This window comes from Variovorax sp. EL159 (assembly GCF_900100965.1).
Classification (GTDB): Bacteria; Pseudomonadota; Gammaproteobacteria; order Burkholderiales; family Burkholderiaceae_C; genus Variovorax.
In genome coordinates, this window is record NZ_FMUJ01000009.1 from 112662 (window position 1) to 220706 (window position 108045).

At 66.9% G+C, this 108045-nt stretch carries 99 protein-coding genes, 1 tRNA gene and 1 riboswitch (1 of these 101 cut by a window edge); of the genes, 53 read left to right on the plus strand and 47 right to left on the minus strand.

The genetic code is table 11. From position 1 onward, the window contains the following. The 11 genes from BLQ28_RS29530 to BLQ28_RS29580 all read left to right on the plus strand — a co-directional run. Positions 1-840, plus strand: the 3' portion of a protein-coding gene (locus BLQ28_RS29530) for an aldehyde dehydrogenase (protein ID WP_093246889.1). The gene continues 636 nt to the left of window position 1, outside the view; the window shows 840 of its 1476 coding nt (coding positions 637-1476); the start codon falls outside the window, past its left edge; it ends in the stop codon at positions 838-840. Positions 841-853: 13 nt separating this feature from the next. After that, a complete protein-coding gene (locus BLQ28_RS29535) occupies positions 854-1825 on the plus strand; it encodes a VOC family protein (RefSeq protein ID WP_093246890.1) in 972 nt (323 codons plus the stop codon). Between the two features lie 15 nt (positions 1826-1840). Next, positions 1841-2836, plus strand: a complete 996-nt coding sequence (locus tag BLQ28_RS29540) for a Bug family tripartite tricarboxylate transporter substrate binding protein (protein WP_093246891.1) — start codon at positions 1841-1843, stop codon at positions 2834-2836. A 33-nt stretch (positions 2837-2869) separates the two neighbouring features. After that, positions 2870-4036 (plus strand): FAD-dependent monooxygenase, encoded by a 1167-nt coding sequence (locus BLQ28_RS29545; protein ID WP_093246892.1) that lies wholly within the window; start codon positions 2870-2872, stop codon positions 4034-4036. A 32-nt stretch (positions 4037-4068) separates the two neighbouring features. Continuing rightward, positions 4069-4290, plus strand: a complete 222-nt coding sequence (locus BLQ28_RS29550; RefSeq protein WP_093246893.1) for a recombinase-like helix-turn-helix domain-containing protein — start codon at positions 4069-4071, stop codon at positions 4288-4290. Positions 4291-4302: 12 nt separating this feature from the next. Next, a complete protein-coding gene (locus tag BLQ28_RS29555; RefSeq protein WP_093246894.1) occupies positions 4303-5358 on the plus strand; it encodes an aromatic ring-hydroxylating oxygenase subunit alpha in 1056 nt (351 codons plus the stop codon). Between the two features lie 17 nt (positions 5359-5375). After that, positions 5376-6344, plus strand: coding sequence for a PDR/VanB family oxidoreductase (locus tag BLQ28_RS29560; protein ID WP_093246895.1), 969 nt, complete (start codon positions 5376-5378; stop codon positions 6342-6344). Between the two features lie 45 nt (positions 6345-6389). Continuing rightward, positions 6390-7496, plus strand: coding sequence for a porin (locus tag BLQ28_RS29565; protein WP_093246896.1), 1107 nt, complete (start codon positions 6390-6392; stop codon positions 7494-7496). Positions 7497-7534: 38 nt separating this feature from the next. Next, positions 7535-8851, plus strand: a complete 1317-nt coding sequence (locus tag BLQ28_RS29570) for an MFS transporter (protein WP_093246897.1) — start codon at positions 7535-7537, stop codon at positions 8849-8851. Positions 8852-9526: 675 nt separating this feature from the next. Further along, on the plus strand, positions 9527-11758 hold the full coding sequence (locus BLQ28_RS29575; protein ID WP_093246898.1) for a M1 family metallopeptidase: 2232 nt from the start codon (positions 9527-9529) through the stop codon (positions 11756-11758). A gap of 84 nt (positions 11759-11842) precedes the next feature. Continuing rightward, the gene (locus BLQ28_RS29580) at positions 11843-12253 is read left to right on the plus strand and encodes a hypothetical protein (protein ID WP_093246899.1); all 411 of its coding nucleotides are present in this window, start codon (positions 11843-11845) and stop codon (positions 12251-12253) included. Positions 12254-12298: 45 nt separating this feature from the next. Here BLQ28_RS29580 and BLQ28_RS29585 read toward each other — a convergent pair whose 3' ends face one another. The 3 genes from BLQ28_RS29585 to BLQ28_RS29595 form a co-directional block, all read right to left on the minus strand. Further along, entirely contained in the window at positions 12299-13048 is a 750-nt protein-coding gene (locus BLQ28_RS29585) for a transporter substrate-binding domain-containing protein (protein WP_093246900.1), read from the minus strand. A gap of 87 nt (positions 13049-13135) precedes the next feature. Then, positions 13136-14575 carry a sensor histidine kinase gene (locus tag BLQ28_RS29590; protein WP_256327507.1) on the minus strand — a complete coding sequence of 480 codons (1440 nt, stop codon included), beginning with the start codon at positions 14573-14575 and terminating at the stop codon, positions 13136-13138. Continuing rightward, on the minus strand, positions 14572-15255 hold the full coding sequence (locus tag BLQ28_RS29595) for a response regulator (RefSeq protein WP_093246901.1): 684 nt from the start codon (positions 15253-15255) through the stop codon (positions 14572-14574). The genes BLQ28_RS29590 and BLQ28_RS29595 overlap by 4 nt, the downstream gene beginning before the upstream one ends. Positions 15256-15406: 151 nt before the next feature. On the opposite strand from BLQ28_RS29595, the gene BLQ28_RS29600 reads away from it, so the two are divergent. Both BLQ28_RS29600 and BLQ28_RS29605 read left to right on the plus strand, forming a co-directional pair. Next, positions 15407-15802: a hypothetical protein gene (locus BLQ28_RS29600; protein WP_093246902.1), complete on the plus strand. Its 396-nt coding sequence runs from the start codon at positions 15407-15409 to the stop codon at positions 15800-15802. A 17-nt stretch (positions 15803-15819) separates the two neighbouring features. Then, positions 15820-16716 (plus strand): alpha/beta fold hydrolase, encoded by an 897-nt coding sequence (locus BLQ28_RS29605; protein WP_176801264.1) that lies wholly within the window; start codon positions 15820-15822, stop codon positions 16714-16716. A 16-nt stretch (positions 16717-16732) separates the two neighbouring features. Here BLQ28_RS29605 and BLQ28_RS29610 read toward each other — a convergent pair whose 3' ends face one another. Continuing rightward, positions 16733-17548 (minus strand): substrate-binding domain-containing protein, encoded by an 816-nt coding sequence (locus BLQ28_RS29610; protein ID WP_093246904.1) that lies wholly within the window; start codon positions 17546-17548, stop codon positions 16733-16735. A 107-nt stretch (positions 17549-17655) separates the two neighbouring features. Beyond that, complete coding sequence (locus BLQ28_RS29615) at positions 17656-18558, minus strand: LysR family transcriptional regulator (protein WP_093246905.1); 903 nt, start codon at positions 18556-18558, stop codon at positions 17656-17658. A 110-nt stretch (positions 18559-18668) separates the two neighbouring features. Between BLQ28_RS29615 and BLQ28_RS29620 the strand changes: the two genes are divergently transcribed. Continuing rightward, positions 18669-19100, plus strand: coding sequence for a VOC family protein (locus BLQ28_RS29620; protein ID WP_093246906.1), 432 nt, complete (start codon positions 18669-18671; stop codon positions 19098-19100). Positions 19101-19264: 164 nt separating this feature from the next. Continuing rightward, complete coding sequence (locus BLQ28_RS29625; protein ID WP_176801265.1) at positions 19265-19747, plus strand: Spy/CpxP family protein refolding chaperone; 483 nt, start codon at positions 19265-19267, stop codon at positions 19745-19747. 12 nt (positions 19748-19759) lie between these two features. On the opposite strand, the gene BLQ28_RS29630 is transcribed toward BLQ28_RS29625, so the two are convergent. Together BLQ28_RS29630 and BLQ28_RS29635 are read right to left on the minus strand one after the other, a co-directional pair. After that, positions 19760-20671 carry a response regulator transcription factor gene (locus tag BLQ28_RS29630; protein WP_093246908.1) on the minus strand — a complete coding sequence of 304 codons (912 nt, stop codon included), beginning with the start codon at positions 20669-20671 and terminating at the stop codon, positions 19760-19762. Further along, positions 20643-24041 (minus strand): hybrid sensor histidine kinase/response regulator, encoded by a 3399-nt coding sequence (locus BLQ28_RS29635; RefSeq protein WP_256327509.1) that lies wholly within the window; start codon positions 24039-24041, stop codon positions 20643-20645. The genes BLQ28_RS29630 and BLQ28_RS29635 overlap by 29 nt, the downstream gene beginning before the upstream one ends. A 266-nt stretch (positions 24042-24307) precedes the next feature. On the opposite strand from BLQ28_RS29635, the gene urtA reads away from it, so the two are divergent. The 7 genes from urtA (at position 24308) to BLQ28_RS29670 (ending at position 31322) form a co-directional block, all read left to right on the plus strand. Next, a complete protein-coding gene (gene urtA / locus BLQ28_RS29640; protein WP_093246910.1) occupies positions 24308-25573 on the plus strand; it encodes an urea ABC transporter substrate-binding protein in 1266 nt (421 codons plus the stop codon). A 158-nt stretch (positions 25574-25731) separates the two neighbouring features. Further along, on the plus strand, positions 25732-26646 hold the full coding sequence (gene urtB / locus BLQ28_RS29645) for an urea ABC transporter permease subunit UrtB (RefSeq protein ID WP_093246911.1): 915 nt from the start codon (positions 25732-25734) through the stop codon (positions 26644-26646). A gap of 32 nt (positions 26647-26678) precedes the next feature. Then, positions 26679-27878 (plus strand): urea ABC transporter permease subunit UrtC, encoded by a 1200-nt coding sequence (gene urtC / locus BLQ28_RS29650; protein ID WP_093246912.1) that lies wholly within the window; start codon positions 26679-26681, stop codon positions 27876-27878. A 15-nt stretch (positions 27879-27893) separates the two neighbouring features. Beyond that, a complete protein-coding gene (gene urtD / locus BLQ28_RS29655; protein ID WP_093246913.1) occupies positions 27894-28637 on the plus strand; it encodes an urea ABC transporter ATP-binding protein UrtD in 744 nt (247 codons plus the stop codon). A 358-nt stretch (positions 28638-28995) separates the two neighbouring features. Further along, on the plus strand, positions 28996-29685 hold the full coding sequence (gene urtE, locus BLQ28_RS29660) for an urea ABC transporter ATP-binding subunit UrtE (RefSeq protein ID WP_093246987.1): 690 nt from the start codon (positions 28996-28998) through the stop codon (positions 29683-29685). A 37-nt stretch (positions 29686-29722) separates the two neighbouring features. After that, positions 29723-30955, plus strand: coding sequence for a formamidase (fmdA, locus tag BLQ28_RS29665; RefSeq protein ID WP_093246914.1), 1233 nt, complete (start codon positions 29723-29725; stop codon positions 30953-30955). 25 nt (positions 30956-30980) lie between these two features. Next, entirely contained in the window at positions 30981-31322 is a 342-nt protein-coding gene (locus tag BLQ28_RS29670; RefSeq protein ID WP_093246915.1) for an FmdB family zinc ribbon protein, read from the plus strand. Here BLQ28_RS29670 and BLQ28_RS29675 read toward each other — a convergent pair. Both BLQ28_RS29675 and BLQ28_RS29680 read right to left on the minus strand, forming a co-directional pair. Continuing rightward, the gene (locus BLQ28_RS29675; protein WP_093246916.1) at positions 31319-32716 is read right to left on the minus strand and encodes a sensor histidine kinase; all 1398 of its coding nucleotides are present in this window, start codon (positions 32714-32716) and stop codon (positions 31319-31321) included. The two genes, BLQ28_RS29670 and BLQ28_RS29675, sit on opposite strands and share 4 nt — an antisense overlap. Next, positions 32713-33381: a response regulator gene (locus BLQ28_RS29680; protein WP_093246917.1), complete on the minus strand. Its 669-nt coding sequence runs from the start codon at positions 33379-33381 to the stop codon at positions 32713-32715. The genes BLQ28_RS29675 and BLQ28_RS29680 overlap by 4 nt, the downstream gene beginning before the upstream one ends. Before the next feature lie 170 nt (positions 33382-33551). On the opposite strand from BLQ28_RS29680, the gene BLQ28_RS29685 reads away from it, so the two are divergent. The 4 genes from BLQ28_RS29685 to BLQ28_RS29700 all read left to right on the plus strand — a co-directional run bounded on the left by BLQ28_RS29685 (position 33552) and on the right by BLQ28_RS29700 (position 40115). Next, complete coding sequence (locus tag BLQ28_RS29685) at positions 33552-34724, plus strand: efflux RND transporter periplasmic adaptor subunit (protein WP_143012603.1); 1173 nt, start codon at positions 33552-33554, stop codon at positions 34722-34724. Next, complete coding sequence (locus tag BLQ28_RS29690; protein ID WP_093246918.1) at positions 34721-37894, plus strand: efflux RND transporter permease subunit; 3174 nt, start codon at positions 34721-34723, stop codon at positions 37892-37894. The genes BLQ28_RS29685 and BLQ28_RS29690 overlap by 4 nt, the downstream gene beginning before the upstream one ends. Before the next feature lie 43 nt (positions 37895-37937). Next, positions 37938-39503: an efflux transporter outer membrane subunit gene (locus BLQ28_RS29695; protein ID WP_093246919.1), complete on the plus strand. Its 1566-nt coding sequence runs from the start codon at positions 37938-37940 to the stop codon at positions 39501-39503. Between the two features lie 261 nt (positions 39504-39764). Beyond that, positions 39765-40115 carry an alpha/beta hydrolase gene (locus BLQ28_RS29700; RefSeq protein WP_093246920.1) on the plus strand — a complete coding sequence of 117 codons (351 nt, stop codon included), beginning with the start codon at positions 39765-39767 and terminating at the stop codon, positions 40113-40115. Between the two features lie 84 nt (positions 40116-40199). Here BLQ28_RS29700 and BLQ28_RS29705 read toward each other — a convergent pair whose 3' ends face one another. Together BLQ28_RS29705 and BLQ28_RS29710 are read right to left on the minus strand one after the other, a co-directional pair. Continuing rightward, complete coding sequence (locus tag BLQ28_RS29705; RefSeq protein WP_093246921.1) at positions 40200-40487, minus strand: hypothetical protein; 288 nt, start codon at positions 40485-40487, stop codon at positions 40200-40202. 108 nt (positions 40488-40595) lie between these two features. Beyond that, on the minus strand, positions 40596-41279 hold the full coding sequence (locus BLQ28_RS29710) for a class I SAM-dependent methyltransferase (RefSeq protein WP_093246922.1): 684 nt from the start codon (positions 41277-41279) through the stop codon (positions 40596-40598). 176 nt (positions 41280-41455) lie between these two features. Here BLQ28_RS29710 and BLQ28_RS29715 point away from each other — a divergent pair, with 176 nt between their 5' ends. After that, complete coding sequence (locus BLQ28_RS29715) at positions 41456-41809, plus strand: hypothetical protein (RefSeq protein WP_093246989.1); 354 nt, start codon at positions 41456-41458, stop codon at positions 41807-41809. A gap of 43 nt (positions 41810-41852) precedes the next feature. On the opposite strand, the gene BLQ28_RS29720 is transcribed toward BLQ28_RS29715, so the two are convergent. From BLQ28_RS29720 to BLQ28_RS29735, 4 genes are all read right to left on the minus strand, one after another. Beyond that, a complete protein-coding gene (locus BLQ28_RS29720) occupies positions 41853-44123 on the minus strand; it encodes a glycoside hydrolase family 3 N-terminal domain-containing protein (RefSeq protein WP_093246923.1) in 2271 nt (756 codons plus the stop codon). A 61-nt stretch (positions 44124-44184) separates the two neighbouring features. Beyond that, positions 44185-45069 (minus strand): bile acid:sodium symporter family protein, encoded by an 885-nt coding sequence (locus BLQ28_RS29725; RefSeq protein ID WP_093246924.1) that lies wholly within the window; start codon positions 45067-45069, stop codon positions 44185-44187. A gap of 95 nt (positions 45070-45164) precedes the next feature. Then, entirely contained in the window at positions 45165-45932 is a 768-nt protein-coding gene (locus BLQ28_RS29730; protein ID WP_093246925.1) for a class II aldolase/adducin family protein, read from the minus strand. 21 nt (positions 45933-45953) lie between these two features. Continuing rightward, entirely contained in the window at positions 45954-46544 is a 591-nt protein-coding gene (locus BLQ28_RS29735; RefSeq protein ID WP_093246926.1) for an HD domain-containing protein, read from the minus strand. A 137-nt stretch (positions 46545-46681) separates the two neighbouring features. On the opposite strand from BLQ28_RS29735, the gene BLQ28_RS29740 reads away from it, so the two are divergent. After that, positions 46682-47404: a Crp/Fnr family transcriptional regulator gene (locus tag BLQ28_RS29740; protein WP_093246927.1), complete on the plus strand. Its 723-nt coding sequence runs from the start codon at positions 46682-46684 to the stop codon at positions 47402-47404. A 101-nt stretch (positions 47405-47505) separates the two neighbouring features. Beyond that, positions 47506-48192: an alpha/beta hydrolase gene (locus tag BLQ28_RS29745; RefSeq protein WP_093246928.1), complete on the plus strand. Its 687-nt coding sequence runs from the start codon at positions 47506-47508 to the stop codon at positions 48190-48192. A gap of 26 nt (positions 48193-48218) precedes the next feature. Here the strand turns inward: BLQ28_RS29745 and BLQ28_RS29750 are convergent, their stop codons facing one another. Further along, positions 48219-49733, minus strand: coding sequence for an MFS transporter (locus BLQ28_RS29750; protein WP_093246929.1), 1515 nt, complete (start codon positions 49731-49733; stop codon positions 48219-48221). Positions 49734-49736: 3 nt separating this feature from the next. Then, the gene (locus BLQ28_RS29755) at positions 49737-50276 is read right to left on the minus strand and encodes a GNAT family N-acetyltransferase (protein ID WP_218121968.1); all 540 of its coding nucleotides are present in this window, start codon (positions 50274-50276) and stop codon (positions 49737-49739) included. A gap of 71 nt (positions 50277-50347) precedes the next feature. Here BLQ28_RS29755 and BLQ28_RS29760 point away from each other — a divergent pair, with 71 nt between their 5' ends. After that, complete coding sequence (locus BLQ28_RS29760) at positions 50348-51226, plus strand: LysR family transcriptional regulator (protein WP_093246931.1); 879 nt, start codon at positions 50348-50350, stop codon at positions 51224-51226. Positions 51227-51244: 18 nt separating this feature from the next. On the opposite strand, the gene BLQ28_RS29765 is transcribed toward BLQ28_RS29760, so the two are convergent. From BLQ28_RS29765 to BLQ28_RS29785, 5 genes are all read right to left on the minus strand, one after another. Further along, positions 51245-52426, minus strand: a complete 1182-nt coding sequence (locus BLQ28_RS29765; protein WP_093246932.1) for an ABC transporter substrate-binding protein — start codon at positions 52424-52426, stop codon at positions 51245-51247. A 226-nt stretch (positions 52427-52652) separates the two neighbouring features. Continuing rightward, on the minus strand, positions 52653-53444 hold the full coding sequence (trmB, locus tag BLQ28_RS29770; RefSeq protein ID WP_093246933.1) for a tRNA (guanosine(46)-N7)-methyltransferase TrmB: 792 nt from the start codon (positions 53442-53444) through the stop codon (positions 52653-52655). Next, a complete protein-coding gene (gene gluQRS, locus BLQ28_RS29775) occupies positions 53441-54406 on the minus strand; it encodes a tRNA glutamyl-Q(34) synthetase GluQRS (protein ID WP_093246934.1) in 966 nt (321 codons plus the stop codon). Before gluQRS ends, trmB begins: the two co-directional genes overlap by 4 nt. A 7-nt stretch (positions 54407-54413) precedes the next feature. After that, complete coding sequence (locus BLQ28_RS29780; RefSeq protein ID WP_093246935.1) at positions 54414-55496, minus strand: NAD(P)/FAD-dependent oxidoreductase; 1083 nt, start codon at positions 55494-55496, stop codon at positions 54414-54416. A 116-nt stretch (positions 55497-55612) separates the two neighbouring features. Beyond that, positions 55613-56566, minus strand: coding sequence for a LysR family transcriptional regulator (locus BLQ28_RS29785; protein WP_093246936.1), 954 nt, complete (start codon positions 56564-56566; stop codon positions 55613-55615). Between the two features lie 162 nt (positions 56567-56728). On the opposite strand from BLQ28_RS29785, the gene BLQ28_RS29790 reads away from it, so the two are divergent. The 5 genes from BLQ28_RS29790 (at position 56729) to BLQ28_RS29810 (ending at position 60113) form a co-directional block, all read left to right on the plus strand. Continuing rightward, positions 56729-57430 carry a pirin family protein gene (locus tag BLQ28_RS29790; protein ID WP_093246937.1) on the plus strand — a complete coding sequence of 234 codons (702 nt, stop codon included), beginning with the start codon at positions 56729-56731 and terminating at the stop codon, positions 57428-57430. Positions 57431-57514: 84 nt separating this feature from the next. Beyond that, positions 57515-57934, plus strand: a complete 420-nt coding sequence (locus tag BLQ28_RS29795; protein ID WP_093246938.1) for a DoxX family protein — start codon at positions 57515-57517, stop codon at positions 57932-57934. Between the two features lie 34 nt (positions 57935-57968). Next, positions 57969-58529: a flavodoxin family protein gene (locus BLQ28_RS29800; RefSeq protein ID WP_093246990.1), complete on the plus strand. Its 561-nt coding sequence runs from the start codon at positions 57969-57971 to the stop codon at positions 58527-58529. Positions 58530-58561: 32 nt separating this feature from the next. After that, positions 58562-59488 (plus strand): pirin family protein, encoded by a 927-nt coding sequence (locus BLQ28_RS29805; protein ID WP_093246939.1) that lies wholly within the window; start codon positions 58562-58564, stop codon positions 59486-59488. Between the two features lie 208 nt (positions 59489-59696). Continuing rightward, entirely contained in the window at positions 59697-60113 is a 417-nt protein-coding gene (locus tag BLQ28_RS29810; protein WP_093246940.1) for a hypothetical protein, read from the plus strand. A 52-nt stretch (positions 60114-60165) separates the two neighbouring features. Here BLQ28_RS29810 and BLQ28_RS29815 read toward each other — a convergent pair whose 3' ends face one another. The 5 genes from BLQ28_RS29815 to BLQ28_RS29835 all read right to left on the minus strand — a co-directional run bounded on the left by BLQ28_RS29815 (position 60166) and on the right by BLQ28_RS29835 (position 65468). Beyond that, positions 60166-61734 carry a tripartite tricarboxylate transporter permease gene (locus BLQ28_RS29815; protein WP_093246941.1) on the minus strand — a complete coding sequence of 523 codons (1569 nt, stop codon included), beginning with the start codon at positions 61732-61734 and terminating at the stop codon, positions 60166-60168. Between the two features lie 4 nt (positions 61735-61738). Beyond that, positions 61739-62263, minus strand: a complete 525-nt coding sequence (locus BLQ28_RS29820) for a tripartite tricarboxylate transporter TctB family protein (protein ID WP_176801267.1) — start codon at positions 62261-62263, stop codon at positions 61739-61741. A 145-nt stretch (positions 62264-62408) separates the two neighbouring features. Further along, positions 62409-63989: a sensor histidine kinase gene (locus BLQ28_RS29825; RefSeq protein ID WP_093246942.1), complete on the minus strand. Its 1581-nt coding sequence runs from the start codon at positions 63987-63989 to the stop codon at positions 62409-62411. After that, positions 63949-64656 carry a response regulator gene (locus tag BLQ28_RS29830; RefSeq protein WP_093246943.1) on the minus strand — a complete coding sequence of 236 codons (708 nt, stop codon included), beginning with the start codon at positions 64654-64656 and terminating at the stop codon, positions 63949-63951. Before BLQ28_RS29830 ends, BLQ28_RS29825 begins: the two co-directional genes overlap by 41 nt. Positions 64657-64682: 26 nt before the next feature. After that, entirely contained in the window at positions 64683-65468 is a 786-nt protein-coding gene (locus BLQ28_RS29835; RefSeq protein ID WP_093246944.1) for a sulfurtransferase, read from the minus strand. 61 nt (positions 65469-65529) lie between these two features. Between BLQ28_RS29835 and dnaE the strand changes: the two genes are divergently transcribed. Both dnaE and BLQ28_RS29845 read left to right on the plus strand, forming a co-directional pair. Further along, a complete protein-coding gene (gene dnaE, locus BLQ28_RS29840) occupies positions 65530-69048 on the plus strand; it encodes a DNA polymerase III subunit alpha (RefSeq protein ID WP_093246945.1) in 3519 nt (1172 codons plus the stop codon). A gap of 95 nt (positions 69049-69143) precedes the next feature. Then, positions 69144-69518, plus strand: coding sequence for a YgiW/YdeI family stress tolerance OB fold protein (locus BLQ28_RS29845; RefSeq protein WP_176801268.1), 375 nt, complete (start codon positions 69144-69146; stop codon positions 69516-69518). A 43-nt stretch (positions 69519-69561) separates the two neighbouring features. Here BLQ28_RS29845 and BLQ28_RS29850 read toward each other — a convergent pair whose 3' ends face one another. The 11 genes from BLQ28_RS29850 to ribD form a co-directional block, all read right to left on the minus strand. Next, positions 69562-71292: a peptidoglycan D,D-transpeptidase FtsI family protein gene (locus tag BLQ28_RS29850; RefSeq protein WP_093246946.1), complete on the minus strand. Its 1731-nt coding sequence runs from the start codon at positions 71290-71292 to the stop codon at positions 69562-69564. Between the two features lie 106 nt (positions 71293-71398). Further along, entirely contained in the window at positions 71399-72316 is a 918-nt protein-coding gene (locus BLQ28_RS29855; RefSeq protein WP_093246947.1) for an energy transducer TonB, read from the minus strand. A 3-nt stretch (positions 72317-72319) separates the two neighbouring features. Further along, positions 72320-72757 carry an ExbD/TolR family protein gene (locus BLQ28_RS29860; protein WP_093246948.1) on the minus strand — a complete coding sequence of 146 codons (438 nt, stop codon included), beginning with the start codon at positions 72755-72757 and terminating at the stop codon, positions 72320-72322. 16 nt (positions 72758-72773) lie between these two features. Beyond that, a complete protein-coding gene (gene tolQ / locus BLQ28_RS29865; protein ID WP_093246949.1) occupies positions 72774-73496 on the minus strand; it encodes a protein TolQ in 723 nt (240 codons plus the stop codon). Then, positions 73493-73951: a YbgC/FadM family acyl-CoA thioesterase gene (locus tag BLQ28_RS29870; protein ID WP_093246950.1), complete on the minus strand. Its 459-nt coding sequence runs from the start codon at positions 73949-73951 to the stop codon at positions 73493-73495. The genes tolQ and BLQ28_RS29870 overlap by 4 nt, the downstream gene beginning before the upstream one ends. A gap of 13 nt (positions 73952-73964) precedes the next feature. After that, complete coding sequence (locus BLQ28_RS29875; RefSeq protein WP_093246951.1) at positions 73965-75152, minus strand: pyridoxal phosphate-dependent aminotransferase; 1188 nt, start codon at positions 75150-75152, stop codon at positions 73965-73967. Next, the gene (nusB, locus tag BLQ28_RS29880; protein ID WP_093246952.1) at positions 75149-75685 is read right to left on the minus strand and encodes a transcription antitermination factor NusB; all 537 of its coding nucleotides are present in this window, start codon (positions 75683-75685) and stop codon (positions 75149-75151) included. Before nusB ends, BLQ28_RS29875 begins: the two co-directional genes overlap by 4 nt. After that, complete coding sequence (gene ribH, locus BLQ28_RS29885; RefSeq protein WP_093246953.1) at positions 75682-76146, minus strand: 6,7-dimethyl-8-ribityllumazine synthase; 465 nt, start codon at positions 76144-76146, stop codon at positions 75682-75684. Before ribH ends, nusB begins: the two co-directional genes overlap by 4 nt. 6 nt (positions 76147-76152) lie before the next feature. Then, positions 76153-77307 (minus strand): bifunctional 3,4-dihydroxy-2-butanone-4-phosphate synthase/GTP cyclohydrolase II, encoded by a 1155-nt coding sequence (gene ribBA, locus BLQ28_RS29890; protein ID WP_093246954.1) that lies wholly within the window; start codon positions 77305-77307, stop codon positions 76153-76155. Further along, positions 77304-77957, minus strand: coding sequence for a riboflavin synthase (locus BLQ28_RS29895; protein WP_093246955.1), 654 nt, complete (start codon positions 77955-77957; stop codon positions 77304-77306). Before BLQ28_RS29895 ends, ribBA begins: the two co-directional genes overlap by 4 nt. A gap of 133 nt (positions 77958-78090) precedes the next feature. Then, complete coding sequence (ribD, locus tag BLQ28_RS29900; RefSeq protein WP_093246956.1) at positions 78091-79218, minus strand: bifunctional diaminohydroxyphosphoribosylaminopyrimidine deaminase/5-amino-6-(5-phosphoribosylamino)uracil reductase RibD; 1128 nt, start codon at positions 79216-79218, stop codon at positions 78091-78093. A 167-nt stretch (positions 79219-79385) separates the two neighbouring features. On the opposite strand from ribD, the gene pilV reads away from it, so the two are divergent. From pilV to BLQ28_RS29930, 6 genes are read left to right on the plus strand one after another with little or no spacing between them, the layout of a single operon-like run. Next, positions 79386-79973 (plus strand): type IV pilus modification protein PilV, encoded by a 588-nt coding sequence (pilV, locus tag BLQ28_RS29905; RefSeq protein ID WP_176801269.1) that lies wholly within the window; start codon positions 79386-79388, stop codon positions 79971-79973. Next, positions 79960-80934 (plus strand): PilW family protein, encoded by a 975-nt coding sequence (locus tag BLQ28_RS29910; protein WP_176801270.1) that lies wholly within the window; start codon positions 79960-79962, stop codon positions 80932-80934. Before pilV ends, BLQ28_RS29910 begins: the two co-directional genes overlap by 14 nt. Beyond that, positions 80931-81584 carry a pilus assembly PilX family protein gene (locus BLQ28_RS29915; protein WP_093246958.1) on the plus strand — a complete coding sequence of 218 codons (654 nt, stop codon included), beginning with the start codon at positions 80931-80933 and terminating at the stop codon, positions 81582-81584. Before BLQ28_RS29910 ends, BLQ28_RS29915 begins: the two co-directional genes overlap by 4 nt. 14 nt (positions 81585-81598) lie before the next feature. After that, on the plus strand, positions 81599-85537 hold the full coding sequence (locus BLQ28_RS29920) for a pilus assembly protein (protein ID WP_218121969.1): 3939 nt from the start codon (positions 81599-81601) through the stop codon (positions 85535-85537). Further along, the gene (locus BLQ28_RS33410; protein ID WP_093246960.1) at positions 85534-85953 is read left to right on the plus strand and encodes a type IV pilin protein; all 420 of its coding nucleotides are present in this window, start codon (positions 85534-85536) and stop codon (positions 85951-85953) included. The genes BLQ28_RS29920 and BLQ28_RS33410 overlap by 4 nt, the downstream gene beginning before the upstream one ends. Further along, positions 85941-86528, plus strand: a complete 588-nt coding sequence (locus BLQ28_RS29930; protein ID WP_218121970.1) for a GspH/FimT family protein — start codon at positions 85941-85943, stop codon at positions 86526-86528. The genes BLQ28_RS33410 and BLQ28_RS29930 overlap by 13 nt, the downstream gene beginning before the upstream one ends. 75 nt (positions 86529-86603) lie before the next feature. Here the strand turns inward: BLQ28_RS29930 and nrdR are convergent, their stop codons facing one another. From nrdR to BLQ28_RS29945, 3 genes are all read right to left on the minus strand, one after another. Then, a complete protein-coding gene (gene nrdR, locus BLQ28_RS29935; RefSeq protein WP_093246962.1) occupies positions 86604-87047 on the minus strand; it encodes a transcriptional regulator NrdR in 444 nt (147 codons plus the stop codon). A gap of 34 nt (positions 87048-87081) precedes the next feature. Beyond that, positions 87082-88326, minus strand: coding sequence for a serine hydroxymethyltransferase (gene glyA / locus BLQ28_RS29940; RefSeq protein WP_093246963.1), 1245 nt, complete (start codon positions 88324-88326; stop codon positions 87082-87084). Positions 88327-88364: 38 nt separating this feature from the next. Further along, positions 88365-88490: riboswitch (ZMP/ZTP riboswitch) on the minus strand. A 29-nt stretch (positions 88491-88519) separates the two neighbouring features. Beyond that, positions 88520-89356 (minus strand): lytic transglycosylase domain-containing protein, encoded by an 837-nt coding sequence (locus BLQ28_RS29945; RefSeq protein WP_093246964.1) that lies wholly within the window; start codon positions 89354-89356, stop codon positions 88520-88522. A gap of 604 nt (positions 89357-89960) precedes the next feature. Here BLQ28_RS29945 and BLQ28_RS29950 point away from each other — a divergent pair. Both BLQ28_RS29950 and BLQ28_RS29955 read left to right on the plus strand, forming a co-directional pair. Continuing rightward, positions 89961-93788 carry a DUF748 domain-containing protein gene (locus BLQ28_RS29950; RefSeq protein ID WP_093246965.1) on the plus strand — a complete coding sequence of 1276 codons (3828 nt, stop codon included), beginning with the start codon at positions 89961-89963 and terminating at the stop codon, positions 93786-93788. 191 nt (positions 93789-93979) lie between these two features. Then, the gene (locus BLQ28_RS29955; RefSeq protein WP_093246966.1) at positions 93980-96850 is read left to right on the plus strand and encodes a DUF349 domain-containing protein; all 2871 of its coding nucleotides are present in this window, start codon (positions 93980-93982) and stop codon (positions 96848-96850) included. Positions 96851-96932: 82 nt separating this feature from the next. On the opposite strand, the gene BLQ28_RS29960 is transcribed toward BLQ28_RS29955, so the two are convergent. The 6 genes from BLQ28_RS29960 to BLQ28_RS29985 form a co-directional block, all read right to left on the minus strand. Beyond that, positions 96933-97529, minus strand: a complete 597-nt coding sequence (locus BLQ28_RS29960; RefSeq protein WP_093246967.1) for a hypothetical protein — start codon at positions 97527-97529, stop codon at positions 96933-96935. A 94-nt stretch (positions 97530-97623) separates the two neighbouring features. Next, positions 97624-98415, minus strand: coding sequence for a M90 family metallopeptidase (locus tag BLQ28_RS29965; RefSeq protein ID WP_093246968.1), 792 nt, complete (start codon positions 98413-98415; stop codon positions 97624-97626). Positions 98416-98431: 16 nt separating this feature from the next. Beyond that, positions 98432-99208, minus strand: a complete 777-nt coding sequence (locus BLQ28_RS29970) for a UDP-2,3-diacylglucosamine diphosphatase (RefSeq protein ID WP_093246969.1) — start codon at positions 99206-99208, stop codon at positions 98432-98434. Positions 99209-99227: 19 nt separating this feature from the next. Continuing rightward, complete coding sequence (locus tag BLQ28_RS29975) at positions 99228-99740, minus strand: peptidylprolyl isomerase (RefSeq protein WP_093246970.1); 513 nt, start codon at positions 99738-99740, stop codon at positions 99228-99230. Positions 99741-99767: 27 nt separating this feature from the next. After that, entirely contained in the window at positions 99768-100361 is a 594-nt protein-coding gene (locus BLQ28_RS29980; protein ID WP_176801271.1) for a peptidylprolyl isomerase, read from the minus strand. 86 nt (positions 100362-100447) lie between these two features. Continuing rightward, positions 100448-101038 carry a tetratricopeptide repeat protein gene (locus tag BLQ28_RS29985; protein ID WP_093246971.1) on the minus strand — a complete coding sequence of 197 codons (591 nt, stop codon included), beginning with the start codon at positions 101036-101038 and terminating at the stop codon, positions 100448-100450. Between the two features lie 193 nt (positions 101039-101231). On the opposite strand from BLQ28_RS29985, the gene cysS reads away from it, so the two are divergent. From cysS to BLQ28_RS30020, 8 genes are all read left to right on the plus strand, one after another. Beyond that, positions 101232-102608 (plus strand): cysteine--tRNA ligase, encoded by a 1377-nt coding sequence (gene cysS / locus BLQ28_RS29990; protein WP_093246972.1) that lies wholly within the window; start codon positions 101232-101234, stop codon positions 102606-102608. Positions 102609-102625: 17 nt separating this feature from the next. Further along, positions 102626-103276 (plus strand): DNA-3-methyladenine glycosylase family protein, encoded by a 651-nt coding sequence (locus BLQ28_RS29995; protein ID WP_093246973.1) that lies wholly within the window; start codon positions 102626-102628, stop codon positions 103274-103276. Between the two features lie 16 nt (positions 103277-103292). Beyond that, a complete protein-coding gene (locus BLQ28_RS30000; RefSeq protein ID WP_093246974.1) occupies positions 103293-104273 on the plus strand; it encodes an acetyl-CoA carboxylase carboxyltransferase subunit alpha in 981 nt (326 codons plus the stop codon). Positions 104274-104280: 7 nt separating this feature from the next. Next, on the plus strand, positions 104281-105258 hold the full coding sequence (gene tilS / locus BLQ28_RS30005; protein WP_093246975.1) for a tRNA lysidine(34) synthetase TilS: 978 nt from the start codon (positions 104281-104283) through the stop codon (positions 105256-105258). A 55-nt stretch (positions 105259-105313) separates the two neighbouring features. Continuing rightward, a complete protein-coding gene (locus BLQ28_RS30010; protein ID WP_093246976.1) occupies positions 105314-106582 on the plus strand; it encodes an aspartate kinase in 1269 nt (422 codons plus the stop codon). A gap of 26 nt (positions 106583-106608) precedes the next feature. After that, positions 106609-106701 (plus strand) — tRNA-Ser (locus BLQ28_RS30015). 549 nt (positions 106702-107250) lie between these two features. Continuing rightward, a complete protein-coding gene (locus BLQ28_RS32850) occupies positions 107251-107478 on the plus strand; it encodes a hypothetical protein (RefSeq protein WP_143012604.1) in 228 nt (75 codons plus the stop codon). 87 nt (positions 107479-107565) lie between these two features. Further along, entirely contained in the window at positions 107566-107868 is a 303-nt protein-coding gene (locus BLQ28_RS30020; RefSeq protein ID WP_093246977.1) for a hypothetical protein, read from the plus strand. Positions 107869-108045: the final 177 nt, after the last annotated feature.

Consider the following 108045-nt stretch of genomic DNA (forward strand, 5'->3'; position numbering starts at 1 on the left):
GGCGACGCGATCACCAAGCATCCGCTGGTCAAGCGCGTGTCGTTCACCGGTGGCACCACCACCGGCAAGCACATCGCCCACATCGCGGCCGACAAGATGATGCCGGTGTCGCTGGAGCTGGGCGGCAAGTCGCCGACCATGGTGCTGGACGACGCCGACCTCGACCATGCGGTGAACGGCGTGCTCTACGGCATCTTCAGTTCGTCGGGCGAGTCGTGCATCGCGGGCTCGCGCCTGTTCGTGGCGCGCGGCATCTACGACGAGTTCCTCACGCGGCTGGCCGAAGGCGCCAACGCACTGCGCGTGGGCGACCCGGCTTCGGAGCAGACGCAGATGGGCCCGCTCATCACGGCCAAGCACCGCGAGGGCATCGAGCGCTATGTGGACCTCGGCGTGTCCGAAGGCGGCCGGATTCGCACGGGCGGCGTACGCCCGCGCGGCGACGGCTATGACCGTGGCTACTTCTACAAGCCGACCATCATCGAAGGCCTGGGCAACAGCGCACGCATCAGCCAGGAAGAGATTTTCGGCCCGGTGCTGGTCGCGATGCCTTTCGACGACGAAGCCTCGCTGATCGCGCAGGCCAACGACAGCGTGTACGCGCTGGCCGCCGGCATCTGGAGCCGCGACTTCAAGCGCGCCTGGAAGCTCGGCCGCGCGGTGCAGGCCGGCACGGTCTGGGTCAACACCTACAAGCAGTTCTCGGTCTCCACGCCCTTCGGCGGCTGGCGCGACAGCGGCCTGGGCCGCGAGAAGGGCCGCGAGGGCATCTTCCAGTACATGGAGCAAAAGAGCATGTACTGGGGCACGAATGAACAACCGCTCCCGTGGGCGAACTGAACAGGACACCACCATGAGCGTTCTCGGCATCGACCAGATCACCTACGGGGCAGACGACCTGCCCACCTGCCGCCGTTTCTTCGAAGACTGGGGCCTCGCGCTGAAGTCGGAAGCGGCCGACGAACTCGTCTTCGAATGCCTCAATGGCTGCAAGGTGGTCGTCGCGGCATGGGACAAGCCGGGCCTGCCGCCCGCGATGGAAGAAGGCCCGACGCTGCGCGAAGTGGTGTGGGGCGTCGAAAGCAATGCGGACCTCGACTGCTACGCCGCCGCCATCGCACACGACACGGGCTTCTTCGACAGCACGGTCGATGGCGCGCGCCGCATCGGCTGCATCGATCCCAACGGCCTCGCCGTGCGTCTGCAGGTCAGCCGCAAGCACGCCGTGGACGTCGATTGCGGCGCCATGAACACCTGGAACGCCAAGCCTCGCATCAACCAGGCCGCGCCGATCTACGACCACGCGACGCCCATCGAAGTGGGCCATGTGGTGTTCTTCGTCAACGACGTGAAAAGCACCAGTGCTTTCTATGCGGAGCGCTTCGGCTTCATCGCGTCCGACAGCTACCCGAACCGCGGCGCCTTCATGCGCTGCGCGGCCGAGGGCGGGCACCACGACCTGTTCCTGCTGCAGATTCCTTCGGGCAAGCGCGGGCTGAACCACGTGGCCTTTACCGTGCGCGACATCCACGAAGTCTTCGGCGGTGGCCTGCACTTCTCGCGCCGTGGCTGGGAAACGCAGCTCGGCCCGGGCCGTCATCCGGTGTCGTCGGCGTACTTCTGGTATTTCAAGAACCCGGCCGGCGGCCTCATCGAGTACTACGCCGACGAAGACCAGCTCACCGCCGACTGGCAACCGCGCGAGTTCGAGCCCGGCCCGACGGTGTTCGCCGAATGGGCCGTCGATGGCGGCCTCGACGGCAACACCCGCCGCCAGAAGAACGCCGAAGGCCCGAAAGGCGCGTTCCTTACCGAAAAGAAATAAGTCCCTCGATCCGTCATGCAACCACGTCTTTCTTTCTCTCTCCTGTTTGCCGCGCTCGCGGCGTTCACGCTCGGCACGACCGCGCATGCGCAGCAAAGCGATGCCCAGAAGCAACTGGCCAGCGAGCGCTTCACCATCATTTCGCCGTTCCCGCCCGGCGGGCCGGTCGACACGCTGGCACGCATCCTGTCGGACGGCCTGGCCCGGCGCTACGGCCAGCCGGCCGTGGTCGACAACCAGGTCGGCGCGGCCGGCAACATCGGCATGGAGAAGGTCAAGCGCGCCAAGGGCGACGGCCACACGCTGCTGGTGATCCCGGCGGGCAACGTGACCATCAATCCGACGCTGATGCCGAACTTTCCGTTCAACATGGACAAGGACTTCGTGCCCGTCACCATGCTGGCCAAGGCGCCCAACGTGCTGGTGGCCTCGCCGGCGTCGGGCATCAAGAACGCGAAGGACCTGGTGGCGAAGGCCAAGGCCAAGCCGAACACGCTGTCGTATGCCTCGCCCGGCGTGGGCAGCGGCCTGCACCTGGCGGGCGAGTTGTTCAAGCAGCAGGCCGGCATCGACATGCTGCACGTGCCCTACAAGGGCACGCCGCCCGCACTGAACGACGTGCTCGGTGGCTCGGTGCCGCTGATGTTCAGCAACCTGCCCGCGACGCTGCCGTTCCTCAAGCAGGGCAAGCTGGTCGCCATCGGCGTGACCGAGGCCAAGCGCAGCGCCGCCGCGCCCGACATTCCCACGCTGGCGGAGCAGGGCATCCAGGGCGTGACCGTGACCTCGTGGTACGGCCTGATGGCGCCGAAGGGCACACCGCCCGCCGTGGTCGAGCAGCTCGCGAAAGACGCGGCCGACATGCTCGCGCAGCCCGACGTGCGCGAACGCCTCAAGCTGCAGGGCATGACCGATGCGGCCATGAAGCCCGCCGAGTTCACCACCTACATCCACGATGAGACGGCCGTGTGGGCCAAGATCATCAAGGCCCGCAACATCGTCGCCGAGTAAGCGCCGGCAACCACGACAGGGAGGAGACAACCCATGAAGACCAGCGAATCCACCATCGGCATCGTCGGCGCGGGCATCGGCGGCCTCGTGGCTGCCATCGCGCTGCGGCGCGCGGGCCACGACGTGGTCGTGTTCGAGCAGGCGAAGCAGTTCGCCCGCGTCGGAGCCGACATCAACCTCACGCCCAATGCCGTGCGCGCGCTCGACGGCCTCGGCGTGGGCGAGGCGGCCCGCGTGACGGCGGCGCGCCCGTCGCACCGCATCAGCCGCACCTACGACACCGGCGAGGAAACCTCGCGCCTCGAAATGGCCGACTCGGCGGAGCAGCGCTACGGCGCGCCGCAGCTCACCATCCACCGCGCCGACCTGCTGGCTGCATTGGCCGACATGTTCCCGGCCGGGCAGGTCGCGCTCGGCAAGCGCGCGGAGAAGATCGAGGCGGACGACAAGGGCGTGAGCCTCTCGTTCGCCGATGGCACCCACGCCCGCGTCGGCGTGCTGCTCGGTGCCGACGGCATCCACTCGTGCGTGCGCACCGCGATGTTCGGCGCCGAGAGCCCGCGCTTCACCGGCATCGTGGCCTACCGCGCCGTGGTGCCTGCCGAGCGCGTGGCCGGCGTGCCCAACCTGGGCGCCTTCACCAAGTGGTGGGGCCCGAACCCGCAGAGCCAGATCGTCACCTTCCCACTCAATCGCGGCAAGGACATCTTCATCTTCGCCACCACGCCGCAAGACAGCTGGCACCTCGAGTCGTGGACCGCGCCGGGCAGCGTTGACGAACTGCGCGAGCAGTACGTGGCCTACCACCCCGAGGCACGCGCGCTGCTCGACGCCTGCGACACGGTGCTCAAGACCGCGCTGTACGAGCGCGATCCGATGCCCGCCTGGGCCGCCGGCCGCATGGCGCTGCTGGGCGATGCCGCGCACCCGATGCTGCCGTTCATGGCGCAGGGCGCGGGCATGGCGATCGAAGACGCGGTCGTGCTGTCGCGCCATCTCGAAGGCGTCGCAATGACCGATGCCGCCGATGCACTCCAGCGCTACGAGCAGGCCCGCATCGAGCGTGCGAGCCAGGTGCAACTCGGCTCGCGCGGCAACAACTGGCTGCGCGAAGGCGGCAACGCCGACTGGGTCTACGGCTACGACGCCTGGGCCGTGCCGCTCGGCGCGCCCGCCACGGCGACCGCCGCTACCGCCTGATTCCATTTCACCTCACCCCACGGAGGCACACGATGCAACAAGACCGCTATCTCCAACCGCACCAGGCGCGCCAGCGCCCCGCGACCACCTACGAAGACCTGCTGGGCGACGTGATCGAACGCGCCTTCGCCGATGGCATCCACGACCTGGCCGCCCTGGTGCAACGCCTGAACGACAGCGGCCTGGCCACGCCCGGCGGCCAGCCCTGGACCGAGGCGCTGTACCGCAAGGAGATGGCCGCGCTGGCCGCCTGAGAGGAATCCATCATGACCATCGCCATCCAACCCGTTCCCGCAGACCCGGTCGATCACCTTCTGGAGATCGGACTGAAAGACCTCTGGTATCCCATCTGCCCCTCGCACTTCATCAAGGAGAACCCCGTCTCCCTGCGCCGCCTGGGCCGCAAGCTGGCGCTGTGGCGCGACGGCGAAGGCGTGCTGCATGCGCTGGAAGACCGCTGCCCGCATCGCGGTGCGCCGCTGTCGCAGGGCGTGATCCTGGGCGACCGGCTCTCGTGCCCGTACCACGGCGTCGAGGTGCGGCATGACGGCGTCGTCACGCGCGTGCCCGGCAGCCCGGGTTGCAAGCTCGAAGGCTCGCAGGCCACGCGGCACTTCCATGTGCAGGAGCGCGCGGGTGCGGTGTTTCTCTACAACTCGAAGGAGCCGGTGGACGTTGCGCCGCCGCTGGTGCTGCCCGAGCAACTGACGGACGACGCCGAGTACAGCAGCTTCCTTTGCTACACCGAGTGGAAGGGCGACTACCGCTACGTGCTCGACAACGTGATGGACCCGATGCACGGCACGTACCTGCACAAGCAGTCGCATTCGATGGCCGAGGGCGACTCGAGCGCGAAGTTCGGCATCCGTGCGACCGACATCGGCTTCGTGTTCGAGAAGGAAGGCCAGCGCAACGTGAACTTCGACTGGACCGAATGGGCCGACACCGGCATCCACTGGATGCGGCTTGAGATTCCGTACCCGAAGACGGGCGGCCCCGGCGGCAACTTCATCATCATCGGCGCCTTCTCGCCCATCGTGAAGGGCATGACGGCCACCTTCTTCTGGCGCGTGCGCAAGCTGCAGCCGGGCTGGCAGCGCGACACCTGGCGCTTTCTCTACAAGAACCGCCTGGAGGCGCGCCACTGGCATGTGCTGGAGCAAGACCGCGTGATGCTCGAAGAGATGGAGGCCGACGCCAACCAGCACGAGAACCTCTACCAGCACGACCTGGGCATCGTTCGCCTGCGCCGCCACATGCGCAACCTGGCGCAGGCGCAGCTGGCCGAAGCGTCCAAGGCAGCCGAGGCCGCCACGGCCTGATCGGGGAAGCGATCGCCATGTCTTCTCCCACGCTCAACGCCCTCGTGCACACCATGCGCTACGAGGCCGACGGCATCGTGAGCGTCGAGTTCCGGCCGGCCACGCCCGCCGTGGACTTTCCGGCCTTCGAGGCCGGCTCCCACATCGACCTGCACCTGCCCAACGGGTTGGTGCGCAGCTACTCGCTGTGCAACCCGGCCAGCGACCGTCAACGCTACGTGGTCGGCGTGCTCAACGACCGCAAGAGCCGGGGCGGCTCGCGCTATGTGCACCAGCAGTTGCGCGTGGGCATGACGCTGCCGATCTCGGCGCCGCGCAATAACTTCAAGCTGGAAGAGGGCGCCGACCGCTCGGTGCTCGTGGCCGGCGGCATCGGCGTGACGCCCATCTGGTGCATGCTGCAGCGGCTCGTGGCGGTCGGAAAGCCCGTCGAAATTCTCTACTGCGCACGCACCCGCAAAGAAGCAGCCTTCTGCGATGCCATCGAAGCGCTGGCCGCTGAAAAGTCGGTGCAGATCACCTGGCACTTCGACGACGAGAAGGGCGCGCCGCCCGACCTCGCGAAGCTGCTGGCCGGCAAGGGCGCGGCCAGCCACTACTACTGCTGCGGCCCGACGCCGATGCTCGATGCCTTCGAGAAAAGCTGCGAGCAGCTCGGTTATGCCAACGCGCACATCGAGCGCTTTGCCGCCGTGCACGTCGAGGCGCCGAGCGCCACGCAGGGCTGTGTCGTGCAGTGCGCCAAGAGCGGCAAGAGCGTCGAGGTGCCGGCCGGCAAGTCGATTCTCGACAGCCTGATCGACGCGGGCCTCAACCCCGACCACAGCTGCAAGGAAGGCGTGTGCGGCGCCTGTGAAACAGCGGTTCTCGAAGGCGAAGTCGAGCACCACGACGGCATCCTCACCAAGATCGAACGTGCGTCCAACAAGACCATGATGATCTGCGTCTCTCGCTGCAAGGGCGAGCGACTGGTGCTGGACATCTGAGGCCTTCACACCCGACGGCAAGAAAAAAAACCAACCGAGACATCCATGAAAAGTTACTTGATCGCGCTGGCTGCGGCCAGCACGGCTGGCGGAGCGCTGGCCCAGTCTTCCCTCACGCTCTTCGGCGTGGTCGATGCGGCCGTCACCTACACGCGCGGCAGCGGTGCCGGTTCGGGCAGCAAGCTGCAGTTGAGCAACAGCGGCAACATGTTCAGCCGCTTCGGTTTTCGCGGCACCGAAGACCTGGGTGGCGGGCTGTCGGCCAACTTCTGGCTCGAGATGGGGCTGCAGAACGACACCGGCACCGGCTTTCCGTCGAACTCGAACAACCAGGCCAGCGGCAACGGCCCCGCCGGCTCGCTCAGCTTCAACCGCCGCTCGACGGTGAGCCTGGCCGGCCCGTTCGGCGAAGTTCGCCTGGGCCGCGACTACGTGCCGGCGTTCTGGAACACGGCGATCTTCGATCCCTTCGGCACGGGCAGCGGCATCGGCGCCAACCAGATCTACTTCTCGGGCCTGGGTGGCCTCGTGGCCCCCACGGGCACGCGCGCATCGAACAGCGTGGGCTACCTGCTGCCGGCCGAGCTGGGCGGCTTTTACGGGCAGGTGATGTACGCGATGGGCGAGAACGACTCGACCTCGGTGCTGCCGGGCACGCTGGTGTCAAACCGGCACGACGGCGATCACACGGGCCTGCGCTTCGGCTACCAGGGCGGCGGGTTCAACGTGGCCATTGCCACCGGCCGCACGCGCTACGCCAGCGGCGACCTGCGCGTGACCAACCTCGGTGCCTCCTATACCTTCGGACCGTCGCTCATGAACCTCAAGCTCACGAGCGAGCTGTACACCGAGTCGAAGGGCGCGACCGATGGCAAGGGAGCGCTCATCGGCTTCCACCTGCCCATCGGCCCCGGCGAGATCAAGGGCTCGTATGCGCGCTACAAGCTGCAGCCGGCCGGCGCGCTGTTGAACCCCACGTCGTCGAAGCTGGCCATCGGCTACGTGCACAACCTCTCGAAGCGCACCGCGCTGTACGCGACCATCGCGCGCATCAGCAACCGGAACGGCGCCACGCAGGCGCTGTCGGGCGCCACCACGCTGCCGAACCGCGCCTCCAGCGGTGCCGAGTTCGGCATGCGCCACATGTTCTAGGCGCATCCGCGCATCACCCAACCCGCGGCAGGAGAACCATGCAGAGCAAGAACTTTCGTTGGTACGGCGTCATCACGCTGTTCGTGATCGTCGCGATCTCCTATGTGGACCGCATCAACATCGCGGTGCTCATCACCGACCCCGCGTTCCTGAACCACGTGGGCATCGCGCCCACCGACCGCGTGAGCCAGGGCTTCCTGGCGACGGCCTTCATGCTGGGCTATGGCGTGTCGGCCTTCGTGCTCACGCCGTTCTGCTCGACGCTGTTCGGCGTGCGGCGCAGCCTGATCTACGGGCTGGTGCTGTGGGGCGTGGTGACCTGGGCCTCGCCCATGTTCCACAGCTACGGCATGCTGCTGGCCTCGCGCATCCTGCTGGGCGTGTCCGAAGGGCCGCTGTTCTCGCTGGCCTCGTCCTACATCAAGGCGCACTTCCAGAGCCACGAGAACGGCAAGCCCAATGCCATCGTCAACATGGGCACGGGGCTGGGCCTGGCCATCGGCTATCCGCTGGTCGGCTACCTGCTCACGCAGTTCGCATGGGACAGCTCGTTCCACGTGCTGGGCGTGCTGAACATCGCGCTCGGCATTCCGCTGGTGCTGGCCTTCGTGCGCATGCCGCCCGCGCATGCCGACGGCGTGCGGCCGTCGTCGTTCGGCGATGCGATGGCGCGCGTGGGCAACATCGTGCGCGGCGCGCTGCAGACGCGACACCTGTTCCTCATCACGCTGCTGACCTCGGCGGCGTTGGCGTACCTCTGGGGCAGCAGCAACTGGCTGCCCACCTACCTGCGCGAGGCGCGTGGCTTCTCGATGCGCGAGATGGGCTGGCTGGCCTCGGCACCGCAATACGCCACCGTGCTCGCGGTGTTCGCGGGCGGCCTGCTCATCGACAAGCTGGGGCGCGAGCGCGTGCCGTTCATCTTCATGGGCGCAAGCGTGGGCGTGGCGCTGTCGGTGCTGATGGCCATCAACGCGCACAACCCCTACGTGGCAGCCTCTTGCCTCGTGGCCGCCAATTTCTTCTGGGGGCTGCAGAGCCCGGCGATTCCGAGCACGGTGCAGCATTGCGCGCGGCCCGAGCACACGGCCAGTGCGTTCGGCGTGACCAACGGCGCCGGCAGTTTGGTGGCGGGCTTCATGCCTGCGCTGATGGGCGGCGTGATCACCGCGGTGTCGCATGGCACCGGCGCGGCAGGTGCGGCGGTATCGCCGGCCGCATCGGCAGCGGGCTTCTTCGCGGGCTTCGCACTGTTGATCGGAACGCAGCTGGTGGTGTTCGGATGCGGGCTCCTGCTGTGGCTTCGCGAGCGTTCGCGCAGCGCGGTTGCAGTTTCGGGTTCACAACTTTCGTAGCTCTGGCAGCCACACGAACCTTCGTACTGTGGCAGCGGTGTCACAGCCATCACGCTCGAAATCTGTCATCTGCGTGAGCATGTGTTGCAGCGGCTGAACCATCTTCGTATCGCACGAGATGCGTTGCACGCCATGACTCCATTCGGTCTATCGCGCGCGAACATTTTGAGAAAGAAAAGTTCCGCAAGTCGTTGAGCCGTCGCATTCGTTCAGATAAAACTGAGCGCACCTAATGGACGGGGGAATGCGCGTGACACCAACGAGAAGAGCCGCGAAGAATCTTGCCATTGCCACCACGGCACGTACGCTTTCTGCCTCGCAGAAGCGAATCGCGCCGGTGCGTGGACGCTGAAGGCGCATCACCAGCCCCCAGGCCACCCCCGCATCCCATCCACCCCGCGCATCGACGGGAATGGAACACATCACCCCTCGCATCCTGGGGCCGCCCGCATCGATTGCGGCGCGGCCTGGCGTGGCACGTCCGTGCCGTGCCGGGCCGATGAAAAACCGTGGCGTCTTCGTGTTGTTCTGACGAACGTTTCGTTCGCCGGAAGGGCTCGCTGTTGCCTGCCCGATTCGTTGTTCTTCATTCCATCACTCACCGCGCGTGCCCGCGCAGTACCGGCTACCCGCCGATGCCTGCAGGGCGGTGCATGTCCTTACCCAGAGGCGATCATGAAAAAACTCAACCAACCCTTCGTCAATCATCTTGCCATTACCGCAGTGACCCTTGCCGCCCTGACGGCATGCGGCGGCGGTGGAGACAGTGGCTCTTCGTTCGGCGGCGCAGGCGTGGGCCTCGGTGCCCCGTCGACTCCGGTGGCCAACAACATGGATACCGCGAAGAACGCGCCCGACGACGGCGTGCCCACCGCGGCGGCCGACGCCACGGCGGTGGCCGTCGACCGTTCGGCCAAGCCGATGGAGTTGCCCGACACCGTCTGGCCCAGCAACTACAAGCTGTGGTTCCGGCCCGATGCGGCGCTCAAGACCTTCGTGGGCCGCGGTGACGTGGAGATCGAAGTGCTCAAGCCGGTCGATGCGATCGTGGTCGCCGCGCACAACCTGAACTTTGCCAAGGGCCGCACCACGCTGCGCAAGGTGTCGAACCCCGGCGTGGCGATACCGCTGATCCCCACGCCGCAGACGCTGGGCGACTTCGTGCAACTGCGCCTGAACGACGGCCAGATCGCCAAGGGCAAGTACCTGCTGCACATGGAGTGGGACGGCAAGATCCAGTTCTCGGACGCGGAGTACTGCCCGCCCGCCGAAGTACAGCGCAACCCGTTCTGCTCGGCCGCCACCGGCATCTTCAAGGTGGGCCTGTCGACGCCCGAAGGCGTGAGCAGCGATGCCATCGTGACGCAGGGCGAAACCAACTACGCGCGGCAATGGTTCCCGGGCTGGGACGAGCCGGCCTTCCGCCACACCTTCGAGATTTCGGCCGAGGTGCCGGGCGACTGGAAGACCGTGTCGAACGGCGCGCAGAAGTCGGCGGTGAAGCTGCCCGACGGCTACCAGCAGGTGTCGTTCGAGAAGACACCGTCGATGCCGATGTACCTCACCTTCTTCGGCGGCGGCAAGTTCGACATCTTGCCGGACACCTTCAAGAACCCGCTGGACGGCACCGACATTCCGCTGCGCTGGTTCACGCCGCCGGGCCGCTCGACCTGGGCCACCTTCCCGATGGAGTGGACCAAAGTGGCCATGGACTACTACTACAAGTACACCGGCATTCCGTTGCCCATCAAGAAGTTCGACACCATCGCGGCCAACGACAGCTACAACAACAAGCCGAACACCGGTTTCGGCGGCATGGAGAACTGGGGCGCGATCTTCGAGTTTGCCGACGCGGTGCTCACCAAGCCGGGCGACAAGCCCACGCTGTATTCGGTGACGGTGGTCACGCATGAGATTGCGCACCAGTGGTTCGGCGACCTGGTCACGCTCGACTGGTGGGACAACGTGTGGCTGAACGAATCGTTCGCGCGCTGGTTCGAAAGGCGCACCACGATCAAGTTCCACCCCGAGTACTACAGCTTCTCGGACTACGTGCTCGACAAGCACAGCGTGATCGTTGCCGACTTGAAGAACACGGCGGTGCCGGTGCAGCGCAACCTGAACGACGCGGGTTCGTTCGGCTTCATCAGCCCGTCGATATTTGTCTACAACAAGGGCAGCCACGTGCTGGAGACCATCCAGAACTACATCGGCGAAGAGGCGATGCAGAAGGGCCTTCAGATCTACCTGAAGGACTACGCCTATGGCAACGTCACGCCCACGCGCCTGTGGACTTCGCTGGAGAAGGCGAGCGGCGGCAAGAAGGTGAGCGAGATCGGCGACAGCTTCATCCGCCAGACCGGCATTCCACTGCTGACGGTGGACGCGCAATGCGCCGGCGACCGCACCTACGTGAACATCACGCAGGAGTCCTTCCCCAACCAGAACCTGTACCCGGCCTCGACGTGGAACATTCCCGTCACGCTGGCGTACGGCGATGCGATGGACCAGCGCAAGACCTTCGTGATGTCGACCAACAGCACGCAACTCGAGCTGCCGGGCTGCACCGCGGTGCTGGCCGGGCCGACCGGGCAGGACTACTACGTGAGCAACTACAGCGCGCAGTCGTGGAGCGACCTGCTGGCCAAGGCGCAGTACTTCGGGGCCAACAAGCCGCTGCTGCTGAACATCGAGCGCGATGCCTTCCGCCTGCTGGGCGTGGGGCGCATCACGCAGGCGCAGTACGACCAGATCAAGAACATCGTCAACCTGCCGGCGCCGATCCTGGCGAAGACGGAACTGAGCCAGCAGAAGATGGTGGCACAGGACGCCGGAGCACCGGAGGAGTACCCGCACGCGCTGCGCTTCCAGGGCAACCTGAAGCTGCGTGACAACGACAAGCGCTGAGCCTTCGAACCACCATGCATGACGTCGCCGGCCGGGCCATGACGGGCGCGGCCGGCGGCGCATGCCCTACATCACGGGATCATCATGAACAGAGCATTGAAATGGTTGGGAGCCGGCGCCTGTGCCTTGCTGCTGCTGGTCGCCTGCGGCGCAAGCAGCGGACCCGAGGACGCGCTGGTCGGCGTTTATGCCGTCAAGCAGGACGGCGTGCTCAAGGAGCTGGTCAAGATCGAGCGGCGGGGCGATCGCTACGTCATGCGCGACAAGGTGCGCACACCCGACTGGAGCGAGGCCAAGATGCAGATGCAGCCGGTGACGCGCGAGCGCTGGAACAAGATCACCACCGACAGCGAGAACACCGCCTTCATCGGCGTGGCGAGCGACCAGCTTGGCATCTTCAAGGTGCCGGCGGGCTGGAAGAAGAACAACTTCAGCACGCAGACCGGCTACTTCCTGTTCTATTCACAAGGGCCGGTGGAGGCGTACAAGCTTTGAGCCTGAACGCCACCGCCACCGCCACCGCCACCGCCACCGCAGCCCTCAGGCCGAAGGCGCGACGATCGCGCCTTCGATGCGGTGGCGCTTCAGCGCATCGGCCACGAAGCCGCTGGCCTTCATGTGCTCGACGAAAGCGGCGAGCAGGGCTTGCGCATCGGCACCGCGGCTGGCCGGCGTGCCCATGGCCTGCTGGATCACCATGAAGCGGCCCGGCAGCACGCGCACGCCGGGTGCGCGCTCCGCCTCGCCTTCGAGCAGCTGGCGGATGCCGGCCGCCACCTCGACCTCGCCCGAACGCACGGCGGCGAGTGCCGGCCCGGCGCCCTGGAGGCGGACGATCTCGGCGTGTCGGATCTCGCGCGTGAGGAACAGGTCGTAGGCGCTGCCCGAGCCGACCGAGATGCGATGGCCCTCGGCATCGACCTGCGCGTTGTCGGTCAGCGGCGACGCTGTGGGCACGAGGTAGCTGCCTTCGATCAGCACATAGGGGGCTGTGAAGCGAAGCCCTTCGCTGCGCGCCGGATCGATGGCGAAGAAGCCGATGTCGGCCTTCTCGTTCTTCACTGCATCGACCGAGGCGGCGGCCTTCTCGAAGACCACGAATTCGATGCCCACGCCGAGCAGTTGCGCGAACGCGCGTGCCAAGTCGATCGACACGCCGACCGGCTCGCCGGTAGCCGCATCCTTGTTGGCAAGGATCGGATTGCCGAGGTTGATCGATGCGCGCAGAGTGCCCTGGGGCGCGAAGGCGGCAACGAGGGCGGGGGTGATCGGAGGGAGGGGCTGTGTCATGGCGTCCATTCGTCGAGAAGGAGGGGGAAGAAGCGGGGCGATGGCCGCCAGTTTACGGGCCGGCCGCTTCTGCCCGTTCTTCTCCTGCTAGACCCGCAGCACCAGCGGCATCCGCACCGTCACCTGCAGGCCCTTGCCCGTGCCCGTGTCGCTCAGCGCGATGGCGCCGCCGTGCGCATCGACCACCGCGCGCACGATGGCCAGCCCGAGGCCGCTGCCGGTCTGGGTCTGGTTGGGGTCGCGAAAGAAGCGGTCGAACACGCGCTCGCGCAGCGCCGGCGCAATGCCGGGGCCCTGGTCGGCCACGGTGAGCACGGCTTCGTCGACCACGCGCTGGATGCCCACGCTCACGACCGAGCCCACGGGGCTGTACTTGGTCGCGTTGTCGATCAGGTTGTCGATCATCGAAACAAGGCCGTCGCGGTCGCCGACGATCTCGACCGGCTCGTCGGCCACGAGTTCGATCTCGACCTCGCGCACGTGCGCCAGCGTCGACAGGGCGGCCAGTCGTTCTTGCACAAGGTCGTCCAGCCGCAGCGGCCGCGGTGCCGAGGCGTTCGCGTGGCTGCGCATGAGCCGCAGCAACTGGCCGACCAGCCGCTCCGCGCGCGCGTTGCTGCTGAGCACGCGCGCGAACAGCTCATGCTGGCGCTCGGTGGGGATGTATTGCGTGAGCAGCGCCTGCAATGCCTCGACGTTGACGCGCATCGCGGCAATCGGTGTGCGCAGCTCGTGCGCCGCATCGGCGATGAAGCTCTGCTCTCGCGCGATGCTCGCGCGCAGCCTTCCCATGAGTGCGTTGAAGTTGTGCACCAGCGGCAGCAGCTCGTCGTGCCGCGGCTTCACCGACACCGGTGCCAGGTCGTGCGGGCCGCGCGATGCGATCTCGTTCGCCACGGTGCGCCAGGGTCGCAGCGCGAGCCGGATCGACAGCCACGCGGGAAACAGCAGAAAGGGCACGCTGATGACCAGCGGCAGCAGGTAGTAGCCGCGCGACTGGAAGGTGAGCCACATCTGCATGCCGCCCGGCGCGATGAGCGTGACGCTCGTCTTGCCCGAAGGCGACGCGATGGTGCGCGCCCGCCATGACTTTCCATCGGCCTCGACGGACTCGATGACGTCTGGCCGCGTGTTCGCGATGTCCGACGGCACGCCGTCGGAGCGGTAGATCTGGCGGCCGTTCTGCCACACGATGACGCTGGGTGACAGCGTGGCGCTGTTGCCGTTGCCGAAGGCATCGCGCAGCGCCAGGTCCATCGCGCGCAGGCTCTCGTACTGCTTGGTGGGCCGGTCGACCAGGGTCTGCGCGACCAGCAGGATGCTGCGCTGCGAAGCGTCGATGGACGACAGGTCGTCGTTCATCGCGGAGCTGGCCACCAGCCCGGTCACCACGCTCCACAGCAGCGTCATCGTGACCATCTGCGCCAGCATGAGCCGGCGCACCAGCGAGGGCCGCCGCACGCGGCGCCAGCCTTCGCGCAGCCACCGCCCCGACACCATGGCGAGCGATGCCACGCCGGTGCTCATGCGGCCTCCGGCGGCGTGTGGGCCGTCTGGTAGATCACATAGCCGATGCCGCGCACCGTGCGGATGTAGCCTTCGCCGATCTTGCGGCGCAGGTTCGAGATGTGCACGTCGAGCACGTTGCTGTTCTGGCTCTGCCCGTTGGGCAGCACGAGCTGTTCGAGCGCGCGGCGCGCAACGACGCGGTCGGCGCGCTTGACCAGCAGGCACAGCAGCTTGAACTCGCTGCGCGACAGCGACACGGGCATCTCGCGCACACGCACGCGCTGGGTCGGCTCGTGCAGCCAGAGGCCGCGCACCTCGAAGGTGGCACCGTCGCCGCCGTAGCTGCGGCGGGCGAGCGCACGCACGCGCGACAGCAATTCGGCCAGCACGAAAGGCTTGACCATGTAGTCGTCGGCGCCAGTGTCCAGGCCCTTCAGCCGGTCGTCGAGTCCGTCGCGCGCGCTCAGGATCAGCACCGGCAGGCGCGCGCCGTCGCGCCGCAATTGCTCGAGCACCGAGAGGCCGTCGCCGTCGGGCAGGCCCAGGTCGAGCAGGATCAGATCGCACCCCTCCGTGTCGAGGACGCGCAGCGCCTCTTCGATCCGGCGCACCCACACCACCTCCATTCCCTGTGTCTGCAGGGCGACGCGTATGCCGGTGGCCAGGTCGAAATCGTCTTCGGCCAGGAGGATCTTCATGGGCGCGAATCTAACTGCCGAAGCTGAAGGAATCCCAAAGACAAGGGGGTTCGCCCGGGCCCGCAAGGCGCCGAATTTTCAGGAGACCTTCATTTGCGGAGATCACCATCGAGGGCGTTCATCCCGTCCATCGAAGAAGAAGACCACGCCCATGCATTCCAAGCTCAACACCGCGGCCACGATGCTCCTGCTGTCCCTGGCGGCATCCGGGGCGAACGCGTACCGGCCCGATCCCTTTCCGCAGGACTTCCAGCCTTCCAGGCCGGTCTACCGTACCGAGCGGCAAGAGGCCCCTCGCGACAAGAAGGGCACGACGGGGGGCCGGACCCGCGCAAGGGCAGTCGCAGGGGCCGACGCGGGCGCGGCGTGGGGCGCGGGAGCCGGCGCAGGGTGGGGCACCGCTGCGGCCGCCGGCATGAGCCCGACCGGCTGGCGCCGCCACAGCCTCGAGCGCTACGACGGCTACCGCTATTCGAGCCGCGATGCCGACGGCGACGGCATGCCCGACCACTGGGATCGTCACCCCCAGGACCCGCGTCGGCAATGAGCGGCCCGCAGACCCCGATGAACTCCGTCGACGCCAGTCTTTTCACCCGGCACTTCCGTTCGCCGGAGGCCCGGTCCTCGCTGCTGGATTCGTACGCCCGCGTGCTGGCCCGCTGGCCGGTGCCGTACGAGAGCCGCTATGTCGAGACGCGCTACGGCCGCGCGCACGTGCTGGCCTCGGGTCCCGCCTATGCGCCGCCGGTGGTGCTGCTGCACGGCAGCGGCGGCAACGCCACCACCTGGATTCACAACATCGCCAGGCTGTCGGGTGCGCTGCAGATCTACGCGGTCGACATCATCGGCGACGCGGGCCGCACCGAAGGGCGCCGGCCCGTGTCCGAGGACGCGTACTGCAACTGGCTCGAAGACGTGCTGATCGGGCTGGGCCGGCCCAAGGTGGGGCTGTGCGGTGCGTCTTTCGGCGCGTGGCTCGCGGCGGCGTACCTGCGCCAGACCTCGCGCCGTGTTTCGAAGCTCGCGCTGCTGGCCCCCGCGAACCTCGACACGCTGCGGCCGGCCTTCGTCGCGCGCGCGGCCATGGCTGCGATGTTCCCGAGCGAAAAACTGGTGCGCGGTTTCCAGGCCCAGGTTTCTTCGCCGATGGCGCCCGAGCCGCCCGGCTGGGCCATGGACGACCTGCTCGTGCGCTGGCGCTGCCAGCGCGGCAGCCCGAGGCCGCCGGGCCGCATGAGCGACGCCGACCTGCGCGTGCTGCCCAAGCACACGCTGCTGATGCTCGGCGAAGACGAGGCGCTCTACGACCCGGTGCGCGCCCGTGCCCGTGTGCTGGCCCATGCGCCGCACGTGCAGGTCGAGATGCTGCCCGGCGCGGGCCACACGCTGGCCTACGACCAACCCGACAAGGTCGGTGACGCGCTGGTCGATTTCTTCCGGCGCGACGGCTGGACGCTGTAGCCGCGTCGGTGCACCGTCAACGCGCCGTCAGCGGCTCCAGCCCGGTCTTGGCGATGGTGGGCGCGGCGGCCGGCGAGTTGAGGTAGCGGATCAACTGCCGTGCGGCCTCGGGCTGCTTCGACGCGGTGGCGATGCCGGCCGAGAACACCGTCACGCGCTGCACTTCGGCGGGCAGCGGGCCGATGTAGTCGATGCCCGCGATGGGCAGTAGCTCGCTCACCTGCTGCAGGCCCAGCGCCGCGTCGCCGCGCGCCACGACCGTGCCGACGCGCTCGCTCAGGATGCGCCTGCTCTTGGGTTTCACCTGGTCTTCGATGCCGAGCTTCTTGAGCAGCTCGGTCTCGTAGTAGGTGCCGCTGGCGCTGGCCGAGTAGGCGATGGACGGCGCGGCAAGCAGGGTGCGCTTGAGCGCATCGACCGTGCCGATGTCGGGCCGTGGCGCGCCCTTGCGCACCGCGAAGCCGATGGACGAACGCACCAGGTCGACCTGGCTGCCCGGCACCACCTTGCCTTGCGCGACCAGCGCATCGAGCGCGGGGCGCGCAAGGATCACCACGTCGGCCGGTTCGTTGCGCGCCAGGCGGCTGGGGATGGAGTCGTCGGCGTTGCCCATCGACGCGCCGTAGGCCGTCTTCACGGTGCGGCCGCTGCTGCGCTCGAACGCCGGGCGCAGGTCGTTGTAGGCGGCGGTGAAGCCGCCCGAGGTCATGACGTGGATGTCGCCGGTGGCGGCGGGCTTGCCGGCGTTGTCGAGGCTGCCGCAGCCGGCAAGGGCGAGGGCCGCGAACAGCGGGAGCGCCGCGCGGCGGGTCAGGGAAAGAAGGGGCTTCAACGATGTCTCCTGGTGCGAAGGGTGCAAGGGGCAGCAGCGTGGTCGCCGCTTGCACCGTCATCGTAGGGGGCGGGGCTGTCAATCCGCCTTCAGGAAATTAGTGGTTATCACCGAGGCGGCGCGGGCCTGTTTTTTCTGCGTTCCGTCTTCACGGCCTCCCGCAGGCACTGCGCGAACTGTGCGACGACGGGCGGGCTGGCCCGTGGCTTGCGCTGCAGGAGCCCGACTTCGCGATGGAACGTGGACTTGCCCAGCGAGAGCATGCGAACGCCGGGCGGCAGCGGAAGGTGCGCTTCCACCAGCGGCACGAGGGCAACGCCCAGGCCCCGGGAGGCCATGTGGATGAGCGCGGGGATCTCGTCCACCTCGATGGCGTCCGTCACCGCGAGCCCTTCGCGCCGGAGGAATCTTTCGACCATGCGGCCGCCGAACGATGCACGGTCGTAGCGCAGGAACGGCTGCGCCTGCAGAAGTGCGCGCCAATCTTTTCCGGGCGCGTCTGCCGGTGCGATGAGAACGTAGGGCTCGTGCACCAGCGTTTGCCAGGTGAGGTCCGGAAGGATGCCGAAGGGCGGGCGGATGATGACGGCCGCGTCGATCTGGCCGGCATCGAGGTCGTCCATCAGCCGCATCGACACGCCGGGCGACACGTGCACGCGAAGCAGCGGGAAGCCCTTGCGCAATGCCTCGAGTGCCCGCGCGACCAAGGTCGATTGGGTGGAGGCAATGGCGCCGATCCGCAAGAGCCCCGAGTGCGTGGCGTCTTCGGGCAGCTCGCCCAGCTTGGCATAGAGGGCGCAGATTTCTTCGGCCCGCCCCAGCGTGGTCTGGCCCGCCGCGTTCAAGGTGGCCGACCGGCCCGTGCGGTCGAACAGCGCGAACCCGAGGGACTCTTCGAGCCGCTTGATCTGGCTGCTGACGGCCGATTGCGTGAGGCCGATCCGCTCGCCCGCTGCGGCGAAGGTGCCGTGGCGGCACACGGTGATGAAGGTGCGAAGCTCAGTGATCATGGCGGACTCATCGAAATTGGTGGGGCTCAGGCACGAAATATATCGTTTTCGGTTATGCGAGCCGCTGCTTAAAGTCCGGACATCCTGAACTCCATTTCGCGGCAACATCCATGAGCGCTCCCGAGACACGCATTCCGTTCCACCTGGCTTTTCCTGTTCGCGACATCGCCGAAGCCCGTGCCTTCTACGGCGGGTTGCTCGAATGCCCGGAAGGGCGCAGCGCCCCGAGCTGGGTCGACTTCAACTTCTACGGTCACCAGATCGTGGCCCACCTGGCACCTGACGAATGCGGCCACAAGGCGCTGAGCGCCGTGGATGGCCACGACGTGCCGGTGCGCCACTTCGGCGCCGTGCTGCCGATGGACAAGTGGCAGGCCATGGCCGACAAGCTCATCGCGCGCCAGACGCAATTCGTGATCGAGCCCTACGTCCGCTTCAAGGGCGAGCCGGGCGAGCAGGCGACGATGTTCTTCCTCGACCCCTCGGGCAACGCCATCGAGCTGAAGTCCTTCGCCGACCTGGATTCGCTCTTCGCCGTCTGACCGCACCACTGTCAAAAAGCGGCGCCTGCCCAGAAGGCCCCCCGAGCGCAGGTAAAGACGCCCGGCTTTACCTGCGGTTTACGGCCTCGCAACGCCCGCTACAGCCGGGGCTCCTGAAATGCACGATGGCCCTTCGAGGGCCTGACGACCCAGGAGCCAGGATGATGAAAGACACCCTTCGCAGGTTCGCGCTCGCAGCGACCCTGATCGCCGTGAGCGGCTACAGCTTTGCGCAGTTCGGCGGCGGCGGCATGGGCGGCGGTGGCGGGCGCCGTGGCGCACGCACCGACAGCACGGCGAGCCCGCGCAGCAGCGACAGCCTTTCCACGCCCGCCACGGCGGCGAGCAAGATCCGCGACAAGCTCTACGACCTGCGCCTGCAACTGATGATCACGCCCGAGCAGTCGGCGCCGTGGGACCACTTCTCCGATGCGGTGTGGGAGCTGGCCGGCCGCAGCGGCATGGCGAGCGCGGCGCCTTCGGACGACCAGACCGCGCTGCAGCTCGTGCAGCAGCGCACCGCACAGGCGCAAGACCGGGCCCGGCGCATGCAGGCCGTGAGCGATGCGTTGTCGAAGCTTTATGAAGCGCTCACGCCCGAGCAGCGGCACGTGGCCGACCAGAACCTTGGCGCCGTGATTCCCTGATTCCCTGATCTTTCAGGCGAGCTGCCCGCTCGCCAGCGCGGCGGCCGCCGCCCGCGTTTCGACGCCCAGCTTCTCGAAGATGTGCTCCAGGTGCTTGTTCACCGTGCGCGGGCTGGTGCCCAGGATCTCGCCGATGTCGCGGTTGGTCTTGCCTTTGGCGAGCCATGACAGCACTTCGGTTTCGCGCGGCGTGAGGGCCGCCTCGGCCAGCCGCGCCGAAGAGGCGCCCGCCGCGCCGTCGCGCTGAATGGCAAACAGCAGCATCGTTTCGCCGAGCGCCGCCGCGCCGAGGTTGCGCACCGACAGCCGCATGCCGGTCGCCGTATTGACGACGATGGCCGCACCGGGTGCCAGCGCCGCTTCGAGCGAATGCGGCAGCAGCCCCGGTGCCACCGGGTCTTCGAGCGCATGCAGCCACAGCGCGGCCTGCGGCGAGCGCCAGGCGATGCGCCCGCGCGTGTCGACGAACACCACGCCCATGCCGGCCACGTCGACCGCATCGCGCGCCATGCGCGTGATGCGGGCGTTGCGCGCGTGCGTGTGCAGCCGCGCCAGCACTTCCTGCGCGCGGATCGGCTTGACCACGTAGTCGACGCCGCCGCACTCGAAACCTTCGACCACGTGCGCGGTTTCCGAAAGCCCCGTCATGAACAGCACCGGGATGTGCGCGAGCGCCGGGTTGGCCTTGATGCGCCGGCAGGTCTCGAAGCCCGAAAGGCCGGGCATCAGGCCGTCGAGCAATATCGCGTCGGGCACCACCAGCTCGAGGCGCTGCAGCGCGGCCTCGCCGTCGGCCGCCACCAGCACGGTGTAGCCGCTGGCCTCCAGCGTGTCGCACAGCATGCCCAGGCTGCTGGGCGCGTCGTCCACCACCAGCACCACGGGGCGTTCGGATTCAGGGCGAGGCGAGTGGGGTGTCTGCATCTTCTGCCAGTGCGTTGCGGAGGTTGTCGAGTTCGAAGCGCGCGACCATGCCGCGCAGCCAGGTGCAGGTGGCTGCGGCCGAAGGCGATGCGGCCGCCAGCCGGTCGAGCGCGGTGTGCAGGCCGCGCACGTGGCCCATCTGCACGAGGCGCATGAGTTCGGCGCGGTCGTCTTCCGACAGCGCGAGTTGCGGCGGGCGCACCGCCAGTTCTTCTTCGCCCGGGGGCGGCCTTGCGTCGCTGGCCGCCAGCCATTCGAGGCCCAGGTGCCGCTCCAGCGTGGCGATCAGTTCCGACTCGATCACCGGCTTGCCGACGAAGGCCTGGCAGCCGGCGGCGCGCAGCCGCTCGGCCTGGTTCTCGAACATGTTGGCCGAGACGATGATGATCGGGATGTCGTTGAAGCCGGCGGCGCGCACCGAGGTGGCGGTCTGCCAGCCGTCCATGTCGTCCATCGTCAGGTCGAGCAGGATGGCCGAGGGCAGCTCTTCGCGCAGGCTGTCCAGGCACTCGGTGCCGCTCGCGGCCTCGCGCACCTCGAAGCCCAGCGGCATGAGCATGCCGGCGAGCATCTGGCGCTGCACGGGCTGGTCGTCGACCACCAGCAGCGTGCGGCGCGCGCCCAGGTAGCCCGACACCGGCTGCCGCGCGGCACCGCCGTTCGCCTGCGGGCCGGGGTCGGCGACTTCGCGCAGGTACACGCGCACGCTGAAGGTGCTGCCGGCCGGTGAGGTGTCGGCCAGCTTCAGGTCGCCACCCATGAGCGAGGTCAGCAGGCCGGTGATCGTCAGGCCCAGCCCGGTGCCCGGGTCGCCGCGCCGGCGCCCGGCGGCCCCGCGTTCGAAGGGCTCGAAGATGCGCAGGCGGTCTTGCGGCGCCACGCCGATGCCGGTGTCGATCACGTCGAAGCGCAGCACCTCGCGCCGCGCATCCACATGCAGCGTGACGGTGCCGCTGTCGGTGAAGCGCACGGCGTTGGTCAGCAGGTTGATGAGGATCTGGCGCAGCCACTTGGCATCGGCATGCACCCACGGCGGCAGCCGGCCCGCGTGCGTGTGCACGAAGGCCAGGCCCTTGTTCTCGGCCTGCGGCCGCACCATGTGCACGAGCTGGTCGAGAAAGGCCGGCAGCGCCAGCGGCGCGGGTTCGAGCTGCACGCGGCCGGCCTCGATGCGCGCCAGGTCGAGCATGCCGTCGATCAGGCTGAGCATGTGCTCGCCGCTGCGGTGGATGGTCTGCACCGCATCGCGCGGCGGGGCGCTTGCATCGCCCTTGAGAAGAATCTGCGAGTACCCGAGGATGCTGTTGAGCGGCGAGCGCAGCTCGTGCGTCATGCCGGCCACGTAGCGGGTCTTGGCCTGGTTGGCGGCTTCGGCGACTTCCTTGGCCGTTTGCAGCGCGGCGTCGGTGCGGCGGTGGGCCTCGATCTCCAGCGCCAGCAGATTGTTGTGGCGCATCGATTCTTCTTGCGCCATCTGCCGGCTCTCGCTGCCCAGCACAACCCACCACGCGGCCACAGCGGCCACCACCGACAGCAGCGCGAACACCTTCAGGAAGGCCGTGCCCATGGCGGTGTTGTCGGGCCCCAGCAGGGCTTCTTGTGCGTAGACCACGCCCACCACCGTGGCCAGCAAGGCAATCAGCGAGGCAGCCACCAACAGGTAGTGCGCCACGCGGAAGTTCAGCCGCGCCGACAGCGCGGGCGGCAGCAGCGCCTGCAGCCAGCCGCTCATCTGCTCGGCGGCGCGCGAGTCGGTCTTGCAGCGGTCGTGGCAGCGCGATTCGAGCGTGCAGCACAGCGAGCAGATCGGCGCGCTGTAGGCCGGGCAGTGCGCCATGTCTTCGGACTCGAAGCGGTTGTCGCACACCGAGCACTTCACGCTCTGGCCGGGCGCCCAGCGGTCGATGTCGGTGCGCGCGAGGTAGTAGCGCCCGCGTGTCTTCCAGGCCAGCAGCGGCGAAACGAGCATGGCCGTGGCCAGTGCGACGAAAGGCGAGAAGGCCTTGGCCCATTGGCCCAGCACGCCCGAATACGCCAACATGGCGAGCGCCGCCGCCACCAGCATCGCAACGAGGCCCACCGGGTTGATGTCGTACAGGTGCGCGCGCTTGAACTCGACGGTCTTGGGGCTCCAGCCCATCGGCTTGTTGATGACCAGGTCGGCCACCAGCGCGCCGACCCAGGCGATGGCGATGTTGCTGTACAGGCCCAGCACGCGCTCCAGCGCGCCGAACACGCCCAGCGTCATCAGCAGCACGGCGATGACGACGTTGAACACCAGCCACACCACGCGCCCCGGATGGCTGTGCGTGAGCCGTGCGAAGAAGTTCGACCACGCCAGCGAACCCGCATAGGCATTGGTCAGGTTGATCTTCATCTGGGAGACGACCACGAACAGCACGGTGATGGCCAGCACCCAGGCCGGGTCGTGCAGCGCGTAGGCAAAGCCGGTGAGGTACATCTGCGTCGGCTCGATCGCGTGGTCGGGGTGGATCTCGTGCTGCAGCGCCAGGAACGCGAGGAAGGCCCCGCCCATCATCTTCAGCATGCCCGGAACGATCCAGCCGGGGCCGGCCACCAGCACGGCGGTCCACCAGCGGCGCCGGTTGGCGGCGGTTTTCTCAGGCAAAAAGCGCAGGTAGTCGACCTGCTCGCCGATCTGCACCACCAGCGAGAAGGCCACCGTGGCGGCGGCGCCGAACATGAGCGGGTCGAAGCCGCTGCTGTCGGACACGCGGCCGCGCAGGCTGGTGAAGTCGGCGAACAGCTCGGGCTTTTTCAGCAGCACGGCCGCGAAGGGGCAGATGAACAGCAAGATCCAGATCGGCTGCGTCCACAGCTGCAGCCCCGAGATGAGCGTGATGCCGCGCGCCACCAGCGGAATGATGACGATGGACGACACCACGTACAGCAGCCACAGCGGCCAGTCGAGGTACATCTGCAGCGCCAGCGCGAGGATGGCGGCTTCGAGCGCGAAGAAGATGAAGGTGAAGCTCGCGTAGATCAGCGACGTGAGCGTGGAGCCCAGGTAGCCGAAGCCCGCGCCGCGCGTGAGCAGGTCCATGTCCACGCCATGCCGGGCCGCGTAGTACGAGATCGGCAGGCCCGTGAGGAAGGTGATGAGCCCCACCACCAGGATCGCCCACAGCGCGTTCGAAAAACCGTAGCTCAGCGCAATGGCGCCGCCGATGGCCTCCAGCGCCAGGAACGAGGTGGCGCCGAAGGCCGTGTTGGCCACGCGGAACGCCGACCACTTGCGAAAGCTGCGCGGCGTGTAGCGCAGCGCGTAGTCCTCCAGCGTTTCGTTCGCGACCCAGGCGTTGTAGTCGCGGCGGATGCGAAAGATCTTCTGTCCGGAGACGGATGTCATGGCGGGTTCTCGCGGCGGCGGTGGCATGCGGCGGGTACAGCAAGAAGCGCTCCCTGTGCCTCCTGTTGCCGATGTCTGTCTCGCGAGTCTGGGGGCTCGGCAGAGGGGCGCTGCTACGTTGAATGACGTATTCGCCGGCAGGCAAGTGATTTCTAAAGTACCTGCCATGGTGCTCGGGGCACCGTCCGATGCACTTCGATGGTGCGCGGCTGGCCCATCACTTTTTCTTTCTCTCTCTCTTTTCTTCAACCTGCTGGAGTTTCCTGATGTCGCGTGATTCCGATCTTTCTCCCGATGCCCTGGCATTGCGCCGTCGCCGCCTACTGCAGGGCGCCGCTGCCTTGCCGATGCTGGGCCTTAGTGGCCTGAGCTTCGGCCAGGGGCAGTTCCCCACGGCCAAGGTCAACACCACCAAGCTCGCGGTGACCGACACCGAAGTCACGGTGGGCCAGCTGCATTCGTCCACCGGCACCATGGCGATCTCGGAGACCGGATCGATCCAGGCGGAGCAACTCGCCATCGACCAGATCAACGCCATGGGCGGCGTGCTGGGCCGCAAGATCAAGGTCATCAAGGAAGACGGCGCCTCCGACTGGCCGACCTTTGCCGAGAAGTCGAAGAAGCTGCTGGTCAACGACCACTGCGCCGCGGTGTTCGGCTGCTGGACCAGCGCCTCGCGCAAGGCCGTGCTGCCGGTGTTCGAGAAAGAGAACGGCCTCCTGTACTACCCGACCTTCTACGAAGGCCTGGAGCAGAGCAAGAACGTGATCTACACCGGGCAAGAGGCCACGCAGCAGATTCTCTGGGGCCTGGACTGGGGCGCGAAGGAGAAGAAGGCCAAGACCTTTTTCCTGGTCGGCTCCGACTACATCTGGCCGCGCACCTCGATGAAGATCGCGCGCAAGCACATCGAGAACTTCCAGAAGGGCTCGGTCAAGGGCGAGGAGTACTACCCGCTGGGCCACACCAACTTCAACTCGCTGATCAACAAGATCAAGGTGGCCAAGCCCGACTGCATCTTCGCGGCCGTGGTGGGCGGCTCGAACGTGGCTTTCTACAAGCAGCTCAAGGCCGCGGGCATCACGGGCGACAAGCAGTTCCTGCTGACGCTGGCCGTGACCGAGGACGAAATGACCGGCGTGGGCGGCGAAAATTTCGCGGGCTTCTATTCGTCGATGAAGTACTTCCAGTCACTCGACAACGAGAACAACAAGAAGTTCGTGGCCGCCTTCAAGGCCAAGTACGGCAAGGACGCGGTGATCGGCGACGTGACCCAGGCGGGCTACCTCGGGCCCTGGCTGTGGAAGGCGGCAGTGGAGAAGGCCGGCAGCTTCGACGTGGACAAGGTGGTGGCCAGTTCGCCGGGCATCGAGCTGAAGACGGCGCCCGAGGGGTACGTGAAGCTGGACGCGAACCACCATCTGTGGAGCAAGGCGCGGATCGGGCAGGGGCAGCTCGACGGCACGTTCAAGGTCGTTGCCGAATCGGCCGAGTTGATCAAGCCCGATCCGTTCCCGAAGGGCTACCAGTAAGCCTCGGATGACTTTCTCCTTCCCCCTTTAGGGGAGGGCAGGGGTGGGGGCAAGCGGCCGTTGATGAGGCCTTGCGCTTGCGAGCGTCGCCGTGCCCCCATCCCAACCTTCCCCCAGAGGGGGAAGGGGCCAACACCCAAACACCGGAATCCATTGCCATGACGCTGTCGGACATGATGAACATCGGCCTGATGCAGGGCTTCGCGGGGCTGAGCCTCTTCGCGGTGCTGCTGCTCATGGGCCTCGGGCTCGCGATCATCTTCGGGCAGATGGGCGTCATCAACATGGCGCATGGCGAGTTCATGACCATCGGCGCCTATTCGATTTACCTGGCCGCGCAAGTGACGGAGCGGATGGCGCCCGCGTTCATGCCGTACTACTTCCCGATCGCCATCGCGCTGGCCTTCGTGTTCGCCTTCATCGTCGGCTGGATCGTGGAGTGGGTGCTGATCCGCCACCTCTACAAGCGGCCGCTCGACACGCTGCTCGCCACCTGGGGCGTGAGCCTGGGCCTGCAGCAGATCTTTCGCACCTTCATCGGCCCAAAGGAAGTGAGCCCGACGCTGCCCGAGTGGCTCATGGGCTCGTGGACGCCGCATGAGGGCCTGGACATTCCGATCAACGGCCTGTTCGTGCTGGCGCTCACCGCGCTGGTTACGGGCGGCGTGCTGGTTGCGCTGCACAAGAGCCGCTGGGGCCTGCGCGTGCGCGCCACCGTGGCCAACCGCGTCATGGCCAATGCCACTGGCATCGACACGAAGAAAACCGACCGTCTGACCTTCGCCATCGGCTGCGGCATTGCCGGTGTGGCGGGCGCGGCCTTCACCACCATCGGCTCGACCGGTCCGACCTCGGGCTCGCTCTACATCGTCGATGCCTTCCTGGTCGTCACTTTCGGTGGCGCGGCAAGCCTGCTGGGCACCGTGGTCTCGGCCTTCGGCATTGCGCAGACGCAATCGATCTCCGAGTTCTTCATGACCGGCTCGATGGCCAAGGTGCTGACGCTGTCGCTGATCGTGCTGATTTTGATGATGCGACCGCAAGGCTTGTTCGCCGTGAAAGTGCGCCGCTGATGAACCCGATTCCCTTGCAGGAGAACGTTCCGATGAATTTCATCAAGGCCTCGATCCAGCGCTACCAGCTTGGCAGCCTGCTGCTCCTGGTGCTGCTGCTGGCGGTCGTGCTGCCGCTGTCGCTCGACATCTTCCGCCTGAACCTTGTGGGCAAGTACCTCACCTATGCCTTCGTGGCCGTGGGCCTTGTCATGGTGTGGGGCTACGGCGGCGTGCTGAGCCTGGGGCAGGGCGTGTTCTTCGGCATTGGCGGCTATGCGATGGCGATGTTCCTGAAGCTCGAAGCTTCCGACCCGGTGTCGACCAAGATCCAGACCACGCCCGGCATTCCGGACTTCATGGACTGGAACCAGATCACCGAATTGCCCACGTTGTGGCTGCCGTTCAAGAGCCTGCCGCTGAGCCTCGCGCTCGTGGTGCTCGCGCCGATGGCGCTGGCCTGGCTCGTGAGCTTCGCGATGTTCAAGCGCCGCGTGGGCGGTGTGTACTTCGCGATCATCACGCAGGCCGTGGCGCTGATCTGCACCGTGCTCATCATCGGCCAGCAGGGCTACACGGGCGGCGTCAACGGCATGACCGACCTGAAGACCATGCTGGGCTGGGACACGCGCACCGACAGCGCCAAGTACATCCTGTACTACGTCTGCGTCGGCCTGCTGGTGGCGAGCATCCTGCTGTGCCGCTGGATCCAGACCAGCAAGCTCGGCACGCTGCTGCTGGCCATGCGCGACAAGGAAGACCGCGTGCGCTTCTCGGGCTACGACGTGTCGAACTTCAAGGTCTTCATCTTCTGCCTCGCGGCCGGGCTCTCGGGCATCGGCGGTGCCATGTTCGCGCTGCAGGTCGGCTTCATGTCGCCGAGCTTCGTGGGCATCGTGCCGTCCATCGAGATGGTGATCTTCTGCGCGGTCGGCGGTCGCATGAGCCTGGTGGGCGCGGTGTATGGCGCGCTGCTGGTGAATGCGGGCAAGACGCTGTTCTCGGAGAGCTTCCCCGACCTGTGGCTCTTCCTGATGGCGGGGCTCTTCATCGGCGTGACGATGGCCTTCCCGATGGGGCTGGCCGGCGTGTGGGAGGAAAAGATCCGGCCATGGTGGAAGGCCCGCCGCCAGGCCCTGCGCGAGGCTTCGGTGCAACCGCCGATGCAGGCCGCAACGCCGCCGGCAGCCGTGCCCGCATCGCCGTCACCCGAACCCCATCTACCCGAAGGTATCGGCAGCCAGCGCGCCTGAACCCGGAGCACCCTCATGAGCAACACAGACTTCGCGCTCGCGGTGGAAGACCTCACCGTGTCCTTCGACGGCTTCAAGGCCATCGACGACCTCACGCTCTACATCGACAAGAACGAGCTGCGCGTCATCATCGGCCCGAACGGCGCGGGCAAGACCACGCTGCTCGACCTGATCTGCGGCAAGACACGCGCCAGCGCCGGCAGCATCAAGTTCAGGAACACCGAACTCACGAAGATGGCCGAGCACAAACGCGTGCGGCTGGGCATAGGACGGAAGTTCCAGACGCCCTCGATCTACGAGAACCTTTCGGTGTTTCAGAACCTCGAGGTTTCATTTCCGAAGGGCCGTTCGGTGTTCGGCGCGCTGGCTTTCAAGTGCGACGAAGAGGTCCGTGCGAAGGTGCAGACCGTGGCCGAAGACATTGGCCTTGCCAACAAGCTCGACACCGAGGCAGGATTGCTGAGCCACGGCCAGAAGCAGTGGTTGGAGATAGGCATGCTGCTGATGCAGGAGCCCGAGCTGCTGATGCTCGACGAACCCATTGCGGGCATGAGTGCGCGCGAGCGCGAGCTCACGGCCGACTTGCTCAAGCGCATCTGCCAGAACCGCGCGGTGATCGTCATCGAACACGACATGGCCTTCGTCAAGCAGATCGCGCACAAGGTCACCGTGATGCACCAGGGAAAGATCCTCGCCGAAGGGCCGATGGAGAAGGTGCAGGCCGATCCGAAGGTCATCGACGTTTATCTGGGGCACTAGATGGCTGCTCGCTTTTCCATTGGCCACGTTCTGTTTGATTCGCGCCGTTCAGGGCGCGACCACGCCGACGGGGTGCCTTGCTCCGCGAATGTCCCCCGGCCTTCGGCCTCCTCCTTTATTTCGCTGCGCAAGGCACCCCGCCAGCGTGATCGTTGTTCACAGCGGTCGTGTACTGGCCGCAAACCGGCAGCGTGCCCAGGTGCGCAGAGCACCGGGTGCTCCCCGCAGCGAAATAAAGGAGGAGGGGCGCAGCCCCGGGGGACATTCGCGGAGGGGAGTACCCGGTGATCTGCGCACACGCCCCGAACGACAGCACCCGAAGCAAACACAAAGCGGAGCCACAGAGATGAGCAGCATCATGTTGAAAGTAGAAGACCTGTACGTCGCCTACGGCCAGAGCGAGGCCCTGCACGGCATCTCGTTCGAGGGCCATGCCAACGAAACCATCGCCATCATGGGCCGCAACGGCATGGGCAAGACCACGCTGTTCAAGAGCCTCATGGGCGTGCTGCCCCTGAAGAGCGGGCGCATCGAAGTGGCGGGCAACGACGTGTCGCGCGACGAGAGCTTCAGGCGGGTGGCCAAGGGCATTGCGTACGTGCCGCAGGGCCGCATGATCTTTCCGACGCTCACGGTCGAAGAGAACATCCAGACCGGCTTGGAGAACTCGAAGACCCGCCGCATCCCCGAAGAAATCTATGCGCTGTTCCCCGTGCTGTGGGACATGAAGAGCCGCAAGGGCGGCAACCTCTCCGGCGGCCAGCAACAACAGCTTGCCATTGCGCGCGCACTCGTCACCGACCCCAAGGTGCTGCTGCTCGACGAGCCCACCGAAGGTATCCAGCCTTCGATCATCAAGGACATCGCGAAAGCGCTCAACGAAATCCGCAAGCTGCGCGGCATCACCATCGTCGTCTCCGAGCAGGTGCTCAGTTTCGCGATGGACGTGGCCGACCGGCTCTTCGTCATCGAAGGCGGGCGCCTCGTGCACGAGACCGCGCGCGACAAGACCGATGTGGACCGCATCAAGGCCTATCTCTCCGTTTGATTCTTCCGTTCAACCACCACCCAAGGAGCCATTGCAAATGACGGACACGCTGATCAAGGTTGACCTCTCGAAGTCGCCCACCGAGAACGAGAACATCCACAACCGCTGGCACCCGGACATTCCGATGGCCTGCTGGGTCAACCCGGGCGAGGACTTCATCCTCGAAACCTTCGACTGGACCGGCGGCTTCATCAAGAACAACGACAGCGCCGACGACGTGCGCGACATTGACCTGAGCACCGTGCACTACCTCTCGGGCCCCGTGGGCGTGAAGGGCGCCGAGCCCGGCGACCTGCTGGTGGTCGACCTGCTCGACATTGGCGCCAAGCAGGACAGCCTCTGGGGCTTCAACGGCTTCTTCTCGAAGCAGAACGGCGGCGGCTTTCTGACCGATCATTTTCCCGAAGCGCAGAAATCGATCTGGGACTTCAAGGGCATGTTCACCAGCTCGCGCCACATCCCGCGCGTGAACTTCGCAGGCCTCATCCACCCCGGCCTCATCGGCTGCCTGCCCGACAAGCCGATGCTCGACATGTGGAACGAGCGCGAGAAGGCGCTCATTGCCACCGACCCCGACCGCGTGCCCGGCCTTGCCAACCCGCCGTTCGCCGGCACCGCCCACATGGGCAAGATGACCGGTGAAGCCCGCGCCAAGGCTGCAGCGGAAGGCGCGCGCACCGTGCCGCCGCGCGAACACGGCGGCAACTGCGACATCAAGGACCTGTCGCGCGGTTCGAAGGTGTTCTTCCCCGTGTACGTCGATGGCGCAGGCCTCAGCGTGGGCGACCTGCACTTCAGCCAGGGCGACGGCGAAATCACTTTCTGCGGCGCCATCGAAATGGCCGGCTGGGTGCACATGAAGGTCACGCTCATCAAGGGCGGCATGGCCAAGTACGGCATCAAGAACCCGATCTTCAAGCCCAGCCCCATCACGCCGCAGTACAACGACTACCTGATCTTCGAGGGCATCTCGGTCGACGAGAGCGGCAAGCAGCACTACCTGGATGTGAACGTGGCCTACCGCCAGGCCTGCCTGAACGCCATCGAGTACCTGAAGAAGTTCGGCTATTCGGGCGCGCAGGCCTATTCGATCCTGGGCACGGCGCCGGTGCAGGGCCACATCAGCGGCGTGGTCGATGTGCCCAACTCGTGTGCCACGCTGTGGCTGCCGACCGGCATCTTCGACTTCGACATCAACCCGAATGCGCTGGGTCCGATGAAGATGCTCGACGGCAGCGTCGACATGCCGCTGTCGCACGACCTGCGCTGAAGAAGAAAGCACGGAGCCAACGACCATGCCGACCTACGACTACGCCTGCGGGCAATGCGGCGGCTTCGAGTCGCTGCGGCCTTCGGTCCAGCGCGACGAGCCGGCCGCGTGCCCCGATTGCGGCACCGCCTCGCCGCGCGTGCTGTCCGCCGCGCCGCGGCTGGCGCTGATGGCCTCGGGCACGCGCCGCGCGATCGAAACCAACGAGCGCGCCCGGCACGAGCCGGGCAGCTCGCGCGACTACGCGCGCTTCAAGCACCCGGCAGGGTGTGGCTGCTGCAGCTCAAGCAAGCGCGGGGCGACGGTGACGGCGCCCAACGGTGCCAAGTCCGCGCCTTCGCGGCGGCCGTGGATGATCAGCCACTAGCCGAGGGCTGCCGCTCGTTCGTTGCTGTCCGGGAAGCGGATCGTCACGCAGGTGCCACCCGAGGCGCTGCGTGACAGCACAACGGTCGCATCGTGGATCTCCGCAATGTCGCGCACGATCGCCAGCCCCAGGCCGCTGCCTTCGCCTTCCACGTGCTGGCCGCGCACGAAGCGCTCGAACACGGCTTCGCGCCGGTCGTCGGGCACGCCGGGCCCGTTGTCGGACACGCTCAGCGACGGTTGCGCGGCATCGAATTCGATCAGCACCTGTCCGCCCGGCGGCGTGTAGCGCAAGGCGTTGTCCAGCAGGTTGCCGAGCGCTTCGCTGAACAGCTCCGGCTGCAGCGGCACCACGACCGGTTGCGCCGGCGCATCGAGTTCCAGCGTGACCGACCGCGCGGCCGCGAATTCGAGAAAGGTGCTGCCCACGTCATGCGCCAGCGCCACGATGTCGGTGGGCACGAAGCTCAGGTTGCCGCGCACTTCGGGGTCGAGCCGGCCCAGTGCCAGCAACTGTTGAACGAGGCGCGCGGTGCGCTGCACCGTGTGGCCCAGCTCGCCCAGCACCTGCCGGCTGCCGGCGAGGTCGCCCGCTTCGGCTGCGCGCGTCACGCCCAGTTGCAGGCCGGCGAGTGGCGTGCGCAGCTGGTGCGCCACGGTGGCCGCGAACTGCTGCTCGCGCGCCAGCATGGCCCGGATGCGCGCCAGCAGGTCGTTCAGCGCGGTCGCGAAGGGCATCAGCTCGCGTGGCATGTCGTCGGCGGCAATGGGCTGCAGCGAGGCGTGCGAGCGCTCGTTCCAGCGCGCAGCGATGGCTTCGAGCGGGTTGAGCGTGCGGCGCACCGCGAAGCCGATGGCGGCGGCGGCGGCCAGCAGCAGGGCACCCACGGGCACCAGCATCATCAGCACCTCGTTCTGCGCGCGTTGCCGCTTGCGGGTGGTTTCGGCTACCAGCACCTGCACGTGGTTGTCTTCGCCCGCACCCGGAACCCGTGCCGCCGCCACGCGCACGGGGTGGCCGGCGTAGAAGGCATCGAAGGCCTGGCCGGCGCGGTAGCTGGCCAGCCGCGTGCCGGTGTGGGGAATGCCGTGCTGCCCGGCCAGCAGCTGGCCGGACTCACTCACGCTGAAATAGACCTGGTCGATCTCGTCGTAGCCCAGCACGGCTTCGGTGGAGGCCGGCAGGTCGATGCGCGCCTTGCCATCGACGAAGCGCACCTGCGAGGCCACCGAGCGGGCGGTGTCCAGCAGCCAGCGGTCGAAGGCCTTGTCGGTCAGGCGCTGCGCGGTGAAGGTGCCGACCGCGCCGGTGGCAGCCACCACGGCCAGCAGCGGCAGCATGAGCCAGATCAGCAGGTCGCGGCGCAGCCACCAGGCGCGGCGCGTGCCGCTCACGATTCAGCCTCCAGCACGTAGCCGAAGCCGCGCAGCGTGCGGATCGCCAGCCCGGAGCCGGCCAGCTTGCGCCGCAGCCGCGAGACGTACACCTCGGCTGCGCTGTCGCTGACCTCCAGGTTGCGCTCGGCCAGCGCGTCGATCAGTGCGCGCTTGGGCACGAGCCTCGGCGCGCGGCGCACCAGCAGGCCGAGCACTTCGAACTCGCGCGGGAACAGCACGAGCGATTGGCCGGCGATGTCGACGCGGCCTTCGTTGCCGTACCAGGTGAGCTGGCCGTACTGCACGAAGTCTTCGCGGGAGCGCTGGGCGCGGCGCGTGAGCACTTCGACGCGCGCATCCAGTTCCTCGACGGCGAAGGGCTTGACCAGGTAGTCGTCGGCACCGGTGCGCAGGCCCTCGACGCGGTCGGCCACGCGGTCGCGCGCGGTCAGCACCAGCACCGGCGTCGTGCGGTCGGTGCGCCGCAGCCGGGCCAGCCATTGCAGGCCGTCGCCGTCGGGCAGGCCGAGGTCGAGCACCACGAGGTCGACCGCGCGCAAGGCGAGCGCGGCATCGGCGGCCTGCAGGGTGCCCGCCACGTCGACCGCCCATGCGTTGCGCTCCCAGCGAAGAACCAGTTCATGCGCAATGACGGCATCGTCTTCGACCAGTAGCAGGCGCATCGCTTCGGCAGTTCAGGCAGAGAGAGAAGAAAGAAGAAAAACGGAAAGAGGGGGCTTGGCCTTCGGGCTGCATCGCGGGCATTGATAGGTTTTTGCAAGCTTGCAAACCTAGGCTGATGAGCACTATCAGTTTAACGGTGCCGTGTCGTGTCGCGGTGCCTGGAATCCGCATGAACAAGAAATGGACCGTGCCGGCCTTGTCGGGGCTTTTTGTCGTCTCCTGCACCGCATGGTTTCTCTGGGCACGCAGCCCGACGGAGTCGCGCGCCAGCACCGAACGGCCGGTGCAGCCCGCCACCCAGTTGGGCGCCGAGACGCTGCGCTACGCGGAGGGCGCGCCGCAGCTCACGATGATCGGCACGCAGGCGATACCGCCTTCGCGCGTGCCGCTGGGCGACGTGCTGAGCGCGCGCGTGACCTATGACGAGGACGTGACCGCGCGCATCGGCGTCGGCGTTTCGGGGCGCATCGTCGACATCAAGGTGTCGCCGGGCGATGCGGTCAAGGCGGGACAGGTGCTCGCCGAGATCGACTCGCCCGACTTCGGCACCGCCGCCGCCGACCTGAACAAGGCGAAGGCCGACGAAGAGCGCAAGCGCCTGGCCGTCGAGCGCGCGCGAGACCTGGTCTCGGGCGATGCGATTCCGGTCAAGGAATGGGAGTCGATGCAGTCCGACCTGGCGCAGGCGCATGCCGAGACGCAGCGCGCCGAGCAGCGGCTGAAGAACCTCAACCCGCGCGGCCTGCCCATCAGCGGCCAGCGCGTGAAGCTGACCAGCCCGATCGATGGCGTGGTGACCGACCGCACGGCCACGCCCGCGCTGGAGGTGAGCCCCGGCCTGGCCGCGCCGCTCTTCGTGGTCACTGACCCGAAGCGCCTGTGGCTGATGATCGACCTGCCCGAGAAGCTGCTGGGCCGCGTCAAGCTCAAGAGCGACGTGAGCGTGGAAAGCGACGCCTTTCCCAACCAGCAGTTCATGGCGAAGGTCGTGCAGCTTGGCCAGGTGGTCGACATCAACACGCGTCGCGCCACCGTGCGCGCGGTGCTCGCGAACCCGCTGCAGGAGCTGCTGCCCGAGATGTTCGTGCGTGCCCGCGTGCTGCAGGCCGGCGGCATGGGCGTGCGCGTGCCCAACAGCGCCATCGTCAACCACGGCGTGTACGCCTACCTTTTCGTGCAAGAGGCGCCCGGCGAATTCCGCCGCCGCAAGATCGCGCTGCTGACGCAGGGCGGTGACGCCAGCTACGTGGGCGAAGGCCTGCAAGGCAGCGAGCAGGTGGTCGTGAAGGGCGCGCTGCTGCTGGACGCCGAACTCACCGCACGCACGGGTGACAAGTCGTGATCGACCGGCTGATCGCGTTCTCGCTCACGCAGCGGGTGTTCGTGCTGGTGCTCGTCGCGGCGTTGATGGGCTTCGGCGCCTATGCGTTGTCGAACCTGCCCATCGAGGCCTTCCCGGATGTGCAGGACGTGCAGGTGCGCGTGATCTCGCAACTGCCGGGGCAGGCACCCGAGGACATGGAGCGCACCGTCACGCTGCCGATCGAGCGCGAGGTGTCGGGCATTCCCAGGTTGTCGAACGTGCGCTCCGTCACCATGACGGGGCTGTCGATCGTCACGCTCACTTTCGCTGACGGCACCGACGACTACTTCGCGCGCCAGCAGGTCACCGAGAAGCTCTCGACCGTGACGCTGCCGACCGGCGTGCAGCCCCAGCTGGCGCCGCTGTCCACCGCGGTGGGCGAGATCTATCGCTACACCATCGAGGGCGGTGGCCTGTCCGATGCGCAGGTGCGCACGCTGCAAGACTGGACGGTGCGCCCCTTCCTGCGCATGACGCCGGGCGTGGCCGACGTGGTGAGCTTCGGCGGTGCCATCCGCGAATACCAGATCGAGGTCGATCCGCTCGCGCTGCGCAAGTACCAGGTCACGCTGGACCAGCTCAACCAGGCCATCGGCAATGGCAACGGCAGTGCCGGCGGCGGGTTGATGCGGCAGGGCGATGCATCGCTGGTGGTGCGTTCGGCCGGCCTGTTCGCGAGCCTGGCCGACATCCGCAACGTGGTGATCGCCTCGCGGCAGGGGCGGGCCATCACCGTGGCCGACGTGGCGGAGGTGCGCGCGGGCGAGCGGCCGCGCTTCGGCATCGTGGCGGTCGATGCGCGCGACAGCGTGGTCGAGGGCATCGTCTCGATGACCAAGGGCGGCAACCCCGCCAAGATCAACGCCGAACTCAAGGAGCGCGTGGCGCAGCTGCAGGCCAAGCTGCCCACGGGCGTGCGGATCGTGCCGGTGTACGACCGCACCGAGCTGGTCAGGCACACGGTGTCGACCGTGGCCGAGAACCTGGTGGTCGGCGCGCTCTTGGTGATGGCGGTGCTGATCGTCTTCCTGTCGAGCTGGCGGGCGGCGCTGATCGTGGCCACCGTGATTCCGCTGGCGCTGCTGTTCGCGTTCATCCTCATGAATGCGCGCGGCGTGTCGGCCAACCTGATCTCGCTGGGCGCGGTGGACTTCGGCATCATCATCGACAGCGCGGTGGTGATCGTCGAGGCGCTGATGGTGCGGCTGGCGGCCAAGGCCGCGACCGACATCGCATCGCCCGAGGCCCGGCACCAGCGCATGGGCGTGCTGCATCGCACCTTGTCGGACCTGGCGCATCCGGTGCTGTTTTCCAAGGCCATCATCATCCTGGCCTTCGTGCCGATCTTCACGTTCCAGCGGGTCGAAGGAAAGATCTTCACGCCCGTGGCGCTCACGCTGAGCTTTGCGCTGCTGGGCGCGGTGCTGCTGACCTTCACGCTGCTGCCGACGCTGCTGTCTTACGCCTTGCAGCGCCGCACGCTGGCCGAGAAGCACAAGCCGTGGCTCGACTGGCTGCAGATGCGCTACCGCCGTCTGGTGATGTTCACCATGCGGCGCGGCCGCATCACGCTGATGCTGTCGGCGGTGCCGGTGGTGCTGGCACTGCTGCTGGCGCCCCGGCTGGGCAGCGAGTTCTTGCCCAAGCTCGATGAGGGCAACATCTGGCTGACCATCACGCTGCCCACCTCGGCCGCGCTGGAGACCACGAAAGAAGTGGAGCACGTGGTGCGCGCCAAGCTGCTGGGCTACCCCGAAGTGGCACGCGTGATCGCGCAGGTCGGCCGGCCCGATGACGGCTCCGACCCGAAGGGGCCGAACAACCTGGAGATATTGGTCGATCTCAAGCCGCGCAGCGAATGGCGCTTCAGCTCCAAGGAAGCGCTGGTGGCCCACATGTCGAACAAGCTCGATGCGATCCCGGGCATCAGCGCCAACTTCTCGCAGGTGATCCAGGACAACGTGGAAGAGGCGCTGTCGGGTTTTCGCGGCGAGATCGTCGCCAAGATCATCGGCAACAATCTGGACATCCTCGACGACAAGGGCGCGGAAGTGGCGTCGGTCATCAAGGGCATCCGCGGCGCGACCGACGTCGACGCGACGCGCATCGGCGGGCAGACCGAGGTCGTCATCACGCCCGACCGGGCGCGGCTGGCGCGCTATGGCCTGGCGATCAACGACGTCAACACGCTGGTGAACCAGGCCATGTCGGGCACTTCGGTGACCGGCTACTACGACGCCGACAAGCGCTTCGACGTGGTGGTGCGCGTGGGCGAGAAGAACCGCAACAATGTCGATGCCATCGCCGGCCTGCAACTGGCGGTGCCGGGCACGCAAAGCGGCAACGGGCCGGGCACGATCGCGCTGGGCGACGTGGCGTCGGTCGAGGTGCGGCAGGGGGCGTCGCGCATCTTCCGCGAGTCGGGTTCGCGCATGGTGATCGTCAAGGTCAACCTGCTGGGCCGCGACCAGGGCAGCTTCGTCGAGGAAGCGCAGCGCACGGTGGCCGATCAGGTCAAGCTGCCGCCCGGCTACGAACTCACCTGGGGCGGCCAGTTCGAGAACTCGCAGCGCGCGGCCAAGCGGTTGATGGTGATCGTGCCGCTGACGGCGCTGCTGATCTTCTCGCTGCTGTTCTGGGCCTTCCGCTCGGTGCGGCTCGCGGGGCTGGTGCTGGGCATGATTCCGTTCACGCTGGTGGGCGGGTTGGCCGCGCTGGCGCTGGCCGACCTGCACCTGTCGGTGTCGGCGGCGGTGGGCTTCATCGCGGTGGCGGGCATCTCGGTGCAGAACGGCGTGATCCTGGTTGAGGAGGTGACGCAGCGCGTGCGCGAAGGCTCGGCCGTGGCGCGTGCCATCGTGGAAGGCGCGGCCGTGCGGCTGCGCCCGATCCTCATGACCGCGCTGATGGCCGGGCTGGGCCTGTTGCCGGCGGCGCTGTCGCACGGCATCGGCAGCGAAACGCAACGGCCCTTTGCCTGCGTGATCGTCGGCGGCATCGTCAGCGGCACGCTGTTCACGCTGCTGGTGCTGCCGCTGGCCATCGGCATGTTCGGCAATTTCTACGACGAGGCGGAAGAAGAAGAGGCGGCGCGAAACAAGAAGAACGCCCCGGCCGGTCCTTCGCCCGAACCCGTTGCCGGTCATTGATGCGATGGCACGCGGAGCAACCTCATCCATGCAAACAATCCCGATGAACCGATCGACAAGGCCGGGCCTCCTGCACACCGTGGCGCTGGCGAGCGCGATGCTGATGGCCGGCTGCGCCGTGGGCCCGGACTACGTGCGCCCGACGCTGGCGGCGTCGAATGGCTTCTCGCCGAAGCCGCTGCCCGAGGCGACGGCTTCGGCGCCCGTGCCTGCAGGCGAGGCGCAGCGTTTTGATGCCACGCGTGACATCCAGGCCGACTGGTGGACGCTGTTCGGATCGAAGCCGCTCGATGCGGTGGTGCGCAAGGCCTTTGCGGCCAACCCGACGATCGAGTCCGCACAGGCGGCGCTGCGCGTCGCGCAAGAGAACGTGCGGGCGCAGCGGGGCTTTTTCTTTCCGTCGGTGCAGGCCAGCTATTCGCCGGCACGCACCAAGATCGCGGGCAATCTCGGTGGCAATTCACCCGGTGTGCAAGGCAATGGAACGGTGATCAGCACCACCGCGAACACCCCCGCCAAGGACGGCGGCACCGCGCCCTTCAATGCACCGGTGATCTACAACTTTCACACGGCGCAATTGACCGTGGGCTACACGCCCGACGTGTTCGGCGGCAATCGGCGCCAGGTCGAGGCGCTGCAGGCGCAGGCGAGCTACCAGCAGCTGCAGCTGGAGGCGACGTACCTCACGCTGGCGGTCAACGTGGTAGCCGCGGCAATACAAGAAGCCTCGCTGCGCCAGCAGATCGCAACGACGCGCGAGATCATCGAGGTCAACACCCAATCGGTCGCGCTGCTGCAGCGGCAACTCAAGGCCGGGTACGCCTCGCGGCTGGACCTTGCCGTGCAGGAGAACGCGCTTGCACAGGCCAACCAGTTGCTGCCGCCGCTAGAGAAGCAGTTCGAGCAGACCCGCAACCTGTTGCGTGCACTCACGGGTGGTGTGCAGGACGTGGAGTTGCCCGAGTCCTTCGACCTCGCGTCGTTGACGCTGCCGCGCGAATTGCCGCTGAGCCTGCCTTCGCAGCTCGTGGCGCAACGCCCCGACGTGCGCGCCGCAGAGGCGCAGTTGCAGGCGGCGAGTGCGCAGGTCGGCGTAGCCATCGCGAACCGGCTGCCGCAGTTTTCCATCGACGCGACATGGGGCGGCGCTGCCAGCCGCTTCGGCCAGATGTTCCTGGACTCAGGCCGCTTCTTCAGCCTGGCCGGCAACATCACGCAGCCGTTGTTCGATGGCGGCGTGCTGCGGCATCGCCAGCGCGCGGCCGAGGAAGAACTGCGCCAAGCCGACGCGCAGTACCGCGCGACGGTCATCACCGCCTTCCAGAACGTGGCGGACACCCTGCAGGCGATCCATGCGGACGCCAGGGCATTGCAGGCGACTGTCGAGCTGGAACGCACGACGAAGACGTCGATGGAACTGATCCGCCGGCAACTGGGCCGTGGCTACGTGGATCGCCTTGCGCTGCTCACGGCGGAGCAGGCACATCACCAGGCCATGCTCGCGCTGGCACAGGCGCAAGCCACGCGGCTGGGAGACACTGCCGCGCTGTTCCAGGCGCTGGGCGGAGGATGGTGGAACCGGGAGGCGGCAGCACCTTCCGGTGAATGACGTGCGCGCTTCGGGGGCTGTCGCGCATGTTGTTTCATTGTTGTTGAAGGTGTTTGTATTTGTTGCGGCGCCTCTTTGACGGAGGCTGGTAAACCCCACCTGCTTCATAGGAGAAAGTTCGGGCAACCCCTATTGACCCGCAGCTTTTCAAGGGCTGCATTGTTTCAATCCTGTGAACGCCGTGGTTCATTTCGCAAGCGTTTTTTGATGCGCTTCAGGCTCACACTTCATCTCACCAACCAACCCCTGAAGGAGATTGAAATGAATGCCTCGAAGATCCTCGCTGCTGCTGCTCTCTCGCTCCTGGCTGCTGCCGGAGCACATGCAGAAACCTATGACGGCGTGCACACCGTGAACTCCACGATCTCGCGTGCCGATGTCGCATCGCAAGCCGTTGTCGCCGCACACGCTGGCAACGTCTACGGTGACGGCTCCACCGCTGGCGCACAACCCTTCACCTCGACGGCCGACCGCGCTGTCGTTCAGGCTGAAGCCGTTGCCAAGGCTCACGACCCGCTCGCCAGCCTCGACCGCCGTGCGTTCTACCGCGACGAAGTGCCGGCCGCCTACAAGAAGCCCAGCGTGTCGTTCACGCGCCAGGCTGGCCTGTAAGCCAAGTCCGCAAGCCGACACGACACGTCGGCTGCACAAAGAACAAACGGGCCCTCGGGCCCGTTTTTTCGTGGGCGATCCGGATCAGGCTTCGATGCGAAAGGCCACGGGTTTGCCCGCACGCTCGGCGCGCAGCAGATCGCCTTCGATCCGCATGCCGGTCCATGTGCCGGCAACGCCGTCGTGGCCGATCAGTTCGATGCTGTCTTCGGAAAGAAACCGGTAGCGAAAGAGCGGCGCGCACACGGGGCCGTCGCTGACACCGGTGATCGCGCGAACGAAACCATTCGACTGGAACCAGTAGGTCTCGACTTCGCTGTCGCTGTCGGCGACGAGTTGCAGGCGCGATTCGGCGGGAATGATGGAGTGCATCGGATGGTGGGGCTTGAGGTGAAAGTGCTCATCGGCATTGCATTGATGCGCAACGAAGCACTTCTTCTCAGTACGTTTCGCGAGCGGAAAACGGCCGAATATAGAGCCTCAACCGCCGATCCGCTTGTAGGTCAGCAATCGTCCCCGATAGGCCAGGTTTTCCGCGGTCGCGAGCCGGTCGAGCCGCTCTTCGCACATGCCGAATCCTTCGTCGGCCATCTGCCGATTGAAGGCCGCGCGGTTGCCCCGGTCGGGGTCGACGATCCACACCTCGGCGGCGGGGCTTGCGTGGCGGGCGATGAAGGCGGCGAGCAGTCCCTTTGCGTCGCGCTCGTAGAGCAGGTCGCTGCCGATGATGAGGTCGTACACGCCACGCACGTCGCCATCGGCGCCGGTCTCGCGCATGCCCCAGTGGCCGCGCCGGTACTTCATCGGCGGCAGTGCATTGAGTCGAAGGTTCTCCAGCAGAAAACCGGCGGTGAGCGGATGGCAGTCGCTGGCGGTCATGTCGTTGCCGCGGCGATGGCCGACGAGGCTCGCGAGCGCAAGGCCGCAGCCGATCTCGAGCACGCGTGCGCCGATCACGACCGGATGCACGGCCATGCGCGCGGCCAATTGCGCACCGGAGGGCCACAGCAGCCCGAACATGGGCCATGCGGCCGAAGAAATGCCCTGTGCGGCGGCTGTGCCGAGTGGGTCGGAGAACTGCTGGCGGTCGAGCAGCGACCGGATGACGAGGTCGTCCGCGCCCGCGATCGCGATGCGTTCCAGCTTGATTTGGTAGCCCGGCATCGGAAGAGGAGCGGGGCCTCGCGTGCGAGGCCTCGAAGCAGCAAAGGTGAGGCAGTATGCGTGCCGGCCGGTTCGGCGTACGTGCAAAGGCCTTCTCACACGGTGCTAAGCGAGTTCTCACAGGCCGGTAAGTGCAGCGTCCTAGAGTGAAAGCGTCATCACTCATGGAGACTTTCATGAAAGTTCGTATCGCTACCTTGTGCATCGCGGCCGTGCCGGCACTGGTGCTGGCTTCGTTCGCGCATGCGGGCGGGCGTGCCGACCCCGACTATCCGCAGATCTCGCACTCGACCCAATCGCGCGACGCAGTGGCCGCGGATGCGGTGCGTGCCAACACGGGCATTCATGCGACCGAGATCGCCGAATCGCAGGTGGCTCCATTGATGGGCGGTGCCGACCGTGCGCAGGTTCAGGCCGAGGCGGTGCGCGCCAACAACGGCATCCACCCGACCGAGATTCCCGAATCGCAGGTGCTGCCGCCGGTGGCATCGGCACACATGTCGGCGCCTTCGACAGTGAGCGGCGAATAGGCCGCGAACATGCGGTGCATGCCCCGCGCATGCACCGCCCGGTTCAGTCGCGGGTGAGCACGAAGTGCCTGCGGATGCCGCTCGCGGCGGAAGGCGCCACCCACAGATCGAACTCGCCCGGTTCCACCGTGGGCTTCATGTCGCGACCGATGAACTGCAGGTCGGCGGCCGTGAGCGTGAACTCGACGACGGTCGATGCGCCGGGCGCGATGCGCACCTTCTTAAATCCCTTGAGCTCGCGCACCGGCCGCGTCACGCTGGCGGCGCGTTGGGCGGTGTAGAGCTGCACCACTTCCTCGGCCTCGCGCTGGCCGGTGTTGGTGACGGTCGCACGCACGCGCAGCGTGTCCGACAGCGTCATCCGGTCCTGGCTCAGTTCGACGTTGTCGTAGCGCACCGGCGCATAGCCGATGCCGAAGCCGAAGGGGTAGAGCGCTTCGTTCGTCGCGTCCAGGTAGCGCGTCTTGAAGAGCGTGCCCGGTGCGCCTTCGGGCGTGGGGCGCCCCGTGCGCTTGTGGGCGTAGTAGTAGGGCACCTGGCCCGCCGTCTGCGGAAAGCTCACAGGCAGGCGGCCTGAAGGATTGAAGTCGCCGAACACCACGTCGGCAATCGCGTTGCCGGTCTGCACGCCGAGGAACCAGGTCACGAGGATGGCGCGCGCATTGCGCACCGCGCCCTTGAGCGCCATCGCGCGGCCATTGCTCAGCAGCACGACCACGGGCTTGCCGGTGGCGGCCACGGCTTCTGCCAGGTCCTGCTGCGCCTGCGGCATGCCGATGTCGCTGCGCGAGCGTGCCTCGCCCGACATCTTCTCGCTCTCGCCGATGGCCAGCAGCACCACGTCGGCGTCGCGCGCGGCAGCCACGGCGGCGTCGATGCCGCCGGGCAGAGGCGACTCGACGTTCGAGCCGCGCACGATGGTCAGCGACGAGTGGGTGCCCAGTGCGGCGCGCAGCCCCTGGTCGATGCCCACCGGTGCGGTCTGGCCCGGGAACAGGCTCCAGGCGCCCAGCAGATCGGTGGTGCCTTCGGCAAAAGGGCCGATCAGCGCGATCTTCGTGCCGGCCTTGGGCAACGGCAGCAGCATGCGCTCGTTTTTCAGCATCACGATGGAGCGGCGCGCGCTCTCGCGGGCCAGTGCGATGAACTCGGGGTTCTCCGCGCGGGCCGCGGCGGGCGGGCCGTCGAGGCCGCGCAACGGATTGTCGAAGAGCCCGAGCTTGTACTTGACCCACAGCACGCGGCGCACCGCCTCGTCGAGCCGCGCCATCGGCACTTCGCCGGTGGCCACGAGGTCGGGCAGGTAGCGCATGTACAGGCCGCTCTGCATGCTGACGTCGGTGCCGGCCATGAAAGCCTGCTTTGCCGCTTCGCGCGGATTGGCGGCATAGCCGTGCTCGACCAGTTCCTCGTCGGCCGTGTAGTCGGACACCACGAAGCCCTTGAACTTCCATTCGTCGCGCAGCACACCGGTCAGCAGCGCGGGATTGGCGGTCGAGGGAATGCCGCCGATCTCGTTGAAGGCGCTCATGACCGACAGCGCCCCGGCATCGATGGCCGCGCGAAACGGCGGCAGGTAGACCTCGCGCAGCGTGCGCTCCGAGACCTCGCTGGGGTTGTAGTCGAGCCCGCCTTCTGCCGCGCCGTAGGCCGCGAAGTGCTTGGGCGTGGCGAGCATCGAATCGGCGTTCGACAGATGGCTGCCCTGGAAGCCGCGCACCCGCGCGGCCGCGAACTGGCGCGCAAGGTACACGTCTTCGCCTACGCCTTCGAGGCCACGGCCCCAGCGCGCGTCGCGCGCGATGTCGACCATGGGCGCGAGGGTCCAGCGAAAGCCGTCGGCCGTGGCCTCGACCGCCGCCGCGCGTGCGGTGCGCTCGGCCAGCGCGGGCTCCCAGCTCGACACCTCGGCCAGCGGCATCGGGAACATGGTGCGAAAGCCGTGGATCACGTCGGCGCCGAAGATCAGCGGAATGCCCAGCCGCGATTCGCGCACCGCGATCTGCTGGAGCCGCAGCTTGCCTTCGAGGCCCGCGTTGTTGAAGAGGCCGGTGATGCGCCCGGCGCGCACGTCGGCCGTCTCCTGCTGCCCGTTGCGCCAGCCGGCTTGCGGGTTGTTGGGGATGTTGGTGTCGGCCGGGCCGTACAGGCTGAGCTGGCCGGCCTTTTCCTGCGGCGTCATGCGCGCGATCAGCGCCTCGATGCGGGCAAGGCCTGCATCGGGCGGATCGGTCGGGGGTTTTTCTGCGGCGGAAGAGAAAGAGATGCACGCCAGCCCGAGCAGGCTGGCGACGCCAAGGTTTCGAACGCTCATGGCCGCCCATTCTCGGGCGAAAAGAAGGCGGCCCGTTCGAATGCCTTTCGATACTGGGTCTTCAGTGGCCTGGCGCCCGGACCGCAATGGGTTGCGGCCGGCGCAGCAGCAGCCAGCCGAACAGCGGCGCGGTGACGTACATCACCACCGAATAGATGGCGGCCGGCAGTGCCAGCGGAAAGCTGCCGAGCACGCTCACCGCGATGAAGATGGCCAGCGTCGAGTTGTGGATGCCGATCTCGTAGCTGATGGCGGTGGCCAGCGGCTTGTCGAGGCCGGCGGCGCGGCTCAGGTAGTAGCCCGCGAGCAGGCTCACGAGGTTGAACAGCAGCACGGGCAGGCCGATCTCGGCGAAGGTGGCCGTCATGGTCTTCCACTCGTTCGCGATGGCCAGCACGGTCACCACCGCGAGCACCACGCCGCTGAAGATCTTGGTCGGCTTTTCCATGCGCGCCGCAAAGCCGGGCCGGCGCGAGGCCACGAACATGCCAATGGCCACCGGAACGAGCACGATGGCGATCACCTCCACCAGCTTGCGCGTCTGCAGCGGCACCACCTGGCCGCTCTGCGCGAAATGGCCGATGGCCCAGTTGGCGATGAGCGGCAGCGTGACGATCGACAGCAGCGTGTTCACCGCAGTGAGCGAGATGTTCATGGCCACGTTGCCGCCGAACAGATGCGAGAACAGGTTGGCCGAAATGCCGCCCGGCGAGGCCGCCAGCAACATCAGCCCGATGGCGAACACCGGCGACAGGCCGAAGCCCACGATGATGGCGTAGCAGGCCAGCGGCAACCCGACGACCTGCAGCAGCAGCGCGATGGCCACGGCTTTCGGATGCCTGAACAGGCGCCGGAAGTCGGCGAGCGAAAGCGAAAGCCCGAGCCCGAACATCACGAGCGCGAGCGCGCCGAACAGGAAGCGGGTAACGATGACGGTGCTGTCCATGGTGCTTGTCTCCTCTTTGGGTTCTTATAAAAAAATGGCTGCCGGCACCTGTCGTGCAGGCGCTGGCAGCCGTGGAAACCGGGGACCGACGGGTCTTATTGTTTGTAGCTGTCGTCGATGCGGTCGAGCTTGCGGATCAGCGAAGGCCAGACGAACAGGCCGCCCAGGCCGCCGCTCTGCACCTTCATCGCCTGGCCTACGCCATCGATGATCTTCGGGTTGACGTGCGTGAGTTCGCTGCCGCCCGACTGCGCCGCAATCTGGATCTGGCAGGTGTTCTCGAAGGTGTACATCGAAAGGAAGGCGTCGGCAATGGTCTTGCCGCAGGTCAGGAGGCCGTGGTTGCGCAGCATCAGGAAGTTGGCATGGCCCATGTCGGCCTGCAGGCGCGGCTTCTCGTCATCGCGGAAGGCCACGCCTTCGTAGTCGTGATAGGCCAGCGAATTCAGCACGAAGGTCGATTGCTGGCTGATGGGCAGCACGCCATTCTTTTGCGCGCTCACGGCGATGCCGGCCTTGGTGTGGGTGTGCAGCACGCACTGGATGTCTTCGCGCGCGGCATGCACCGCGCTGTGGATCACGAAGCCGGCCGGGTTCACGGGGTAGGGCGAGTCGATGATCTTGTTGCACTGCTGGTCGACCTTGACCAGGCTCGACGCGGTGATCTCGTCGAACATCAGGCCGTAGGGGTTGATCAGGAAGTGGTGCTCGGGGCCGGGCACGCGCGCGCTGATGTGCGTGAACACGAGGTCGCTCCAGCCATAGAGCGCCACGAGGCGGTAGCAGGCGGCGAGGTCGACGCGAAGCTGCCACTCTTCGGCGGAGACGAGCTTCTGGATTTCGGGTTGGGCAAAGGCGTTCATGGGGTGTTTCCTCGGGGTGGGTCAGGCGGCCGCGGGTTCGGTCAGCGCGGCCTTGTAGATGCTTTGCTTCGGCTGCGCCATCACCCGGCGCAGCATGGGCTCGAATTCGCTGATCGGCAAGGTCTCGGCCTTGGGGTCGAAGGCCGGGTTGTCGTAGAGCGCGCAGAACTCGGCGGTACGTTCGTAGTGCGGGTGGCCCTTGAAGTTGTCGCGCATGTTGCGGTCCAGCCCGATGTGGTGAAAGAAGTAGTGGCCCTGGAAGATGCCGTGGTTCTGCACCATCCAGTGGTTGGCTTCGCTCACGAAGGGCTTGAGGATCGCCGCGGCGATGTCGGGGTGGTTGAAGCTGCCGAGCGTGTCGCCGATGTCGTGCAGCAGCGCGCACACCACGTATTCCTCGTCGCGGCCATCGCGCAGGGCGCGCGTGGCGGTCTGCAGCGAGTGGGTGTAGCGGTCGACCGGAAAGCCGCCGTAGTCGCCTTCCAGAATCTGCAGGTGCTTGATCACGCGCGCGGGCAGGCCGCCCGTGAACTGCATGAACTCGCCGCCGATCAGTTGCCAGTCTTCGCGCGTGCTTTCCTGCATGCTCTTGAAACTTGCGCGTGCGTTCATCGTGTCGTCTCCGTTGTTGCCGGTGGTTGTCTGTGTGGGGGTGCCGGTCACTGTAGACCTGTGCTTGACGCTGAACTGTCAAGAATTTGACAATGCGGGGTGCTGGTAAACCCCTGTCCCCGGACGCTTTTCCCCTGATGCCTGCCTCTGCCAAGCCGCGACTTTCCGCCCCGCACCGCGCTGCGCTCGAAGGCAACCCGTGGTTCACCAGCATTCCGCGCGCGCAGCGCGAGGCCCTGCTGGGCGCGGCCGAACTCATCCACGTGCGGCGCGGCACGATGGTGTTTCGCCAGGGCGATCCGATCCACGCGGCGGGTGGGGGCTTCTATGGGCTGGTGGCGGGCACCATCAAGATTTCATCGCTGCGGCAGGACGGGCGCGAGGCCATCCTCGCGGTGCTGGAGCCGGGCAACTGGTTCGGCGAGATCACGCTGATCGACGGCTCGCCGCGCACGCACGACGCCACCGCGCTCGAAGCGCTCGACCTGCTCGTGGTGCCGCCCGAGGCCTTCGTGCAGCAGATGCGCGACGGTGTCTTTGCCAACGCCATCGCGGCCATGCTGGCGGCACGTGTACGAATGCTCTACGGCCTGACCGAAGACGCCACGCTGCGCAGCCTGCGCGCGCGCGTGGCGCACCGGCTGCTGGTGCTGGCGCGCGGCGACGCCACGCAGTCGGTGCACCTGCGGCGCAAGCTGATGCTGTCGCAGGAAGCGCTGGCGATGATGCTTGGCGTGACGCGCCAGACGCTGTCGAAAGAACTCAATGCGCTGGCGGGCGAGGGGCTGATCTCGCTGGGCTACGGGCGCATCGAATTGCTGTCGGTCGATGCGCTTCAGGGGTTGGTGAGCACGGGGTGAAGTCATGTCATCGCGCTGGCGGGGCGGCAGGGGTATAAAAGCCGGCCGGTTCGCCGCCATGGCGGGCCGGTTCATCAATCAACCAGGGAGTAATTTCAAAAATGAGCAACAAACCTACCGTCGTTCTGGTTCATGGTTTCTGGGGCGGTGCCGCGCATTGGAACGGCGTCATCGCCGAGCTTCTGCGCAAGGGCTACACCTCGCTGCACGCGGTCGAACTGCCGCTGACCTCGCTGGCCGAAGATGCTGAACGCCTGCGCAAGATGGTCGTGCAGCAGCAGGGCCCGGTGCTGCTGGTCGGCCATTCGTATGGCGGCGCGGTGATCACGCAGGCCGGCGATTTGCCCAACGTGACCGGGCTGGTCTACATCGCGGCCTTTGCGCCCGATGCCGGCGAAAGCCCCGGTGGCATCACGCAGCAACATCCGCCGGTGGCAGCCGCCAACCTGGCGCCCGACAGCGACGGCTACCTGTGGGTGGTGCCCGAGAAGTTCCACGAAAGTTTCTGCCAAGACCTGAGCGCCGAAGAAGGCCGCGTAATGGGCGTGACGCAGAAGGCACCACTGGCCAGCACCTTCGGCGATGCGATCACGGCACCGGCATGGAAGAAGAAGCCATCGTGGTACCAGATCTCGAGCGACGACCGCATGATCGCGCCGGCCAACCAGGAGCGCATGTCGGCCCGGCTCGGTGCGAAGAAGGTCATCACGCTGGCGGCCAGCCATGCATCGCTGGCGTCGAAGCCGGTCGAAGTGGCCGCGCTGATCGACGAAGCCGCACAGGGCTGATCAGCCCTTTACCGGAGGGCGTCGCGTCAGGACGCGCGCCCTTCGATGCGTGTCGCCCGCGGCCCGGCCCACCAGCCCAGCGCGGCGACCGAGCCTGCGGCTGCGACGACGATCAGCACGGCCACGGCCATCACCGCAAAGAAGGCCTGGTCGAACGCCGTGTGCGCGAGCGTGACGAGCTGCGACGCCACCTGCGTCGGCAGTGTCTCTGCGGCGAGCAGCGCGGCATCGATGCCGTCGCTGGCGGACGAGGGCACGGCCAGCCCCTCGGGGACTACCATCGCCGCCGTGTAGCTCGACGACAGCACGCTGCCCAGCAGGGCGATGCCCAGCACGCCACCCAGTTCGTACGAGACTTCTTCGATCGATGCGGCCATGCCCGCATGCTCCACCGGTGCGTTGTTCATGATCGCGTTGGACGCGGCCGTGATGGTCGCGCCGATGCCCAGCCCCAGCAGGACCAGCACGCCCAGCTTGCCCGGGCCCTGCACATCGGCGAACAGTGCCAGCCCGCACAGCGCCAATGCCGTGGTGAGCAGGCCCAGCAGGATGATGCGGCGCGAACCCAGGCGCGCCAGCATCAGGCCCGCGACCGGGCCCGACACGAAGGCGGCCAGCGGAAGCGGCAGGATCGCAAGGCCCGCCTGCAGCGGCGTCAGGCCAGTCACCAGTTGCAGCCGCTGGCTGAAGACCAGCTCGACGCCGATCAACGCCACCGACGCCACGACGGCCGCGATCACGCCGCCCGAGAAGTACGGGTTGCGGAACAGGCGGAAGTCGATCAACGGCGCCGCGCTGCGCCGTTGGCGCCGCACGAAGAAGAACATGGCAACGGCGGCCAGCGTTCCGGTCAGCGTGGCTGTGGTGGCCGATGGCGCGTACTTGGCGAACTCCTTGATCGTCAGCACCAGGCACACCAGCGCGGCCAGCACCTGCACGGAGCCGATGAAGTCCCACGGCCTGTGGCTGGTGGCACGCTGGCGCGGCAGCAGCCACAGGCCCAGCACCAGCGCCAGGACCACCACCGGCACGTTGATGAGAAAGACCGAGCCCCACCAGAAGTATTCGAGCAGGACGCCGCCGATCACCGGTCCGAGCGCGGCGCCACCCGATGCCACCGACGCCCACACGCCGATGGCCACGGCGCGCTCGCGGTCGTCGGTGAAGGTCAGCCGGATGATGGCCAGCGTGGCCGGCATCATCATCGAGGCGCCCACGCCCAGCAGCGCGCGCGCCGCGATGAGCGCGCCCGACGTGGGCGCATAGGCCGCGCACAGCGAGGCCAGGCCGAAGACGGCCAGCCCCGCGACGAACATGCGCCGGTAGCCCACGCGGTCGCCCAGCGCGCCCATGCCCAGCAGCAGGCCGGAGACGACGACGGTGTACGCGTTGATGATCCAGAGCTTGGCGGAGGTCGAGGCGGCCAGGTCGTGCGTGAGCGTGGGCAGGGCCGTGTAGAGCACGGTCATGTCGACCACGATCAGCAGCAGCGCCATCGAGACGATGGCCAGCGTGAGCCATTTCTTTGTGGTGTGGGTCATGGCTCAGCCTTCCAGCTCCTTGAGCATCGTGACCGACACGGGCGTGCATCCGCGTGCCTTGAAGAAGCGGTGCGCGTCTTCGTTGCCGATGCCGCTTTCGAGAAAGAGCCGCGCGATGCCGCGCTGTTGCCGCAGTTCGGCGCAGAGCCAGTCGAACATCAGCGAGCCCAGGCCGGAGCCCTGGAAGGGCGCATCGACCACCAGATCGTCGAGGGTGGCGAAGGCGCGTGACGCCAGCCTGGCCTCATCGATCGACACCAGCGCGATGCCGGCCAGCGTGTCGCCGCTGTGTGCGGTCGCGACCAGCGTGTTCGACGTCGCGAGGGGCTGCGCCAGGGCCTGGCGCACCTGGGCCCGCAAGACTTCGGGCAAGTCGCTGCGCCATTCGCCGATGGCCACGGCGCGGCGCTCCTGCAACTCGGAGTGCGAGATGTAGTGGGGGCTGAGCTGCCGCAGGAACAGGGCGGCGATGGCCTCGGCCTGGGAAAGATCGCTGCGCCAGCTCAGCGTGAACGGTGCCATGTGTGTACGAGAAATCGTCATGGCCGCATGTTGCGCCATTAAAATGGATGAATAAAGATGAAATCCATCTGAAAAATAGATGAGTCGCTCGCATGGAATGGACCGTCGATCAACTCCGCCAATTCGTGACGACCGCCGACTGCGGCTCGTTCTCGGCAGCCGCACGCCATCTGGGCAAGGCGCAATCGGCCGTGAGCACGGCCATCGGCCTGCTCGAGGTCGACCTGGGCGTGGCGCTGTTCGACCGCTCGCGCCGGAACGCGCAGTTGTCCGAGGCAGGGCAGGTGCTGCTGCTCGAAGCACGCGAGCTGTTGCGCCAGGCCGAGCAGCTCGACCAGCGTGCCCGGTCGCTGAACGCGGGGAGCGAGGCCGCGTTGTCCATCGCCCTGGACGAAGCCTTGCCGTTCACGGCCATCCGGACGCTGATGCGCGAGATCTCGGTGAAGTTTCCCAACCTCGAACTCACCGTGCTCAATGGCACCGCCACCGAGGTGGCCGACTACGTGGAGCAGGAGCGCGCCAGCGTCGCCTTTCATTTCGATCGCGGCCCGGTGCGGCCCTGCTTCGACATGCGGCGCATCGGCAGCGTGCCGCAGGGCGTGTTCGTGGCCATCGACCATCCGCTGGCCGACGGCCGCACGGTCCGCCGCAAAGACCTGGTGCAGCACCGGCAACTGCTGATGCATGCCGACGACGTGCACGAGGTGGCGCACAGCCCCCGCGTGTGGCGCTGCGACAGTTTCTACAGCACGGCCGAGATGGTGGCCGACAAGCTCGGGTGGGCGGTGCTGCCCGTCAACATCGCGCACTACGAGGGCTATCGCAAGGCCCTGCAGGAAGTGCCTTGCCCCTCGCTCGCGTTGCCCAGGCTCTCGGTGCGCATGCTCTGGCTGCAGGGCCGCATGCTGGGCGCCACGGCCACGTACGTGCAGACGCGCTTCACCGAACTGCTGCGCGACACCCCCGCGTGAGGGCGCCGGCGCCGCGCCTTACCTCAGGACACGGCCGTCGGCGGAAATGCTGATCAGGTCGATGCTGCGCACGTTGTCGCGCAGGCCGGGCCGCAGGTTGATGCGGAAGCCGCCGACGTCGTAGTCGGTCATGCCGGTCATCACGCGCTGCAGGCTGGCGGTGGTGAAGCCGCGGCCCGCGCGGCGCACCGCCTCGCCGGCCGCCTTGGCCGCGATGAAGCCTTCGAGCCCTTCGTACGACGCCGTCTGGTCGGAGTTGTCGACGGCCGCCAGGTATTCCTTGACGATCGGTATGGCCGAAGGCCGCGGCGACGGCACCACCTGCGAGATCACGATGCCGCCGATGTCCTTGCCCAGCGTGGCGTAGAGCGGGTCGATGCCGACAATCGAGAAGGCCATGAAGTTGCCCGCATAGCCGCTCTTGCGCAGCTTGCGGATGGCGTTGGCCGTGGTGCCCGAGAGCGACACCAGCACGATGGCTTGGGGCGACTGTTGCTGCACCGTCTTCAGGGCGGCGTCGAGCTTGTCGCCGCTGGCGGGCACCAGCGCGGTCGCGACCAGCGGCGTGAGCTTCAGCTCGGTGATGGCCTGCTGCACGGCCGCCAGGCCTGCGCGGCCCATGGCGTCGTCGTCGCCCACGAGGGCCACGCGCGTCTGCCCCACGGTGGCGCACTGGCGCACGATCTTGAGGGCTTCGTCGATCATGCCGGGGCGCACATGGAACACGTTGGGATGGTCGGCGCCGCGCAAGGTGTCGGAGGCGGCGAAGGGCGCGAAGAGCAGGCTGCCCTGCTGCGTGGCGACATTCGCGCCGGCCTCGCTGCTGGCGGTGCCGACGAAGCCGAAGAGCATGTCGGCCTTGTTGGTCGTGAGCAGCGTGCGCGCGTTGGTAGTGGCGCGTGCCGCGTCGTAGCCGTCGTCGAGCTGCAGCAGCTTCAGCTGCAGGCCGGCGGCGGCATTGCGTTCGTTGAAGCCGCTCACCGCGAGCCGGCTACCGGCCGCGAAGGCGTTGCCGATTTCACTGGCGCTGCCCGTGAGCGGCACCGACTGCCCGAGGAGCACGACGCGCGGCGTGCCGGCGGCTGCGGGCGCCGTCTTTGCAGACTGCGCCATCGCGGGGCCGGCCATGCCGCCGATGCCACTTCCCAGCAGCAATGCCCCGTATGCCTTCCCCAGCCATTCCCTGCGAGATGTGTTCATGCGACACCTTTTTTAACAGTAGTAAAAAAGTGTAGCAATATTGGGGCCAGGGGGGAAGTCGGGCGGCGGGGCGGAATTCCCTGAGGAAATCCGCTGGGCCCGCGATGCGCGTGAGCGTTGCGCCGACACGCACTGCATGCCGATGCAGAAGGCAGAAGGAGAAAGAAGGCCCGCCGAAAGAAGAGCGCGTGCCGCTCCTCTTACGTCGCAAACGCAGTGGCGCGAATCAGGCGGCGGAAGTGCGCTCGAACACCAGGTCCCACACGCCGTGGCCCAGCTTGATGCCGCGGTTCTCGAACTTGGTCAGCGGCCGGTATTCGGGTTTGGGCGCATAGGCCTCGGCCGTGTTGCGCAGCAGCGGTTCGGCGGCCAGCACTTCGAGCATCTGCTCGGCGTAGGGTTGCCAGTCGGTGGCGCAATGGATGTAGCCGCCGGTGCGCAGGTGCTGCGCCAGCTTGGTCACGAATTCGGGCTGGATCAGCCGGCGCTTGTTGTGTCGCTTCTTGTGCCAGGGGTCGGGAAAGAACACATGCACGCCGGCCAGCGTGCCGGGCTGCAGCATGTGGTCGAGCACGTCGACGGCGTCGTGCGCGCAGATGCGGATGTTCGACAGCGACTGCTCGCCGATGCGCTTGAGCAGCGCGCCCACGCCGGGCTCGTGCACTTCGCAGCAGAGGAAATTGGTGTCGGGCAGCACGGTCGCGATGTGCGCCGTGGCCTCGCCCATGCCGAAGCCGATCTCCAGCACGGTGGGGCCGGCACGGCCGCCGAAGGCTTCCGTCAGGTCGAGCGGCTCGGGCTTGTAGGGAACAAGGAACAGCGGGCCCAGCTCGGCGAAGGCGCGCGCCTGGCCTTCGGTGGTGCGGCCGGCACGTTTCACGAAGCTCTTGAGCCGGCGGTGCAGCGGATGCGGCTTGGCGGCGTCATCGCCGCTGTTGTCGCCGTTGTTGCCATCGGCGGATGCGGGCGCGTCGTCGCTGCGCGGGAGGTCGTTGGGCACGGTGTCGGGGAAGTTCATGTGGGCCGCGAATTGTAGAGAGCGCGCCATTCGGGCACCCAGCCGGCCAGCGCGGCGGCACATGTGGCACCCGTGGCGGGGCGCAAACCGAGCACGCGCGCGGCGGCGTCGAGCGCGGCCAGCGCGGCTTGCGGCGTGCCGGTGTCGATGGCGGTAGCGCCGTTCTGCTTGGAGAGCTTGTCGCCGTCGGCGCCGCGCACCAGCGGCGTGTGCAGGTAGCTGGGCGTCGGTAGGCCGAGCGCGCGCTGCAGCAGGATCTGGCGCGCGGTGTTGTCGGTGAGGTCTTCGCCGCGCACCACGTCGGTCACGCCTTGCTCGGCATCGTCGACCACCACCGCGAGCTGGTAGGCCCAGGGGCCGTCGGCGCGGCGCAGCACGAAGTCGCCGACCTCGCGGCTGACGTTCTGGCATTGCAGGCCCAGGCGGCGGTCGGTCCAGCAGAGCTCGCTGCGTGCTTCTTCGGATTCGCTGCTTTCGTCCCAGGGCACACCGGGCGTGGGCGGACGGTCGGCCTCGAACTTCTCGGTGGCAAAGCGCCAGGCCCGTGCGGGCTTGCCATGCAGCCCGTCGCGGCAAGTGCCGGGGTAGACCCGCTCGCCATGGCGTTCATGGTGCTGGCCCAGGCGCGCCAAAGCGGTGTTGATGTCCTTGCGCGAACAGCCGCAGGGGTAGGCCAGGCCCCGTGCCTGCAGCGTGGACAGCGCCGCCTCGTAAAGGGCGGTGCGCTGCGTTTGCCACACGGGTGCCTCGTCGGGCAGCAGGCTGCACTCGGCCAGTTGCTGGAGGATGTGCTCGCCCATGCCGGGCAGGCAACGCTCGGTGTCGGCGTCTTCGATGCGGATCAGCCAGCGTGCCTGCGGGCCGCGGGCGCGCACGTCGAGCCAGCTCGCGAGCGCGGCCACCAGCGAGCCCGCATGCAGCGGCCCGGTGGGCGAGGGCGCGAAACGGCCGGTCTCCCCCATCCCCGGATCAGATCACCGCAAGCGCGAGCGAAAGGCCCGAGAGGAACGCGTCTTCCACGCGATGGCCGGTGCACCAGTCGCCGGCCACGCCGATGCGGGCCTTGGCGTCCCACAGGTGGGTCTGGCCAAGCGGCACTTGCGTCTGGGCCTCGCTCCAGCACAGGGCCTGGGCATGCGCGGGCGTGGCATGGATGCCGGTGATCTCGGCGAAGGCGCGAAGCAGCTTGGCTTCGACGCGCGAAGGCGTGTCGCGCAGATGCTCTTGCGACCATGCGGCGCTGGCTTGCAGCGTCCAGCGCTCGATGGGGTCGCGGCCGGGCTTGGACGATTCACGCGCCAGCCACGCCACGCGGTGGTGGGTGCTGCGTGCCGCATTCCATTGCGGGCCGAGGTGCGACATGGTGGGCTGATTGGCCTGCGGGAAGGCGATCATCAGCGTCCAGCAGGGCGCGATGCGCACGGGTTCGATCTTGCGGCTGAGCGTGGCCGAGAGCTTGCCGTCGCCCAGCAGCGCACGCGTGCGCGAAGGCGGCACGGCGAGCAGCACGGCGTCGAAGCCCGAATACACGTGCTGCGAATCGTCGGCACCCGCGGTGCGCAATTGCCAGCGTTGGGGATCGAGCGCATCGGGCTCGATCTGCGTCACCTGCGTGCCGGTGATGAGGCTGTCGCCCAGCGGCGCGGCCCAGTGCGCGACCAGTGCATCCATGCCGGGTTGCGCCACCCAGTGCGCTTCGAGCGAGGGCAGTGCGGCTTCAGCCACGCGGCCGTGGGCATCGAGCACGCGCACGAGGTTGGCGCTCCAGCGCTTGCACAGGCCGGGTGTGGCTTCGAGGGCCAGCGCAAAGCGCGGGTCGCGCACGGTGAAGTACTGCGCACCGCTGTCGAAACGGCCGAAGGCGGTGTCGGCACTGGCCATGCGGCCGCCGGGTACCTCGTTGCGCTCGAACAGCGTGACCTTGTGGCCCGCCTGCCGCAGCGTGCGGGCACAGGCCACGCCGGCAATGCCGGCGCCGATGACGGCGTAGTGGCGCGGGGTGGCGGGCGTTCGGTGGCGGTCGGCTGGCTTGGCAGTTGCGCTTTTGGGCATGGCGGACTCTTTTCTTCTGGATGGAATGCGGATGGATGTGTGTGCACTCTACATCGGTCTGCAGGGGCTGCCGGCTAAGGGCTCACCCTCGGATTGCAAACATGGCAGCCATGTTCTCAGCGGCCGCGATGCCTCTCGAGCAGCGCGCGGCGCGTGGCTTCGTGCTCGAACTGCGCGAGCCACCATTCGAGCGCGCGTCCCGGTCTGCCCGCGCTGCGCACGCGCCACGCGCAATGCATGGTGCCCAGCGGCGGCTGGCGTTCGGTCGCGAGTTCGACCAGGTGCCCGGCCTCGATGTAGGGCCGCGCCATCGGCTCGGGCAGAAAGCCGCCGCCCAGGCCGTGCAGCTGCGCGGCGATCTTGGCCTGCATGCTCGGCACGGTGAGCACGTCTTGCCCGCCCATGAGGTTGACGGTCATGCTCGATCCGCCGCGTGCCGAATCGGCGGCGGCCACCGCGCGGTGCTGGCGCATGACCGCATCGCTCAAGGGCTGGGGCACGCGCGCCAGCGGGTGATGCGGCGCCACCGCGTAGACGAAGCGCAGCTCGCCGATCGGCCGGCTGCGCAGGCCCGTGGCGGTGAGGGCCAGGCTCGGCGCATCGAGCACCGCGCCGATCGCAAGGTCGGCCTCGCCGCTGGTCAGTGCCTCGATGGTGCCGAACAGCGTCTCGTCGCGCAGCTTCAGGCGCGTGGGCGGCTCGAGCGCGAAGAAGGCGGTGCACAGGTCGAGCAGCGGGTCGCGCGCGATCACGCTGTCGACCGCGATGGTCAGCATCGGCTCCCAGCCGGTGGCCACGCGTTTGACGCGGTTGGCCACCGCATCGATCTCGCCCAGCAGCCGCGTCGCTTCGCGCAGCAGTTCGGCGCCGGCTTCGGTCAGTCGGGCCTGGCGCGCGCTGCGGTCGAACAGCAGCACGTCGAGCGCGTCCTCGATCTGGCGCACCCGGTAGCTCAGCGCGCTGGGCACGAGGTTCAGCGCGCGGGCGGCACCGGCAAAGCTGCCCGCGCTGGCCACGGTCTGGAGCATGGCGAGGGCGTCGGGGGTCAGTACATCTCGGGGGCTGGGCATGGCGGCTCCATCGATCAAATTATTTGAATGGTGCCATCAAACCGCGGCGTCTTTCACAAGGGGCCGCAGACCTAAAGTTCCTTACATCCGCTGCGCATCCGGCGCGGCATACGAAGAAGGCCCGAACAGTCCCCACAGGGCAGGGCCACAAGGAGTTCGACGATGTTGCAAGTCCGTAAATCACAGGAACGCGGTTATGCCGACCATGGCTGGCTGCGCTCGTTCCACAGCTTTTCTTTCGCTGGCTACTACGACCCGGCCCACATGGGCTTCGGCAACCTGCGCGTGATCAACGAAGACCGCGTGGCCGCCGGTGCCGGTTTCGGCACCCACGGCCACAAGGACATGGAGATCATCAGCTACGTGCTGTCGGGCGAGCTGGCGCACAAGGACAGCATGGGGAACATCGAGTCCATTCCCCCCGGCGACGTGCAGCGCATGAGCGCGGGGCGCGGCGTGATGCACAGCGAGTTCAACCACAAGGCCGACGAGACCACGCACTTCCTGCAGATCTGGATCGAGCCCAACGTGCGCGGCATCGCGCCCGGCTACGAACAGAAGAAGTTCAGCGACGCCGAGAAGCGCGGCAAGCTGCGCCTGGTGGCTTCGCCCGATGGCAGCGACGGCTCGGTCACGGTGCATGCCGATGCGCGCCTGTATGCAGGCCTGCTCGACGGCGACGAAAAGGCCAGCCTGGCGCTGGACCCGAAGCGCAAGAGCTACGTGCACCTGGTGCGCGGCGAGCTCGAAGTCAACGGCCAGAAGCTCTCGGGCGGCGACGCCGCGATGCTCGAAGGCGAATCGCAACTGACGCTGGCCGGTGGCAAGGACGCCGAAGTGCTGGTGTTCGACCTGGTCGCGTGATCGATGCCGGGCGCTTGTCGCCCGGCTTTTTTCTTGTCCCCTTTTCCTGTTCTTCCACTTCAAACAACCGAGGAGCTTTCAACCATGGCAACCACAACCCCCACCCCCAACGCCGCACAAGACACGCTGGCCCTGATCGGCCGCCTCATGATCGCGTTCCTGTTCATTCCCGCCGGCATCGGCAAGCTCATGGGCTTCGGCGGCACCGTCGGCTACATCACCTCGGCCGGCCTGCCGTTGCCCGAAGTGGCGGCCGCGGTTGCCATCGTCATCGAGCTGGGCCTGGGCATCGCGCTGCTGCTGGGCTTCAAGACCCGCTGGACCGCCATCGTGATGGCGATCTTCACCGTGGTCACCGCGCTGTTCTTCCACAAGTACTGGTCGGCGCCCGAAGCCATGAAAATGATGCAGCAGATCAACTTCAACAAGAACATCGCGATTGCCGGTGGCCTGCTGGCGCTGGCTGCTTTCGGCCCCGGCCGCTTCAGCATCGACAAGCGTTGATCGATCGATTCCATTCCTCAAGGAGCACATGAACATGGCCGACATCGTCGTCGTCTTCCATTCCGGCTACGGCCATACCCAGCGCGTGGCCCAGGCCGTGGCCGAGAGTGCAGGCGCGCAGCTGCTCGCCATCGATGCCGACGGCAACCTGCCCGAAGGCGGCTGGGAAACGCTGGCCGCGGCCGACGCCATCATCTTCGGCTCGCCGACCTACATGGGCGGCGTGAGCTGGCAGTTCAAGAAGTTCGCCGATGCGTCGTCGAAGGTCTGGTACACGCAGGGCTGGAAAGACAAGCTCTTCGCCGGCTTCACCAACAGCGCCACCATGAACGGCGACAAGGTCGCGACACTGACCTACCTGTGGACGCTCGCGATGCAGCACAGCGGCATCTGGGTCAGCCTGGGCATCCTGCCGAGCAACAACAAGGCGGCCACGCGCGATTCGATGAACTACGTGGGCGGCTACAGCGGCCTGCTGACGCAATCGCCGTCCGACGCCAGCCCGGCCGAGATGCACAAGGGCGACTTCGAGACCGCCCGCGCATTTGGCGCACGCGTGGCCGAGGTGGCAAGATCACGCGCGACTGCCAAGTAACGCCAAGCAACCCGCCGCCCACGGAGACCACGATGACCGACAACGCCGCCCCGCTGACCCAACTGCTTCGACCGCACGACAAGGACCTGGGCGGTGGCTTCAACGTGCGGCGCCTGCTGCCCGCGGCACAGCGCCGCTCGGTCGGCCCCTTCGTGTTCTTCGACCATTTCGGGCCGGCCACCGAGCAGCCTGGCAATGCGCACGACGTGCGGCCGCATCCGCACATCGGCCTGTCGACGGTCACCTATCTCTTCAAGGGCGCGATGATGCATCGCGACAGCCTGGGCAGCGTGCAGGAGATATTGCCGGGCGCCATCAACTGGATGACCGCGGGGCGCGGCATCGTGCATTCCGAGCGCAAGCCCGAGCGCCTCATGGCCGACACCTACGTCAACCATGGCCTGCAGCTCTGGGCCGCACTGCCGCAGGCGCATGAAGAAGTCGCGCCGAGCTTCGAGCACACGCCGTCCGAAGCCATTCCCGAACTCACCGAGCAGGGCGTGGCGGTGCGGGTGCTGGTGGGCGAAGCCTTCGGCGCGCGCTCGCCCGTCAAGACGCTGTCGCAAACGCTCTATCTCGACATCGCATTGCCGGCCGGTGGCCGCTTCGAGCTGTCCGCGCTGGCGCCCGAGCTGGCCGTGTACGCGGTCGACGCCGACGTCAGCGTCGATGGCGAGGCGGTGCCCGCGCACACCATGGCCGTGCTGCCCGACGGGCAGGGCGCGGTGCTGACGGCCGACACCGCCGCGCGCGTGATGGTGATCGGTGGCGAGACGCTCGACGGCCCGCGCTACATCACCTGGAACTTCGTCTCCAGCCGGCGCGAGCGCATCCTCGAAGCCGGCGCCGACTGGGCCGCGCAACGCATGGGTCACGTGCCCGGCGAGACCGAGTTCATTCCGCTGCCCGGCAAGCCTTTCGACGTGCGCGAGCCCGACACCGGCGGCAAGCCGGCCTGAGCCTTCATCTTCATTTCGCCGCGGCGCGCCCCGTTGCCTTGTGCACGGGGCGCGCTGCCGTTTTGTCCTGATCGACGTGCGCCTCGCGCGCTGGCACCAGCGTGATTTCGCGAGATTCGCCTACACCCGCGAGTAGTAAGCTGCGCCCCGCAAACGGCGATCGAGGGGATCGCCGTCCCAACGACATCCCAGAAAGGGAGCAAGGCACATGGCAGTTTTCCAGACCCCCGAGGTTGCACCGGGCGAGTACGGCGATCTTTTCGAGTTCCTCATGAAGGAACTGAAGCTCTTCAAGCGGCAGCTGGTCTTCATGCTCAAGCATGCGCAGACCGGCGAGTCGATGGTCTTCGACCGTGTCTGGTATCAGTTCAACCGCAAGGAGCAGCTGGCGCAACTGCTGACGGAGGGCAACTACGCCGCGGTCTCGCAACTGCCCGTCAACAAGGAGGGCCAGTCGGGCATCTACATCGAGACCCGCTACGTCAAGTCCGGCAAGCTCGTGAGCTTCCAGATGGTGGAGGCGCGGCCGCACGAGGGCGGGCGCTACGTGGGCCTGACGCCGGCCATGGTGTTCACCGATGCCGACGGCGAGCGAATGCTCCCGTTCGTCAAGAACCTCCAATAATGAAAAAAGGGCCCGCGCATGCGGGCCCTTTGTCTTGTGCGGTCGGTCGGCGTTATTCGCCGCTGATCGACACGGCTTCGGCCGGCGGTGCACCTTCGGGTGCCTTCGGCAGCTCGACCATCTTGTTGCGCCCGCCGCGGCCACGCCAGGCCGAGTAGCCCACGCCCAGCAGCAGCAGCACGCACAGGCCGATGAAGGTGCCGCTGATCGGACGCGTCACGAACACCGTCATGTCGCCCCGCGAGAGCAGCAGCGCACGGCGGAAGTTTTCTTCGACCATCGGCCCGAGCACGAAGCCCAGCAGAATCGGCGCGACCGAGAACTCCAACGTCATCAGCAACGCGCCGACGATACCGAACACCAGCACTTCCCAGATCTGGAACAGGCTGTTCTGCGTGCTGTACACGCCGGTCGCAATGAAGAACATCGCAGCCGGGAACAGGTACTTGTAGGGCACCTTCAGCAGCTTCACCCACACGCCGATCAGCGGCACGTTCAGCACCACCAGGATCACGTTGCCGATCCAGAACGAGGCGATCAGGCCCCAGAAGATGTCCGGATGCTCGGTGATGAGCTGCGGGCCGGGCTGGATGCCCTGGATCAGCAGCGCACCCAGGATGAGCGCCATCACCGCGTCGCCCGGAATGCCCAGGCTCATCGTCGGAATGAAGTCGACCTGCGTCTTCGAGTGGGCCGAAGCCTCGGGGCCTGCCACACCTTCGATCATGCCGGTGCCGAACTTGTTCGGCGTCTTCGACACCTTGCGCTCCAGCGCATAGGCGATGAAGGTGGTGATGGTCGGGCCCGTGCCGGGCATCGCGCCGAACACCGTGCCCACCAGCGTGCCGCGCAGCATCGCCGGGAACGCACGCTTGAGCTCTTCCTTGCTCGGGCGCATGTCGCTGAGCTTCAGGGTGCCCGTGTCGCCGATGGTCTTCATGCGGTTCACGTTGAGCAGGAAGTCGGCCACGCCGAACAGGCCCATCGAGATCGCCACGAGTTCGAGGCCGTCGCTCAGTTCAGGCAGGCCGAACGCGAAGCGGAAGCTGCCGCTGTTCACGTCGGTGCCGACCACGCCGCACAACAGGCCGAACAGCGTCATGGCCACGCCCTTGAGCGGCGAGCCGCGCGACATGGTGGAGCCAGCCAGCAGGCCCAGCAGCATGATCGAGAAGATCTCGGTCGGGCCGAACTTGAACGCGATCTGCACCAGCAGGGGCGAGGCGAAGATCATCACGATGATGCCGACGGACGCCGCGAAGAACGAGGCGATCATCGTCACCCCGAGCGCGACGCCCCCCTTGCCCTGCTTGGTCATGGGGTACCCGTCCAGACAGGTCACCGCATGCGGCGGGTGCGAAGGCATGTTCATCAGGATGGCGCCGATGGCACCGCCGTACTGCGAACCGTAGAAGATACCGGCCAGCATCAGGATGGCGGGCACCGGGTGCATCACGTAGGTGAGCGGCAGCAGGATCGAGATGGCCTGCAGCGCGCCCATGCCCGGCAGCACGCCGATCAGGTTGCCCACCAGCACGCCGAAGAAGGACCACATCAGGTTCGAGCCCTGGAAGGCCACGCCGAAGCCGAACCACAGGTCGTGTAGCGATTGACCGATCATGGTGTCAGCCTCCCCACTGGAACAGGGGGAGCTGCAACTTGAGCGCCCACCAGAAGACAACCACCGCGATGAACGACATCGCGAGCGAGAGAAGCAGCGCTTCGGTCAGCGTGTTGTCGCGGTCGCCGAGCGCCGAGATGAACACGATGGCGAAGGTCGCCGGCAGCAGGCCGCCGTACTCGCCGAACAGCAGGAACGCCAGAATGCCCAGGATGATGCAGACGCCGCCGCGGATGTCGGGCATGCCGCCCGGATGTCCGTGCGACACGGCTTCTTCATCGGACGCCGGCTTGTCGCCGCGCGCCGAGACCGCGATCAGCAGCCCGGTGAGCGCGAGCAGCGCGCCCAGCGCCACGGGAAAGAAGCCCGGTCCCATGTGCGCCAGCTCGCCGACGCGATAGCCGATGCCGGCATACACCGCGGCCAATCCGATGACGATCAGCAGGGCTCCGCCGTAGTAGTCTTTTTTGAATTTCGATGCGGGCCGAGGCGCGTGCGAGGCCGGATCTTCACCGAGCTGGTGCTGCATAAGTCTCCTTCGATTTAGAAGGAGCGCAGTCTAGAAATCGAGGCTTTCAATCGGCTTTCGGACAGGGCGCAAACGACCTGCGGAGGCTCAAAATACGTGTAATCACGTACCGGCGTATCCGGTGAAACCCTTGCAAAAACAGGCCTCAGGCGACGTGCAGCGGCAGTCGCAAGATCGCGCGCAGGCCACCGCCCGTGGCGCTCTCGGGCATGCCGGCACTTTCGAGTTCGATCTCCGCGCCATTGCGTCGCGCGTAGCTGCGCGCGATGGTCAGGCCGAGGCCCGCGCCCTGGGCCGCGCCGGCGGTGCCGGCATCGGGATCGCGATGGAAACGCTCGAACACGCTGTCGCGCCGTTCGGGCGCGATGCCGGGGCCGCTGTCGCACACCTCGGCCACCGCCTGCGAGCCTTCGCGCCGCACGGTCACGGTGATGTTGCCGCCGCGCGGCGTGTACTTGATGGCGTTGTGCACGAGGTTCGCGAGCACCTCGTGCAGCTCGGCGGCGTTGGCCATGACGGGCAGCACCGGCGGGTCGTCGGCCTCGCCGGCTTCATCGGTGCCGTCGGCGTCGTCACCGGCCATGCCTTCGGTGGCGACGTCGCCGCGCGCATCGACCCAGCCCAGGTCCTGGTCGTTCTCGCGCGCCAGCGGCAGGTACTGCAGCACCACGGCGCGCGCGATGGCATTGAGGTCGACCACGGCGGGCTCGACGGCGGCGATGGCGTCGTCGGTGGTGGCATGGGCCAGGGCCAGCAGCTGCTCGCTCAGGCGGCGCGTGCGCGCGAGCTGCGCGACGATGGCGTGCAGCGATTCGCGCATGCGGGCCGGGTCGGTCTCGCGCACCGCGTAGCCGGCCTGGATCGAGAGAATGCTCAACGGCGTGCGCAGCTGGTGCGAGGCATCGGCCAGAAACTGCGAATGCTCGGCCACCATGCGCCGGTGACCTTCGATGTGGTGGTTGACCGCATCGACCAGCGGCACCACTTCCTGCGGCACGCCGCTGGCGTCGAGCGGCTTGAGGTCGTCGCGCGAGCGTTCGCGCAGCGAGCGCCGCAGCCGGTCGAGCGGGCGCAGCGTCCAGGCCACGCCCAGCCACACGAGGATGGACATCACCAACACCATGCGCGTGTCGCGCAGCAGCTCCTGGCGCAGCGTTTCCGATTGCGCCTGTACGCGCGGGCCGGTGCCTTCGGCGGCCTGGATCAGCACGCTCCAGGCGGAGCCGGGGTGCACGTTGTCGTACACGGTCTGGCGCAGGGCGGCCACGCGCACCGCATGCTTCTCGTACACCGCGTCGTAGAACACCGGCGTGCCATCCGGCGGGCGCTGCGCCGGGCGCGGCAGGCCGGGCACGCCCATGAGCGTGGTCTCGGGTGCGTTGACGTCGAGCTGCTCGCCCTTGGCGATGCGCTGCACGCCCACGTGCAGGTACTTGTAGCGCAGGTGGGTCGAGTCGAACATCGACTGGATCGAGAAGGGCTCCTGCACGCGCACGCTGCCGTCGCTGGCCACGACGATGCCGTTGGCCAGCGCCTGCACGGGTTCGAGCAGGCTCTGGTCGTAGGCCACGACCAGCGCATCGGTGAGCGCGCGGTAGTCGTTCCAGCTGTCGAGTGCCAGCAGCGCGATGATGCCCGGCAGCAGCAGTGCGAGCAGGCGCGCGCGGATGCCGAAGCGGCGCGGCTCAGTTGTCGGCGGGGGCGTCGTCGGGGAGCGTGGGTCCATCGGCAATGCTCTCGAGCATGTAGCCCAGGCCGCGCACGGTGACGATGCGCACATCGCTGTCCGCGAGCTTGCGCCGCAGCCGGTGCAGCACCACCTCGATGGCGTCGGGGCCCGCGGTGCTGTCGTTGGTGAACACCTTGGCAAAAAGCTGCGACTTGCCGACCGGCGCGCCGCTGCGCATCAGCAGGGCCGTGAGGGCGGCCTGCTCGCGTGGCGTGAGCGACAGCAGCGTGCCGCGCAGCGAGAAGGCGTGGCTTTCGCTGTCGTACGAGAGCGAGGCGCACTGCAGCCGCGGATGCTGCTTGCCGCGGCTGCGCCGTACCAGTGCCGACAGGCGCGCCTCGAGCTCGACCAGCTCAAAGGGCTTGGTGAGGAAATCGTCGGCGCCCAGGTTGAGGCCGCGCACCCGGTCCTGCAGCGCGCCTTGCGCGGTGAGGATCAGCACCGGTGTGCGGTCGTCCGCATCGCGCATGTCGGCCAGCACGCTCAGGCCGTGCTTGTCGGGCAGGCGCAGGTCGAGCACGATGGCGTCGTACTCGGTACCGGCGATGAAGGCTTCGGCGGTGCGCGCGTCGGGCGCGTGATCGGCGACGAAGCCGCTCTGGGTCAGCGCCCGGATCAGCCACGAGGCCATGTCCAGTTCGTCTTCCACCAGGAGGATGCGCATGGGAGGCCCGTGGTTGTCTTGTGGGTTTATTGCTTGATGCCGAGGTCCGGGTCTTCGGAGGCCCGTGCGCTGGCGTGTGCCGAGCGTGCGCTCAGGTCGGGCGCGAGCGCCTCGCGGCCGTCGAATACGAAGCAGTCGCCGTGGTAGTGCGCGCCGCCGACCTGCTCGAAATACTTGAGGATGCCGCCTTCGAGCTGCAGCACGTGCTCGATGCCTTCCTCGCGCATCAGGATGGCCGCCTTCTCGCAGCGGATGCCGCCGGTGCAGAAGCTCACGACGGTCTTGCCCTTGAACTCTTCGCGGTGCGCCTTCAGGGCGGGCGGGAATTCGGTGAACTTGGTGATGCGCCAGTCGATTGCGCCGTCGAAGGTGCCTTCATCGACCTCGAAGTCGTTGCGGGTGTCGAGCAGGGCGATCTCGCGGCCTTCGTCGTCATGGCCCTGGTCGAGCCAGCGCTTGAGCGTGGGCGCATCCACGCCCGGCGCCCGGCCGGCGGCGGGCTGGATGGCGGGGTGGTCCATGCGGATGATCTCGCGCTTGAGCTTCACGAGCATGCGCCGGAAGGGCTGCGTGGCGGACCAGCTTTCCTTGGTTTCGAGGTCGGCAAAGCGCGCGTCGGCACGCAAACGGGCCACGAAGGCGTGGATGGCGTCGGCGGTGCCCGCCAGGAACAGGTTGATGCCCTCCGGGGCCAGCAGGATGGTGCCCATCAGGCCCAGGGCCTGCGCGCGGGCGCGCAGGTCTTCACGCAGCACGGGGCTGTCGTCTATGCCCACGAATTTGTAGGCCGCGATATTCAGAATCTCTTGCACGGGGGGCGATTGTAGGGATTGCCAACCCACATCGTGGAGTCGCGCTTTCTACAATGGAAGGATGTTTGTTCACCTGCGCCTGCACACCGAATTTTCCGTCGTCGACGGCACCAACCGGATCGACGAAGCCATCAAGGCCGCTGCTGGCGACAAGCAGCCAGCCCTCGCCATCACCGACCTGAACAACCTGTTCGGGGCCATCAAGTTCTACAAGCAGGGCCGGGGCAAGGGCGTCAAGCCCGTCATCGGGGCTGAAATCTTCATCGAGGGGCTGGGCAAGGAGCCGGGCGTGCTCACCCGCATCGTGCTGCTGGTGCAGAACATGGAAGGCTATCTGCACCTGTCCGAGCTGCTGGCGCGGGCTTGGACGCAGAACGTGGGCCGCGGCCAGTCGCAGGCGGCCTGCAAGCTCGAATGGGTCGAGGAACTGCAGGGCGGGCTGATCGCGCTGTCGGGCGCGCAGGCCGGGCCACTGGGCGCGCCGCTGCTGCAAGGCCAGGAAGAACGCGCGGCCGAGCTGGCGCTGCAACTGGCGGGGATGTTTCCGCACCGCTTCTACATCGAACTGCAGCGCGCCGGCCGACCCGAAGACGAGCCGCACGTCATTGCCGCCGTCAAGCTCGCGGCGCGTCTGAACCTGCCGGTGGTGGCCACGCACCCGGTGCAGTTCGCGGAACGCCAGGACTACGAGGCGCACGAAGCGCGCGTCTGCATTTCCGAAGGCGAGATCCTGGGCAACCCGCGCCGCGTGCGCAAATTCACCGAAGAGCAGTACTTCAAGTCGACCGCCGAGATGCGGGCGCTCTTTGCCGACGTGCCGAGTGCGCTGGCCAACACGGTCGAGATCGCCAAGCGCTGCAACCTGACGCTGGTGCTGGGCAAGCCGCAGCTGCCCGACTTTCCGACGCCCTTCGTCAGCGAAGGCGTGCGCATGCCGATCGACGACTTCTTCCGCCAGGAGTCGTTCGACGGGCTGGAGGTGCGGCTGAAGCATCTCTACCCCGACCAAGCCAAGCGCGATGCCGAGCGGCCGCGCTATGTGGAGCGGCTGGAGTTCGAGATCAACACGATCCTGAACATGGGGTTCCCCGGTTACTTCCTGATCGTGGGCGACTTCATTCAGTGGGCCAAGGCCAACGGCTGCCCGGTGGGCCCGGGCCGGGGCTCGGGTGCCGGCTCGCTGGTGGCGTATGCGCTGAAGATCACCGACCTCGACCCGCTCGAATACAAGCTGCTGTTCGAACGCTTCCTGAACCCCGAACGCGTCTCGATGCCCGACTTCGACATCGACTTCTGCCAGGGCAACCGCGACCGCGTGATCGACTACGTGAAGGACAAGTACGGCCGCAACGCCGTGAGCCAGATCGCCACCTTCGGCACGATGGCCGCGCGCGCCGCCATCCGCGACGTGGGCCGCGTGCTGGACATGAGCTACATGTTCTGCGACGGCATCAGCAAGCTGATCCCGAACAAGCCGGGCATGTCGGTCACGCTGCAGTACCCACCCGAGAAAAAGATCGAGGGCGACAAGAACAACTACGCCATCGAGATGGAGCCGCAGCTCGCGCAGCGCATCGAGAAGGAAGAAGAAGTCAAGATGCTGGTCGAGCTCGCACAAAAGCTCGAAGGCATGACGCGAAACATCGGCATGCACGCCGGGGGCGTGCTCATTGCGCCGGGCAAGCTCACCGACTTCTGCCCGCTCTACCAGCAGCCCGGCAGCGACTCGGCCGTGAGCCAGTACGACAAGGACGACGTCGAAGCCATCGGCCTCGTGAAGTTCGACTTCTTGGGCCTTGCAACGCTCACCATCCTGGAGATCGCCAAGGAGTTCATCGTCAAGCGCCACAAGGGCCAGGAGAATTTCGCGTTCGAGGACATCAAGCTGAACGACGCGGCCACCTACCGGCTGTTCTCCGAAGGCAAGACCGAGGCCGTGTTCCAGTTTGAATCGCGCGGCATGCAGGGCATGCTGAAAGACGCGCGGCCGACGCGGCTGGAAGACCTGATCGCACTGAACGCGTTGTACCGTCCAGGCCCGATGGACCTGATTCCCAGCTTCGTGGCGCGCAAGCACGGCCGCGAAGAAGTGGAGTACCCGCACCCGGCCGTCGCCGAGATGCTCTCCGAGACCTACGGGATCATGGTCTACCAGGAGCAGGTGATGCAGACCGCGCAGATCCTGGGCGGCTACTCGCTCGGCGGCGCCGACTTGCTGCGCCGCGCGATGGGCAAGAAGAAGCTCGAGGAGATGGCCGAGCACCGCGAGAAATTCCGCGCGGGCGCGCTTTCCACGCACGGCATTCCGCAGGACAAGGCCGACGAAATCTTCGACTTGATGGAGAAGTTCGCGGGCTACGGCTTCAACAAGTCGCACGCCGCTGCGTACTCGCTGCTGGCGTACCACACGGGCTGGCTCAAGGTCCACTACACGGCCGAGTTCTTCTGCGCGAATATGACCGTGGAAATGGACGACACGGACAAGCTCAAGCTGCTGTTCGAGGACGCCCAGAAAAACTTCGGCATCACCTTCGAGCCGCCGGACGTGAACCGCGGCAACTACCGCTTCGAGCCGGTCACCAACAAGGTGATCCGCTACGGGCTCGGCGCGGTCAAGGGCACGGGCCAGCTCGCGGTCGAGGCCGTGGTGCGGGCGCGCGAAGAGGGCGGGCCGTTCAAGAGCCTGTACGACTTCTGCGTGCGTATCGACCGCCAGCGCATCAACAAGCGCACGGTCGAAGCGCTCATCAAGGCGGGCGCCTTCGATGCGATCCAGCAGAACCGCGCGTCGCTGATCGCTTCGGTCGATCGCGCCTTCGAATTCGCCAACGCCACGGCGGCCAATGCCTCGCAGGCCGACATCTTCGGCGACTGCGACCACGGCTCGGCCACCGCCGAGCCCGACCTGGTCGACGCCACGCCCTGGGGCGTGAAGGAGCGCCTGACGCTCGAGAAGACGGCCATCGGCTTCTACCTGTCGGGCCACCTGTTCGACGAGGTTTCGCACGAGGTGCGGCGCTTCTGCAAGCGCGAGATTGGCGACCTGCTCGACAGCCGCGACCCGCAGGTGATCGCGGGCATCGTGAGCGACTTCCGCGTCATCAACGGCCAGCGCGGCCGCCTTGCGATCTTCAAGCTCGACGACAAGTCGGACGCCATCGACGCCACGGCCGACGAGGCGCTGATCAACGCCAACCGCAACACATTGAAAGACGACGAGCTGGTCATCGTCAGCGGCCGGCTGCAGCCTGCGCGCGGCGGCTTCGAGGCGCGCTTCCAGGTGCAGCAGGTGTGGGACCTGGCAACGGCGCGCTGCCGCTTCGGCAAGTTCCTGCGCGTGGCGGTCAACGGCAAGGTGCCCGAGATCGCTCGGCTGGTGAAAGACTTTCCGCCGCGCACCGAGCAGACCGAAGTGGGCGACCTGGTGCAGGGCCTGCCGGTGCGCCTGTCGATGGCGCGTGGTGGCGCACAGGTCGAGTTGCAGTTGGGCGAGCGCGCCAAGTTCTTCCCGACCGACGCGGCGCTCGCAAGCTGGACGGCGCAGGCAGAGGCGGGCAAGGCGCTGGTCGTCTACGAGTAATGGCCCCGGGCTGACAAGGGTCGTGGAACCATTCGGACGCGTGGGGCGTCCATCTGGTTCTTCACAACCAGGCCGTTCGAGGAGGAACGATTGCCATGACCCATGCCCAGAACAAGACCCTGAAGAACGCCGCGCTCGCGCTCGGCATGTCGCTGTCGATGGCGGCCGCCTTCGCGCAGTACGCCGGCCCGAACACCGTGCCGACCCTGACCGTCAAGCAGCTGCTCGACACCGGCAAGGATGACCAGCACGCCACGCTGCGTGGCTTCATCGTGTCGCACGATGGCGGCGAGGACTACACCTTTGCCGACGACAGCGGCCGCATGAAGGTGGAGATCGACGCCAAGCATTTCCCGCCGGGCGTGAAGATCGACGACAAGGTGCGCGTCGAGATTTCCGGCAAGTTCGACAAGAGCCTCGTCGGCAACAAGGTCGAACTCGAGGTCAAGCGCCTGAGCCTGGCGCCCTGAGCGTCGGCTGGCACTGCCGCCGCTGCCGCATGCGCTGCGGCGGTCAGTGCGACATCGGCGTCACCGCGAGGTCGGGCAGCACGTTCATGATGCGCAGCGTCTGCTGCACCACCTGGCTGAACACCGGCGCCGCCACGAGGCCGCCGAAATATTTGCCCGCACTCGGCTCGTCGATCATCACCGCGACGATGATGCGCGGCTTGTCGATGGGCGACATGCCCGTGTACCAGGCGCGGTACTTGTTGCTCGCGTAGCCCTTACCGACCTGCTTGTGGGCCGTGCCGGTCTTGCCGCCGACCGAGTAGCCCTGGGTCTGCGCGAGCGGCGCGGTGCCGCCGGGCGCGGCCGCCAGATGCATCATCTGGCGCACTTCGCTGGCGACCGTCGGCGAGAACACCCGCACGCCGGCCGGCTCGGTGCCGGTGTTCTTCAGCAGGCTCACCGGGATGACTTCGCCGTCATGCGCAAAGGCGGTGTACGCGTGCGCGATCTGGAACAGCGAGGCCGACAGGCCGTAGCCGTAGGACATGGTGGCCTGCTCGATCGGCCGCCACGACTTCCAGGGCCGCAGCCGCCCGGTCACGGCGCCGGGGAAGGGCGTCTGCGGCTTCTGTCCCAGGCCCACGGCAGTGAGCGAGTTCCACATCTCCTGCGCCGACATGCGCTGCGAGATCTTGGTGGCGCCGACATTGCTCGACTTCTGGATCACGCCCTCGACCGTCAGCACGCCGAAGTTCTCGTCGTCGTGGATGGTCGCGCCCGACACGGTGATGCGGCCGGGGTTGGTGTCGATGATGGTCTTGGGCGTCACGCGGCCCAGCTGCAGCGCGGTGGCGACGGTGATCGGCTTCATGGTCGAGCCGGGCTCGAAGACGTCGGTCATGGCGCGGTTGCGCAGCTGTTCGCCGGTGAGGTTGTGGCGGTCGTTGGGGTCGTAGCTCGGGTAGTTGGCCATGGCGAGCAGCTCGCCCGTCACGGTGTCGACCACGACCACGCTGCCAGCGCGCGCCTTGTTGGCGATCACGGCGTCGCGGATCTTCTCGTAAGCCACGAACTGCACGCGGTCGTCGATGCTCAGCTGGATGTCGTGGCCGTCGGTCGGCGGCACCTGGTCTTCGGTGTCTTCGACGATGTGGCCCAGCCGGTCTTTCAGCACGTGGCGCGAGCCGGCCTTGCCGGCCAGGTCCTTGTCGAAGGCCAGCTCGATGCCTTCCTGGCCGATGTCCTCGACGTTGGTGAAGCCCGCAAGGTGCGCGGCCGCCTCGCCTTCAGGGTATTGGCGCCGGTAGTCGCGGCGCAGGTAGATGCCCTTGATGTTGAGCGCGGCGACCTGCTTGGCCACCGACTGGTCGACCTGCCGCTTGAGCCAGACGAAGCTCTTGTCTTCGTCCGCCAGCTTCTTGTCGAGCTCTTTCTGCGGCATGCCGAGCAGCTTGGCCGCTTCCTTGAGCTTGCCCTGCACGGCGGGGTCGTCACGCTCGATGTCTTCGGGAATGGCCCAGATGCTGGGGGCCGGGATGTCGGACGCGAGGATCAGCCCGTTGCGGTCGAGGATGCGGCCGCGGTTGGCCGGCAGCTCAAGCGTGCGCTGGTAGCGCACTTCACCCTGGTGCTGGAAGAAGTCGTTGTTGAAGATCTGTACATAGGCCGCCCGGGCTGCCAGCAGCACGAAGCCGAAGGCGATGCTGGCCACGATGAACTTGCTGCGCCATACGGGCGTCCTGCTGGCGAGAAGCGGACTGCTGCCGTACCGGATGTGACCGTTGGGGTTCATCTTTTGCGGGCGTGGGGCCCTGCTGTTGTTTTGTTCGCGTGTAGACAGCGCGACGTTGATCAAGTTCCGGGCGGTTCGTGAAAGCCGCCCGGAACCTGAGCATAAATCAGCGCTTCGGTCGCAGCGAGACGATCAGCGACGGAAAGATGCGTCCATCGGTGTCACGCGGCAGCTTGTCGGTCTTGCGCAGGCCGCGTTCCGCCGCGTCGTCCCAGCCCGGCAGGCCGCTCGACTTGCTGAGCTTGACGCCGACGATGGTGCCGTCGGGCGCCAGGCTCACTTCGAACTCGGCCGCCGGATTGCCGTTCACGGTGTCGGCATCGGGGAAGGTGATGTTCGGGCGCACCGCGGCGGCGATGCGTCCGGCGTAGCCGCTCGACGGGCCGGACGAGCGCGTGGCCGTGCCCTTCGAGTCGTCGGAGCCGCTGGCGCCAGCCAGGCCCTGCATGCGCTTGAGCATGGCGGCGCGGTCGGCGGCGGCCTGCTTGGCGGCGGCCTCGGCCTTCTTCGCTTCGGCCTGCTTGGCGTCGGCTTCCTGCTGCTTTTTCTGCTCGGCCAGCTTCTGCTGCTGTTCCTTCTTGCGGTCGGCCTCGTCCTGCGCGCGCTGCTTGGCTTCCAGCTCTTTCTTCTTTTGCTGTTGCTGCTGCTGTTCGAGCTCGCGCTCTTTCTGTTCCTTCTGCTCCTTGAGCTTCTTCTCGCGCTCCAGGGCGATGTCGGGCGCGCGCGGTGCGGGCGCCGGCTCGGGCTCCTTGGCGACAGGGGGCGGTGGCGCAGGCGCGGGAGGCGGCGGTGCGGGTGTCGGCACCGGTGCCGGCGGCGCGGACAGACGCGGGGCGGCCTGCTGCACCGTGGACGACCACAGCTCGGCATCGACCGCGCCTTCGTCGGGGTCGCTTTTCCAGCGCACGCCCCAGGTCAGCGCCGCGATCAGCAGCGCATGTGCAATAAGGGCGAGCACCACGGCGCGCGGCGTGCCGCGCTGCGGCGGTGGCGCGAACTCGGGGCGGTCCAGAGCGAGCGACATGCCTTATTTGCTGCCCGTGGTCGTGACCGACAGCCCCACGCGCTCGATGCCGCTGCGCTTGAGCTGGTTCATGGCCTTCACGACGGTTTCGTACTTCACCGACTTGTCGGCGCTGATGACCACCGGGCGCTGGTCGTCGCCGCCCTGGGCGGTCTTGGCGGCCGAGCCGATCTGCGTCATGGGGATCGACGTGCCGCCGGTGCCGGTGGACGGATCTTTCTTGATCTGCACTTCGTCGTCGCTCTTGATGACGATCTCGATGGGCTTGTCGGGCTGCTTGTTGGCGCGGTCGACCGTGGGCAGGTTGATCACGCTCGGCGTGATGAGCGGCGCCGTGACCATGAAGATGATCAGCAGCACCAGCATCACGTCGATGAACGGGACCATGTTGATCTCGTTGATCGTGCGGCGTCCTCGGCCCCGGGATGAAACGGCGGGCATGCGCTTCTATTCCCGCTCAGCGGTTGGCCGGAGCCACCGACGATGCAGAGCCGCCCGCGTTCGGGTTGGCCGAGAGGTTGCGCTGCAGGATGTTGGAGAACTCCTCGATGTAGGTTTCGAGGGCGATGGCGATCTTGTCGATCTCGCGGGCGAAGCGGTTGTAGCCGACCACCGCCGGAATGGCGGCGAACAGGCCGATGGCGGTGGCCACCAGCGCTTCGGCAATGCCGGGGGCCACGGTGGCCAGCGTCACCTGCGTGAGGGCGGCCAGGCCGGTGAAGGCATGCATGATCCCCCAGACCGTGCCGAACAGGCCCACATACGGCGACACCGAACCGACGGTGGCCAGGAACGAGAGGTTTTGTTCAGCCGCATCCAGCTCGCGCTGGAAGCTCGCGCGCATCGCGCGGCGGGCGCCGTCGAGCAGCGTGCCGGCGTCGGTGACGTGGCGCTCGCGCAGCTTCTGGTATTCGCGCATGCCCGAGGCAAAGATGCGCTCCATGGGGCCGGCGAACTTGGCATTCTGGGCAGCCGAGGCAAACAGCTCGTTCAGGCTGGTGCCCGACCAGAACTCGCGCTCGAAGTCGTCGTTCAGCGCACGCATGCGCTTCAAGGCAAAGAACTTGCGGAAGATCGCGGCCCAGCTGGCGATCGAGACGATCACGAGCAGCAGCACGACCAGTTGCACCACGAAGCTCGCATGGAGCAGGAGATTGATGATGGAGAGGTCTTGGTTCATGGCTTGAAAGGTTGAGTCATGGAGCCGCTGTAGCGCTCAAGGGTTCCCGTCACTTGTTTCGGTATGCGTGCAGGACGCAATGTGGTGGCGTCCACCCAGCCGATACGGATCGTGCCTTCGCACAGCAAGACAGGCGCTTCGGCCCCTGTTCGCTCTTGCTCTGTTTTTGATAGCACGCGCTGACCGATTATCAACGACGCACTGCCCAATTGTTGAAGATCGGCGGTAACCAGCAGTTCGTCGTCGAGCCGGGACGGCCGATGGTATTTGAGCTGCGTTTCGCTCACCACGAACTGGCCGCCGGTTTCCTCGCGCAGCTTGCGCTGCTCCACGCCGAGCGAGCGCAGCCACTCGGTGCGGCCGCGCTCCATGAACTTCAGGTAGTTGGCATAGAACACGATGCCGCCGGCGTCGGTGTCTTCCCAGTAGACGCGAAGCGGGAACGCGTAGCTCACCGAAGTGCCTCGCTCATTGCGCGGTCATGGCCCGCAAGCGGGCGATAGCTTCCTGCAGGTGCGCCATCGAGCTGGCCGTGGAAAAGCGCACGAACTTCGCCGTCTCGGCGGTGCCGAAGTCGCGGCCCGGCGTGACGGCGACATGGGCCCGTTTCATGGTCTCGAAGGCGAAGTCCCAGCTGCCCGAGATGCCGAGCTTTTCGGCGACGCCGGTGCAGTCGGCCCAGGCATAAAAGGCGCCATCGGGCACCACGGGCACATTCAGGCCGAGCGCGTTCAGCTGCGGAATGAACCAGTCGCGGCGTGCCTTGAACTCGGCGCGGCGGCGTTCGTACTCGGCGATGCTCTCGGCCTCGAAGCAGGCCAGGGCCGCGTACTGCGACACCGTGCTCGCGCAGATGAAGAGGTTTTGCGCGAGCCGCTCGACCACCGGCACCAGCACTTCGGGCACCACCAGCCAGCCCAGGCGCCAGCCGGTCATGTTGAAGTACTTGCTGAAGCTGTTGATGCTGATGACGTTGTCGTCGATGGCCAGCGCCGTTTGCCCGAAGGCATCGTCGTACGACAGGCCGAGGTAGATCTCGTCGATCAGGGTGATGCCGCCGCGCTGCGACACCACCTCGTGGATGCGGCGCAGTTCGTCGGGCGCGATCGAGGTGCCGGTCGGGTTGGACGGCGAGGCGAGCAGCACGCCGCGCGTCTTGTCGGTCCAGGCGGCCTCGACCTTGGCGGCGGTGAGCTGGAAGCGCTCTTCGGCCGTCGTCGGGATCAACACGGCCTTGCCGTCCGCCGCGCTCACGAAGTGGCGGTTGCAGGGGTAGCTGGGGTCGGGCAGCAGGATCTCGTCGCCGGACTCGATCAGCGCGAGGCAGGCCAGCTGCAGTGCGGCCGAGGCGCCCGCCGTCACCACGATGCGGCGGGCCGGCACGTCGACATTGAAGCGGCTCTTGTACCAGCCGCTGATGCGTTCGCGCAGGTGGTCCAGGCCCGTGGCCTGCGTGTACTGCGTGGCACCGGCGCGCACGGCGCGGGCGGCGGCTTCCTGCACCAATGGCGGCGCGGTGAAGTCGGGCTCGCCGATGTTCAGGAAGATCATCGGCCGGTCGGTGTGGGCCACTTCGCGTGCCAGCACGCCGGCGGCCTTCGCCACTTCCATCACATAGAAGGGCTCGATGCGCTGTGCGCGCGTCGAGATCCTCATGTTTTCGCTTTCCCCGAAGCCCGGTCAGCTTCCACCTCCAGCGGGCGCAGCTTCGGCGCAAGGCCATTGAGCACGGCGTTCACGTACTTGTGGCCGTCGGTGCCGCCGAATTCCTTGGCCAGCTCGATGCACTCGTTGAGCACCACGCGCCAGGGCACGTCCAGGCAGTTCTGGAATTCGTACACGCCAATCCACATCACGGCGTGCTCGATGGGCGAGATTTCTTCGAACTTGCGATCGAGCAGCGGGCGGATCAGGGCGTCGAGTTGTTCGGCGCCTTCGATCGAGCCGTGCAGCAGCGCGTCGTAGTGCAGCGCGTCGGCCTTGTGGAAGCCCGCGAGGTCGCGCGTGAAATGATCGATGTCGGTCGGGTCGTTACGGCCCACCAAGTGTTGGTAGAGCGCCTGCAGCGCGAATTCGCGGGCGCGGCTGCGGTTCGACTTGGCCGAAGCCTTGCGCGCGCCGGTGCTGGTCAGGCCCACGCGCGATTGACGGGGCTTGGTACCAGTGGGCTTGGAGGTGTCTTCGGTCATGAAAGGGTGGCCAGCAGTTGCGCCATCTCGACAGCCACGCGGGCTGCGTCGCGGCCCTTGTCGGTCTGCCGGGCGATGGCCTGCTCGAGGTTTTCGGTGGTGATGATCGCGTTGGCGATGGGAAGGCGGTAGTCGAGCGAAACGCGGCTCACGCTCGCGCCCGATTCGTTGGCCACCAGTTCGAAGTGGTAGGTCTCGCCGCGGATGATGCAGCCCAGCGCCACGAGCGCGTGATAACCGCCGCGCTCGGCCAGCGCCTGCAGGGCGATGGGCACTTCGAGCGCGCCGGGCACTTGCAGGTGATGAATGTCGGAGGCCGCCACGCCGAGCGATTCGAGCTCCGAGAGGCAGGCCGCGGCCAGCGCATCGGTGATGTCGGCATTGAAGCGCGCCTGCACGATGCCGATGCGCAGGCCTTTTCCGTTGAGCGGCGTGTTCTCGCCTTTGTTTGCGCCTTGCATGGTGGGTCAGTCTTTCGTGAGGTAGCCGGCAATCTCGAGGCCGTAGCCCGCGGCCATGCTCGGCATGCGACGCGGCGTGCCCAGCAGGTTCATCTTGTGCACGCCGCATTCGCGCAGGATCTGCGCGCCGATGCCGTAGCTGCGCAGGTCCATGCGGCCGCGCTCGGGGGCTTGCGCGGGGCGCGCGGTGCCGTCGAACTGGGCCAGCAACTCGTTGGCCGATTCGCCGCAGTTCAGCAGCACGGCCACGCCCTTGCCCTCGGTCGCGATGTGCGAGAGGCTGGCGTCCAGGCTCCACGAGTGCAGCGAGCGGTTGATTTCGAGCGCGTCGAGCACCGACAGCGGCTCGTGCACGCGCACCGACACCGTGTCCTCGGGCGCCCACTTGCCGCGCACCAGCGCCAGGTGCACGCCACGGCTGGGCTTGTCGAGGAAGGCGTGGGCGGTGAAGGCGCCCCAGGCCGTTTGAATCTCGCGGCAGCCGACTTTTTCGACCAGCGATTCGGTGCGGCTGCGGTGCTCGATCAGCGCGGCGATGGTGCCGATCTTGATGTTGTGCTCGGCCGCGAAGATCTGCAGGTCGGGCAGGCGCGCCATCGTGCCGTCTTCATTCATCACCTCGCAGATCACCGAGGCGGGCGAGCAGCCGGCCATGGCGGCGAGGTCGCAGCCGGCTTCAGTGTGGCCTGCACGCATGAGCACGCCGCCGTCCACCGCCTGCAGCGGGAAGATGTGACCGGGCTGCACGAGGTCGGCGGCCACGGCGTTGGGCGCGACGGCGGCCTGCACGGTGCGTGAACGGTCGGCGGCCGAAATGCCGGTGGTCACGCCTTCGGCAGCCTCGATGGAGACGGTGAACGCGGTCGAGTGCTTGGCACCGTTGCGCTGGACCATCGGCGGCAGCTGCAGCCGCTCGCACATCTCGCGCGAGAGCGTCAGGCAGATCAGGCCGCGCGCATGGCGGGCCATGAAGTTGATGGCTTCGGGCGTGATGTGGTCGGCCGCGATGACGATGTCGCCTTCGTTCTCGCGGTCTTCCTCATCGACCAGGATCACCATGCGGCCGGCGGCGAGCTCGGCCACGATTTCCTCGACCGAGGCAATCGGTGCGGGGGCGCGCGCGGCGCGGGGGGCGCCGATGGGCGTGACGGAGGCGTTCATGAAGCGGTGTCCTTGGATGGCGGGACCAGCACGCCGGCCTGGAGCATGCGCTCCACGTAGCGCGCCACGGTATCGATTTCGAGGTTGACCTTCGAGCCGGCCTTCAGGCCGCCGAGGGAGGTGTTGTCGACGGTGTGCGGGATCAGGTTGATGCTGATCTCGGCGCCGCCTTCGATGTCTTTCACGCTGTTGACCGTGAGGCTCACGCCGTTGACGGTGATCGAGCCCTTGTAGGCCAGGAAGCGGGCGAGGGCGGGCGGTGCGACCACGCGCAGCTCCCAGCTTTCGCCGATCGGCTCGAAGAAGCTCACCGCGCCGATGCCGTCCACGTGGCCGGACACGATGTGCCCGCCCAGCCGGTCGCTGGCGCGCAAGGCCTTCTCGAGGTTGATGCGGCTGCCTTCGTCGGTCAGGCCCGCGGTCTTGTCGAGCGATTCGGCGGAGATGTCGATGGTGAACTGCTGTCGCTCGGGCAGGAGCGTGGTGACGGTCATGCAGGCGCCGTTGAGCGCGATGCTGTCGCCAAGCCCCACGTCATCGAGGTACCCGTCGGGCACCGCAATGCTGAGTCTTTTGCCAAAGGAGGAGGAGGTGCCGAGGTCGTGGATGGCGGCGATGCGCCCCACGCCGGTGATGATTCCGGTGAACATTCGCACATTTTCGCAGACATCGGGAGCCCTCCGGTTTTTCGTGGCGCTTTGCGCCATGTAATTCGCGCCCCGGAGGGGGCGCGGCTGGCCTTGGGGCGGGTGGCCCCGGCGGTGGCCGCCGTTGCCTCGCCTTCTAGAACGCGTCCCTTCCAGCGACCCGGGCCACGATGCGCAGGTCGGGGCCGAGCATGTCCACGGACCGGAATTCCAGCGGCAGGACACCCGCCAGCGAGGTCAGCGGACCTTCCGCATGAATGTGGCTGGCAATGTCGAGCCCGCTGCCGATCAGCTTGGGCGCCATGTAGACCAGCAGTTCGTCGACGCAACCTTCGCGCAGCATCGACCCGTTGAGTTTGTGGCCCGACTCGACGTGCAGCTCGTTGACGCCGCGCGCCGCCAGGTCTTTCAGCAGGGCGGGCAGGTCGACCTTGCCGCCGGCATTCGGCAGGCAGGTGACCGTGGCGCCGCGTGCCTCCAATGCGGCGGCCTTGGCTTCGTCGCGGCTGGCCGCGTAGATCCATACCGGGCGGCCTGCTATGAATATGTGAGCGTCGACCGGCGTCTGGAGCCGGCTGTCCACCACCACGAGGTGCGGCTGGCGCGGGGTATCGACCAGCCGCACGTCCAGGCGCGGGTTGTCTTCGAGCACCGTGCCGACGCCCGTCAGCACCGCGCTGGCCCGGGCCCGCCAGGCATGGCCGTCGGTGCGGGCTGCTTCCGACGTGATCCATTGGCTCACGCCGTTGTCGAGCCCGGTCTTGCCATCGAGCGAGGCCGCGACCTTCAGGCGAACCCACGGTTGCTTGCGCACCATGCGGCTGAAGAAGCCGATGTTGAGTTCACGCGACTCAGCGGCACCAGGTCCGATCTCGACGTCGACGCCCGCCGCGCGCAGGCGCTCGAAGCCTTGCCCCGCCACCAACGGATTGGGGTCGGCAAGCGATGCCACGACCCGCCGCACGCCCGCCGCGATCAGCGCGTCGCAGCAGGGGCCGGTGCGGCCATGGTGCGAGCACGGCTCGAGCGTGACGTACGCCGTGGCGCCCGCGACCGAATGGCCCTGCGCCGCGGCATCGCGCAGCGCCATCACTTCGGCATGCGGGCCGCCCGCCTTTTGCGTATGACCCTGGCCCAGCACGCGGCCATCGGCATCGCACAGCACACAGCCCACGCGCGGATTCGGATCGGTCAGCAGCAGCGCCGAGGTGGCGAGACGCAACGCAGTGGCGATGTGCTGCGCGTCTTGTTCGTGAGAGGGCATGGGTTTCGTGGAAGAAATTAACAGCGGCGTCGCCGGATCATACGAGCGGCATTCGATCGCGGATGAACGGTGCGCAAGCCTTCGCGAAGGTCCCCTTACGCTTGAAGTTCGATGGCGGGAACAAACAAGCAACTCGAGTTGCAACACAAGAGGGAGGGCATCGACACATGGCTTCATCGAAGCATCGGGGCACGGGCTTTTCGCTCGTGGAGGTACTCGTTTCCATCGTCGTGCTGAGCGTGGGCTTGCTCGGCACCGTGCGCATGCTGCTGGCATCCGTGCGCACGAGCAACGAAGCCGCAACATTTACTGCCGCGGTCAACCTTGTGCGCGAACTGTCGGAGAAGGCGCGCATGAACAAGGGCGTTGCGACAAGCAACAGCACGGCCAATGCGTACCTGGTCGAGCAGCGAGCGGTGGGCGTCGGCAGCGATGCGGGTTCCGCTGGCCGGACGTGCATGGCGTCCGGTGCCGCTTGTGATGCAGCGCAACTGGCGGCATGGGACATGCGCGAGTGGCTGCAGCGCATTGCCAAGGCATTGCCTGAAGCCCGCGTCAGCGTGTGCTTCGACGAAACCCCCTGGAGCGATGCAGCGGCCGAGTACGCATGGCCCTGCAGCCACACGGGCCGCAACGTGGTCGTCAAGCTCGGCTGGACGCCACGCGGTACTGCCGAGACAACGCGCCTGTCCGCACCGCGTCTGGTGATGCAACTGGTCCCGGGGCACGTGGACCATGTCCATGGCGGGACGTGAATCGATGCGGCCCGCGCCGCAGCGCGGAGTGACGCTGGTCGAGCTGCTGGTCGCCGTGGCCATCGCATTGGGACTGGTGCTTGCCGCCACGGCCACATTCGTCGGCAGCCGCCAGTTGTTCCAGACCCATACGGAAGCCCAGGCGGTCGAAGATTCGTTGCGGTTCGCCGGCTTCGTCGTCAGAGGCATCGTGCGCCAGGCCGGCTATGCCGACTACGCGCCCGACTACATCGACGCCGATGGCATGTCGGCCACAGGGAGCAACGCGACCTTGCTCGCGTCGTCGGCCGACCCGTTCGACCTGAACATCGTCGGTGCGCGCAATACGCGTGTGAGCGCTGTCGGCAATGGCTATGGCACGCACGACACCCGGGGTGTGAACGGCAGCGACTCGCTGCTCGTGCGCTTCTTCGGCCGCAGCCGGTCGAGCGGAGGCGGTGTCGAGCCGGACGGCACCATGGTCGATTGCATGGGCTTTGCGCAGCCCGGACCTACGGCCGGTCGCTCCGCATCCGCAGACCGCGCATGGAGCTTCTTCTACGTCGCGCAGGCGGCGGACGGCGAGCCCGAGCTCTACTGCAAGTACCGCAGCGAAAAGGACGGCAGGTTCAGGGCCGAACCGCTGGCGCGTGGCATCGAGGTCTTCAAGGTCGTCTACGGCTACGACGGCAATGGCGACGGTGTTCCCGAGCGCTGGCTCGATGCGGCGCAGATCGAAGCGCAGGCCACCTCCGCCGCGAAGGTCGCCGACGAATGGCGCAAGGTGGTCGGGCTGCGCATCGGCATGGTGGCGCGCAGCGCGCGCGACAACAGCGCACCGCGGCAGGCGAGCGAACTGCTCTACCCGCTGGGCCCCACGTTCTTCGACGTGAGCTTCAAGCCCAAGCCCGACGGCAGGCTGCGGCGCGTCGCGACCTTCACGGTCATGTTGCGCAATGTCGTGAAAGACCCGGTGCCATGAGGCAGGCCACCCGATCCTCGTCGCGCGGCTTCTCGCTGATCGTCGTGATGCTCATGCTGATCGCCGTCTCGGTGCTCGGCCTTGGCGCGGCGCAGATGTCGCTTGTCAATGAACGCAGCGCACGCAACGACCGCGACACCGAAGTGGCGTTCCAGGCCGCCGAAGCCGCACTGGTCGATGCCGAGAGCGATGTGCTCGGGCCCAACGACGGCGCGCGGCAACGCCTGTGCCTTTTCAGCAGCACTGACGCAACGGCGTTCGTGAACGGATGCGGTGGTGAAGGCGAGCAGCAGGGGCTGTGCGCGCCGGGCGAATCCGGCAGCGAGCCGGCCTGGATGGCGGCCGACTTCTCGGCCGATGCAGGCAAGTCCGTCGCCTACGGCACCTTCACGGGGCAGCGCTACCTCAGCGGCGAGTCGGCGCGGGGCTCGCCTGCCGGCGCACTGTCTGCGCGAGCACCGCGCTACATCGTGGAGGCGCTTCGCCATCGCGGTGGCTGGCAGGCCGACCAGCTCCAGAGCGCGGGTGCCGGCGACGCTCGCTACATCTTTCGCGTCACCGCCATCGGCTACGGCATGCGCGAGGAGACGCAGGTGGTGCTGCAGACCAGCTTGTACAAACCGGCGGCCAGCCCCGGCTGCTCTTCATGAAAGGCAGGACCTGCATGCGTGGTCTTCCTGTTGCTGGCATTGCCGCCTTGCTTCTTTGCGTCGTCGGTTGTGCGCAAGCCGCCGGCCCGGCGCTGCCGCCCGATGCGGTGCTGCCGGACGAGCCGCTCGCCTCGCTGGCGGCGCAGGCTGATCCTCACGTGGTGATTGACCTTGCCTTGAAGGTTGCGAATGCCGGTGCAGCTTACCGGGGACGTTTCGACTGGACGCAAACCTATTCGGGCTACTGGGACCCGATGGGTTGCTATCGCTATGCGAGTTCCGAGGTGCTTTTCAAGCGCACGTCCAACGCAACGAGGGACCGCGGCGGAGAGATCGTTTGCAGCCACCAGTGGAGCGGCAATCTCTTGAACTGGGCGGCGTCTTCCACCCTCGATGCGGTGCGCCTTGCATTGACAGGCGGCGATCGCGTGGTGGACGAGCCCGGCCGGACCGTGTTGCAGCGCGCCGTGCTGCCGGAAGCGTTCTATCGCAGCAGCCACTTCGCCGACAAGGCCCTGACGGGCAACCTGGACAAGCTCACGCCGCTGGTCACGGGCGGTGCCGATGGTGTGCGTGCCACGGACACGATCCACTTCAACAGTTGCCTCGACCGCTTGTTCATCGGCCCGACCGCCACGGGGATTTGCCTCGAACCCGGGCGCGACCAGCACCACGGCCCGGGTCTTGCCAGCGCGCCCTACGTTGCACGCGTGGAAGTCTGCTCGCCTGAAGAGGCCGCAACGCGTCGCAATCTCTGCTTCAAGTACCCCAGCGGCCATTACAAGCCCATCGGCGCCCTGCAGGCGCATTCGGAGCGAATGCGTTTTTCCGTCTTCGGCTACTTGGTGGACGACGACCCTGCGCGTTACGGCGGCGTGCTGCGCGCGCCCATGACGCACACGGGCCCCACAAAGATCGACGCCGCGTTCGATCGGGTAGACAACACGCAGGCGGAATGGGATGCCAACACCGGCGTCTTCAAGGCCGACCCCATGTCTTCCGCTGGCGCCCACGATGGCACCGCAATGTTCAGCGGTGTCGTCAACGCCATCAACCGCTTCGGGCGCAGCGGTGCGCGGCCGGGCAGCTACAACAGCTTCGATCCCGCAGGCGAGCTTTACTACGAGTCGCTGCGCTATCTCCAGGGCAAGCCGCCGAGCCCGCAAGCCGTGACGGGTCTGACGCCGGGCGACGATGTTCGAAAGGGCGGCCTTCCCGTCTACAACGGCACCAATCACTGGGGCGTGGGCACGCAGGCTCGAACGCAATCAGCTGTTGCCAGTTGCCAGAGGCGGCACATCCTCGCGATCGGCGATCTGGAAACAGACCACGACCGCTCCTTGCCCGGCAGCACCAGAGGCGATTCGCTTGCGGATTTCCATCGCGGCTTCAACGGCGCTGCCTACGAACCGGACACGGCCCACTGGACAAGCCTGGTCGGCGCGTTCGAGAACAGGGAGGTGCTTTCCTACGCGCACCCCTCCGCAAAGACGGGCCTCGTGACCACGGGCAACGGCGGTCTGCCCGCCTTCAACTACAAGGGCGGCGCGCGGCTCACGTCGAGCAACATCGCGACCGCCGACACCGGTGCCGACAAAGGCTCGTTCGGCATGGCGGGGCTGGCGTACTGGGCGCGCACGCAGCAGCTTCGCCGCGATCTGCCGGATGCGCGGGTGCAGACCTTCGCCATCGACCTGGGGCAAGGCGAAGACAGCGCGATCCGGCAGAAGCAGCGCGGCAGTGTTTTCTATCTCGCCGCCAAGTACGGCGGTTTCACGGACAGCAACGAGGACGGCAACCCGTTCCGGGCGTCCGACGGCGCAGGGCGCCCGGATGTGGCGAGCAACACCGAATGGGCCGACGGCCTCGATGCGGATGGGCAGCCGAAGCCCTTGAACTACTTTCTGGCGAGCGACCCACGGCAGGTGGTGTCGGCGATCCGCAAGGTCTTCCAGCAGGCGGCCGCGCCATCGGCGCGCGGTGTGACCGGCGGCGCGATGTCGTCGGACCGGCTCGCGCAGGCAGGGGCAAATTTCTACCTGGCGCAGTCCGGCGGACATCGGTGGGCGGGCACGCTGCTGTCATACCCGCTCGCGCTCGATGCCCGCACTGGCAGGGTGCAGCGTGGCGATCGACCCGACTGGGACGCGGGCGCCTTGTTGACCGGCCACCCGGCAGCCCAGCCACCAGTGGCGGCACGCGATCTGTCGAGCAGGCGCATCTTCAGCCTGTCGACAGCCGGTGTCGGCATCCCGTTCGAATGGACCGCACTCGACTCAGCCCTTCGCGGCCACCTGGACGCCACACCCTACGCTGAGCCCTCCGCATCGGATGATCTCGGCCCCGAGCGGCTGGCCTATCTGCGAGGGGAGCGGCGCAAGGAACAGTCGATGCCGGGCGGCGTGTTCCGGGTGCGCGATTCGGTCATGGGCGACGTGGCCCATTCCGTTCCCTTGTTCGTGAGCGCACGGCAGGGGCGGCAGGCGGCGGTGTACGTCGGCGCCAACGACGGCATGCTTCACGCCTTTTCCGCGCAGACAGGCGAAGAGCTCTTTGCCTATGTGCCGCGCGGCATTTTCCCCAGGCTGGCGGCGTACACCTCGCCGGACTACATTCACCAGAGCCATGTCGACGGCTCGCCAGTCATCGGTGAAGTGCCGATGGCCAATGGCGTGCGCAGGACGGTGCTGGTCTCCGGCGCCGGCGGTGGGGCCACCGGTGTCTTCGCCCTCGATGTGAGCGACCCCGCGGCGTTCTCCGCCGCGAAGGTGATGTGGGAGTTCGGCGCCGCGGACGACGCGGACATGGGCCACCTGACGCAGGCGCCGCGCGTGCTGAGGTTCCGCACCTCGGCGGCTGGCCGCGCGGGGGCAGCCACCTACCGTTGGTTTGCCGTCGTGCCTTCGGGCTTCAACAACGCCAATCCCGAGAAGCGTGCCGCGCTGTTCCTGCTTTCACTCGACAAGCCGGCGGGCGCGGCCTGGGCGCGGGGCGTCAACTTCCACAAGATCGTCCTGCCTCGCCCGGCCGACAACACCATGGTGAACGCGTTGAGCGTGCCGGGCGACTATGCGGCGGCCGACGGCGCCACGCGATTCCTCTATGCCGGTGACACCCAGGGCAATCTGTGGAAGTTCGACTTCACCGGCAATGCACCGTGGAGCGAAGGCAACGCGCTGGGGCTCAAGGGCGAGCCGCTGATGGTCGCGACGGTGGCCGAGGGCGGCATGGCTGCCAGGCGCCAGCCGATCACCGTGCAACCAGAGGTCGGCGTTGGGCCGGGCGGCGACGCCATCGTGCTTTTCGGCACCGGGAAATTCGTGAGCCCTGAAGACCTGGCTCGCTCGAACCATGGGTTGCAGACCATGTACGCCGTCTACGACAACGGCACGGCCGTTCCTGCCGGCGCCGCGCGAGCGCAGCTCCAACCGCGCAAGCCGGCCGTCGTGGCGGGGCAGACGCTTTCGTCCATCGATGGCGATGCGTTCGTGTACGGCGCCTTCGACCGCAAGACGACGAGCCGGCGCGGCTGGTACTTCGATCTGCCGGCGTCACCCGATCAGGGAGAGCGGCTGGTGTCCAGGCCGGTGCTGGCCGATGGCCAGTTGTTCTTCAGCACGCTGATTCCGCGGGCCAGCGCGTGCGGTGGCGATGCGGGTGGACGCAGCTGCGCGGTGAATGCGATGACCGGGCTCTCGAAGGCCGGCACCTGCGAGCCTTTGGAGGCGGCCTTGCCAGGAACGACGCATCTGGTGCAACTGGGGGAGGCCACCTACAGCGCGACCGATGCGTTCGGGCGCCGGTCCGTCACACGGCGGTTGTCCGTCATCGGTCTGGGCGGCCGGGGCGGCGTCTCGACGGCCCGGCCTGCCGAGGGCGGCAAGGGGACGCAGGTGGCAGGGCGGCTGAACTGGCGGCAGGTCATCGATTACCGGGGAGCGAAGAAGCAATGAGCGCGACAGCAGCATCGAGGATTCGAGGGTTCACGTTGATCGAGGTGATGATCGTGCTCGCCATCGTGGCCATCCTGGCGGCCATCTCCTATCCGTCGTACATGGACTTCGTGCGCAAGAGCTGGCGCAGTGAAGCGCGGTCCGCGCTGATGCAGCAGATGCAGCAGCAGGAACGCCACTTCACCCAGGTCGGCCGCTACAGACCCTACGAGGGCGACTCGGGCGATGGCGGGGCGGGTGGCAAGTACGCCGTTGAAAGCGGCACCTGCGAAGGGCACGGCAACATCGAACGCTGTGTCCGGCTGACGGCAACCCTGAAGGCTGGTCTTTCCGATCCGATGGCCGGCAAGTTCTGGATCGACAGCATGGGTGGCAAAGGGTGCGACGGCCTGCTGCGCGAGAGGTGCTGGCAGTGAAGGCGTTGCGCTGCGGGGTGAAGCCCGCCAGTGGCTTCACGTTGGTCGAGTTGATGGTGGTCGTGGCCATCGTGGCGGTGCTGGCAATGGTCGCCGTGCCGAGCTTTCGCGATCTGCTGCTCAATCAGCGGCTGGCGGCGGCTGCGCAGGGGTTCAATGCCGCGCTGAGTCTTGCACGCATGGAGGCGATCCAGCGTTCGGAGAGCGTCAGGGTGCTGGCGCGCTCGGGTGGCGGCGACTGGGGCAGTGGTTGGTCCGTGATGGCCGGGGCCGACCCGCCGCGCCAGGTCCTGCGAAGTTTCGAGCAATTGCCGGAGGGGGTAAGCGTCGATGCTGCGCTTGGAGACGGGTTTGTCCAGGGGCTGCGCTACGACAGCAATGGCTTTTCCCGCCGGGCAGCCAGTGGCGCCTTCGGTGCCGGATGCCTCACCCTGAAGGCCGACACCGGCCGCAGGGCATCCATCATCGTTTCAGGATCGGGCCGCGCGAGGGTTTGCGATCCGGACCGGCGCGGCGACTGCGGCGCTGGGGCATGCGGCAGGGGAGGCAAACAGGAGGAAGAGGGTGGCGCATGAGGCGGCCGGCTGGCAGGGGGTGAAGAAACCGCAGCGTGCCCGGGGCGCGCTGCAGGTTCATTCACGGTACGGATGTCAGATGTCCCGCAGCAGCTGCCGGAACTCGTCCACGTCTTCGAAGCTGCGATACACCGAGGCAAAGCGCACGTAAGCCACCTTGTCCATGCGCTTGAGTTCGCGCATCACCAGCTCGCCGACCTTGGTCGAGTCGATTTCGCGCAGGCCGCTGGCCAGCAGCTTCTGCTCGATGCGCAGCAGGGCGTTGTCGATCTGCTCGATGCTCACCGGCCGCTTGCGCAGCGCCAGCATCATCGAGGCGCGCACCTTGCTCGAATCGAAGTCGGCGCGGCTGCCGTCCTTCTTGACGACGACCGGGAAATTGACGTCGGGCCGCTCGTAGGTGGTGAAGCGCTTGTCGCAGGCGCTGCACTGGCGGCGCCTGCGGACGAAGTCGGCGTCTTCCGACACGCGGGTCTCGACGACCTGCGTTTCAAGATGACCGCAAAAAGGGCACTTCATGCGGCCATCACGATGCCGGGCGCTGCTTCGGGGTTCAGCGGTAGACCGGGAACCGGCTCGTCAGTGCATGCACCTTGGCGCGCACCGCGTCGATGTTCGCCGCGTCGCGCGGGTTCTCGAGCACGTCGGCGATCAGGTTCGCGGTGATGCGGGCCTCTTCGTCCTTGAAGCCGCGGGTGGTCATGGCCGGGGTGCCGATGCGCACGCCGCTGGTGACCATCGGCTTTTCGGGGTCGTTCGGGATCGCGTTCTTGTTGATCGTCATGTGGGCGCTGCCCAGCACGGCTTCGGCTTCCTTGCCGGTGATGCCCTTGGCGCGCAGGTCGACCAGCATCAGGTGGCTTTCGGTGCGGCCGCTCACGATGCGCAGGCCCCGCTCGGTGAGGGTGTCGGCCACGATCTTGGCGTTCTTGACCACCTGTTGCTGGTAGGCCTTGAACTCGGGCGACATGGCTTCCTTGAACGCGACGGCCTTGGCGGCGATCACGTGCATCAGCGGGCCGCCTTGCAGGCCCGGGAAGATCGCGCTGTTGATGGCTTTTTCGTGCTGCGACTTCATCAGGATGATGCCGCCGCGCGGGCCGCGCAGGCTCTTGTGCGTGGTCGATGTGACGATGTCGGCGTGCGGCACCGGGTTCGGGTACACGCCCGCGGCCACGAGGCCGGCGTAGTGGGCGATGTCGACCATGAAGATCGCGCCGACGTCCTTGGCCACCTTGGCGAAGCGCTCGAAGTCGATGTGCAGCGAGTAGGCCGAGGCGCCCGCGATGATGAGCTTGGGCATGTGCTCGTGCGCCTTGCGCTCCATCGCGTCGTAGTCGATGGCTTCGTTGGCGTCCAGGCCATAGCTCACCACGTTGAACCACTTGCCGCTCATGTTCAGCGGCATGCCGTGGGTCAGGTGGCCGCCTTCGGCCAGGCTCATGCCCATGATGGTGTCGCCGGGCTTCAGGAAGGCGAGCATCACGGCTTCGTTGGCCGAGGCACCGCAATGCGGCTGCACGTTGGCGGCGTCGGCACCGAAGATCTGCTTGATGCGGTCGATGGCCAGTTGCTCGGCCACGTCGACGTGCTCGCAGCCGCCGTAGTAGCGCTTGCCCGGGTAGCCTTCGGCGTACTTGTTGGTGAGCTGCGAGCCTTGGGCGGCCATGACGGCGGGCGAGGCGTAGTTCTCGCTGGCGATCAGCTCGATGTGATGTTCCTGGCGCGCGTTTTCGGCTTGAATGGCGGCCCAGATTTCGGGGTCGGTCTGTTCGACCAGGATATTGCGTTGGTACATGGCAGTCCTTTGAAGACGAGGTCCTTGTTCAACCAAACAAGGGCTGCCCAGGCGAACGGCTGAACGCCTGTTGTGGTCAGGCGGCACGCTTCCCAGTGGTATTCCACGTCAGCGCGTGGCACCTTTTCAGGGTGCTGCGCCTATCGCCAGTCGCGTACCGGCCGAGTGTAGCTCACACCCGGCCACCAGCACTTCAGGAAACGGCGGAAAGCAGCGCGACCTTGGCCGGCTCGGCGCCTTCTTCCGGCTGCTTGGCCGGCGCCACCACGGGGATCGGCTGCGAACGCACGGCCGGCGGCAGCACCGACGGTGCGCGGCCGTTGGCCACCTGCAGCAGGCGTTCGTGCTCGGCCATCACCTTGCTGGCGTAGCCGCCGTCGTCTTCGAGATTGGCCGCGCCCACGTAGTAGCGCAGGCCGCCTTCGAGCGAGCCAGCACGGGCGATGCATTCCTGCAGGACCTTCACGCCGACGCGCATGTTCGTCACCGGGTCGAAGGCGGTGAGCGTGCCGCCCGCGCTTTCGTACTTGTCGCCGTGCACGCGGGTCATGACCTGCATGAGGCCCTGTGCGCCCACCTGGCTTTGGGCGAAGGGGTTGAAGCTGGACTCGACGGCCATGATCGCAAGGATCAGCGTCGGGTCGATCTTCGTGCGCTTGCCGATGCCATAGGCCTCGGCGACCAGCACGCTCAGCGGCTCGGCGGCCACGCGGTACTTCTTGCTCAGCCAGTAGGCCACCGCGGCTTGCTGCTTGGGCAGCTCGCTGGGGCTCGCGGCCGTGGTGCGCTCGATGGCGGTCGGCTCGAGGTCGGTGGCTTCAGGCGCGGGCTTGCGCGACTGCAGCCAGCCCATCAATTGCTCTTCGCCGGTCTTGCGCAGGTCGGGCCGCGCCACGAGGGCGAGGGCCGCGAACACGATGGCCAGACCGACCAGTGCGAACCCGTTATGGGTGATTTCAAAAAAGCCGTCTGCCACATCGGACACAAAGGTCCTTAGCCCGCGGGCTGTGGCATCAAACGCCTTGTTCATCGCTCTTCCTTTCTGTGCGGCACCCGAACCGCAACGCCTGGAGCAGGCGAGGGATGAGGGCAACGGCGCTTGGATTGGTACGAATCAGGTTCCGCGCATGGAAGGAGGGGTTAGGAGCGCGGTGACCTGATCAAGCCGGGGGGGTAGTTCGGCAGCGGATTCAGGGAGGCCCCGCTGCGTCCGGCAGTCAGGGCAGGCCGGATTCTAGCGTGGCTAAATACACGGTCAAGTATAACAAATTGGTTTCTTATGCTAATAGTTGTTTAAAAAATTGACCGCGCTAGAGGTGTTTCGGCTTAAGGGAAAGCCCTCGGAAGATTCGATTTGCAATGCGAGGGTGCGGCACCTAATCTGAACGGGCCTGAGGTTTCAGGCGTTTTTCCGAGGTCCGGCAGCCCGAGGTGCAAGTCAAGGGTTCGAAAGACCGAGGATCCACGGTGGCAATCTCTTGCTGCCAGCACGGCGGGAACCATTGACTTCCGGTCGCGCGAATCGATGGCATGGGTCTTGTGCCCGCCATCAAGCCCGGTGACGAGACATCCCGTCGAGCCACCGGGCTTTCTTGCTTCTGGGATTGCGCACGCGTTTGCGGAACACTTCCGCGATGAACGTAGCTTCGATCAAACAAAACAAATGGGTGCGACGTGGGATCGTCGCGGTGCTGGTTCTTCTGGCCTTCTGGGTCATTGCCTGGCTGGCGGTGCCTCCGATTGCCAAGAGCCAGATCCAGAAGATCGCGAGCGAGAAACTCGGCCGGCAGGTCACGGTCGGCAAGGTCGATTTCAAGCCCTGGACGCTGGAGCTCACGCTGAGCGACCTGCGCATTGCCACCGCCGACGGCAGCAAGTCGCAAGTGGCCATCCAGCGCATCTACGCGGACGGCGAGCTGCAGTCGATCTTCCGTCTCGCGCCGGTGGTCGATGCGGTCACGGTGGATGGCCCCGCCATCCTGCTCACGCACCAGGCCGACGGCAAATACGACATCGACGACATCCTGGCCAAGCTCTCGGCCGGCCCGCCGCCCGATCCGAACGCCAAGCCGGCGCGCTTTGCCATCTACAACATCGCGATCAATGGCGGCTCGGTCGATTTCGACGACCAGACGGTCCATCGCAAGCACGAGCTGCGCGACTTCGTGCTCCAGGTGCCTTTTCTGAGCAACCTTGCCTCCAAGCGCGACGTCAACACCGAACCCAAGCTCGCCTTCACGCTGAACGGCAGCAAGTTCGACTCGGCCGCCTTCACCGCGCCTTTTTCCGAAAACCGCAAGACCGACGCCCACGTGCAGTTCAAGGGCCTCGACCTGGTGCCGTACCTCGGCTACATCCCCGGCGGCCTGCCGGTGCGCCTGCAGGCTGGCAGCCTGGACGCCGACCTGAAGATCGGCTTCGAGCAGGGCGCCACGACCGGCCTGAAGATCACCGGCACCGTCGAGGCGCACACCGCCAAGGTGGCCGACGCGCGCGGCCGCGACCTGCTGGGCTTCGAGTCGCTCAAGCTGGCGCTTGCCGATGTGCGGCCGCTGGAGTCGGTGTTCCATCTGAGCGAGATCGCCCTGGTCAATCCGCAGTTGGCTGTCGCGCGCGACGCGGCCGGTCAGCTCAACCTGCTGGCCACCGACCCCGCCACCGGTGCAACGGAGAAGGCGGCGCCTTTGCCCGCCGCGGCCGCCAGCGCTCCCGCGGGCAAGCCGGCTGAAAAAGCCGCACTGAAGGTGCAGGTCGACAAGGTCGCGCTGAGCGGCGGCCGTATCGGCTGGCGCGACGAGACCGTCAAGCCCGCTGCCGCCGTCGACCTGACCGACCTCGGCATCGACGTCACCGGCGTCACCTGGCCGATGGAAAAGCCGGCCGAGTTCAACGGCGGCACCGCCATCGCCGGCGCCAGCCTCAAGTTCAAGGGCAGCGCGACCGACAAGGTGGCCGATGTGCAGACCGAGGTCGATGCGCTGCCGCTGTCGCTCGCCGCGCCTTATCTGGCGCAGAGCCTGGAGCCCACGCTGGACGGCAAGCTCAGCGGGCAGATCGACATCGCCTGGGCCCAGCCCGAGCTGAAGTTCAAGGCGCGCCGCCTGTCCGCCGACGGGCTGGCGCTGACGCAGGCCAAGACCGCGTTGGCCAGCGTCGGTCGCTTCGAGCTGGTCGATGCCGAGGTCGACATGACGAAGCACACCTTGAACGTGGCCTCGTTCACCGCGACCAACCCCAAGGTGCGCGTCGAGCGCGACAACGAGAAGCGCTGGATGTTCGAGCGCTGGCTCAAGACGCCGGCCGGCGGCGGCACCAAGGAGGTCGAAGCCAAGGTGGCCGCGCCGAAGCCCGCCGCCGCGCAAGCGCCGCAGCCCGGCGCCAACACCAAGCCGTGGGCGCTGACCATCGGCACCGTGGCGGTCGACAACGGCAGCCTTTCTTATTCAGACAAGGCAAGCGCCACGCCAGTGGCGGTCGAGGTCACGGCCTTCAAGCTCAATGCCCAGAAGATCGCGCCGGACACCAACACCGTCTCGCCGCTGCAGGTCTCGGGGCGCATCGGGTCCGCGGGCCGCTCGGCCGATCCGGGGCGCTTCGACTACAAGGGCAACCTCGTGCTGAAGCCGCTGGCGGCCGAAGGCCGACTGGAGATCGCGTCTTTCCCGGCGCATGCCTTCAAGGCCTATTACGCCGACGCGCTCAACGTCGACATCCGCCGCGCCTTCGCAAGCTACCGCGGCACGGTGCACTACACGACCACTCCGGCGGGCATGAGCGTCAAGCTGGCTGGCGACACCGCGCTCGACGACTTCCGTGCCAACAGCGTTTCGCTGACCCAGTCGCCGGGCTTCGACCGCAACAACAACCAGTTGCTGAGCTGGAAGACCCTGAGCCTGCGCGGCCTGCAGGTCAGCATGGCACCCAACACCGCGCCGGCCGTGGACGTGCGCGAAACCACGCTGACCGACTTCTTCGCCCGCGTGATCGTCGATCCGACCGGCCGGCTCAACCTGCTGAACCTGACGAAGAAGGGCGAGGCCGAAGCCAATGCCGCCGCAGCAGCGGCTGGCGAAGCCAGCACCCGCAAGGGCCCGGGTGGCACCACCACCACAACCCGCGCTGCGCCGGCACCGAAGGCGACGGGCGGCGCGCCGGTGTCGGCCGAAGCCATGGTCGGCGGAGCCCCCGAACCGGCCAAGCCGGCGGCTGCCGCAGCGCCCGTTGCCACCGCGCAGGCGGCCGACGCGGGCCTGGCACCCGTCATCAACTTCGGGCCGATGAGCCTGGTCAACGGCAAGATCGACTTCACCGACCTGTTCGTCAAGCCCAACTACTCGGCCGATCTCAGCGAGCTGACCGGCAAGCTCAGTTCGTTCTCGTCGAACCCGCCGAAGGGCGAGGGCGGCCGGCCCGCGCTGGCCGACCTCGAATTGCGCGGCAAGGCGCAGCAGACCGCCGCGCTCGAAATCACTGGCAAGCTCAATCCGCTGGCCAAGCCGCTCGAGCTGGACATCACCGCCAAGATGCGCGACCTCGACCTGGCGCCGCTATCGCCGTACTCGGTTCGCTATGCGGGCCATGGCATCGAGCGCGGCAAGATGAGCATGGACGTCAACTACAAGGTGGCGGCCGATGGCCAGCTGACGGCCACCAACAAGCTGGTGCTCAACCAGCTGCAGTTCGGCGACGAGGTGGCGGGCGCGCCCGCCAGCCTCCCCGTGAAACTGGCCGTGGCCCTGCTGGCCGACCGCAATGGCGTGATCGACGTCGACCTGCCGCTCAGCGGTTCGCTCAACGACCCGCAGTTCAGCGTCGGTCCGCTGATCTGGAAGGCCGTGGTCAACCTGATCGGCAAGGCGATCACGGCACCGTTCAGCCTGCTCACGGGCGGGCTCGGCGGCGGCAGCGGCGAATCGAGCGCCATCACCTTCGAGCCGGGCAGCTCGACGCTCAGCGACTCGGCCAAGGAGAGCCTGGGCAAGGTCGTGAAGGCCCTGACCGACCGGCCTTCGCTGCAGATGACCGTGATCGGCACCTCCAGCCTCGAAAAGGAGCGCGACGCCTACCAGCGCCAGCGCCTGCGCCAGCTCACCCTGGCCGAGAAGCGCCGCATCGCGGTGCGCGGCGGCCAGACCGGCACCGACGTGCCGCCTGTCACCGACGCCGAATACCCCGAGCTGCTGACCGCCGTCTACAAGCGCGCCGACATCACCAAGCCGCGCAACATGGTCGGCCTGGCCAAGGACCTGCCCGTGAAGGAAATGGAAAACCTGCTGCTCGCGAGCGTGCCGGTCGACGAAGAGTCGATGCGGCAGCTCGCGGTCGAGCGCGGCGCCGCCGTGCGCGACTACCTGCTCGCGCAGAAGCTGCCGAGCGAACGCCTGTTCCTCGGCGCGGTGCGCACCACCGCCAGCGGCGCCGACTGGAAGCCGGGCGCGGAGCTCAGCCTGACCATGAAGTGAGGAGGCCGGGACTTGGTTTTTTCCTTCAGCTTGCTATATATGTAGTCCGTTAATCTCCCCGCCCACAGCCCCGCGTTCGCCGCAGTCCCGCAACGGATTTCAGCGGCCAACCGCAAGTGGGTGAAAATGTCGATGTGCGCCGGCCTTTGCCGGCGCCTTCGCTTTCTCTACTAAGACAACGATTTCGCGCAGTGACCTCTACTTCTTCCAAGCCACACGACCTTCAGGCCCTCGACACGCTCACCGGCGGCGCCTTCACCGCGCCAACCTCCGGCGAGCGCGCCGCGCGCATCCGCGACTGGCTCGCGGGCAACCCCGCGCCCGAGCAGATGCAGGAAGTCTTCAAGGAGCTGAGCGGTCGCGACAAGGGCGCCGCGCGCCTGCTGCGCGAGAAACTCGATGAGCTCAAGCGCGCCAAGGGCCAGGAGGCCATCGCCGCCGAATGGGCGCAGAAGGCCGAGGCGCTGTTGGGCCAGTCCAAGCTCAACATCGCCGATGCCCTGGCCTGGCAGCGAGATGCCGCCAAGGCTGGTGCGCCGCTGTCGCGCGAGCCGCTGGCCGGGCTGAAGCTCAAGCTGGCCGAACGCGTCAAGGGCATCGAAGACCTGCAGCATCGCGCCCAGGTGCACCGCGAAGCCGCCGTGCTGCTGGCACAGCGTTTCGAAGTGCTTTCCACCAAGGGCTGGCAAGACGCCCAGGCGGCTGAAGAATCGCTGCGCGCCGACGTCACTCATTGGCAGCAACAGGCAACCGAGATCACCTCCGACGTCAACTGGAGCAGCCTGGACGCCAAGTTCGCGCCGCAGCTCGAATCGTCGAAGTCGCAACTGCTGGTGGTGTCCGACGCTTTCCACGGCGCACTGGCCCTGGCGATTGCCGCTGCCGCCGATGCCGCGGCTCCGCTACCGCCCGTGCCCGTGTGGGCCGATGAACTGCGCGCCGCGCGCGGCGAAGTCGTGGCGCCCAAGGCCGCCGCACCCGCCCGGCCCGCCGCGCCCAAGGTCGATCCGGCCGTGCGCGCCGCCGCGCAAGACGCCGTGCAGGCCGCGCTTGCCAAGCTCGAACAGGAAACTGCCGAAGGCCATGGCAAGGCGAGCGCCGGTGCGGCTGCCGCACTGCGCGCCGTGCTCAAGGAGCATGGCAAGCTGGTCGAGGCACCGCTCGAAGCCCGCGTGCATGCCGCGCTGGTCGCCGCCGGTGAACTCGAAGGCTGGCAACGTTGGAGCGCCGACAAGGTGCGCGAAGACCTCGTCGCGAAGGCCGAAGGCCTGCTCAAGCGCCCCGAAGGCCAGGCCCTCGGTGGCCGCAAGATGCAGGAAACCCTACGTGCGCTGCGCGACCAGTGGAAGCAGGCCGACCAGGGTGGCGTGCCGAACCACGCGCTCTGGAAGCGTTTCGACGAAGCCTGCAACGAGGCCCACAAGGTCGTCGAGGCCTGGCTCGAAAAGGTGCGCGCCGATGCTGCCGAGCACCGTGCGCATCGCGTCGCGCTGATCGAAGAAGTCAAGGCCTGGGCTGCCGCGCATGCCGACGCCGCCGACCTGAAGGCGCACAACCGCGCGCTGCACCAGTTCGCCGATCGCTGGCGCGACGCCGGCCATGTGGGCGAGAAGGTGTTTGCCGAACTGCAGCCGCTGTGGAACGAAGCTTTCGGCGCCGCCCGCGCACCCTTCGAGACCGCGCAAAAGGCCAGCGTCGAACGCCGCCAGGCCATGATCGCCGAGGCTGTCGAGCTGGGTGCCCAGCCCGTGCTGCGCATCGACGCCGTCAAGGCGCTGCAGCAGCGCTGGCAGGCCGAAGCGCAAGGTGTGCCGCTCGACCGCCGCCATGAACAGAAGATGTGGGACGCTTTCCGCGCGCCCATCGACGAAGCCTTCAACCGCAAGACCGCCGAGCGTGAAAAGGCGTCGTCCGCGATGAGCGAGCACGACCGCCATGTGCTCGAGGCCTCCAAGGCGCTGGACGCGGCCAATGCCGGCGGCGACGTGCAGAAGATTCGTGCCGCCATCGCCCGCCTCGAAGGCGCGCTGCGTGGCGAAGCGCCGCCGCCAGCACCGAAGGCCGAGCAGGCGAGCGACGGTCCGTCCGTGGGCGCGACCGAGGTGGTTGCACCGGGTCAGGCCGCTGCCGAATTCGGCGAAAGCGCCGGACAGGCACCGAGCCCGAGCGACGCACAGGCTTCGCCCGGCACGCACGCCGATGCCGCATCCGCAGCGTCGGCCGACCTGGTGGCACCTGCCGATGGCGCCGATGCATCGGCCCGCTCGGACAGCCAGGCACATGACGCCGGCGAAGCCGCTGCAGCCGAAAGCCCGGCGCCCGCCGCTGCGCCCAAGCCGGCTCCCAAGCCTGTCGTGGCCATGCGTGGCGACGACCGCCCGAGCAGCAAGAAGAACGAGGCGGCACCTGTCGCCCGTGGCGCCGGTGGCCGTTTCGGCGATCGTCGCGATGGTGGCCGGCCCGGTGCGGGCGGCCCGGGTCGCCCGGGTGGCGACCGCGGCGCACCGCGCTCCGACGCGCGCGGTGACCGTGGTGCCCCAGGCGGCCCCGGCGGTCGTTTCGGCGACCGTCCGCCGCGCTTCGAAGACCGTGGCCCTCGTCTCGGCGACGCCGCCTTCCGCGCCCAGCGCGAGGCGCTCGAGCGCGCGGACATGGCGCTGCGCAAGCTCGCGGCCCAGGCGCATGGCGAGGCGTTGACCCAGGTGCTCGGCGCCTGGGAGCAACGCGATGCCGCCCGCCTGCCAAGCGTGCAGGAACTCGGCCGCGCGGTCACCCCTGCGGTGCGCACCGGCTGGTCGCAGGCGCTGGGTTCGGCGCCAACGGCCGCCGCTGGTGATGCCGCCGAAGCACTGCTGCGCCTCGAAATGGCCGCTGAAGTGCCGACGCCCGCCGAGCAGCTCGATGCGCGCCGCGCGCTGCAGCTCAAGCTGCTGACGAAGCGCGGCGATCCGGCGCCGGCGCAGACCTGGGGTCAGGACGCCGGCAAGGTGCTGGCTGCGGCGCATGACGCGGCCAGCGCGCGTCGTTTGCAGAACGCGCTGAAGGCGCTGCTGCGCAAGTAAGGGCAGAGCCAGCCGACAACCATGAAAAAGGCGCCCCGCGGGGCGCCTTTTCTTTAGGGAATACGCAGGCTTTCGGGCCGCGTCAGACCTTCTCGCCGATCACCGGCGTCTGGACCGCGGCAGCTTGCTCTGCCGCGTACCCGCTGGCGATCTTCCGCCGGACGAACAGCCCGCCGATGCCCAGCAGCAGCGCAACCGCACCGACGATCAGCGTGCCCTTGTCCGTCGCACTCGATGCGGCTGCCTTGTCCTTGATTTCCATGATCTTCTGCACCTCGGCCAGCGCGAGCACCGGCTGGCCCTTGAGCTTGACCTCGTACACCAGGTTGTTGTCCGAAGGATCGACGCGCACGTCGACGGCCTCGTCGATCAGCGGTTCGAGCTTCTTGCGGCCGACCGCGTAGTCCACGCGCCATTTCTCGGTACTGCCATCGGCCAGCTTGGCGTCGAGCACGAAGTAGTGGCGCGTCGTGCTGCCGCCGCGGCGGCGCTTGGTGGTCTCGGTGATTTCGCTGCCGCTGACGATCGTGCCGCTCTTGGCAACCAGGTCTTCCACGGCCGTGCCATGCGTGTCGGCGCCGGCCTTGAATTGCGCGTATGCGGCCCAGCCGAGGATGCCGATGCCGAACAGCAGCGCAATCCAAGCTTTGCCTGTCAGTTGATAGAACCAATCCCTCATGTTGTTTACCTTTTTTGGCGAGTTGATAACCCGTCAATGGTAAGGGTTGGATTGCTATCGATTGCGTAGCAATCTATCCAGCAAGGGCGTGCGCTCAGAGCCTTTTAGGCAGAAAGAATTCATCGAAAAGCGCGAGCACTTCGGGGAAGTCTCGGCCGAAATTCGCGCGGTTCACGAAGTAGGCCTCGCAGGCCACCGCGAAGAACTCGCTGAGCGACGTTGCGCCGTAGGCGTCGAGCCAGGGCGGCTCGGCGCCGAACCGGTCGGCCAGGATGGTCTTTTCGCGAAAGTCCTCGTAGGCGGGTTTCAGCACGGCCAGCCATGCAGCGCGGGCTTCGCGCGCGTTGCGACGGCCGGCAAAGCCGGGTGGCAAGGGCGGGCAGCCATTGGCGTCGCCGTTGCGCATGTCGATCTTGTGGGCGAACTCGTGGATGACGACGTTGTAGCCGCGCTCGCTGGTGACGCTGCTCGCGAGCACGTCGTCCCAGCTCAGCATCACGGGGCCGCGGTCCATGGCTTCGCCGGCCACGACTTCGTTGTACTCGTGCACCACCTGGGCCTCGTCGACGATCTTGCGCCGGGCGACGACCTCGGAGCGGTGCACGACGATGCCGACGAAATCGTCGTACCAGTTCAAGCCGCCCTTGAGGTGCAGCACGGGCAGCACGGCCTGAGCCGCGATGGCCAGTGCGACTTCGTTGGTGATGGTGAAGCCCTTGGCACCGTGGAATTCCTTGTCGCGCAGGAACTCGGCGCACAGTTGCCGCAGCCGCTGCTGTTCGGCAGGGGGGCGGTCGCCGAGGAAGGCGTAGCGCTTGAGCGCGGACTGCCAGGCAGCTTCGGGAATCGGGGGCAGGGCGCGCAGCCGGCGCAGCCACTTGAACATCGGCGGCGCGGCGCTGCTAGCGCAGGTCGACGCGTTGCGCGCCGGCAGTGGACAGGCAAAGCAGTTGCGCGCGCGGTGGATGCGCGGCCGCGTCCCAGTCGCTGAGCACGATGCGGCGCAGGCCGCCTCCGAGGTCGTGATCGGCGGGGCGGTGCGTGTGGCCGTGCACTATCGCGTGGGCGCCTGCCTGCCGCAGCCACTGGCGTGCGGCGTCCGTGTCGACATCGGCCCAGACCATGGAGGGATCGCGCTTGCGGTCTTCGCTCTGCACGCGCATCGAACGTGCGAGCGCGCGGCGCTCTTCCAGCGGCCGGGCGAGAAACGCGGCTTGCCATTCAGGCGTGCGAACCAGCGCGCGGAACTTGAGGTACTCGGTGTCTTCGAGGCAGAGGATGTCGCCGTGGCTCAGCAGCCAGCGCTGGCCGTGCAGCACCAGGACCGTGGGGTCGTCGAGCAGCGTGAAGCCGCACTGCGCCGCGAGGGCGGCGCCGACGAGAAAGTCGCGGTTGCCATGCATGAAGAACACCGGCAACCGCTGCGCCGTGCGGTGCAGCAGTTCGGCACAGCGGGCCTCGAAGCCGGGCTGGACGGCGGCATCGTCGCCCACCCAGACCTCGAACAAATCGCCGAGGATGATCAGCGCATCGGCCGGCGTGGTCTGCAGATAGCCCTGCCAGGCCTCGAAGGTGGCGGGCTCGCCGGCCTGCAGGTGCAGGTCGGAGATCAGGTCGACGGTGCGCCACGCGGGCGGCGCCACCAGCTCGGTAAAAGCCGGGTTCGCCACAGTGGTCATGCCGCGTCGCGCCTGTTCGTCATTCAGCGATGACGACAGCCTTTTCGATCACCACGTCTTCGAGCGGCACGTCGTCGTGGAAGCACTTGCGGCCCGTCTTCACGGCCTTGATCTTGTAGACCACGTCGGTGCCGTTGATCACCTTGCCGAACACGGCGTAGCCCCAGCCCTGGGCCGAAGGCGCGGTGTGGTTCAGGAAGCCGTTGTCCGACACGTTGATGAAGAACTGCGCGGTGGCCGAGTGGGGCGCGCTGGTGCGGGCCATGGCGACGGTGTAGTTGTCGTTCTTCAGGCCGTTGTTGGCTTCGTTCTGGATCTCGGCGCCGGTGGGCTTTTGCTTCATGCCGGGCTCGAAGCCGCCGCCTTGCACCATGAAGCCGGGGATCACGCGGTGGAACACCGTGTTGTCGTAGTGGCCCTGCTTGACGTACGAGACGAAGTTCTCGGCCGACTTCGGCGCCTTCTCGGCGTCGAGTTCGAGCGTGATCACGCCGTAGTTCTTGATGTGCAGTTCGACTTGGGGGTTGCTCATGAGGGGACTCCTTCTTCGGAAAACGGATTACTTCGCCAGCAGCGTGGCGGACTTGATGGTGACGGGTTCGACGGGCACGTTCTGCATGCCGGCCTTGTTGCCGGTCTGCACGGTGCGGATCTTGTCGACCACGTCGGTGCCGGCAACGACCTTGCCGAACACGGTGTAGCCGTAGCCGTCGGGGCTGGGCGCGTTCAGCGAGTCGTTGTTCTTCACGTTGATGAAGAACTGCGAGGTGGCCGAGTCGGGGTTGCCGGTGCGGGCCATGGCGATCGTGTACTTGTCGTTCTTCAGGCCGTTGCTCGCTTCGAGCGGGATGGGCGCGCGCGTGGGCTTTTGCTGCATGTCGGCCGTGAAGCCGCCGCCCTGGATCATGAAGCCGTCGATCACGCGATGGAACACCGTGCCGTCGTAGTGCTTGTCCTTGACGTACTGCAGGAAGTTCTCGACCGACTTGGGCGCCTTGGCGGCGTCGAGCTCGACCACGATGTCGCCGGCCGAAGTCGCGAGCTTGACGCGCGGCGAGGCCGCTTGCGCGTAGCCGGTGGCGGCAAAGGTCAGTGCGGCGGCAAGCACGAGCGCGCTGCGGCGGCTGAACTGGGTGAAGGCATGGATCGTCAAGTGATGCTCCGGGTGCGAATGAGGGAGGGCATGGCCTGCGCAACGGGCGCCGTTGTGCCGGCACCGATGTCGAAGGCGACGGTTACTTACTTGCTGGGTTTGCCGACCGGCTTGCGAATGACCAGCGGCGCTGTCGGCAGTGCGGCCGCATCGGCTTCGGCCTTCGGCGTGAAGATCTGGCGGATCAGTGCCAGCTTGGGTGCGACGCTCGAATTGGTGCTCGCGAATTGCTGCGCGCGCACGTACTCTTGTGCTGCAAGGCGGGCGTAGACGTCGCCGAGGTTCTCGTGCGCCGTCGCGTAGTTGGGGTTGAGCCGCAGGGCCGTTTCGAGCGCGTTGCGGGCCTGGTCGAACTTGCTTTGCGATGCGTACAGCGCGGCCAGGTTGTTGTAGGGCTCGGGCAGTTCGGGGAAGTCTTGCGTGAGCTGCGTGAACGCGGTGATGGCCTCGGCCTGCTTGTTCTGCTCGGTGAGGATCACGCCGCGCAGGAAGCGCATCTGCGGATCGCGGGGCTTGCCGGCGATGTAGGTGTCGGCCTTGGCGAGCGCCTCGTTGGGCTTGCCCTGGCGCAGCAGAAGATTCACATCGTCGTACTCGTTGGCATGCGCTGCCGAGCCCCAGAGGCTGAACAGCAATGCGAAGGCAATGGAGAGTCTGGAGAACGCGGCGTGCTTCATGAAGCCTCTGCAGGAGTGGGGAAATCCGGGCCTGAGAAACACCCGGGAAATACTTGGCACGTGCCGTTTATACTAGGTCGATTGTAGCCGAGGGGCCATGTCGAACCCCTCGCGACCACTGCCCCCGTCACCCCTGAAAAACACCGTTGTTCGCCCGTGCCGCACGTGCGCGAAGCGACGTTTTCCGAATCTAATGAGTCTGCGCATCTACAACACGCTGTCGCGTGAATTGGAGGAATTCTCCCCATTGCACCCTGGCCAGGTGCGCATGTACGTTTGCGGCATGACGGTCTACGACTACTGCCATCTCGGCCACGCGCGCTCGATGATTGCTTTCGACGTGGTGCAGCGCTGGCTCAAGGTGAGCGGCTTCGATGTGACCTATGTGCGCAACATCACCGACATCGACGACAAGATCATCCGCCGCGCCGTGGAAAACGGCGAGACCATCCGCGCGCTGACCGACCGCATGATCGATGCGCTGCATGAAGATGCCGATGCACTCGGCATCGAACGCCCCACGCACGAGCCGCGCGCCACCGACTACATCCCGCAGATGCTGTCGATGATCGGCACGCTCGAGAAGAAGGGCCTGGCCTACCGCTCCGACAACGGCGACGTGAACTACGCGGTGCGCAAGTTTCCGGGCTACGGCAAGCTCAGTGGCAAGTCGATCGACGAGCTGCACGCGGGCGAGCGCGTGGCCGTGCTCGACGGCAAGGACGACCCGCTCGACCCGGTGCTCTGGAAGAGCGCCAAGGCCAGTGAGCCCGATGAAGTGAAGTGGGCCAGCGAGTTCGGCGCCGGACGTCCCGGCTGGCACATCGAGTGCTCGGCCATGGCTTGCGAGCTGCTCGGCGAAACGCTCGACATCCACGGCGGTGGCGAAGACCTGCAGTTCCCGCACCACGAGAACGAGATCGCGCAAAGCGAAGGCGCGACAGGCAAGCCGCTGGCCAACTACTGGATGCACAACGGCTTCATCGTGACCGACAACGAGAAGATGTCCAAGAGCCTGGGCAACTTCTTCCTGATCCGCGATGTGCTCAAGAAGTACGACGCCGAGACCATCCGTTTCTTCGTGCTGCGCGCGCACTACCGCCGTCCGCTCAACTACAGCGACGTGCATCTCGACGATGCGCGCGCATCGCTCAAGCGGCTCTACACGGCGCTCGACCTCGTGGCGCCGGCCGACGTGAAGATCGACTGGGCCGACCCGTATGCAGCGCGCTTCAAGGCCGCGATGGACGAAGACTTCGCAACGCCCGAAGCCGTGGCGGTGCTGTTCGATCTGGCGGGCGAGGTCAACCGCACGCAATCGGCCACGCAGGCTGGCTTGCTGAAGGCACTGGGCGCGTGCGTGCAGATCCTGCAGGACGATCCGAAGCGCTTCCTGCGCGCCGGCACCACGCTGGACGAAGCCACCATCCAGGCGCAGATCGACGCGCGCGCTGCCGCCAAGGCCGCCAAGAATTTCGCCGAAGCCGATCGCATCCGCAAGGCGTTGCTCGAGCAAGGCATCGTGCTCAAGGATTCCCCCACGGGCACGACCTGGGCGGCTGCGCAGTGAACGGAACCACGAACCCCATGCCCGCCACCCGAAAGACCAGCGTTCAGATCTTCACGCCGGACTATTGGGAAGATGCATGCAAGCACCTCGCCAAAAAAGACCGCGTGATGAAGCGGTTGATTCCGAAGTTCGGCGACGCCTGCCTCGAGTCGCGCGGTGACGCCTTCACGACGCTGGCGCGCAGCGTGGTCGGCCAGCAGATTTCGGTGAAGGCCGCGCAATCGGTCTGGGACAAATTTGCTGCACTGCCGCGCAAACTCACGCCGGCCAACGTGCTCAAGCTCAAGGTCGACGACATGCGCGGGGCAGGGCTCTCGGCGCGCAAGATCGAATACCTCGTCGACCTCGCCCTGCATTTCGATTCGGGCATGGTGCACGTCGATGCGTGGAAAGACATGGCCGACGAGCTCATCATCGATGAGCTTGTCGCCATCCGTGGCATCGGCCGCTGGACGGCCGAGATGTTTCTCATCTTCCACCTGATGCGCCCGAACGTGCTCCCGGTCGACGACCTGGGCCTGCTCAACGGCATCAGCGTGAATTACTTTTCGGGCGACCCGGTGAGCCGGAGCGATGCCCGCGACGTCGCCGTGGCCTGGGCGCCTTATTGCAGCGTGGCGACTTGGTATATTTGGCGGTCTCTCGACCCCGTACCGGTCGCGTACTGAACAACAGGAGAAGACGTTGGCAAAACGAACCTTCCTCGACTTCGAGCAGCCCATTGCTGAACTCGAAACAAAAATCGAAGAACTGCGCTATGTACAGACCGAATCCGCGGTCGACATCTCGGAAGAAATCGATCAGCTCGGCAAAAAAAGCCAGCAGCTCACCAAGGACATCTACAGCGACCTGACACCCTGGCAGATCACCAAGATCGCCCGGCATCCGGAGCGCCCCTACACGCTCGACTACGTCAACGAAATCTTCACCGATTTCGTCGAACTGCACGGCGACCGGCACTTTGCCGACGACCTGTCGATCGTGGGTGGTCTTGCGCGTTTCAATGGCGTACCCTGCATGGTGCTTGGCCACCAGAAGGGCCGCGACACGAAGGAGCGCACTGCGCGCAACTTCGGCATGAGCAAGCCCGAGGGCTACCGCAAGGCCTTGCGGCTCATGAAGACCGCCGAGAAGTTCAAGCTGCCGGTGTTCACCTTCGTCGATACGCCGGGTGCCTACCCGGGCATCGATGCCGAAGAGCGTGGCCAGTCCGAAGCCATCGGCCGCAACATCTTCGAGATGGCGCAGCTCGAAGTGCCGATCATCGTCACCATCATCGGTGAAGGTGGCTCGGGTGGCGCGCTGGCCATTTCGGTGGGCGACCAGTTGGTGATGCTGCAGTACTCGATTTATTCGGTCATCAGCCCCGAAGGTTGCGCCTCGATTCTCTGGAAGACCAGCGACAAGGCACAAGAGGCCGCGGATGCGCTCGGCATCACCGCGCACCGCCTCAAGGCGCTGGGCCTGGTCGACAAGATCGTGAACGAGCCCGTGGGTGGTGCACATCGCGACCATCGCCAGATGGCGGCGTTCCTCAAGCGCGCGCTCAACGACGCGTTCCGCCAGGTCAGCGACCTGAAGCCGAAGGAACTGCTGGAGCGCCGCTACGAGCGCCTGCAAAGCTACGGCCGGTTCAACGACACCAAGGCCGACACCGGCAGATAAGCAAGCCATGAGCGAAGCCTTCGAACGCGCCATCGCCGCGTTCGAGCCGGCGCAACTGCCGTTGGCGGTGGGCTTCAGTGGCGGCGCGGATTCCACCGCCTTGCTGGCCGCATGCGCCTCGCGCTGGCCGGGGCAGGTGATTGCCTTTCACGTGCATCACGGCCTGCAGGCCGCGGCCGACGATTTCGAGCAGCATTGCCGCGCCGTGTGCGAACGGCTTGGCGTACCGCTGGTCGTTCACCGGGTCGATGCGCGGCATGCGCTAGGCGACAGTCCGGAGGACGCGGCCCGCCGTGCGCGCTACGAGGCGTTTGCCGACATGGCGCGCATGGACGCGGGCAGGGCGCCTGTCAGAGCCATTGCGCTGGGGCATCACGCCGACGACCAGGTCGAAACCCTGCTGCTGGCGCTTTCGCGCGGCGCCGGGCTTCCGGGCCTGGCCGCTATGCCGGCGCATGCCGAGCGCAACGGGCTCGACATTCATCGGCCGCTTCTAGCCGTCCCAGCCGCAGACATTCGCGCGTGGCTGGCCGGGCGCGATCTGCCCTGGATCGAAGACCCGAGCAATGGCGATGCGCGCTACACCCGCAACCGAATTCGCGCCGTGTTGCTGCCTGCGTTGGCGCAGGTTTTCCCGCAGTTCCGCGCCACCTTCGCTCGCAGCAGCGGCCACGCGGCCCAGGCGCAGCAACTGCTCGGCGAACTGGCGGCGCAAGACCTGGAAACGGTGGGCGATTCGCCCCGTATCGCGGCATTGCAGGCGCTGTCGCGCGCCCGGCAGGCCAATGTGCTGCGCCACTGGCTGATGCAGGCACACGGCTGTGCACCGAGCGCGGCGCAGCTCGACCAGCTGCTCGACCAGGTCCGCGCCTGCACCACGCGCGGCCATCGCATTCACCTGAAGGTGGGCGCGGGCTTTGCCGAGCGCAAGGGCGATTTCCTGCATTGGTACAATGCCCCGCCCTCGCCAAAGACTTTGCTCTGACAGCTTGCAGGGCGCCGCCCTTCAAGCGGCCCTTTTCCTTTCTCTGATTTCATCCATGGCATTGATCGTTCACAAATACGGCGGTACGTCGATGGGCTCGACCGAGCGCATCAAGAATGTCGCCAAGCGCGTTGCCAAGTGGGCACGCGCCGGCCACCAGATGATCGTGGTTCCGAGTGCCATGAGCGGCGAAACCAATCGCCTGCTCGGACTGGCCAAGGAACTGGCGCCGAGCAAACCGGGCGTGGCCCATGGCCGCGAACTCGACATGCTGGCCGCAACGGGCGAGCAGGCGTCGTCGGCGCTGCTGGCCATTGCGCTGCAGGCCGAAGGCGTGGAGTCCGTGAGCTACGCGGGCTGGCAGGTTTCGGTGCGCACCGACAACTCGTACACCAAGGCCCGCATCGAGAGCATCGACGACGCCCGCGTGATGGCCGACCTGAACGCCGGCAAGGTGGTGGTCATCACCGGCTTCCAGGGTGTGGACGACGCCGGCAACATCACGACGCTCGGCCGTGGCGGCAGCGACACTTCGGCGGTGGCCATTGCCGCCGCAATGAAGGCGAACGAATGCCTGATCTATACCGACGTCGACGGTGTCTACACGACCGACCCGCGCGTCGAGCCCGATGCGCGCCGCCTGACGACCGTGAGCTTCGAAGAGATGCTCGAGATGGCGAGCCTGGGCTCCAAGGTGCTGCAAATCCGCTCGGTGGAATTCGCCGGCAAGTACAAGGTGCCGCTGCGCGTGCTTTCGAGCTTCACGCCGTGGGACATCGACATCAATGAAGAGGCCAAGTCCGGCACGCTGATCACTTTCGAGGAAGACGAAAACATGGAACAAGCCGTCGTATCCGGCATCGCATTCAACCGCGACGAAGCCAAGATCTCGGTGCTCGGCGTGCCCGACAAGCCGGGCATCGCGTATCACATCCTCGGTGCTGTGGCAGACGCCAACATCGAAGTCGACGTGATCATCCAGAACCTCAGCAAGGACGGCAAGACCGACTTCAGCTTCACCGTTCACCGCAACGAGTACGCCAAGACGATCGACCTGCTGCAGTCGAAGGTCATGCCCTCACTGGGCGCGACCGAAGTCGTGGGCGACACCAAGATCTGCAAGGTCAGCATCGTCGGTATCGGCATGCGCAGCCACGTCGGCGTGGCGAGCAAGATGTTCCGCGTTTTGAGCGAAGAGGGCATCAACATCCAGATGATCTCGACCAGCGAAATCAAGACTTCGGTCGTGATCGACGAAAAATATATGGAATTGGCAGTGCGCGCACTGCACAAAGCTTTCGATTTGGACCAACCGAGCGTCTGACGATGGCATAATCTCGGCTTCTTTCAGGAACTGTGACCGAGTGGCCGAAGGTGCTCCCCTGCTAAGGGAGTATGGGGTGTAGAGCCTCATCGAGGGTTCGAATCCCTCCGGTTCCGCCAAACAGGCCCAGTAGCTTTCGAGCTGCTGGGCTTTTTTGTTTCTAGGCGCTTCTGTTCTCCGTCTTCCGGGAACGCGTCAATCACGGCTTGCAGCGTCGCTAGCGCTTGGCCTTCCCATTCGTCCCCCGCATCAAGCTTTTCTGCGAGACCTTCGAGGATCGCTCGTGTCGTGTCGTGTCCGGCGATGTGGGCGATCTGTGCGCGCATTCCCATGGGGCAGACACGTTTCCCGGTCCTCATTTCTGAGAGGTTTGGTCCCTTGATCCCGAGCTGCTCTGCCAGCTTGTTTTGCGATCCGACTATTTCCGCTGCGCAGTCGATAGAAAAAACTAGGGACATACTGCTACCTTAATTTGGTACTGGTTGGTAAGATTCGATACCGAAAACTGGTAGCACTGCTATCAGTCACCGGTAATTCTAGGAGCCGCCATGTCCCTTGCCCAAGTGTCTTTCGCTGCCTTCGCGCAGTCGTCCGTCTGTCCTCCCCCACCTGCTTCGGCTAACGGCTCGGTGCCGAGTCTGGCGGCTCCCGCTGAGCCCGGGGTGGGGGTGGACACCACCCTTCGTTTCGATGGCGTGCTTACGCCCGATACGCGTCCTTGCACCGCCGACATCGCCGGTGGGTGGCGCGGTGAGTGGTTCATCGACTGGCAGGTCGGCGCGGCATTGGATGCGCCTGATGAGACACCGCTTGGTGGTCACTACAGCTTGGAGATCGGCGATCACGCGCGCTCTGTAGGGCATCGCTACCCGCACTGGCTGACGGGGCGCATGTGACCCGCTAGCTCGTAGCCCTGCGGGTCAGGGCTTCCAGCTGGCACGTCGCCAGAACCTCAAGCCTGAAATAGCGGCACGAAAGAAACCATGAACCACACGTCTCTCATTCAAATCATCAAGGTCGGTCCGGTGCAGGACAAGACGTTCGAGGGCCGCTCGTATCAGGTGCAAGAGGCCGAGTGCATCCTGATGAATGACGACGGCACGCCTGAATCGGTCGGCGTGCTCCGCCTTGACGAAAAGATGCGCGGCCAGAACGCCCCCAGCGTCGGCACCTACAGCGCGAAGTTCTCGCTGAAGCCCTCGCCCAAGGATCGCAAGATCGGCGCGGTGCTCACGGGCCTGACGCCCGTTGGCAAGGCTGCTCAACCGCAACCGCCGAAGCCGTGATGCTTGGGTGCTTGATCAACGGCTGCGTGGTGCCGGAGTCCGAACTCTGGCGCTTGATCTTCGCGGCCATCGCGGTCGGTGTTGCTGGCGGCGTCGTGTTCTCCACGGTGATCAGCAAAGCGCTCGATCTGGCGTTGCTGGTGGTCGAGCGTCGTCATCGTATCGAAGCCGCGCGCA

What these genes read in the sequence shown, in the direction of transcription:
- BLQ28_RS29695 (WP_093246919.1), top strand. Translation starts at nt 37,938, where the DNA reads ATGAACCGATCGACAAGGCCGGGCCTCCTGCACACCGTGGCGCTGGCG.
- glyA (WP_093246963.1), bottom strand. Translation starts at nt 88,326, where the DNA reads ATGTACCAACGCAATATCCTGGTCGAACAGACCGACCCCGAAATCTGG.
- urtA (WP_093246910.1), top strand. Translation starts at nt 24,308, where the DNA reads ATGTCGCGTGATTCCGATCTTTCTCCCGATGCCCTGGCATTGCGCCGT.
- BLQ28_RS29735 (WP_093246926.1), bottom strand. Translation starts at nt 46,544, where the DNA reads ATGAACGCACGCGCAAGTTTCAAGAGCATGCAGGAAAGCACGCGCGAA.
- BLQ28_RS29910 (WP_176801270.1), top strand. Translation starts at nt 79,960, where the DNA reads ATGGCGGGACGTGAATCGATGCGGCCCGCGCCGCAGCGCGGAGTGACG.
- BLQ28_RS29630 (WP_093246908.1), bottom strand. Translation starts at nt 20,671, where the DNA reads ATGCAGACACCCCACTCGCCTCGCCCTGAATCCGAACGCCCCGTGGTG.
- BLQ28_RS29620 (WP_093246906.1), top strand. Translation starts at nt 18,669, where the DNA reads ATGAGCGCTCCCGAGACACGCATTCCGTTCCACCTGGCTTTTCCTGTT.
- BLQ28_RS29825 (WP_093246942.1), bottom strand. Translation starts at nt 63,989, where the DNA reads ATGGACCCACGCTCCCCGACGACGCCCCCGCCGACAACTGAGCCGCGC.
- BLQ28_RS29595 (WP_093246901.1), bottom strand. Translation starts at nt 15,255, where the DNA reads ATGAAGATCCTCCTGGCCGAAGACGATTTCGACCTGGCCACCGGCATA.
- BLQ28_RS29920 (WP_218121969.1), top strand. Translation starts at nt 81,599, where the DNA reads ATGCGTGGTCTTCCTGTTGCTGGCATTGCCGCCTTGCTTCTTTGCGTC.
- BLQ28_RS29820 (WP_176801267.1), bottom strand. Translation starts at nt 62,263, where the DNA reads ATGCAGCACCAGCTCGGTGAAGATCCGGCCTCGCACGCGCCTCGGCCC.
- BLQ28_RS29760 (WP_093246931.1), top strand. Translation starts at nt 50,348, where the DNA reads ATGGAATGGACCGTCGATCAACTCCGCCAATTCGTGACGACCGCCGAC.
- tilS (WP_093246975.1), top strand. Translation starts at nt 104,281, where the DNA reads ATGAGCGAAGCCTTCGAACGCGCCATCGCCGCGTTCGAGCCGGCGCAA.
- BLQ28_RS33410 (WP_093246960.1), top strand. Translation starts at nt 85,534, where the DNA reads ATGAGCGCGACAGCAGCATCGAGGATTCGAGGGTTCACGTTGATCGAG.
- BLQ28_RS29710 (WP_093246922.1), bottom strand. Translation starts at nt 41,279, where the DNA reads ATGCCGGGCTACCAAATCAAGCTGGAACGCATCGCGATCGCGGGCGCG.
- BLQ28_RS29805 (WP_093246939.1), top strand. Translation starts at nt 58,562, where the DNA reads ATGACCGACAACGCCGCCCCGCTGACCCAACTGCTTCGACCGCACGAC.
- BLQ28_RS29575 (WP_093246898.1), top strand. Translation starts at nt 9,527, where the DNA reads ATGAAAAAACTCAACCAACCCTTCGTCAATCATCTTGCCATTACCGCA.
- BLQ28_RS29585 (WP_093246900.1), bottom strand. Translation starts at nt 13,048, where the DNA reads ATGACACAGCCCCTCCCTCCGATCACCCCCGCCCTCGTTGCCGCCTTC.
- ribD (WP_093246956.1), bottom strand. Translation starts at nt 79,218, where the DNA reads ATGCCCTCTCACGAACAAGACGCGCAGCACATCGCCACTGCGTTGCGT.
- fmdA (WP_093246914.1), top strand. Translation starts at nt 29,723, where the DNA reads ATGACGGACACGCTGATCAAGGTTGACCTCTCGAAGTCGCCCACCGAG.
- BLQ28_RS29790 (WP_093246937.1), top strand. Translation starts at nt 56,729, where the DNA reads ATGTTGCAAGTCCGTAAATCACAGGAACGCGGTTATGCCGACCATGGC.
- BLQ28_RS29800 (WP_093246990.1), top strand. Translation starts at nt 57,969, where the DNA reads ATGGCCGACATCGTCGTCGTCTTCCATTCCGGCTACGGCCATACCCAG.
- BLQ28_RS29860 (WP_093246948.1), bottom strand. Translation starts at nt 72,757, where the DNA reads ATGCCCGCCGTTTCATCCCGGGGCCGAGGACGCCGCACGATCAACGAG.
- BLQ28_RS30010 (WP_093246976.1), top strand. Translation starts at nt 105,314, where the DNA reads ATGGCATTGATCGTTCACAAATACGGCGGTACGTCGATGGGCTCGACC.
- BLQ28_RS29715 (WP_093246989.1), top strand. Translation starts at nt 41,456, where the DNA reads ATGAAAGTTCGTATCGCTACCTTGTGCATCGCGGCCGTGCCGGCACTG.
- BLQ28_RS29755 (WP_218121968.1), bottom strand. Translation starts at nt 50,276, where the DNA reads ATGACGATTTCTCGTACACACATGGCACCGTTCACGCTGAGCTGGCGC.
- BLQ28_RS29995 (WP_093246973.1), top strand. Translation starts at nt 102,626, where the DNA reads ATGCCCGCCACCCGAAAGACCAGCGTTCAGATCTTCACGCCGGACTAT.
- BLQ28_RS29705 (WP_093246921.1), bottom strand. Translation starts at nt 40,487, where the DNA reads ATGCACTCCATCATTCCCGCCGAATCGCGCCTGCAACTCGTCGCCGAC.
- nusB (WP_093246952.1), bottom strand. Translation starts at nt 75,685, where the DNA reads ATGACCGAAGACACCTCCAAGCCCACTGGTACCAAGCCCCGTCAATCG.
- BLQ28_RS29555 (WP_093246894.1), top strand. Translation starts at nt 4,303, where the DNA reads ATGACCATCGCCATCCAACCCGTTCCCGCAGACCCGGTCGATCACCTT.
- nrdR (WP_093246962.1), bottom strand. Translation starts at nt 87,047, where the DNA reads ATGAAGTGCCCTTTTTGCGGTCATCTTGAAACGCAGGTCGTCGAGACC.
- tolQ (WP_093246949.1), bottom strand. Translation starts at nt 73,496, where the DNA reads ATGAACCAAGACCTCTCCATCATCAATCTCCTGCTCCATGCGAGCTTC.
- gluQRS (WP_093246934.1), bottom strand. Translation starts at nt 54,406, where the DNA reads ATGGGGGAGACCGGCCGTTTCGCGCCCTCGCCCACCGGGCCGCTGCAT.
- BLQ28_RS29975 (WP_093246970.1), bottom strand. Translation starts at nt 99,740, where the DNA reads ATGAGCAACCCCCAAGTCGAACTGCACATCAAGAACTACGGCGTGATC.
- BLQ28_RS29950 (WP_093246965.1), top strand. Translation starts at nt 89,961, where the DNA reads ATGAACGTAGCTTCGATCAAACAAAACAAATGGGTGCGACGTGGGATC.
- BLQ28_RS29855 (WP_093246947.1), bottom strand. Translation starts at nt 72,316, where the DNA reads ATGTCGCTCGCTCTGGACCGCCCCGAGTTCGCGCCACCGCCGCAGCGC.
- BLQ28_RS29680 (WP_093246917.1), bottom strand. Translation starts at nt 33,381, where the DNA reads ATGCGCCTGCTACTGGTCGAAGACGATGCCGTCATTGCGCATGAACTG.
- BLQ28_RS29960 (WP_093246967.1), bottom strand. Translation starts at nt 97,529, where the DNA reads ATGAGGGATTGGTTCTATCAACTGACAGGCAAAGCTTGGATTGCGCTG.
- BLQ28_RS29850 (WP_093246946.1), bottom strand. Translation starts at nt 71,292, where the DNA reads ATGAACCCCAACGGTCACATCCGGTACGGCAGCAGTCCGCTTCTCGCC.
- urtD (WP_093246913.1), top strand. Translation starts at nt 27,894, where the DNA reads ATGAGCAACACAGACTTCGCGCTCGCGGTGGAAGACCTCACCGTGTCC.
- ribH (WP_093246953.1), bottom strand. Translation starts at nt 76,146, where the DNA reads ATGCAAGGCGCAAACAAAGGCGAGAACACGCCGCTCAACGGAAAAGGC.
- BLQ28_RS29785 (WP_093246936.1), bottom strand. Translation starts at nt 56,566, where the DNA reads ATGCCCAGCCCCCGAGATGTACTGACCCCCGACGCCCTCGCCATGCTC.
- BLQ28_RS29550 (WP_093246893.1), top strand. Translation starts at nt 4,069, where the DNA reads ATGCAACAAGACCGCTATCTCCAACCGCACCAGGCGCGCCAGCGCCCC.
- BLQ28_RS29560 (WP_093246895.1), top strand. Translation starts at nt 5,376, where the DNA reads ATGTCTTCTCCCACGCTCAACGCCCTCGTGCACACCATGCGCTACGAG.
- BLQ28_RS29810 (WP_093246940.1), top strand. Translation starts at nt 59,697, where the DNA reads ATGGCAGTTTTCCAGACCCCCGAGGTTGCACCGGGCGAGTACGGCGAT.
- BLQ28_RS29895 (WP_093246955.1), bottom strand. Translation starts at nt 77,957, where the DNA reads ATGTTCACCGGAATCATCACCGGCGTGGGGCGCATCGCCGCCATCCAC.
- BLQ28_RS29670 (WP_093246915.1), top strand. Translation starts at nt 30,981, where the DNA reads ATGCCGACCTACGACTACGCCTGCGGGCAATGCGGCGGCTTCGAGTCG.
- pilV (WP_176801269.1), top strand. Translation starts at nt 79,386, where the DNA reads ATGGCTTCATCGAAGCATCGGGGCACGGGCTTTTCGCTCGTGGAGGTA.
- cysS (WP_093246972.1), top strand. Translation starts at nt 101,232, where the DNA reads ATGAGTCTGCGCATCTACAACACGCTGTCGCGTGAATTGGAGGAATTC.
- BLQ28_RS29720 (WP_093246923.1), bottom strand. Translation starts at nt 44,123, where the DNA reads ATGAGCGTTCGAAACCTTGGCGTCGCCAGCCTGCTCGGGCTGGCGTGC.
- BLQ28_RS29745 (WP_093246928.1), top strand. Translation starts at nt 47,506, where the DNA reads ATGAGCAACAAACCTACCGTCGTTCTGGTTCATGGTTTCTGGGGCGGT.
- BLQ28_RS29545 (WP_093246892.1), top strand. Translation starts at nt 2,870, where the DNA reads ATGAAGACCAGCGAATCCACCATCGGCATCGTCGGCGCGGGCATCGGC.
- BLQ28_RS29970 (WP_093246969.1), bottom strand. Translation starts at nt 99,208, where the DNA reads ATGACCACTGTGGCGAACCCGGCTTTTACCGAGCTGGTGGCGCCGCCC.
- BLQ28_RS29540 (WP_093246891.1), top strand. Translation starts at nt 1,841, where the DNA reads ATGCAACCACGTCTTTCTTTCTCTCTCCTGTTTGCCGCGCTCGCGGCG.
- trmB (WP_093246933.1), bottom strand. Translation starts at nt 53,444, where the DNA reads ATGAACTTCCCCGACACCGTGCCCAACGACCTCCCGCGCAGCGACGAC.
- BLQ28_RS29700 (WP_093246920.1), top strand. Translation starts at nt 39,765, where the DNA reads ATGAATGCCTCGAAGATCCTCGCTGCTGCTGCTCTCTCGCTCCTGGCT.
- urtE (WP_093246987.1), top strand. Translation starts at nt 28,996, where the DNA reads ATGTTGAAAGTAGAAGACCTGTACGTCGCCTACGGCCAGAGCGAGGCC.
- BLQ28_RS29730 (WP_093246925.1), bottom strand. Translation starts at nt 45,932, where the DNA reads ATGAACGCCTTTGCCCAACCCGAAATCCAGAAGCTCGTCTCCGCCGAA.
- ribBA (WP_093246954.1), bottom strand. Translation starts at nt 77,307, where the DNA reads ATGAACGCCTCCGTCACGCCCATCGGCGCCCCCCGCGCCGCGCGCGCC.
- BLQ28_RS29830 (WP_093246943.1), bottom strand. Translation starts at nt 64,656, where the DNA reads ATGCGCATCCTCCTGGTGGAAGACGAACTGGACATGGCCTCGTGGCTG.
- BLQ28_RS29600 (WP_093246902.1), top strand. Translation starts at nt 15,407, where the DNA reads ATGCATTCCAAGCTCAACACCGCGGCCACGATGCTCCTGCTGTCCCTG.
- BLQ28_RS29635 (WP_256327509.1), bottom strand. Translation starts at nt 24,041, where the DNA reads ATGACATCCGTCTCCGGACAGAAGATCTTTCGCATCCGCCGCGACTAC.
- BLQ28_RS29780 (WP_093246935.1), bottom strand. Translation starts at nt 55,496, where the DNA reads ATGCCCAAAAGCGCAACTGCCAAGCCAGCCGACCGCCACCGAACGCCC.
- BLQ28_RS29615 (WP_093246905.1), bottom strand. Translation starts at nt 18,558, where the DNA reads ATGATCACTGAGCTTCGCACCTTCATCACCGTGTGCCGCCACGGCACC.
- BLQ28_RS29765 (WP_093246932.1), bottom strand. Translation starts at nt 52,426, where the DNA reads ATGAACACATCTCGCAGGGAATGGCTGGGGAAGGCATACGGGGCATTG.
- BLQ28_RS29685 (WP_143012603.1), top strand. Translation starts at nt 33,552, where the DNA reads ATGAACAAGAAATGGACCGTGCCGGCCTTGTCGGGGCTTTTTGTCGTC.
- BLQ28_RS29985 (WP_093246971.1), bottom strand. Translation starts at nt 101,038, where the DNA reads ATGAAGCACGCCGCGTTCTCCAGACTCTCCATTGCCTTCGCATTGCTG.
- BLQ28_RS29875 (WP_093246951.1), bottom strand. Translation starts at nt 75,152, where the DNA reads ATGAGGATCTCGACGCGCGCACAGCGCATCGAGCCCTTCTATGTGATG.
- BLQ28_RS29740 (WP_093246927.1), top strand. Translation starts at nt 46,682, where the DNA reads ATGCCTGCCTCTGCCAAGCCGCGACTTTCCGCCCCGCACCGCGCTGCG.
- BLQ28_RS29570 (WP_093246897.1), top strand. Translation starts at nt 7,535, where the DNA reads ATGCAGAGCAAGAACTTTCGTTGGTACGGCGTCATCACGCTGTTCGTG.
- BLQ28_RS29945 (WP_093246964.1), bottom strand. Translation starts at nt 89,356, where the DNA reads ATGAACAAGGCGTTTGATGCCACAGCCCGCGGGCTAAGGACCTTTGTG.
- BLQ28_RS29965 (WP_093246968.1), bottom strand. Translation starts at nt 98,415, where the DNA reads ATGTTCAAGTGGCTGCGCCGGCTGCGCGCCCTGCCCCCGATTCCCGAA.
- BLQ28_RS29750 (WP_093246929.1), bottom strand. Translation starts at nt 49,733, where the DNA reads ATGACCCACACCACAAAGAAATGGCTCACGCTGGCCATCGTCTCGATG.
- BLQ28_RS29795 (WP_093246938.1), top strand. Translation starts at nt 57,515, where the DNA reads ATGGCAACCACAACCCCCACCCCCAACGCCGCACAAGACACGCTGGCC.
- BLQ28_RS29625 (WP_176801265.1), top strand. Translation starts at nt 19,265, where the DNA reads ATGAAAGACACCCTTCGCAGGTTCGCGCTCGCAGCGACCCTGATCGCC.
- BLQ28_RS29565 (WP_093246896.1), top strand. Translation starts at nt 6,390, where the DNA reads ATGAAAAGTTACTTGATCGCGCTGGCTGCGGCCAGCACGGCTGGCGGA.
- BLQ28_RS29815 (WP_093246941.1), bottom strand. Translation starts at nt 61,734, where the DNA reads ATGATCGGTCAATCGCTACACGACCTGTGGTTCGGCTTCGGCGTGGCC.
- BLQ28_RS29590 (WP_256327507.1), bottom strand. Translation starts at nt 14,575, where the DNA reads ATGAGCACCGGCGTGGCATCGCTCGCCATGGTGTCGGGGCGGTGGCTG.
- BLQ28_RS29580 (WP_093246899.1), top strand. Translation starts at nt 11,843, where the DNA reads ATGAACAGAGCATTGAAATGGTTGGGAGCCGGCGCCTGTGCCTTGCTG.
- BLQ28_RS29725 (WP_093246924.1), bottom strand. Translation starts at nt 45,069, where the DNA reads ATGGACAGCACCGTCATCGTTACCCGCTTCCTGTTCGGCGCGCTCGCG.
- BLQ28_RS29535 (WP_093246890.1), top strand. Translation starts at nt 854, where the DNA reads ATGAGCGTTCTCGGCATCGACCAGATCACCTACGGGGCAGACGACCTG.
- BLQ28_RS29845 (WP_176801268.1), top strand. Translation starts at nt 69,144, where the DNA reads ATGACCCATGCCCAGAACAAGACCCTGAAGAACGCCGCGCTCGCGCTC.
- dnaE (WP_093246945.1), top strand. Translation starts at nt 65,530, where the DNA reads ATGTTTGTTCACCTGCGCCTGCACACCGAATTTTCCGTCGTCGACGGC.
- BLQ28_RS30020 (WP_093246977.1), top strand. Translation starts at nt 107,566, where the DNA reads ATGAACCACACGTCTCTCATTCAAATCATCAAGGTCGGTCCGGTGCAG.
- BLQ28_RS29915 (WP_093246958.1), top strand. Translation starts at nt 80,931, where the DNA reads ATGAGGCAGGCCACCCGATCCTCGTCGCGCGGCTTCTCGCTGATCGTC.
- urtB (WP_093246911.1), top strand. Translation starts at nt 25,732, where the DNA reads ATGACGCTGTCGGACATGATGAACATCGGCCTGATGCAGGGCTTCGCG.
- urtC (WP_093246912.1), top strand. Translation starts at nt 26,679, where the DNA reads ATGAATTTCATCAAGGCCTCGATCCAGCGCTACCAGCTTGGCAGCCTG.
- BLQ28_RS29605 (WP_176801264.1), top strand. Translation starts at nt 15,820, where the DNA reads ATGAACTCCGTCGACGCCAGTCTTTTCACCCGGCACTTCCGTTCGCCG.